At 65.1% G+C, this 90,851-nt stretch carries 83 protein-coding genes, 1 tRNA gene and 10 pseudogenes; 43 read left to right on the top strand and 51 right to left on the bottom strand.

Annotated elements, in window-relative coordinates:
• The 7 genes and pseudogenes from AWB83_RS35825 to AWB83_RS27390 form a co-directional block, all read right to left on the bottom strand.
• Window positions 1-92: pseudogene (locus AWB83_RS35825) on the bottom strand (electron transfer flavoprotein subunit beta/FixA family protein); the annotation flags it as partial.
• A gap of 34 nt (window positions 93-126) precedes the next feature.
• Window positions 127-1,077: an ABC transporter permease gene (locus AWB83_RS27365; protein WP_244197906.1), complete on the bottom strand. Its 951-nt coding sequence runs from the start codon at window positions 1,075-1,077 to the stop codon at window positions 127-129.
• A gap of 16 nt (window positions 1,078-1,093) precedes the next feature.
• The gene (locus AWB83_RS27370; protein ID WP_087048762.1) at window positions 1,094-2,593 is read right to left on the bottom strand and encodes a sugar ABC transporter ATP-binding protein; all 1,500 of its coding nucleotides are present in this window, start codon (window positions 2,591-2,593) and stop codon (window positions 1,094-1,096) included.
• 17 nt (window positions 2,594-2,610) lie between these two features.
• Complete coding sequence (locus AWB83_RS27375) at window positions 2,611-3,630, bottom strand: ABC transporter permease (protein ID WP_087048763.1); 1,020 nt, start codon at window positions 3,628-3,630, stop codon at window positions 2,611-2,613.
• On the bottom strand, window positions 3,627-4,706 hold the full coding sequence (locus AWB83_RS27380; RefSeq protein WP_087048764.1) for a sugar ABC transporter substrate-binding protein: 1,080 nt from the start codon (window positions 4,704-4,706) through the stop codon (window positions 3,627-3,629). The genes AWB83_RS27375 and AWB83_RS27380 overlap by 4 nt, the downstream gene beginning before the upstream one ends.
• A gap of 105 nt (window positions 4,707-4,811) precedes the next feature.
• Window positions 4,812-6,485, bottom strand: coding sequence for a GMC family oxidoreductase (locus AWB83_RS27385; RefSeq protein WP_087048765.1), 1,674 nt, complete (start codon window positions 6,483-6,485; stop codon window positions 4,812-4,814).
• Between the two features lie 61 nt (window positions 6,486-6,546).
• Window positions 6,547-8,055, bottom strand: coding sequence for an aldehyde dehydrogenase family protein (locus AWB83_RS27390; RefSeq protein ID WP_087048766.1), 1,509 nt, complete (start codon window positions 8,053-8,055; stop codon window positions 6,547-6,549).
• Between the two features lie 186 nt (window positions 8,056-8,241).
• Here AWB83_RS27390 and AWB83_RS27395 point away from each other — a divergent pair, with 186 nt between their 5' ends.
• The gene (locus tag AWB83_RS27395; protein WP_087048767.1) at window positions 8,242-8,925 is read left to right on the top strand and encodes a TetR/AcrR family transcriptional regulator; all 684 of its coding nucleotides are present in this window, start codon (window positions 8,242-8,244) and stop codon (window positions 8,923-8,925) included.
• Window positions 8,926-8,970: 45 nt separating this feature from the next.
• Here AWB83_RS27395 and AWB83_RS27400 read toward each other — a convergent pair whose 3' ends face one another.
• Entirely contained in the window at window positions 8,971-10,509 is a 1,539-nt protein-coding gene (locus tag AWB83_RS27400; RefSeq protein WP_087048768.1) for an acyl CoA:acetate/3-ketoacid CoA transferase, read from the bottom strand.
• A gap of 202 nt (window positions 10,510-10,711) precedes the next feature.
• Here AWB83_RS27400 and AWB83_RS27405 point away from each other — a divergent pair, with 202 nt between their 5' ends.
• The 13 genes and pseudogenes from AWB83_RS27405 (at window position 10,712) to AWB83_RS27465 (ending at window position 20,953) form a co-directional block, all read left to right on the top strand.
• Window positions 10,712-11,857 (top strand): acyl-CoA dehydrogenase family protein, encoded by a 1,146-nt coding sequence (locus AWB83_RS27405; protein ID WP_087048769.1) that lies wholly within the window; start codon window positions 10,712-10,714, stop codon window positions 11,855-11,857.
• Window positions 11,854-12,645, top strand: coding sequence for a 3-ketoacyl-ACP reductase (locus tag AWB83_RS27410; RefSeq protein ID WP_087048770.1), 792 nt, complete (start codon window positions 11,854-11,856; stop codon window positions 12,643-12,645). The genes AWB83_RS27405 and AWB83_RS27410 overlap by 4 nt, the downstream gene beginning before the upstream one ends.
• Window positions 12,646-12,652: 7 nt before the next feature.
• Window positions 12,653-13,822: a dihydrodipicolinate synthase family protein gene (locus tag AWB83_RS27415; RefSeq protein ID WP_087048771.1), complete on the top strand. Its 1,170-nt coding sequence runs from the start codon at window positions 12,653-12,655 to the stop codon at window positions 13,820-13,822.
• A 2-nt stretch (window positions 13,823-13,824) separates the two neighbouring features.
• Window positions 13,825-14,244, top strand: coding sequence for a Dabb family protein (locus AWB83_RS37765; protein ID WP_087048772.1), 420 nt, complete (start codon window positions 13,825-13,827; stop codon window positions 14,242-14,244).
• Window positions 14,159-15,010 (top strand): sugar phosphate isomerase/epimerase family protein, encoded by an 852-nt coding sequence (locus AWB83_RS27425; protein ID WP_087048773.1) that lies wholly within the window; start codon window positions 14,159-14,161, stop codon window positions 15,008-15,010. Before AWB83_RS37765 ends, AWB83_RS27425 begins: the two co-directional genes overlap by 86 nt.
• 31 nt (window positions 15,011-15,041) lie before the next feature.
• Window positions 15,042-16,022 (top strand): Gfo/Idh/MocA family protein, encoded by a 981-nt coding sequence (locus AWB83_RS27430; protein ID WP_087048774.1) that lies wholly within the window; start codon window positions 15,042-15,044, stop codon window positions 16,020-16,022.
• Between the two features lie 26 nt (window positions 16,023-16,048).
• Entirely contained in the window at window positions 16,049-16,348 is a 300-nt protein-coding gene (locus tag AWB83_RS27435) for a hypothetical protein (protein WP_244197908.1), read from the top strand.
• On the top strand, window positions 16,345-16,770 hold the full coding sequence (locus AWB83_RS27440; RefSeq protein ID WP_087048775.1) for an acyl-CoA thioesterase: 426 nt from the start codon (window positions 16,345-16,347) through the stop codon (window positions 16,768-16,770). The genes AWB83_RS27435 and AWB83_RS27440 overlap by 4 nt, the downstream gene beginning before the upstream one ends.
• 214 nt (window positions 16,771-16,984) lie before the next feature.
• Window positions 16,985-17,077, top strand: a pseudogene (locus tag AWB83_RS37890) (DUF3564 family protein); the annotation flags it as partial.
• 180 nt (window positions 17,078-17,257) lie between these two features.
• Window positions 17,258-18,289 carry a universal stress protein gene (locus tag AWB83_RS27445; protein ID WP_087048829.1) on the top strand — a complete coding sequence of 344 codons (1,032 nt, stop codon included), beginning with the start codon at window positions 17,258-17,260 and terminating at the stop codon, window positions 18,287-18,289.
• 83 nt (window positions 18,290-18,372) lie between these two features.
• Window positions 18,373-19,024 (top strand): annotated as a pseudogene (locus AWB83_RS27450) (SagB/ThcOx family dehydrogenase).
• 84 nt (window positions 19,025-19,108) lie between these two features.
• On the top strand, window positions 19,109-19,645 hold the full coding sequence (locus AWB83_RS27455) for a hemerythrin domain-containing protein (protein ID WP_341866747.1): 537 nt from the start codon (window positions 19,109-19,111) through the stop codon (window positions 19,643-19,645).
• Window positions 19,646-20,113: 468 nt separating this feature from the next.
• Window positions 20,114-20,953 (top strand): universal stress protein, encoded by an 840-nt coding sequence (locus tag AWB83_RS27465; RefSeq protein ID WP_143750115.1) that lies wholly within the window; start codon window positions 20,114-20,116, stop codon window positions 20,951-20,953.
• A gap of 42 nt (window positions 20,954-20,995) precedes the next feature.
• Here AWB83_RS27465 and AWB83_RS27470 read toward each other — a convergent pair whose 3' ends face one another.
• The 6 genes and pseudogenes from AWB83_RS27470 to AWB83_RS27495 all read right to left on the bottom strand — a co-directional run.
• Window positions 20,996-21,244, bottom strand: coding sequence for a hypothetical protein (locus AWB83_RS27470; protein ID WP_087048777.1), 249 nt, complete (start codon window positions 21,242-21,244; stop codon window positions 20,996-20,998).
• A gap of 55 nt (window positions 21,245-21,299) precedes the next feature.
• Window positions 21,300-21,998: a CBS domain-containing protein gene (locus tag AWB83_RS27475; RefSeq protein ID WP_087048831.1), complete on the bottom strand. Its 699-nt coding sequence runs from the start codon at window positions 21,996-21,998 to the stop codon at window positions 21,300-21,302.
• A gap of 110 nt (window positions 21,999-22,108) precedes the next feature.
• Window positions 22,109-22,760, bottom strand: a pseudogene (locus AWB83_RS27480) (BON domain-containing protein).
• Between the two features lie 56 nt (window positions 22,761-22,816).
• Window positions 22,817-23,248: an Hsp20/alpha crystallin family protein gene (locus tag AWB83_RS27485; RefSeq protein WP_087048832.1), complete on the bottom strand. Its 432-nt coding sequence runs from the start codon at window positions 23,246-23,248 to the stop codon at window positions 22,817-22,819.
• A gap of 167 nt (window positions 23,249-23,415) precedes the next feature.
• On the bottom strand, window positions 23,416-24,393 hold the full coding sequence (locus AWB83_RS27490; protein WP_159463083.1) for a universal stress protein: 978 nt from the start codon (window positions 24,391-24,393) through the stop codon (window positions 23,416-23,418).
• Between the two features lie 45 nt (window positions 24,394-24,438).
• Window positions 24,439-24,966, bottom strand: a pseudogene (locus AWB83_RS27495) (SDR family oxidoreductase); the annotation flags it as partial.
• 306 nt (window positions 24,967-25,272) lie between these two features.
• Here AWB83_RS27495 and AWB83_RS27500 point away from each other — a divergent pair.
• A complete protein-coding gene (locus AWB83_RS27500) occupies window positions 25,273-26,385 on the top strand; it encodes a PAS domain-containing sensor histidine kinase (RefSeq protein WP_087048779.1) in 1,113 nt (370 codons plus the stop codon).
• 43 nt (window positions 26,386-26,428) lie between these two features.
• On the opposite strand, the gene mgtA is transcribed toward AWB83_RS27500, so the two are convergent.
• Both mgtA and AWB83_RS27510 read right to left on the bottom strand, forming a co-directional pair.
• Entirely contained in the window at window positions 26,429-29,095 is a 2,667-nt protein-coding gene (mgtA, locus tag AWB83_RS27505; RefSeq protein ID WP_087048833.1) for a magnesium-translocating P-type ATPase, read from the bottom strand.
• Window positions 29,096-29,211: 116 nt separating this feature from the next.
• A complete protein-coding gene (locus AWB83_RS27510) occupies window positions 29,212-29,472 on the bottom strand; it encodes a lipocalin family protein (protein WP_159463084.1) in 261 nt (86 codons plus the stop codon).
• Between the two features lie 286 nt (window positions 29,473-29,758).
• Here AWB83_RS27510 and AWB83_RS27515 point away from each other — a divergent pair, with 286 nt between their 5' ends.
• The 3 genes from AWB83_RS27515 to AWB83_RS27525 are packed head-to-tail and all read left to right on the top strand — an operon-like array spanning window position 29,759 to window position 31,813.
• On the top strand, window positions 29,759-30,208 hold the full coding sequence (locus AWB83_RS27515) for a hypothetical protein (protein ID WP_143750116.1): 450 nt from the start codon (window positions 29,759-29,761) through the stop codon (window positions 30,206-30,208).
• A gap of 5 nt (window positions 30,209-30,213) precedes the next feature.
• Window positions 30,214-31,308 (top strand): phosphotransferase, encoded by a 1,095-nt coding sequence (locus AWB83_RS27520; RefSeq protein WP_087048782.1) that lies wholly within the window; start codon window positions 30,214-30,216, stop codon window positions 31,306-31,308.
• Window positions 31,220-31,813 carry a P-loop nucleotide/nucleoside kinase family protein gene (locus tag AWB83_RS27525; RefSeq protein ID WP_244197915.1) on the top strand — a complete coding sequence of 198 codons (594 nt, stop codon included), beginning with the start codon at window positions 31,220-31,222 and terminating at the stop codon, window positions 31,811-31,813. Before AWB83_RS27520 ends, AWB83_RS27525 begins: the two co-directional genes overlap by 89 nt.
• Here AWB83_RS27525 and AWB83_RS27530 read toward each other — a convergent pair.
• A complete protein-coding gene (locus tag AWB83_RS27530; RefSeq protein WP_087048784.1) occupies window positions 31,810-32,049 on the bottom strand; it encodes a hypothetical protein in 240 nt (79 codons plus the stop codon). The two genes, AWB83_RS27525 and AWB83_RS27530, sit on opposite strands and share 4 nt — an antisense overlap.
• A gap of 239 nt (window positions 32,050-32,288) precedes the next feature.
• Between AWB83_RS27530 and AWB83_RS27535 the strand changes: the two genes are divergently transcribed.
• The 4 genes from AWB83_RS27535 (at window position 32,289) to fnr (ending at window position 35,973) form a co-directional block, all read left to right on the top strand.
• Complete coding sequence (locus tag AWB83_RS27535; protein WP_087048785.1) at window positions 32,289-32,786, top strand: universal stress protein; 498 nt, start codon at window positions 32,289-32,291, stop codon at window positions 32,784-32,786.
• A gap of 205 nt (window positions 32,787-32,991) precedes the next feature.
• Window positions 32,992-34,350, top strand: a complete 1,359-nt coding sequence (locus AWB83_RS27540) for a PAS domain-containing sensor histidine kinase (RefSeq protein ID WP_087048786.1) — start codon at window positions 32,992-32,994, stop codon at window positions 34,348-34,350.
• On the top strand, window positions 34,347-35,000 hold the full coding sequence (locus tag AWB83_RS27545; RefSeq protein WP_087048787.1) for a response regulator: 654 nt from the start codon (window positions 34,347-34,349) through the stop codon (window positions 34,998-35,000). The genes AWB83_RS27540 and AWB83_RS27545 overlap by 4 nt, the downstream gene beginning before the upstream one ends.
• A 184-nt stretch (window positions 35,001-35,184) precedes the next feature.
• The gene (gene fnr, locus AWB83_RS27550) at window positions 35,185-35,973 is read left to right on the top strand and encodes a fumarate/nitrate reduction transcriptional regulator Fnr (protein WP_087048788.1); all 789 of its coding nucleotides are present in this window, start codon (window positions 35,185-35,187) and stop codon (window positions 35,971-35,973) included.
• Between the two features lie 111 nt (window positions 35,974-36,084).
• Here fnr and AWB83_RS27555 read toward each other — a convergent pair whose 3' ends face one another.
• Window positions 36,085-36,513 (bottom strand): DUF1488 family protein, encoded by a 429-nt coding sequence (locus AWB83_RS27555; RefSeq protein WP_341866748.1) that lies wholly within the window; start codon window positions 36,511-36,513, stop codon window positions 36,085-36,087.
• A gap of 55 nt (window positions 36,514-36,568) precedes the next feature.
• Between AWB83_RS27555 and AWB83_RS27560 the strand changes: the two genes are divergently transcribed.
• Entirely contained in the window at window positions 36,569-36,955 is a 387-nt protein-coding gene (locus AWB83_RS27560) for a c-type cytochrome (RefSeq protein ID WP_244197916.1), read from the top strand.
• A gap of 22 nt (window positions 36,956-36,977) precedes the next feature.
• Entirely contained in the window at window positions 36,978-37,454 is a 477-nt protein-coding gene (locus AWB83_RS27565) for a DUF3564 family protein (protein ID WP_159463085.1), read from the top strand.
• A gap of 17 nt (window positions 37,455-37,471) precedes the next feature.
• Here the strand turns inward: AWB83_RS27565 and AWB83_RS27570 are convergent, their stop codons facing one another.
• Entirely contained in the window at window positions 37,472-37,924 is a 453-nt protein-coding gene (locus tag AWB83_RS27570; protein ID WP_244197910.1) for a hypothetical protein, read from the bottom strand.
• On the bottom strand, window positions 37,914-38,384 hold the full coding sequence (locus AWB83_RS27575) for a hypothetical protein (RefSeq protein WP_087048791.1): 471 nt from the start codon (window positions 38,382-38,384) through the stop codon (window positions 37,914-37,916). The genes AWB83_RS27570 and AWB83_RS27575 overlap by 11 nt, the downstream gene beginning before the upstream one ends.
• A gap of 225 nt (window positions 38,385-38,609) precedes the next feature.
• Here AWB83_RS27575 and AWB83_RS27580 point away from each other — a divergent pair.
• Window positions 38,610-39,677: pseudogene (locus AWB83_RS27580) on the top strand (bifunctional enoyl-CoA hydratase/phosphate acetyltransferase); the annotation flags it as partial.
• Window positions 39,678-39,707: 30 nt separating this feature from the next.
• Here the strand turns inward: AWB83_RS27580 and AWB83_RS27585 are convergent.
• From AWB83_RS27585 to AWB83_RS27595, 3 genes are all read right to left on the bottom strand, one after another.
• On the bottom strand, window positions 39,708-40,148 hold the full coding sequence (locus AWB83_RS27585) for a universal stress protein (RefSeq protein ID WP_087048792.1): 441 nt from the start codon (window positions 40,146-40,148) through the stop codon (window positions 39,708-39,710).
• A 27-nt stretch (window positions 40,149-40,175) separates the two neighbouring features.
• Window positions 40,176-40,682 (bottom strand): flavodoxin family protein, encoded by a 507-nt coding sequence (locus tag AWB83_RS27590; protein WP_087048793.1) that lies wholly within the window; start codon window positions 40,680-40,682, stop codon window positions 40,176-40,178.
• Window positions 40,683-40,776: 94 nt separating this feature from the next.
• Window positions 40,777-41,817 carry a zinc-dependent alcohol dehydrogenase family protein gene (locus AWB83_RS27595; protein ID WP_087048794.1) on the bottom strand — a complete coding sequence of 347 codons (1,041 nt, stop codon included), beginning with the start codon at window positions 41,815-41,817 and terminating at the stop codon, window positions 40,777-40,779.
• Window positions 41,818-42,048: 231 nt separating this feature from the next.
• Here AWB83_RS27595 and AWB83_RS27600 point away from each other — a divergent pair, with 231 nt between their 5' ends.
• Both AWB83_RS27600 and AWB83_RS27605 read left to right on the top strand, forming a co-directional pair.
• On the top strand, window positions 42,049-42,888 hold the full coding sequence (locus tag AWB83_RS27600; RefSeq protein ID WP_087048795.1) for a universal stress protein: 840 nt from the start codon (window positions 42,049-42,051) through the stop codon (window positions 42,886-42,888).
• Between the two features lie 74 nt (window positions 42,889-42,962).
• Complete coding sequence (locus AWB83_RS27605) at window positions 42,963-43,790, top strand: universal stress protein (protein WP_087048796.1); 828 nt, start codon at window positions 42,963-42,965, stop codon at window positions 43,788-43,790.
• Window positions 43,791-43,872: 82 nt separating this feature from the next.
• On the opposite strand, the gene AWB83_RS27610 is transcribed toward AWB83_RS27605, so the two are convergent.
• Together AWB83_RS27610 and AWB83_RS27615 are read right to left on the bottom strand one after the other, a co-directional pair.
• Complete coding sequence (locus AWB83_RS27610) at window positions 43,873-44,424, bottom strand: cytochrome b (protein ID WP_087048797.1); 552 nt, start codon at window positions 44,422-44,424, stop codon at window positions 43,873-43,875.
• 266 nt (window positions 44,425-44,690) lie between these two features.
• Window positions 44,691-45,638: a LysR family transcriptional regulator gene (locus AWB83_RS27615; RefSeq protein WP_087048798.1), complete on the bottom strand. Its 948-nt coding sequence runs from the start codon at window positions 45,636-45,638 to the stop codon at window positions 44,691-44,693.
• A gap of 159 nt (window positions 45,639-45,797) precedes the next feature.
• On the opposite strand from AWB83_RS27615, the gene AWB83_RS27620 reads away from it, so the two are divergent.
• Window positions 45,798-47,015, top strand: coding sequence for an FAD-dependent monooxygenase (locus AWB83_RS27620; RefSeq protein ID WP_087048799.1), 1,218 nt, complete (start codon window positions 45,798-45,800; stop codon window positions 47,013-47,015).
• On the opposite strand, the gene AWB83_RS27625 is transcribed toward AWB83_RS27620, so the two are convergent.
• The 3 genes from AWB83_RS27625 to AWB83_RS27635 all read right to left on the bottom strand — a co-directional run bounded on the left by AWB83_RS27625 (window position 46,994) and on the right by AWB83_RS27635 (window position 49,379).
• Window positions 46,994-47,734 (bottom strand): amino acid ABC transporter permease, encoded by a 741-nt coding sequence (locus tag AWB83_RS27625; RefSeq protein WP_244197911.1) that lies wholly within the window; start codon window positions 47,732-47,734, stop codon window positions 46,994-46,996. The two genes, AWB83_RS27620 and AWB83_RS27625, sit on opposite strands and share 22 nt — an antisense overlap.
• Window positions 47,731-48,462 (bottom strand): amino acid ABC transporter permease, encoded by a 732-nt coding sequence (locus tag AWB83_RS27630; protein WP_087048800.1) that lies wholly within the window; start codon window positions 48,460-48,462, stop codon window positions 47,731-47,733. The genes AWB83_RS27625 and AWB83_RS27630 overlap by 4 nt, the downstream gene beginning before the upstream one ends.
• Before the next feature lie 95 nt (window positions 48,463-48,557).
• Window positions 48,558-49,379, bottom strand: a complete 822-nt coding sequence (locus tag AWB83_RS27635; protein WP_087048801.1) for an ABC transporter substrate-binding protein — start codon at window positions 49,377-49,379, stop codon at window positions 48,558-48,560.
• Between the two features lie 335 nt (window positions 49,380-49,714).
• Here AWB83_RS27635 and AWB83_RS27640 point away from each other — a divergent pair, with 335 nt between their 5' ends.
• The gene (locus tag AWB83_RS27640) at window positions 49,715-50,704 is read left to right on the top strand and encodes a sulfonate ABC transporter substrate-binding protein (protein WP_087048802.1); all 990 of its coding nucleotides are present in this window, start codon (window positions 49,715-49,717) and stop codon (window positions 50,702-50,704) included.
• Window positions 50,705-50,946: 242 nt separating this feature from the next.
• Window positions 50,947-52,140 (top strand): porin, encoded by a 1,194-nt coding sequence (locus AWB83_RS27645; protein WP_087048803.1) that lies wholly within the window; start codon window positions 50,947-50,949, stop codon window positions 52,138-52,140.
• Between the two features lie 262 nt (window positions 52,141-52,402).
• On the opposite strand, the gene AWB83_RS27650 is transcribed toward AWB83_RS27645, so the two are convergent.
• From AWB83_RS27650 to fdhE, 6 genes are all read right to left on the bottom strand, one after another.
• Window positions 52,403-52,498: transfer RNA gene (locus AWB83_RS27650), tRNA-Sec, on the bottom strand.
• Between the two features lie 95 nt (window positions 52,499-52,593).
• Window positions 52,594-53,220: a DedA family protein gene (locus AWB83_RS27655; protein ID WP_087048804.1), complete on the bottom strand. Its 627-nt coding sequence runs from the start codon at window positions 53,218-53,220 to the stop codon at window positions 52,594-52,596.
• 31 nt (window positions 53,221-53,251) lie between these two features.
• On the bottom strand, window positions 53,252-55,255 hold the full coding sequence (locus tag AWB83_RS27660; protein WP_087048805.1) for a VTT domain-containing protein: 2,004 nt from the start codon (window positions 55,253-55,255) through the stop codon (window positions 53,252-53,254).
• A gap of 34 nt (window positions 55,256-55,289) precedes the next feature.
• Window positions 55,290-57,209 carry a selenocysteine-specific translation elongation factor gene (gene selB / locus AWB83_RS27665; RefSeq protein ID WP_087048806.1) on the bottom strand — a complete coding sequence of 640 codons (1,920 nt, stop codon included), beginning with the start codon at window positions 57,207-57,209 and terminating at the stop codon, window positions 55,290-55,292.
• Complete coding sequence (gene selA, locus AWB83_RS27670; protein WP_087048807.1) at window positions 57,206-58,651, bottom strand: L-seryl-tRNA(Sec) selenium transferase; 1,446 nt, start codon at window positions 58,649-58,651, stop codon at window positions 57,206-57,208. Before selA ends, selB begins: the two co-directional genes overlap by 4 nt.
• A gap of 7 nt (window positions 58,652-58,658) precedes the next feature.
• Window positions 58,659-59,633 carry a formate dehydrogenase accessory protein FdhE gene (gene fdhE / locus AWB83_RS27675; protein WP_087048808.1) on the bottom strand — a complete coding sequence of 325 codons (975 nt, stop codon included), beginning with the start codon at window positions 59,631-59,633 and terminating at the stop codon, window positions 58,659-58,661.
• On the opposite strand from fdhE, the gene AWB83_RS27680 reads away from it, so the two are divergent.
• Together AWB83_RS27680 and AWB83_RS37895 are read left to right on the top strand one after the other, a co-directional pair.
• The gene (locus tag AWB83_RS27680) at window positions 59,604-59,957 is read left to right on the top strand and encodes an AbrB/MazE/SpoVT family DNA-binding domain-containing protein (protein WP_374729145.1); all 354 of its coding nucleotides are present in this window, start codon (window positions 59,604-59,606) and stop codon (window positions 59,955-59,957) included. The two genes, fdhE and AWB83_RS27680, sit on opposite strands and share 30 nt — an antisense overlap.
• Window positions 59,951-60,123, top strand: a pseudogene (locus AWB83_RS37895) (putative type II toxin-antitoxin system PemK/MazF family toxin). The gene AWB83_RS27680 and the pseudogene AWB83_RS37895 overlap by 7 nt, the downstream one beginning before the upstream one ends.
• A 9-nt stretch (window positions 60,124-60,132) precedes the next feature.
• On the opposite strand, the gene AWB83_RS27685 reads toward AWB83_RS37895, so the two are convergent.
• The 3 genes from AWB83_RS27685 to fdnG are packed head-to-tail and all read right to left on the bottom strand — an operon-like array spanning window position 60,133 to window position 64,793.
• Window positions 60,133-60,783, bottom strand: coding sequence for a formate dehydrogenase subunit gamma (locus AWB83_RS27685; RefSeq protein WP_087048809.1), 651 nt, complete (start codon window positions 60,781-60,783; stop codon window positions 60,133-60,135).
• Complete coding sequence (gene fdxH, locus AWB83_RS27690; protein ID WP_087048810.1) at window positions 60,770-61,714, bottom strand: formate dehydrogenase subunit beta; 945 nt, start codon at window positions 61,712-61,714, stop codon at window positions 60,770-60,772. The genes AWB83_RS27685 and fdxH overlap by 14 nt, the downstream gene beginning before the upstream one ends.
• A 10-nt stretch (window positions 61,715-61,724) precedes the next feature.
• Window positions 61,725-64,793 (bottom strand): formate dehydrogenase-N subunit alpha, encoded by a 3,069-nt coding sequence (gene fdnG / locus AWB83_RS27695; RefSeq protein ID WP_087048811.1) that lies wholly within the window; start codon window positions 64,791-64,793, stop codon window positions 61,725-61,727.
• 350 nt (window positions 64,794-65,143) lie between these two features.
• On the opposite strand from fdnG, the gene AWB83_RS27700 reads away from it, so the two are divergent.
• The 3 genes from AWB83_RS27700 (at window position 65,144) to AWB83_RS27710 (ending at window position 69,146) form a co-directional block, all read left to right on the top strand.
• Window positions 65,144-66,469: a YihY/virulence factor BrkB family protein gene (locus tag AWB83_RS27700; RefSeq protein WP_087048812.1), complete on the top strand. Its 1,326-nt coding sequence runs from the start codon at window positions 65,144-65,146 to the stop codon at window positions 66,467-66,469.
• 327 nt (window positions 66,470-66,796) lie between these two features.
• A complete protein-coding gene (locus tag AWB83_RS27705) occupies window positions 66,797-67,957 on the top strand; it encodes a porin (protein ID WP_087048837.1) in 1,161 nt (386 codons plus the stop codon).
• 232 nt (window positions 67,958-68,189) lie between these two features.
• Window positions 68,190-69,146: a glycerophosphodiester phosphodiesterase family protein gene (locus AWB83_RS27710; protein ID WP_244197912.1), complete on the top strand. Its 957-nt coding sequence runs from the start codon at window positions 68,190-68,192 to the stop codon at window positions 69,144-69,146.
• On the opposite strand, the gene AWB83_RS27715 is transcribed toward AWB83_RS27710, so the two are convergent.
• From AWB83_RS27715 to AWB83_RS27730, 4 genes are all read right to left on the bottom strand, one after another.
• Window positions 69,132-70,022 (bottom strand): proteasome-type protease, encoded by an 891-nt coding sequence (locus AWB83_RS27715; protein ID WP_087048814.1) that lies wholly within the window; start codon window positions 70,020-70,022, stop codon window positions 69,132-69,134. The two genes, AWB83_RS27710 and AWB83_RS27715, sit on opposite strands and share 15 nt — an antisense overlap.
• 77 nt (window positions 70,023-70,099) lie before the next feature.
• Window positions 70,100-70,897: a transglutaminase family protein gene (locus tag AWB83_RS27720; protein ID WP_087048815.1), complete on the bottom strand. Its 798-nt coding sequence runs from the start codon at window positions 70,895-70,897 to the stop codon at window positions 70,100-70,102.
• Window positions 70,898-70,914: 17 nt separating this feature from the next.
• Window positions 70,915-71,868, bottom strand: a complete 954-nt coding sequence (locus AWB83_RS27725) for an alpha-E domain-containing protein (RefSeq protein WP_087048816.1) — start codon at window positions 71,866-71,868, stop codon at window positions 70,915-70,917.
• 18 nt (window positions 71,869-71,886) lie between these two features.
• Window positions 71,887-73,293: a circularly permuted type 2 ATP-grasp protein gene (locus AWB83_RS27730; RefSeq protein WP_087048817.1), complete on the bottom strand. Its 1,407-nt coding sequence runs from the start codon at window positions 73,291-73,293 to the stop codon at window positions 71,887-71,889.
• 139 nt (window positions 73,294-73,432) lie between these two features.
• Between AWB83_RS27730 and AWB83_RS27735 the strand changes: the two genes are divergently transcribed.
• Window positions 73,433-75,013 (top strand): 3'-5' exonuclease family protein, encoded by a 1,581-nt coding sequence (locus AWB83_RS27735; RefSeq protein WP_087048838.1) that lies wholly within the window; start codon window positions 73,433-73,435, stop codon window positions 75,011-75,013.
• A 4-nt stretch (window positions 75,014-75,017) separates the two neighbouring features.
• On the opposite strand, the gene AWB83_RS27740 is transcribed toward AWB83_RS27735, so the two are convergent.
• The gene (locus tag AWB83_RS27740; RefSeq protein WP_087048818.1) at window positions 75,018-75,761 is read right to left on the bottom strand and encodes an SDR family oxidoreductase; all 744 of its coding nucleotides are present in this window, start codon (window positions 75,759-75,761) and stop codon (window positions 75,018-75,020) included.
• Window positions 75,762-75,885: 124 nt separating this feature from the next.
• Between AWB83_RS27740 and AWB83_RS27745 the strand changes: the two genes are divergently transcribed.
• Window positions 75,886-76,785: a LysR family transcriptional regulator gene (locus AWB83_RS27745; protein ID WP_087048819.1), complete on the top strand. Its 900-nt coding sequence runs from the start codon at window positions 75,886-75,888 to the stop codon at window positions 76,783-76,785.
• A 133-nt stretch (window positions 76,786-76,918) separates the two neighbouring features.
• On the opposite strand, the gene AWB83_RS27750 is transcribed toward AWB83_RS27745, so the two are convergent.
• The 3 genes from AWB83_RS27750 to AWB83_RS27760 form a co-directional block, all read right to left on the bottom strand.
• Window positions 76,919-77,374 (bottom strand): HU family DNA-binding protein, encoded by a 456-nt coding sequence (locus AWB83_RS27750; RefSeq protein ID WP_087048820.1) that lies wholly within the window; start codon window positions 77,372-77,374, stop codon window positions 76,919-76,921.
• A 219-nt stretch (window positions 77,375-77,593) separates the two neighbouring features.
• Window positions 77,594-78,370: an endonuclease/exonuclease/phosphatase family protein gene (locus AWB83_RS27755; RefSeq protein ID WP_087048821.1), complete on the bottom strand. Its 777-nt coding sequence runs from the start codon at window positions 78,368-78,370 to the stop codon at window positions 77,594-77,596.
• Entirely contained in the window at window positions 78,367-80,673 is a 2,307-nt protein-coding gene (locus AWB83_RS27760) for a VTT domain-containing protein (protein WP_087048822.1), read from the bottom strand. Before AWB83_RS27760 ends, AWB83_RS27755 begins: the two co-directional genes overlap by 4 nt.
• 109 nt (window positions 80,674-80,782) lie before the next feature.
• On the opposite strand from AWB83_RS27760, the gene AWB83_RS27765 reads away from it, so the two are divergent.
• Entirely contained in the window at window positions 80,783-82,126 is a 1,344-nt protein-coding gene (locus AWB83_RS27765; protein WP_087048823.1) for a ClC family H(+)/Cl(-) exchange transporter, read from the top strand.
• Between the two features lie 49 nt (window positions 82,127-82,175).
• Here AWB83_RS27765 and AWB83_RS35830 read toward each other — a convergent pair.
• A pseudogene (locus AWB83_RS35830) lies at window positions 82,176-82,320 on the bottom strand (aldo/keto reductase); the annotation flags it as partial.
• Between the two features lie 55 nt (window positions 82,321-82,375).
• On the opposite strand from AWB83_RS35830, the pseudogene AWB83_RS27770 reads away from it, so the two are divergent.
• The 4 genes and pseudogenes from AWB83_RS27770 to AWB83_RS27780 all read left to right on the top strand — a co-directional run.
• Window positions 82,376-83,257 (top strand): annotated as a pseudogene (locus AWB83_RS27770) (aldo/keto reductase); the annotation flags it as partial.
• A 147-nt stretch (window positions 83,258-83,404) separates the two neighbouring features.
• Window positions 83,405-84,019: a LysE family translocator gene (locus AWB83_RS27775; protein ID WP_087048824.1), complete on the top strand. Its 615-nt coding sequence runs from the start codon at window positions 83,405-83,407 to the stop codon at window positions 84,017-84,019.
• Between the two features lie 283 nt (window positions 84,020-84,302).
• The gene (locus AWB83_RS36560) at window positions 84,303-84,473 is read left to right on the top strand and encodes a hypothetical protein (protein ID WP_159463086.1); all 171 of its coding nucleotides are present in this window, start codon (window positions 84,303-84,305) and stop codon (window positions 84,471-84,473) included.
• A gap of 270 nt (window positions 84,474-84,743) precedes the next feature.
• Entirely contained in the window at window positions 84,744-84,905 is a 162-nt protein-coding gene (locus AWB83_RS27780) for a DUF1328 family protein (RefSeq protein ID WP_008352793.1), read from the top strand.
• A gap of 63 nt (window positions 84,906-84,968) precedes the next feature.
• Here AWB83_RS27780 and AWB83_RS27785 read toward each other — a convergent pair.
• A pseudogene (locus tag AWB83_RS27785) lies at window positions 84,969-85,549 on the bottom strand (MBL fold metallo-hydrolase).
• Window positions 85,550-85,872: 323 nt separating this feature from the next.
• On the opposite strand from AWB83_RS27785, the gene AWB83_RS27790 reads away from it, so the two are divergent.
• Complete coding sequence (locus AWB83_RS27790; protein ID WP_244197913.1) at window positions 85,873-86,139, top strand: hypothetical protein; 267 nt, start codon at window positions 85,873-85,875, stop codon at window positions 86,137-86,139.
• A 49-nt stretch (window positions 86,140-86,188) separates the two neighbouring features.
• Here AWB83_RS27790 and xylB read toward each other — a convergent pair whose 3' ends face one another.
• The 4 genes from xylB to AWB83_RS27810 form a co-directional block, all read right to left on the bottom strand.
• Window positions 86,189-86,956 (bottom strand): D-xylose 1-dehydrogenase, encoded by a 768-nt coding sequence (gene xylB / locus AWB83_RS27795; protein WP_087048825.1) that lies wholly within the window; start codon window positions 86,954-86,956, stop codon window positions 86,189-86,191.
• A 10-nt stretch (window positions 86,957-86,966) separates the two neighbouring features.
• Window positions 86,967-88,751, bottom strand: coding sequence for an IlvD/Edd family dehydratase (locus AWB83_RS27800; protein WP_087048826.1), 1,785 nt, complete (start codon window positions 88,749-88,751; stop codon window positions 86,967-86,969).
• 117 nt (window positions 88,752-88,868) lie between these two features.
• Complete coding sequence (locus AWB83_RS27805; RefSeq protein ID WP_208636812.1) at window positions 88,869-89,909, bottom strand: LacI family DNA-binding transcriptional regulator; 1,041 nt, start codon at window positions 89,907-89,909, stop codon at window positions 88,869-88,871.
• Window positions 89,910-89,988: 79 nt separating this feature from the next.
• Window positions 89,989-90,851, bottom strand: an 863-nt coding sequence (locus AWB83_RS27810; RefSeq protein WP_244197914.1) for an SEN1982 family lipoprotein, incomplete at its 5' end; no start/stop codon positions are given.

A 90,851-nucleotide genomic window follows, 5' to 3' on the forward strand; every position in this document is an offset into this window, starting at 1 on the left:
ACGTTGGCGATATCGACTCCCGTGTTGTCCGACTTCACCCGGACCTTCACGTTGTAGTCGACCACCCTCTTGACTGGCACCAGAATTTTCATGAGCAAACCCTTCCTTCAACAGATCCTTCCAAACTCACTTGATGATCAGCACCTTCGAACGATCGAAAGCCACCGTCACCGCGACGATCAAAATCAGCCCGAACACGATCTGCTGCGCAAATACGCTGATGCCGACGAACGTCATGCCGACACGCGCCACCGACACCAGGAGCGCACCGACGAGTGTCCGGCCGATGCCGCCCGCACCGCCCGTCAACGCCGTGCCGCCGACGATCACCGCGGCGATGGCGGGCAGCAGGAACTGATCTGCCAGCGTGGGCGACCCGCTTCCCAGACGCCCCGCCATTACGACACCCGCAAGCCCGGCGAAAAACGACGACGTTCCGAACACGAGGCATTTGGTTACCGACACGCGCACGCCCGCGGCGATCGCCGCTGGCTCGCCTGCGCCGATCGCATCCGTGTGACGGCCGAAGACCGTCGAGCGATGCAGAAACACACAGAATGCGAACACCGCGATGCCCAGCAGGATTTCGTGCGGCACGCCAAACGAAGAGCCCGTGGTCCAGCCGAGCGAGGCGTTGCGCATCTCGTCGCTGATGCCGATGGAGCGGGTACCGGAGAGCGTCAGCGCAGCGGCCGAAGCGATCCCGCCTACCGCGAGCGTCGCGATGAACGACGGAATGCGCAGCACAGTCTGGATCATGCCGGAGAGCAGTCCGATGCCGAACGATGCGGCGAGCGCGACGACCGCGGCCATCGTCCCATAACGCGGCAGCAACATGGCGACGATCACGCTGGACAACGACGCCACGGCCTGCAGCGAAAGATCGATACTGCCGAGCAACACGACGAAGGTCGTGCCCGCCGCCATGATGAAGAGCGTGGAGCTGTCGGCGAGCAAGCCAAGCTGTGTCGAAGGCGCCAGAAAGCTCGGCTGCGCGATCTCGATCAGCACATACAGCACGATGAGCGCGAGAAAGGGCGCGTTGTCGCGCAGCTTTGCCGCGAGTGATGCGTTCATTTGTGGCATGTTGACCTCAGACCATGTGTTCGACGATTTCGACCTGCGACGGCTTATGTCCAACCTCGCACGGCAGGATCTTCTCGGCGCGGCCGTCGCGCATCACCATCACGCGGTGGCTGAGCCCCAGGATCTCTTCGAGCGTGTCGCCGGTCAGCACGACAGCCACACCCTCCGCCGTCAGCTCGCGGATGAGCTGATAGACCTCTTCCTTCGCGCCGACATCGAGGCCGCGCGTCGGATGATCGAGCACGAGGATCCGGCTGCCCGCGAAACGCCACTTCGCGAGTACCACCTTCTGCTGATTTCCACCCGAGAGATTGCGGCAGGACGCGTCGGGACCCGGCGTCTTGATGTGCAGACGCTGGATCCACTCGTTGGCAAGCGCGCGCTCGCTCGCCTTGCGCACGACGCCGGCGCGGCTGACCGCACCCAGGCGAGGCAACGTGAGGTTTTGCGCGACGCTCATCTGCGTGACGAGCCCCTCCACCTTTCGCTCGCGCGGAACGTATCCGATTCCCAGGGCCACTGCATGATTCGCCTGCGGCTTGAGACGCGTAGCGCCCACCCTCACCTCGCCGGCATCGAGCTTTTCCAGCCCCGCGATGACCCGGCACAGTTCCTCGCGGCCGGACCCGACCACCCCCGCGACGCCGAATACTTCGCCGCAGCGCACGTCGAACGACACGTCGTTGAGCACGTGACCCAGCGAAGCGTTGCGCACCGAGAGCGCCACCTCCGTGCGGCAGGGCTTTTGCAGGTTCTCGCGGTAATACTCGCTGTGCAGGGACCGGCCGACCATCAGCTCGTGGAGCTTCGTCACGGATGCATCGCCCGATGACATCTCCGACACGACTTTCCCATCCTTCATCACGTACACGCGATCGCTGAGCGTCAGCAGTTCATCGAGCCGGTGCGAGACGAACACGAACGATGCCCGCGACTTGAGCTCGCGCACGAGCCCGAACAGAATCTCGATCTCCCCGGCCTCGAGCACGGAGGTCGGCTCGTCGAGCAGGATGATCGGCGTACCGCCTGTCCGGCTCGCGAGCGACAGGGCTCTCGCGAGTTCCACCATCTGCCGCTGACCGAACGACAGGTCCTCGCACGGCGTCAGCGGGTCGACATCCAGATGCACTGTCGCGAGCTCCTTCTTCGCCGCCCGCTTGAGCTTGGTCCAGTTCACGCGGCCGAACGTGACGAACGCTTCCTCGCGGCCGAGGAACAGGTTTTCGGCAACCGTCAGGTTCGGCAGAATGGACTGCTCCTGATAGACCATCGCGATGCCCTTGGCCGTAGCGTCGCGCGGATTGCGGATCACGAGCGGCTTGCCGCCGAGTTCGATCTCGCCGCTGTCCTGGCGGTATGCGCCGGTCAGCAGCTTCATGAGCGTCGATTTGCCCGCGCCGTTCTCGCCGATCAGACCGACGATCTCGTTCGGCCGGACTTCGATGGACACGTCGTTCAGGGCGAGCACGCCCGGAAATCGCTTGGTGACGTTCTTGAGTGACAGCATGTCTATTCTCCTCATGCTCACTTGACGATGCGCCGGCGCGAGCGATTGAGCGCGAGGGTCACGGCGGCGATGATCAATACGCCCTGGATTCCCTGCTGCACGTAGGGCGGGACGCCGAGCAGCACCATGCCGTTACCGAGCACGATGACGATCAGCGTGCCGATCAACGTATTCATCGGGCTGCCATTGCCGCCTGCCAGCGACGTGCCGCCCACCACGATCGCGGTAATCGCCACGAACAGCTGACCATCGGCGATACGTGCATGCCCCTGCCCGTATTGCGCGACGGCCAGGATGCCCGCCACGCCGTAGAACGCCCCGGCCAGCGCGAAGACCGCGATGCGCACGCGTGAGACTCTCACCCCGCTCAGGCGCGCCAGATCCTCGCCGCCGCCGATCGCCAGGGTATGACGGCCGAGCAGCGTGTGCTTGTAGACGAACCACGCGATTCCAAGGACCAGCACCGCGATCCACACGGACAGAGGCAACCCGAGGTAGCGCGTGATCGAGATCGCGCGCAGCGAGGGGTCGCTCACACGAATCGTGTTCCCGGACAACCACGCAGTACCGATTCCCGTTGCGACGAAACCGATCGCCAACGTCGTGATGAATGAGGGAATGCGCAGGAACACGTGCAGCACGCCATTGACGAGGCCGAGTACCGCGCCTGCGGCGATCGCCACTGCCAGCACCCATAGCCCGAAGTGGTTATCGTTATACGAGTTCTCGACGAGCATCGACACCGCAATCGCCGCCACCGCGACAATGCCTTCCGCCGAAAGGTCGATGCTGCCCAGTTGAATCACGAACGCAGCGCCCAATGCAATGGTGAGGGGAATCGCGGCACCCACCGCGATCCGCGACAGGTTCATCGGATCGAAGAAATCGTGGTTCAGCGCGCCGATGCAAAGACCGAGCGCCACCAGCACCAGCAGGGGCGCAAACCGTCGCACGAGCGCTTGCTTCGATTCCATCCTGGTCCCGGTTGTTGTTGTGGGTGCGGCCTGCCGGGTGGGCGCTACGGTCAGCTTGTTCATCGATACACCACGGGACCCGCGACGCGGGCATAGAGGTTGTTCCAGTCGCCATTTGGCGCAATCGCGCGCTTCAGGACGTCCTGCACATTCGCCTTGGTCACGAACGTTGCCTTGCAATACGACTCGCGCCGGTCCTTGGGCAACGTGGCCACGTCGATCTTCTTCTCCTTCGCCTGCAGACCCATCGACAGGCCGATCCCGCCCAGCCAGTACGGATCCCAGTCGACCGACGCGATCAGCTCGCCAGCCTTGATCGCGCTCAGTCCGGGCGGCGTGCCGTCCATGCCGGTCACCGGCATCTGGCCGGCGAGACCTTCGGCGCGCAGCGCCTCGATTGCGCCAAGCGCCATATCGTCGTTCGCGGCCCACACACCCTTGATCTTCGCGTTGAAGCGCGTCATCCAGGCTTGCATGATCGGAAACGCCTTTTGCGAGTTCCAGTCGGCGACCTGGAAGTCGAGGAGTTGAATGTCGGGAAACTTCTTCAGTGCCGCATCAAGGCCGGCCTTGCGTTCGATTGCCGGCACGTTGCTGAAAATGCCGCCGAGCGCGACGACGCCGCCCTTGCCGCCCATCGCCTTGAACAGTTGCGAGGCGGATTCCTCGCCATATGCGACACCGTCGTACGAAAGATGTGCAACGTAGTTCGGGTTGAAGTCCCACGGATGCAGATCTTTGGGCTTGTTCCAGATGGTCGTCACGAACGCGCCCGCCTTCGAGCACGCCTCGACGATCACGCGCGCGTCGGCCGAATCGTTCGGATCGACGTTGAGCACGAGATTGCCCCCCGTTCTTTGCAGCAGCGCACGAATATCGGCAATGCCCTTTTCGGAGCTTCCTTCAGTCGTGAGCGGCACATACGGCAAACCCACGCTCGCGGCGAAGCTCTGCGCACCCTTGTTGAAAGCCGCGTGGTACGGGTTGGTGAGCGACCGGAAAGAACAGGCCAGGGTGGTCTGCCCTGCGCCGAACGACAGGCCCGAGATGCCGCCGCCGGCCACGGCAAACGCGGCCCCGGCGCCGAGCTTCATGAAGTCCCGGCGGGAAACGGCCGAGCGGTGATCTTGTCTGGACATGATGTCTCCTACGAATGACTGCCCATTCACTTTATAAATAGACAGATAGTTATTAACGCTTGCTGGAAGGCCAGGTTGAGCAAGGTCTCATTCAGGCGCTGCCTCTTACACGAGCGTCGCCGTGTTGTCGCGCAACGTGCGACCGGAATACGCGGCCAGCTGACCCGCCGCCGGCAACTGAGCCGCCACGCGCCCACGAATCAGATCCGAGGCCTTCTCGGCGATCATCAGCGTCGGTGCGTTGGTGTTGGAGCTGACGATACGCGGCATCACGGACGAATCCGCGACCCGCAGACCCTCGATGCCGCGCACGCGCAACTCCGGATCGACCACCGACATCTCGTCCACGCCCATTTTGCAAGTCCCGACGGGGTGATAGCCCGTGCGCCCGTAGTGCTTCGCATACTCCTCGTATTGCGCCTGCGTGCGTACATCGCCTCCCGGGAAGTGCTCGCTCTTGATGTACTTGGAGAGCGCGTGCTGGCTCATGATTTCGCGACTCTGCCTGATCCCTTCCACCGCCACCTTGAGGTCGTATGGATCGCGAATGTAGGCAGGGTCGATGATCGGTGCGTCGGCGGGGTCGGCGCTGTTCAGCGTCACGCTCCCGCGGCTGTTCGGGCGCAGGAAGTAGGAGTTGAGCGTGCATCCGGAGCCTGAAGGCACCGGCGGCACGCCGGCTTCCACGCCCGCGCCCGGCAGAAAGTGGAACTGAAGATCCGGGGTCGGCACATCGCTGCCGGAGTACCAGAACGCCCCGCCCTCGGCGATGTTCGATGTGACGGGTCCCTTGTTGAAGATTTTGTATTCGAGCCCGGCGAGCAGCATCATGTGTTTCTTCGCGTACTTGTCGAGGCTGTAGGGACCGTTGAGCTCGTACACGATATCGATGTCGAAATGGTCCTGCAGGTTCGCGCCCACGCCATCGAGCGCATGCACGGGCCTGACGCCCGCGCGCTCGAGATCGGCCGCGCGACCGATGCCGGAGAGCATCAGCAGCTTCGGCGATCCGATCGCGCCCGCCGTCACGATCACCTCGCGCTCGGCGCGTGCAACGGCGACGTTCGAGCGCGCGTGCTGTTCGGCGAATTCGACGCCCACCGCGCGGCCATTCTCGATCACGATGCGCGACACCAGGCAATTCGTCTTGACGGTCAGGTTGTTGCGCGAGCGGGCCTGCTGAAGATAGCCGACCGCAGCGCTGCAACGCCGGCCACCGCGCTGGGTGACCTGATAGACCCCGACACCTTCCTGCTGCGCACCATTGAAATCGCTGTTATACGGCAAGCCTGCTTCCTGGCCGGCCAGCACGAAGGCCTTGGTCAGTTCGTTGACGCTGATGAGATCGGATACGCCCAGCGGTCCGCCGACGCCGTGATACTCATTGCACAGGCGCTCGTTGTCCTCCATGCGGCGCAGATACGGAAGCACTCCGTCACGAAAGCCCCAGCCCGTGCATCCGTCGCGTTCCCAGCCGTCATAGTCGGCTGGCTGGCCGCGCGTATAGACCATCGCATTGATGGAACCGCCGCCGCCCAGCACGCGCGCCTGCGCAAACGGAATCTGCCGGCGTTGCGTTTCCGCCGCCGCCACGGTGCGATAGCCCCACGTCAACGGCCCGCCCGTCATCTTGAAGAAACCGACGGGCATATGGATGTAGGGGTCGGTATCGGCGGGGCCCGCCTCGAGCAACAACACCCGGCTGCCGGCGTCTTCGGTCAGACGCGCCGCCAGGGCGCAGCCTGCCGGGCCACCACCCACGATCACATAGTCATACATTGCTGTCTCCGATTCTGCGTTTCACACGGTTCTTCACGACCGCTTCCGTTGGAAATGCCGCTCACGCAATCCAGCGCGGCCGGTTGCCGAGCTGAACGTGCACGGACTTCAATTCCGTGTACTCCTCGACGCCATAGCGCCCCGTCTCCCGGCCGACACCCGATTGCTTGACGCCGCCGATCGGCAGCTCGGGGCCGCCAGTGATCGTGCAGTTCACCCAGATGCGTCCGGCCTGCACATCGCGAAAGCTCTTGCACGCGCCTTGCAGATCGCGGGTCCAGATGCTCGCCGCGAGACCGTACGGCACGCCGTTCGCCAACTGGATCGCCTGCTCGAAGCTGTCGAACGCGGTGACCGACAGGACCGGCCCGAAGATTTCTTCCTGCGCGAGCGCACTGCCGGGCTGCACGTTGCGAAACACCGTCGGCTGGATGAAAAAGCGCTCGCCTTCATTGCTGGCGGTGCCGCCGCAGACGAGTTGCGCGCCATCGCGCGTGCCGGCGTCGATGAAGCCGCGAATCTTGTCGAACTGACGTGCTTCGACTATGGCGCCGACGTGATTGGACGCATCGAGCGGATCGCCGACGCGCACTTTTGCAAGCACGGCCTGCACGCGCTCGACGAGCTCCTGTTCGACCGACCGGTGCACGATGAGACGGCTGCCCGACACGCAGCACTGCCCCGCGTTGAAGGCGATGCCAAACGCGATCGCGTCGGCGGCGTCGTCGAGATCGGCGTCGGCGAAGACGATCTGCGGATTCTTGCCGCCCAGCTCGAGCCCGACCTTTTTCATGTTGCCGCCGGCAGCGGCAAGCACCGAACGACCCACCGGCGTGGAGCCGGTGAACGAAATCATGTCGACGTCCATGTGCTCCGCAAGCGCCTGGCCGACCACCGAGCCAAGCCCCGTCACCACGTTGACCACGCCATCGGGAAGCCCCGCCTCGGTGAGCAGCGCGGCAAGCTTGAGCGTCGTGGTCGAAGTCAGCTCCGCCGGCTTGACGACCACGGTGCATCCCGCCGCCAGCGCGAACGGCAGGCGTTCAGAGAGAATGAAGAACGGAAAATTCCACGGCGTGACGATACCCACGACGCCAACCGGCTGCCGCAGAACCAATCCGAACATGTCGCGGCCGAGCGTGTCATGCGAGTCGCCATGCACGACTCGAGCGAGGCCCGCCGCATATTCCCAGATACCGGCCGCCGCGGTGACTTCGCCACGCGACTGGCCGATCGGCTTGCCGCTTTCGAGCGTTTCGAGATACGCCAGCGTCTCGACATTGTCGCGAATCGATTGAGCCGCTTTCAGCAGGACCGCCGCGCGTTGCTCACCGGACAAACGCGACCAGCGGCCATCGTCGAACGCGCGCCGGGCGGCGGTCACTGCAACATCGAGGTCGCCGCCCGATGCACGCATCGCGGCGGTGACAGGCACGCCGTGCCCGGGGCTCTTGCGCGCGACCCATTCACCCGTGCCGCCACGATAGTCCTTGCCATCAATGAACATCGACGTGCGTACCGGCTCGCTCGGCAAGCGCCGCGACGCCGCCAGTTCACTCAAGTTCTCCATACCGCCTCCAAAATAAGCCTTGCATGGCGATACCCGAAGTCATCGGACTTCTGGCATCGACATCGTGTTTTTCCGGCGCCCATTCTGCACCACCCGGTTACTTCCTGACGACGGACAATCTGGTTTATAGTCACCGGCATGGGCGCGGGCCGACGCGCGCCCCAAACCCTATCTCCCGACAAGCACATGACCGTAGCCACCACTGCCCAGCGTCGCGCGGCGAAACCCGAACAAACGGGTGTCACGCGCCAACCCAGACAGCGTGACCCCGAGGTGACGCGGGCTCGCATCCTCGAAGCCGCGAAAAAGGAATTCTCGAAGTTCGGTCTTGCCGGAGCCCGCGTCGAAGCGATCGCGACGCGCTCCAAAGCCAACAAGCGGATGATCTATCACTACTTCGGCAGCAAGGAGGAGCTCTTCGTCGCCGTGCTCGAAGATGCCTACGCCGATATCCGCTCGGCGGAACTCAATCTGCATCTCGATCATCTTTCGCCGGAGGAGGCGCTCGTTGCCCTCACCACCCATACGTGGAACTACTACCTTCGCAATCCCGAGTTCATGACGCTCGTCAACAGTGAGAATCTTCATAAGGCACGTCACGTAAAGAAGTCTCAGCGGTTCAAGGAGCTGCATCACGATTTCATCTCGATGTTGCAGCGCATACTCGATCGCGGCGTCGAAGCCGGCGTGTTCCGAAGCGGCGTCGATGCGCGGCAACTGCATATCACCATGGCCGCGATCGGCTACTACTACCTCACGAACCGGTTCACGAGCGGTGTCATCTTCGATATCGACTTCATGGACAAGGCCGCCCTGAAAAGCCGGCTCGACTTCAATATCGAGACCATCCTCCGGCTCGTGCGTCCCTGAACGCTCTGGCGCGGGGAGCGCACAGCAGCCGCTCCCCGCGCCACGTCAAGCAACCTTCTCGCGGGAAGCAGCGCTCCTCGTCCGAGCCAGCAATGCCTCGTCGACGAGCGGGCGAAAAGCCATTCGCACCAGCACATCGCGCTCGACATCGACGCCTTCCGCGACTTCGATCAAGCGCACTCCTTCTGCCTCGAGTCGAAACACCGCGCGCTCGGTCACGTACAGCACTTCCTGCCTGCTTCGGCGCGCCTGCTCGCCGCTGAAGGTTACGTGCTGCACGCGCTCGACGAGCTTCGGCACACTGCCCGGCGAGACGATGTTCAAACGCGCCCCAACCTGTTCAACCGCGAGACCCTTTGCTTCGAAACTGCCGCAAAACACGATCTTTCGTGCGCCCTGCGTGATATCGATGAAACCGCCCGGCCCGACCACCGTCGAGCCGAGCTTCGACACGTTGATGTTGCCTTCGCCATCCATCTCGCCCATACCCAGGAAAGTGACGTCGACACCGCCGCCGCTGTAGAAATCGAACTGATCGACACTCGACAGGATGGCGTCCGCGTTGCGCGCCGTGCCGAACATGGGACCATCGAGCATCGCGCCGTTGTGGATGCCCTGCTCGACCGATCCCCAGAAAGTGCCGAGCCGCCCCTGTTCCGCCAGCAAGGCGGGGATGCCGCCGGGAATGCCGAAGCCGAAATTCGCCGACTGCCCGGCATGCAGCTCGGCCGCCGCGCGCGCGGCAATGATGCGGCGGATGCCCGTCGGCACTTCGTAGAATCCCTCGCCAATGGCACATGGCGCCTCGCCGCTGAGCGCCGGATCGTAATCCGACACCACGCATTGCACCTGCTCTGGCGCTTCGACGAGCGTATCGACGAGGATGCCGGGAATGCGCACGAGCCGCGCCGGCACGTAGCCGGCAGGCTCGCGCTCCTTCACCTGCACGATCACGCGGCCGCCGCAGTTATGGGCCGCGAGCGCCGCGGCGTAGACGTCGAGATCGGCGGGCTCGCGGCGCAGCGTCACGTTGCCGCTCTCATCGGCCGACGAGCCTCGCACGATCGCGAAATCCACCTTGAGCGGCTTGTAGCGAAGGTATTCCCGCCCATCCAGCTCGATCAGCTCGACCAGGTCCTCGGTTGCACGATCGTTGATCTTTCCGCCGTCCAGGCGCGGATCGACGAAGGTACGCAAGCCCACGTGCGTGACCAGACCGGGCCGGCCGGCGCCGATTTCCCGCAGCAGCGTCGAAATCACGCCAGCCGGGAAACTGTAAGCTTCGAAGGCGTTGTCCCTGGCCATCTGCTGCATCGCCGGCGCCCAGCTCCAGTGCCCGCCGATCACGCGCTTGACCATGCCGGGATGGGCGAAACGCCCAAGCCCGCTACCCTTGCCGTCGCCGATGCCGAGCGCGTGCACCAGCGTCAGGTCGCGCGGATGTCCGGTCTCGAGAAAACGCTGTTCGAGCTTCGCGAGCACGGCATCCGCCTCGAGCACACCGCCACCGTTACTCGCCAGCGCGATCGTCGCGCCGTCGAAAATCTGCTCGACCGCGTCAGCAGAAGCCGCCCACTTGTTCACTACACCCTCCTTTCAGATCGGCCGCGAAACCCATTGACAGCGGCCATTCGTTGGTCTTAAATAACCCACCAGATGGTTACTTGTTGCGAATGTTGGCACACGAAACATCTGAATTCAAGCGGTATTGAGCGGCGTTCGGGTTTACCTTCACGACGCGCGGCACCGCAAAAAAACCAGGTCGACCAATACCCATGGAGACAGCATGAAGCTCTCAGAAACGCACGAGCAAATCCGCGACACGACACGGCGCTTTGCACAGGAAGTCATTCGGCCTCTGGCTGAGGAACTGGATCGCGAGGAGCGCTTTCCGGCGGAGATTTACAGGCAGATGGGCGAGCTTGGCCTGTTCGGCATCACGGTGCCGGAGGCGTTCGGCGGCGCCGGGCTCGACGTCACCGCCTACGCGCTCGTGATGGAAGAGTTGTCGCGCGGGTACGCGTCGGTCGCCGATCAGTGCGGCCTGCTCGAACTGGTCGGCACACTGCTGAGCGTGCATGGCAGCGAGGCCCAGCGCGCGAAATACATGGAGCCGTTGTTGCGCGCCGAGCTCCGGCCGGCTTACTGCATCACCGAGTCGGACGCGGGCACGGACGTCTCCGGCATCCGCACCACCGCGACGCGCACCGCCGACGGATGGGAACTGAACGGCGCCAAGCTCTGGATTCACAACGCACCGGTCGCCGATCTGGCCTTCGTGCTGGCGCGCACCGACCCGGCGGCGGGCAAGCGCGGCATGAGCATCTTTATCGTCGACTGTCATCTGGCGGGCGTATCGAAGGGCCCGAAGGAGCACAAGATGGGGCAGCGCGCCTCGCAAGTCGGCGAGCTGCATTTCGATCGCGTGACATTGCCGCACGACGCCTTGCTCGGACAGGAAGGCCGCGGCTTTCACATCATGATGAGCGCGCTCGACAAGGGCCGCGTCGGCATCGCGGCGCTGGCCGTCGGGATCGCGCAGGCGGGGCTGGAAGCCGCGCTGGAGTACGCGCAGACGCGCAAGCAGTTCGGCAGCCATATCGCCGAATTTCAAGGAATCCAGTGGATGCTCGCCGACATGGCGAAGGACATTCAGGCTGCGCGCTTGCTCGTGCACGACGCGGCCGAACGTCTCGAAGCCGGCGACCGCGCGAGCATCGCCTGCTCGATGGCGAAATGCTTCGCCGGCGACACGGCGGTCAAGCACAGCGCCAACGCGGTGCAGATCTTCGGCGGCAGCGGCTACATTCGCGGCTACGAGGTCGAGCGGCTCTATCGCGATGCGAAGATCACGCAGATCTATGAAGGCACGAACCAGATCCAGCGCACGATCATCGCGCGCGACCTGATCGCCAACGGAGCATCGTTATGAGCGCGCGCCCTGTTGCACGTCCCATTGCACTCGTCACCGGCAGCCGGCGCGGCATCGGCCGGGCGATCGCGCTCGAGCTCGGCCGCGCCGGGTTCGATGTGGCGCTCACCGATGCGGTAGCGTCCGACGAACTCGCGCAGACCGCCGCCGGGGTCGAACAGACTGGCGCCCGCGCGATCGCGGTCGTGTCCGATCTCGCCGACATCGACTCGCATCAGGCCACGCTGCTCGATGTCGAAGCGCGGCTCGACGGCCCGATCGATTGCCTCGTGAACAACGCGGGCGTATCGGTGATGTCGCGCGGCGACCTGCTCGATGTGACGCCCGAAAGCTTCGATCGCTGCATCGCCGTCAACACGCGCGGCACGTTCTTCCTGACCCAGACGTTTGCGAAGCACTTCCTCGCCCGCTCGCGAAAGAGCCTCGCGCCGCATCCGAGCATCATCACGATCACCTCGTCGAACGCGGTCGCCGCCTCGCCCTTGCGCAGCGAATACTGCGTGTCGAAGGCCGGCCTGTCGATGGCGACCACCCTCTTCTCGCTGCGTCTCGCCGAGCATGGCGTCAGTGTCTATGAGGTGCAGCCCGGTTTGATCGAAACGGAGATGACCGCCCCGTCCCGCGCCCGCTATGACGTGCAGATGGAACAGGGGCTCACGGCCATCAAGCGCTGGGGTGCCCCTCAGGAAGTGGCGACCACCGTGCGCACGCTCGCGACAGGCGGCCTGCCCTACAGCGTCGGACAGGCCATCCGTGTCGACGGCGGCCTCCTCGTGACCAAATACTGATACGCATATGAACCTGACACTGAAGCTGCCGACCGCCCTCGGCACGATGGACAGCTATCGCCTGCAAGGAAGGCCGCTCGACGTTCGCGCACCCGCCCGGGCGTTCAACCGGATCGCCTATTCGGCCGCTCATGTGGTGGCCGATCCGCTGCGCGCCGGCGAACTGAACGCGGCGCCCGCAATCGACTGGGAGCGCACGCTCGAATACCGTCGCTATCTGCTCGAGCAAGGGCTAGGCATTGCCGAAGCGATGGACACCGCGCAACGCGGCATGGGTCTGCCCTGGCAGAGCGCGCTCGAGTTGATCGCGCGCACGATCGAAGGCACGCGCGATATTCCCGGCGCCCTGATTGCCTCAGGCTGCGGCACGGATCACGTCGCGCTGAATTCGGTCACGAACTGCGATCAGGTGATCCGCGCCTACGCTGAGCAACTCGAAGCCGTGCAACGCGTGGGCGGACGCGTGATCCTGATGGCGAGCCGTGCACTGGCCCGGGTGGCGCGCTCGCCGGACGACTATCGTCGCGTCTATCGCGAAGTACTGGCGATGTGCGATCAGCCGGTCATCCTGCACTGGCTGGGCGAGATGTTCGATCCGGAGCTTGCCGGCTACTGGGGCGCGCCGGACTACGAGAGCGCGGCGCAGGTCTGCCTCGACGTGATCGGCGGCAGCGTCGATCGCGTCGACGGCATCAAGATATCCTTGCTCGACGACGCCAAGGAAATCGCCTTCCGCCGCCAGCTGCCGCGCAGCGTGAAGATGTACACCGGCGACGATTTCAACTATCCCGATCTGATCGCGGGTGACGACGCCAGGTATTCCCACGCGCTGCTCGGCATCTTCGATGCGATCGCGCCGGCCGCGTCGCAGGCGCTTGGCGCGCTCGCCGCCGGCGATCTCGACACCTTCCATGCGCTGCTCGCGCCAACGGTGCCCTTATCGCGCCACATCTTCCGGGCGCCCACGCAATACTACAAGACCGGTGTCGTGTTCCTGGCTTATCTGAACGGGTTCCAGGACCACTTCTTCATGCTTGGCGGCCATCATGGCATGCGCCCGCCCGCCTATCTCGCGGATGTGTTCCGCCTCGCCGATCAGGCGGGCCTCCTGCGCGATCCGGCCGATGCACTCTCGCGCATGCGCCGTGTCATGACGTCGCTCGGCTGCGGAGAGTGACGATGACCAGCGCCAAGGGGCCGGTGCGGCACATCGTGCTATGCCGCTTCCGCAGTGAAGTGGCGGCTGCGAGCCGCCTCGCCTTCTTCGAGCAGATCAGGCGGCTCGCCGAAATTCCCGGCATCGCATTCACGAACTTTCAGTGCGGACCCAACGTCTCGCCGGAAGGATACGGCCTGAACTTCGGCGATGGCTTCATGATGGATTTCGCGAGCCGCGACACATGCTTCGCCTACCTTGCGCATCCGACCCATCGCGCGATCGGCGCGCGGCTCATCGAAGCGCTGGAAGGCGGCATTCAAGGACTGCTCGTCTTCGATATCAATCTGGACAATCATGAGAAACCTGACGGGAAGACTCGACCTGTGCTCCATCAACACCGCGACGCTCGGTCATCGCGAACCGCTCGGCCGCACGATTGACCGTATCGCACGGGCCGGGTTCGGCGGCATCGCGCCGTGGCGTCACGAAGTGGAGAAAGCGGGCGTCAAAGAGATCGCAAAGCAGATCAAGGCGCTCGATCTGACTGTCACCGGTTATTGCCGCTCGACGTACTTGCCCGCATCTACACATGCACAATTCGTGGCAAACATCGAAGCGAACAAGGCCGCCCTGCGTGACGCCGCGATGCTAGGCGCGAAATGCTTCGTGATGGTGGTCGGCGGTTTGCCGGAAGGCAGCCGCGACTTGAGCGGCGCGCGCGCGCAGGTCCGCGATGGCATTGCGGCGCTGCTCGAAACGGCTCGCGATTGCGGCGTGCCGCTTGCCCTCGAGCCCCTGCATCCGATGTATGCCGCTGACCGCGCCGTGCTCAACACGCTGGCACAGGCGGTGGATATTTGCGAAGCGCTCGATCCCGGGGGCTCCGGCTTTCTTGGCGTCGCCGTCGACGTCTATCACTGCTGGTGGGACCCTGCCCTTCAGGCATCGATCGCGGCGGCTGGCGGCGCCGATCGCATTCTCGCCTACCACGTGTGCGACTGGCTGCGCGAAACCCGCGATCTGCTGCTCGACCGCGGCATGATGGGCGACGGGGTCGTCGATCTGTCCGCAATGCGTGAAGGCGTCGAAGGGGCGGGCTACGATGGGTTGGTCGAGGTCGAGATCTTTTCGAAAGAGAACTGGTGGCGACGCGATCCGGATGAAGTGCTTCGCGTGTGTGCCGAACGGCTTCAGACCGTATGTTGATCAACGCATCGAACCACACGAGGAAAAGGCAATGAGCGACATGATCCGATGGGGCGTGCTCGGCGCGGCGAGAATCGCCGACAGTTTCGTCGTGCCCGCAATCCAGCGATCGAGCAATGGACGCGTGGCATGCGTGGCCGCGCGCGATATCGAGCGTGCAGCCGCGTTCGCTGCGAGACACGGCATAGCGGACACATGCGCGAATTACGATGAAGTCATCGCGAACGATTCGGTCGATGCCGTATATATTCCATGGCCCACGGCCAATCACTTCGAGTGGTGCAAAAAGGCGCTTCTTGCCGGCAAGCATGTGTTGTGTGAAAAGCCGATCGCAATGACCGCCTCCCAGGTCCGCGAACTGATCGCGATTCGGGATGCGACCGGGCTCTTGTGCGGCGAGGCGTTCATGGTCGCGCACCATCCGCAATGGGCATTCGTGCGCGAACGTATCGCCGACGGATCGCTCGGCGATCTCGAACTCGTCGAAGGCTCCTTCACCTACTTCAACGACGATCCCAGGGCGCTCAAGAACGATCTGGCGCTTGGCGGTGGCGGCGTGCGGGACATCGGCGTCTATCCGGTCGTGACGACGCGCATCGCGACCGGCATGGAACCGCTCTCGGTGCGCGCGGACATCGCGATCGACCCGCGCTATGGCACCGACAAGCTCGCGATCTGCGATCTGACCTTTCCCGGCTTCCGTCTGAACTTCTATTGCGGGACCCAGCTCGCGCGACGTCAGCACATGACTTTCCACGGTTCCAAGGCCTGGCTTTCGCTGGATGCGCCGTTCAATCCGGGCGCGTATGCCGAGGCGAGAATCAGGATTCGCTCCGATTCCAGTGGAAAAGTCGAGACTCTCGATTTCGGCAACGTCGACCAGTATCAGTTGATGGTGGAGAATTTCGCCTCGGTGCTGCTGGGGCATGGCAAGTCAATCGCATTTTCGCTCGAGAACTCGCTCGGCAACCAGCTCGTCATCGATCGGATCCTGGAGCAAGCGAAGTGTTAGTGTCCGTTATCAAAACCGAAGCACGCGTGATCGACGTTCAGAAACTTCGAGAGGCGCGCGCACTGGCCGCCGCATGCGCCAATGCCGAGGATGCTTCTGTATGGCGATGGTTTTCCGCACTAATGGAGGGCGGGAAGATTCGCTGGTGTTTATCGGACGATGGCTGGCGCGTCAGCGTCAACCACCGGCATGTAGCGACCGCCATGTCTTTCGACGAGGCGATTCGAACAGCGAAGGCACGATCGGACTTCTTGCTGCGTGACCTCGACCCGAGGCACGACCGTCCGGTCATCATGCGTCAGTCGTCAGAGAGGTCCAAACCATGACGACAAGCAAGGCATTCCACTGCGACAAGATCGTGCGATTCCAGCACTGTGATCCCGCGGGAATCGTGTTTTATCCGCAGTACTTCGTCCTGTTCCATGAAGTGCTCGAAGACTGGTTCAATGACGGATTGGGCGTCGACTATGCGCGGTTCATCGGGGCCGAGCACCTTGGCATTCCAACGGTCAGCATCCACGCCGATTTTGTCGCACCAAGCAAACATGGGGACACACTCCGATTTGGCCTGCGGGTGCTGGACATCGGAAGAAGTTCGGTCAAGCTGGGCATCACGGCGTGTGTCGGCGCGGAGCTACGCGCAAGGGTTGAACAGACCGTCGTACTTTTTTCGCTGAAGAATCGATGCAAGGTCGCGGTGCCGACAGCCCTCAGGGAACAGATGCTGAGGTTTGCAACCGATGAATGAGGTTCCCGCAGCCTTTTCAAGAGCTGGCGACTGTCATTGACATCTCCGGCCAACGAAGTTGCCGCCTTGCCATTCCACGTCGCCCGACATCGAATCGGCTTTCGGCACGGAGCGTGCATTCATTGACCCAGGTCATGCATGTCTCTCGCGCTTCGGATCAAGCTTTCTGCTGAGCCTGCCCGACGATCCGGGCATGATTCGACGAAGAGCATTCATGCGCATCACTGTTCACCTCGACACGTTCGACCGCGTAAGCCCCCGCGCCTACGCGATTCTCGAACTCGACAAGCCCTCGAGACCCTGGATCCCTGCGTCGGACGCCGTCCAGCATTGCATGCTCCGCGGCGCCGTGCGTGATTCATCTCACGACGACGCTTCGACTCCCGGAATCGGCGTGATCTGGATCAAGCGTCTCTCACGCGATCCGCGGCAACATAGACGCATGTCAACGCAAGGAAGCAACGCCGCCGCGCTTGCTCCATGTCCGATGGAATCGATCCAGCCAACTGCCCCGGCGTATCGCCCGCGCAGAGTACTCATCGCAGTCGATACCTCGCCTGCATCGGAAAACGCGCTCTCTTACGCGTGCAAGCTCGTCTCGGCCGAAACGTCCGTGCGCATCGTCAGCGTGGTCGAGGACCTGAACGTGCCGCTTCCGCTTCCCGACACGATTCCGCGGTCGCTCGAGGCAGTCCACAAGGGCCTGGTGAGCGATGCCCGGGACATGCTGCACCACGCCCGGACGAAGTTCGTCGAAGCCGGCGCTAGCGTGGACACCGAGCTGCTCGATCTGTCGGCGCATGGCGGGGACGTCGTGCATGCGATCGCCGACACAGCCGGACACTGGAACGCGGAGTTGCTCATCATCGGTGCGCGTCAGCATCATGGATTGTTGCGCTGGGTGGAGCACAGCGTAGCGGAGCCCCTGGCGAGAAACGTCAGGCTGCCCATTCTGATCGTTCCGGAGTCGTTCGAATCGCCTCTTTCGGACGGGCCGCGACGCATTCTCTTCGCTGTCGACGGCAGCACGGAAGTGCTTCCGGCCCTGCGCCTCGGCGCGAGGTTCTGCACACCCGAAACGCACGTCCGCGCGATCTACGTCATCGACAAGGCCGCGCGCTTCGGCAACCCGCTGCCCTTTGCCCTGCTCGAGCAGGCATTCGTCGAAGAAGGCAAGTCGGCCATCGCCATCGCGCGACGGGTGCTCGATCACGTTCCCGGCGAGAAGACGACCGAGATCGTGAGCACGAACCAATGCAGGGACGACATCGCCCACACCATCGTGCGCGAGGCGAACGCATGGCGCGCCGACCTGCTCGTCATGGGCACGCATGGCCGGCGTGGCGCCGCGCGCTGGCTGCTCGGCAGCGTGGCGAGCCGGGTGGCGCGCATCACCCGCACGCCGCTGTTGCTCGTCAATACAGCGTTCGACGAGCATGCGCGTCGCGGTGCGTCGGCACGCCCGGAGCAAGCCCGGTCAGGCACGCCACTCCGTCCGCGCGCCGACCACGAGGACTGATCCAGATCAATCGCCCGCTCGCGCAGGGGGAAGAATCGGCTCATTCCCGCGCATCGATCGCTCGCGTCGGCGAGCATGCAGCCATGATCAAACCGCTCTTTCGAATCGGCTCGGTGTTGAACGCGCCGGCGCCGCGTCCGCTGGACGTCACGCCGCCCGCCGTCATCCCGCTGCCACGGCCGCAGCGCTTCGGCGGCATGCCGCTGCTGGATGCGCTCGCCGCGCGGCGTACGTCGCGCAACTTCTCGCCCGATCCCATCGATACCGTCGTGCTCGGCGAATTGCTGTGGGCCGCCGACGGCATCAACCGCGATGCGGACGGCGGACGCACCGCTCCCTCCGCGCTCGGCGGATACGAGATCGATATTTACGTGCTTCTCGCCACCGGGTCGTATCGATACGACGCGATCGAGCACCGTCTCATGCTCGTGGCGCCGTTCGACTTGCGCGACCACGGGCTACCAGGACTTCCTCGCCCATGCGCCCATCGATCTGGTCTATGTCGCCGATCTGAACCGCATGCAGGAGGTGCCGGCCCGCCAGCGCGAAAGCTTTGCGAGCGCCAGCGCCGGCGCGATCTTGCAGAACGTCTATCTGTATTGCGCGTCGGCGGGTCTCGCGGTGGCCGCGCGCGGCTGGATGAACCGCACGGCATTGGCCGTCAATCTGAAGCTGCCGGTCGGATCCAGCACGTTGCTGGCGCAAACCGTCGGGCACTTCGCCCGCGACCAGTGAACCGGGGAGCAATCCGTTCAATTCGGGTAATGCCATGAACGACACGATAGAGCACACTGCATTACGCATCACCAACGCCTTGCCGTGGTCACGACGGCCATGCTCGGCTTCGTGCAGACGCTCTGCGACGGCGGCCCGGTGCCCGATCCCATCGTGCTACGCGCGATGCTCTACTACATACGCGAGTATCCGGAGCAGTTCCATCATCCATTCGAAGACCGCTACTTGTTCGCCGCATTACGCCACCGTACCGACAATCTCGACGACGTGCTCGACGAACTGCAATGCGAGCACATCGAAGGCGACGTGCGCCTGCGCAATCTGGAGCATGCGCTCACTCGCTTTGAACTGAAGGGCGAGGCGGTTCTGCCCGGCTTGCGCACGCTGATGGAGCAATACGTCGCGTTCTGCGCGAACCACAGGCGCGTGGAGGAGACGCTCATTCTGCCCGCCGCCGGGCGCCTCCTTCCGGAGCGCGACTGGGCGCAGCTCGACGCGGCGCTGGAGAATCGCTCGGACCCGTTCGGCGAAGCGACCTTCGAAGGCGAGAGCCTGGAGAGCCTGTATCGCCTGGTTGCCCATGCGGTGCCCGCGCTCGGCGAAACGAGGCAGGACACATGAGCGCGACGCGCGATCCGGCGAACGCTCCCATGTGCGGCGACTCGGAGGCGCGGCGACAATGCCCCGTACGCATGCGCCGGCTTCTCGCGCGGCGGACCTTCGCGAACATCGCTCGAACGATTGCCGAACTCGCATGGATGAGCGCGTACGGAAACTGCCTCGCGTCCGGCACGCCCGAACCTGCGCGTCTGATCGATCGGCAACGCTGCATGTTCTGCCATACCGTCGATACGCCGTTTCGGGCGCCCTCATTTCAGCAGATCTCCGCCCGCTACCGCGGCGTGCCTGGCGCAAGCGACATGCTCGAAAGCAAGCTGCGCAAGGGCGGGGAGGCGCACTGGGGCAAGGTCGCCATGCCGTCGGCCGCTGGACGGGGCGGCGGCCCGCTCTCGCGCGAAGACGCGCGCAGGCTCGTCCAGTGGGTGCTGAGCCAACGAGTAACCGACGTGCTCGTCCCGCGAGGCTCCGATGACCTACAAGACCGTTGCCGTCCAGCTCGATACGAGTGCGCACGCGGTGCGCCGCCTCGATGCCGCGGTGTCGCTCGCGGAGCGCTTCGATGCGCACCTGCTCGGCCTGTACTCCGACTTCACGCTCGATCCGCGCTTCTACTGTCAGGCGGATCTCTGGCACCGGTATGAAATGCCGCTTCAGGCGCTGTGCCTCGAGCGACGAGAGCGCGTCGAGCGCATGTTTCGCGGCAGGCTCGCCGCGTCGAAGGTGACGCGCGACTGGCTGGCGGATGAAATGACCGCAGGCTGTTCGCTGGTCGATCGCGCGCGCTGCGCCGGCCTGACTCTCGTCGGACAGCATGACAGCCAGGAGCCGGACGCTCACCTCGCCGACCGCTATCCCGAGCATACGATCATGGGCGCGGGCGGCCCGGTGCTGGTCTGGCCTCGTGAGCATGCTCCGAGCCCGCTCGACGGAATGGCGGTCATCGCCTGGGACGGAGGCCGGGAAGCGGCGCGCGCCGGGTTCGACGCCCTGCCGCTACTGCGTCGCGCGAGACGCGTCGACATTGTGTCGATTCGCGCCGAGCGGGACGCGCCCCTCGCCGACGGACGCGCCGCGCCGGACTTCATGCGCAGCCTGATCAGGCATGCAGTGAGCGTGAATGTCGTCGAGCTCACGGTGAGAGACAAGGCTCATGTCGAGGCCGCGCTGATGTCCTTCCTGCAGTCCGAACGCGCGCGGCTTTTGATCATGGGCGCGTTTCATCACAGCCGCCTGCGCGAAGCATTCCTCGGCGGTCTGACACGGGCAGCGCTGCGCGATGCGAATGTTCCCGTGCTGATGTCGAACTGACGCCGCGAGCGCGTAGCGTTCAACGAAGCAGGTCGGCAAGCGTCAGTTGAATCGGCGCGCTGCCTGGCCCCTGCTGGCGAGCTTGCGCGTCGCGACGAGCAGGAAATGCTCCGCGTCGGCCATGAAGAGATTTTTCATGCTCGCCTCTCCGATCCGCCTGACCTGCAGCAATTCCCTGAACACGCCTGCATCGACGCGAAAGACCTGTCGTCTCCCGTCGAGACTCCCGGTGAACTCCAGGAAATCCGGGTCAAGGCGCACCGGTGCGTCGAGCGTCAGTTCCTGAATCATCGCTTCGGCCCTCCGGACGCAGGAATTGCACGGCACGAAAGACCCGTGCCCATGCTCAGATGCCCGGCATGATCGGATAGGGAATCGTGTGATCCTCCACGCCCTTCACGCCCGGGATGTTCCACGACGCGATACGCATGGCGTCGAGTTGATCGCTCGACCACACCGTGCCCCACAGGTGCACGACGCCATCGCGCACGACGATATCGCGGCCCGGAAACGCCCAGCCGCGTCCGGTCAGCTCGCCCATCAGCATTGCGCGAATCTCGGCATCGCTTGCCGATGCGCCCGGCACAGGCTCCGGCACGCTGGCAGACGCCAGCGCCTGCACGAGATTCGAACGGCTGACGACGCCGACGAGCCGCCCGTCGCGCAGCACCGGCACGCGCTTGATGTGATGGCTTTCGAGAATGGACGCGATGTCCGCGAGCGAGGTGTCCTCCTTCACGCACACGGGCTCGCGGCTCATGATCTCCCCGACGGTGCGTGCGTGCGACCTGATGTAGTCGCCCGCGCCGCGATCCGTGCCAAGCAGCTCGAGCCACCACGACCGGCGCGTATGCTTCCTTTCGGTGTCGATCTCGTCCCGACGGAGCAAATCGCCCTCGCTGATCATGCCGATGACGTGCTCGCTTTCATCGACCACGGGTGCGGCGCTGATACGGTGCTGCGTCAGCAGCAGGGCCAACTCGTGCACCGTCGTTTCAGGCGTCACGGATACGACGGTGGAGGTCATTACATCGCGTGCTTGCATCATGGACTCCGGAGGGTTGGGTCAGGGGCGCTTTTCCGCACGTGTTCACGTTACGACCGGACACTTCGCGCGCCGTTGACGTGCATCAACCGCACGCGAACATCGGCCAATCAACCGAACTCCAGGTTATCGATCACTGCCGTCACGCCGCGCGTGGCCCACGCGGCGCCTCGTGCGGCATCACGTTCGGCTGCGCTGTCGACCTTGCCCCGAGAGCGTGACGGTGCCGTCTTCCACCTTGATCTCGATGTGCTTCGCCTCGCGTTCGGCATGACGCCTGAGCGCGCGGGCAATCTCGTCGCCGATATCGACGGCGGCGAGATCGCCGCGCACTTGAATCAGGTTCGTCACGCCGGTCACGCCTCGCATATGAGCGATGCCGCTCGCGGCCTTGTGGCTTTGATAAGCCCAGTCGACATCGCCGCGCAGTGTGACATGGCCCTTCTCCACCTGCACGTCGACGGCGCCTTCGGGCAGGCCGACCGTCCAGCGCAGCAGCGTATCCGCCGCACTCGCGATGTCGGAGTCATAGCGCACGTCGTGGTGAGGCAGGCGAACCTGCATCTCGACGACTACCGCCCTCACCCCGGCCACGCGACACGCGGCCTTTTCGGCGGCGAGTTTCTCCGAATAGCTCGCGGGATGCCCCGACAGGGTCACGATGCCGTTCGCAACCTGCACTCCGATCCGCGTTGCAAGCACTTCCGGCGTCCATTCGAGTTCCTCTTCCACGTCCTGCCTGATCTTCCAGTCCTCTTTCATGAGGCGTACCTCCGGGCTTCGATCTTGCGCGCGCAAGGCTGCGCATGGTCCCGCCATCAGTTGATCGGCAGGCGCTTCTGGTCCGCGGGCGTCTTCTTCGGCAGCGTCAGTGTCAGAATGCCGTCCTGATACTGTGCGCTCGCGCGGGTGTCGTCGATCTCGCTGGCGAGCGAGAACGTGCGACTGACTTCTCCCGTATGGCGTTCGCGGCGAATCACCCGCTCGCCTTCTTTTACTTCCTTGTGGCGCTCCGTCCTGGCGTGGATGGACACGGTGTTGCGGTCGAGCTTCACGTCGATGTCCTTCTTGTCGACGCCGGGCAATTCGGCCTTCACCTCATAGGCCGCATCGGTTTCGCTCACGTCGATCCTGACGTGTCCGAGCGGCGACTCATCGAGCGAGAAACCGCGCAGCGGGCGCAGCAGCCCTTGAAACAGCTCGGATACGGGCTCGATGGAAAAGGGATCGAAACGAGTCGGATTGCTCACGGGAGTCTCCTTGAGCATGGAGAAGAGAGGGCCGGCCGACGCTTGTCTTGTCCGACCGGCTTCTGTCTGGATTCCACGACCTTGTGCAAGGGCACCGGGTCACTTTAAAAGCCTTCGCCCTGGGGCGATTGACCTGCGTCAATCAGTACGCCTCGCATGGGCGATGCTCATGCAGCCCGGTTCAATTCGATCGGGCGACGGCGCGACAGCAGCAACGGCACCTCCGTAAGCTCGGTCACGCGGCCGGACACGGTCCCGAGCATCCAGCGCGCGACACCGCGCTGCCCGTGCGTGCCCATGAGGATCGCATCGGCGCTCCAGCGCGCCGCTTCGCGCACAATCGCATGCGCGACGTCGTCGCCGGCTTCCTCGGTGCGTACGAGCGCGGTATCGAACGTGAAGTCCTGCGCGCCCCACGATTGCGCGAAGGCGGTGCGCGCCCGGGTCAATGCCGCCTGGCCTTCTTCGAAGAATGCATCCTGAAGCGAGCCATGCGAGACGGCTTCACTGCCGCGCGCCGAACGGTCCAGCACATAGATCACCCTTACGTGGGCGCCAGGACTCGCGATCCTGATCCCGGCTCGCAAGGATTCGAGCGAAGCGAGACTGCCGTCCATCGCGCAAAGCAATCGGCGAGGACGCGTGGTCAGATCGTATGCGCGCCGCTGCGGCAGCACCAGCATCGAGCAACGCGCGAGGCCCGGCGCCTCTCGCGATGCACGCTCGGTCCATCGCAGCACGGACAAGTGCTGCCGCGCGCCGAGCACGACGAGGTCGGCGCCCCAGGCTTGGGCGGCTCGCGTAAGCGCATGGGCCGCGTCCCCGCCATCCTCGAACAGGTCGGCCATCTGCGCATCCGCGTCGATGCCCGCGTTCTTCAGACAGACCTGCGCCCGGCTCACGCTTGCCTCGACGCCGCGCCGCAACTGCGCATGGGCGGCGCTCAAGTTGAAGAAACCGAGCGGCGCGTGCGGGATCATCGCGCGTGCGTTCTCGAGCAATCCGACGATGCGCACGCTCGACCCGGCATCGGCGAGCGCGCTGACGAGCGCCGCGGCGTTCGCCCGGTCTTCCGTCGAATCGATGCATAGCAGAATGCGTCCGAAGGCCGCGCGCTGCTTGCCTTGGGCTGGCGTGTCGCTCATGTGGACCTCCATGCGCTTGCCTCGCGATGAAGCGCCTGTCATGCGTCAGTGCATGTGCATGCCGCCGTTGATCGCGAGATCGGCGCCGGTGATGAACGCGGCCTCGCCGGTTCACAGGAACGCCACGAGCGCCGCCACTTCCTCGGGTCGGCCGAGCCTGCCGAGCGGAATCTGCGGCAGGATCTTCGTGCGCATCCCCTCCTCGGGCACGGACTGGACCATCGCCGTCGCCAGATAACCGGGCGAGACCGTGTTCGCCGTCACGCCCGCCTTCGCCACTTCGAGCGCGAGCGCCTTGGTGAAGCCGTGAATGCCCGCCTTGGCGGCCGCGTAATTTGCCTGGCCGAACGCGCCGCGCGCACCGTTCACGGAGCCGATGTTCACGACGCGCCCGAAGCCGCGCTGGATCATCGCGCCGATGTATGGCTTGGTCATGTTGAAGAGCGCGTCGAGATCGGTGCGCATCACCGAATCCCAATCGGCCTTGCTCATCCTGACTGACGGACTCCCTCTTCGCCCTGCATGGCGCAATGACGCCGTGCACATGGCCCCAACTCTAAGCGCGAGTGCTCGAACGCCATTGATCCACGTCAACGGCCGATCACTCATGAGGCGTTGGCGTGAATCAATCGAGCCGGCACACGGCGCATCACGATAGCGCGCATTTGAACGCACTCATGCGAGGGGCCGCCGTGGATTCGAACGCTTACGCCGCAGCGCGCGATACTGAAAACCATCTCATCGTGAGCAAGGCTTTTTTCCCCAGGCGTGACGGCACTTTCCGCTACGTCTAAACTGGAGACCCGCCGACAAATATCGCCGGAAAAGCGGCCTGTGCGTCGAACACTGTGTTTTTTCGCATCACCAGAGAGACCTCAGATGCGCGATTCGAGCAACCTGCCGACGCAGACCGATGACGCGCCCCCTCAGAACGCATTGGCATCGATCTTGCAGACGGACGCGCACTTCCGACTTCTGGTGGAATCCGTTCAGGATTACGCGATCTTCCTGCTCGACACGCATGGCAACGTCGCGACCTGGAACAACGGCGCCAAGCGGATCAAGGGCTACGAGGCCCACGAGATCGTGGGCCGTCATTTTTCGGTGTTCTATCCGCTCGAGGACATTGCAAGCGGCAAACCGCAGAAGGAACTCGAAACGACAGCGCAAACGGGTCGTGTCGAGGACGAGGGCTGGCGCATCCGCAAGGATTCGACGCGTTTCCGGGCGAACGTCGTCATTACCGCGCTGCGCGACAAGCAAGGCAAGCTGATCGGCTTCGCCAAGGTCACCCGCGACATGACCGACCGTCTGCGGCTCGCGGAACTGCAGCATGCGTGCGAGTTGTCCGCGCATGTCCAGGCGGCGCTCGAGAAGGAGCGCGCGTCCATCGCGCGGGAACTGCATGACGATCTGGGCCAGCAGCTCGCGGCGCTCAAGATGCAGCTCGCCAATCTCGATTCCGGCAGCGGCAACGGCCCTGCACGGCAGACGCACGCACTGCAAGCGCAAATCGATACGATCATCGCATCGGTCCGAAGGATCGCGGCCGGCCTGCGTCCGCCCGTGCTCGACGAACTCGGCCTCTTCGCCGCGATCGAATGGCTCGTCAACGACGTGCGCCGCCGCTTCGGCCTCGCCATCGACCTGGATATCGAAGGCGAAGAAGCCGAATTTCAGGCGTCCGCGGCCACTTCGATCTTCCGTATCGTGCAGGAAGCGCTCACCAACATCGTCCGGCATGCCCATGCGAGCGAGGTGCGCATCGCCATCGTCTGTGACGAGACCCGTTGCACCTTATCCATCGAGGACAACGGCCGTGGCGCGCAACCAGACAGGCCTCATGCCGCCAACACGTTCGGCCTGCTCGGCATGGGCGAGCGCGTGCGGCAATTGAACGGCGTCATCGCGTTTCGCAGCGCGCCCGGCGATGGCTTTCGAATCGACGTCGACATTCCGGTGAACAGGCTCATCGCACGCGGCGCGGATTAGCCGCACCGCGGATCATTCGATGGAGGTCGGGCGCGCTGTGACCTCAGCTCAGCCCGAACCGCCGCACGAACCAGCGTTTGAGGAAGTGCGTCGACAGCGCATAGCCCGCGAGAATCGCGAAGAGCCCGGCCCAATAGGCTCCTGGCAAGGGCACGAAGCCCAGCAGCGCACCCGGCGACAGATAAGGCAGGACCATGCCGAACGCCGCGATTGCAAGGCTCGTGGCGATCAGCGCCGCACTCGCGCGACTCTCGATGAAGGGCACCTTCGCGGTGCGGATGATGTGAATGATGAGCGTCTGGCTCATCAGGGATTCGACGAACCAGCCCGTCTGGAACAGCGGCGCATTGCCCCAGGCATGGAACACATGGAGCATCATGAAGTAGGTGACGTAGTCGAACACCGAGCTGATGGGTCCGATCAGCACCACGAACTTGAAGATGGTGCCGATGTCCCAGCGCCTCGGCATCGCCAGATAGTCCTCGTCGACGTTGTCGGTCGGAATGGCCGCTTGCGAGAAGCCGTACAGAAGATTGTTGGTGAGCACCTGAATCGGCGCCATCGGCAGGAACGGCAGGATGATGCTCGCGCCGAGCACGCTGAACATGTTGCCGAAGTTCGAGCTCGCCCCCATCTTGATGTACTTGGTGATGTTGCCAAATACCTTTCTGCCTTCAAGCACCCCCTCGTTGAGCACGGCGAGGCTCTTCTCGAGCAGGATGATGTCAGCCGATTCCTTGGCGATGTCGACTGCGCCGTCCACCGATACGCCCACGTCCGCCGCCTTCAGCGCGGGACCGTCATTGATGCCGTCGCCCAGAAAGCCGACCACATGCCCGCGCCGGCGCAACGCATCGATAATGGCCGCTTTCTGCGCGGGCGAAACCTTGGCGAACACGCTCGCGCCTTCTGCGAGCGCCTCGAGCGCGTGCGGCGAGAGCGACTCGATGTCCCTGCCCAGCACGATGCGATCGGCCGCATGCCCCACCTCGTGGCAGATCTTGCGCGTGACGATATCGTTGTCGCCCGTGAGGATCTTCACCTGCACGCCGCTTGCCGCCAATGCCGCGAGCGCGGCCGCGCAGGTTTCCTTGGGCGGATCGAGAAACGCGATATAGCCCAGCAGCGTCAGATCCTGCTCGTCGGCCGCACTATAAGGACGCGACTCTTCGGGCAAGCTCCTGCACGCGACCGCGACCACGCGAAAGCCGTCCGCGTTCAGCTCGGCAGTCGTGCGTTGCGCATCGGCGAAGTGACTTGCATCGAGGGAACCTTCTTCGGCGTCGGTCGCATAGCGCGTGCAGACCGCGAACACCTCCTCCACCGCGCCCTTGCAGATGAGCAAGCGCTCGCCGTGCCCGCGTGACAGCACCACCGACATGCGCCGCCGCTCGAAATCGAACGGCATCTCGTCGATCTTCCGGTACTCGCCCGATATCCTCAGGCGCTCTTCCATTTCCACGTGCTGGAGCACCGCCACATCGAGCAGATTCTTCAGGCCCGACTGATGCAGGCTGTTGAGATAGGCGTACTCGAGCACGCGGCCGGACTCGTCGCCATGCACGTCGAGATGCCGCTTCAGGATGATGCGGTCCTGCGTGAGCGTGCCGGTCTTGTCGGTGCAGAGCACATCCATCGCGCCGAAATTCTGGATCGAGTCGAGACGCTTGACGATCACCCGCTTCTTCGCCATCTCGATCGCGCCCTTGGCGAGATTGACCGTCACGATCATGGGCAGCATTTCCGGCGTGAGTCCCACGGCGACCGCGACGGCGAAGAGCAATGCCTCGAACCAGTTTCCCTTCGTCAGACCGTTGATGAAGAACACGAGCGGAACCATCACCGCGATGAGGCCGATCATCATCCACGTGAAGCGCGTGATGCCGCGGTCGAAGCTCGTCAGCACGCGCTGCGCCGCGATCATGCCCGCGACATGGCCGAACGCGGTGCGCGGCCCGGTGAGCGCCACCACGCCGCAGCCGATGCCGCTCAACACCGAAGTGCCCGTAAAGCAGATGTTCGAGAGATCGAATGGCGTTTGGGCGGCATCCGTGGCGGCATGCGCGAACTTCTCGACCGGCATCGATTCGCCGGTGAGCGCGGACTGGTTGACGAACAAGTCCTTCGCCGAGAGGAGCCTGAGATCCGCGGGCACCATGTCTCCCGCGGAAAGCAGCACGATGTCGCCGGGCACGACATCCTCGATCGGCACTTCGACGTGACCGGCCGCATCGGCATCTGCTGCGCCGGTGCGACGGCGTACGGTGGCGGTCGTGCGCACCATGCGGCGCAGTGCATCGGCTGCCTTGCTGGAGCGATGCTCCTGAAGGAAGCCGAGCCCGACGCTCAGCACCACCATGACGACGATCACCGCGGCCGCGCGGCGGTCTCCGAGGTAGACCGAAACCGCCGCAAGCGACAGAAGAAGCCCGTTGAGCGGATTGACCGACCTGCCGACGAGTTCACGCAGCGCGCCGTGCCGCCGCACGCGCGCGAGATCGTTCGGCCCGTGCAGCCGCAGTCTTTCCGCGGCTTCCTCGGGTTCGAGTCCCGCTGCCGCGCTCGACAGTTTCGTGAGCGCCGCATCGGCATCGAGTTGCGAGAGTCCGTGCAGGATCTCGGGCGACTCGCCGAGCTGCGTCACCGCCGCCGCCGCGTGCAGTCGATGCGCATCGTCGAAACGCCCGAGTGCCTGCCGGATATCGTGCATCGTCGTCGCGCGATGGATCACGCCGTCGTGGAGCCACGGCAAGCGTCGCACCGATCGGCGCGATGCGCTTGACGCACGTCAAGCGAGGATCTCGCGAATCCCGATGAGCTTCGCATTCAGCGCACGCCATGGAAGCCCGGCTTGCCGACCTGCTCGGGAAACTGCACCACCTTTCTGAAGCGCGCCGTGTCGAAGCCCAGCGCATCCAGCCTCGTCAGCATGGTCTGATAGGTCTCCTCGCTCATGCCGGGATGGCGCGAGAGTATCCACGCAAAATCCTTGTCGGGCGTTGCGCGCGCCGTGTACTCGTAATCCGGATCCACGTACACCGTGAGCACGATGAACTCGAACGGCCACAACGGACGCACCCGCCACACGGAATTTTTCGCGCCGTGCTCGGGCTCGCGATGAACGTGCTGCCGCTCTCGGGCTGGTCGAAGCCGTGCTTGCGGCCGACGACGGCATCCTCGATGCGGCCCTCCTCGACGTACGTTCGCCTGATTCGATCGCATCATCCTGCCGCCAGTGCGCCGCAAGCCGCTTGACGTGTATCAAACCCCTCGCAGCCCCGATTGCTGCGCGATGAGCGAAGTGTTGACCTGAGTCAAGCGGCAGGCCCGGCCGTGCGCGCACAGTCGCGGTCATGCCTGAAGGAGAAAGCGGATGACGCACACACTCACGCCATCGTTCGAACCCGCGCCGATGGCCCGGAGACCTGCGGAACGACGCCCGCAAGCGGCGCACATCCGGCGGCGCGACGCGGTTGCGGCCGTCGCAGCCATATCGATGGCGCTGGCGTTTTGGGCGCCGTCCGCCATGGCGCAGCCCGACGCATCCGACGCCCCGTCGGGGGAACGTCGGATCGTCGCGCCCGCGACCACCGACCCTTTGGTAACGAGGCGCAACGCCACCGCGCAAGCCAATGCCGAGTATCGCGCTTCCAGACAGCTATCCAAAGACGAACGACGCGCCGCCGTTGCCGAGGCGAACGCGCGCTACAAGGAAGAAGTCGCCAACGCCCGCATCAACCGCAAGGCGGATCACGCGGCCGCCAGCATCGCGCTCAAGGCAACTGAACTGGATCAGCCGTCCGCGCCGAACCGCTCACATTGAACGTCATGCCCGATACGCCGCGCAAGCGAGGCGGCCGGCATCACTTGCGCGCCGTCGATGCGGCGATGCGCCGGCCCCGAACCTATCCTCACCCCGCCGGACGCATCGAGCGAATCGAGACGCACATCTCGCTCGTCTATCTGGCGGGCCGCTTCGCTTACAAGATCAAGAAGCCCGTCGACCTGGGGTTCCTGGACTTCTCCCGCGCCTCGGCGCGCCGCCGCGCATGCGAGGACGAATATCGTCTCAACCGCAGGCTCGCGCCGCGCATCTATCTGCGTGTCGTCTCCCTCGTGCGCCGCGGACGCGGTTTTTTGATCGGGCGCGCCGGCGATGCGGTCGAATACGCGGTGATGATGCGCCGCTTCGACGGCAAGCGGATCCTTGCGGCGCTGCTGAAAGCCGGAGCGCTCGACGGCAGGATCCTCGAAAACACGGCGCGTTGCATTGCGAGCTTTCATCGGGCCACGCCGCACGCGCCACCCGATCGCCTCTATGGATCAGCTTCCTTGTTCGCCGGCCAGCTTCGCGCGGTGCTCGAAAGTCTGCACAGGGAAGCGCTGGGTGCCGTGTCCAACGACCTCACCACCTGGTGCGAAGCGGAACTTCGTCGGCTCGGCACGTTTTTCGATGCGCGACGCGCACAAGGCTTCGTGCGTGAATGCCACGGCGATCTGCATCTGCAAAACATCGTTCTACAGGGTGCGAAGCCTGTGATCTTCGATTGCATCGAATTCGATGGGGCGTTGCGATGGATCGACGTCGTGAGCGACCTGGCCTCTCCTCGTCATGGATCTCGAGGCGCAAGGCTGCGACGCGCTGGCGGCACGCGCGTTGACTGCATGGCTTCTCGCGACCGGCGATTACGCGGGCTTGCGGGCGTTGCGGCTCTATATCGTTTATCGGGCGCTCGTGCGAGCGCTGGTCGAGACATTGAAATCGCACGATGCCGATGCGCGGCGCTATTTGGACCTGGCATCGCGAACGGCGCGCGGCTCGTCACCGTGCCTGCTGCTTTGTCATGGCTTCTCGGGCTCCGGAAAATCTCGCGCGAGCGAGAGTCTCGCGCCGCTGATCGGCGCGGTGCGCCTCGTCAGTGATATCGAGCGCAAGCGCACGACGTCCTTCTCGCCGCCGGACTTCGAGCGGCTCCCCGGCGAGACGTACGACCCCGACAGCATCGACAGGCATTACGATCATCTGCTCACGCTGACCCGTCATGTGCTGGACGCAGGTTTGGCGACTCTCGTCGACGCCACGTTTCTCAACCGCGTGCATCGCGAACGCTTCGTGCGGCTCGCGAGCGAGCTGGCCGTGCCCGTTCTCATACTGGACTTCCAGGCCCCGGACGCCACGTTGATCGCGCGCGTTGCGGCGCGTGCACGGTCTGCCCGTGCATTTTCGGATGCGGACGTGTCAGTGCTCGACTTGCAACGCCTGCATGCCGAGCCCTTGAGCCGCGACGAACAAGGCATCACGGCGGCGATCCGCACGGACGTCGATCCCGCCATGTTCGATGACCGCGCGTACTGGCGCGAGCTGCTGGCGCGGCTGGATCGACTCCGCAGGCGAGCCGCTTGCCCGCCGCAGGCTGAACTCACCTAGACATCGATCGTTCTCGAGGCGCGCAGCCGGATCCAGGTCATGCCTTCCGCCAACCCGGCGAGCACGGCTTCGCGCTCGTCGTCGAAGGTGCGAGCGTGCCTGAACCGGTGCACGAAACGCCCGCCCTCCACATCGCGCTGTTCCACGCCAATCGAGCATACGACGCCTTCCGGCGTTTGCTCCGTGTTGCAGGTGACGCTCCAGTCCGCGTCGTCCACTTGTCCCTTGAGAGACATGACGATTCCCCTTCCACGATGAATGCATTGCTTGCAGCGCGTGATCCTGCAGAGCGCCGGCGATGTCGACTCTACCGGCGGCGCTCCGTGCGGCTTTGAGCCAGGTCAACGGATCGCGGCGCGGCTTTCGTCATGAAATCGCTTGATTTGAGTCAAGGGCGTTCGGCCGGACGTCCGTAGACTCGGTTCCCAGCAATGTCGAATTGGACGTCGATTGCCGTCTCTTCGGAGGGTTCGCCATGTACACCCGCATTCTCGCGCCGATCGACGGCAGCATTACCTCCTCGCACGCGTTCGACGAGGCCCTGAAAATCGCGCGTGCGAACGGCGCGATGCTCCAGCCGCTCTATGTCGTCGACCCGCAGCCCCTCGCGTACGACGCCACGGCCACCTTTTATCCCGACATGCGCGACGCTCTTCTCGAAGAAGGCCGACGCCTGACGGCGCAAGCCGCCGAGCGCATGACGCAAGAAGGCGTGAAAGGCACACCGCGCGTGAGCGAAGTCGAGCTGACGGGCGACAACGTCGCTCAGCGCATCGAGACTTGCGCCGAGGATTTCGGCGCCGACCTCGTCGTCATGGGCACGCATGGGCGGCGCGGCTGGCGGCGCCTCGTGCTGGGCAGCGTCGCCGAGCGCTTCATGCGGCTGGCGCGCGTCCCGGTCATGCTCGTGCCGGGACGCGAAGCCGAGGCGCATGCAGAGCGTCAGGCGCAGACGGCGGAAGCAGCCGGTTGAGCGCAGCACCCGTCTTGCGCATGGCTGCGTGCTCTGCGCAGGTCGCAGGTGTCGAATCGGCCTTCCCGGCCGCAGTCAGCGAAGGGCAGCGAACGCGGGGCGCTTGCGCGGCCCGGTGATCGGTGATAATTAATTCGACTCCCCTTACGTGCGGTCTGACCACGTGCATCCGCGGACGACCGACTGTCGTCCGCCAAAGGCCCATATGAGCAAAAATGAAGGCCGGCATCACGCGCCGACGAACGGTCCGTCCGCTCGGCGCGCCGTGTCGCACCAGGCGATCGCACAGGCGGTAGTCGCAGCGGCGGCGCTGTTCGGCGTGTGGTGGGCCGGACTTCAGCACCTGTTCTCCGTTTGCGCGCTCGGCGAAATCGAGCAATTCTGGCTATGGGCGGGCGCGGCGACGTCCGCCTTGCTGCTGGCTGCTCTGATCCTGCTTCTTTCCGCGCAGCGCGCCGCACGCGCCCTCGTCGATAGAACCACCCTTGGCCAGAAGCGGCTGGACGGCATCATCCGATCCACGACGGAAGCCATCATCACGGTCGATTCGACGCAGCGCATCGTGATGTTCAACCCGATGGCCGAGAAGGTCTTCCGGTGCGCGGCGAGCGACGCGATCGGCGCACCGCTGTCGCGCCTGATTCCCGAACGCTATCGCGCCGGGCACGAGCAGCAGGTCCGGCATTTCGAAAGAACGGGCGTATCGGATCGCCGGATGGGTGCGAGTCGCGTGTTGTACGGGCTGCGCGCGGATGGCGAGGAGTTTCCCCTCGAGGCATCGATATCGCAGACCGAAGATGACGACGGCAAGCTCCTCACGGTCATCCTGCGCGACGTGACCGAGCGCGTGAAAGCCGACGCGGAACTCGAGCAGTCGCGCGAGGAATTGCGCGCGCTCTCCGCGAATCTCCAGCAAATGCGCGAGCAGGAAAAAAGCCGGATCGCGCGCGAATTGCATGATGATCTCGGACAGACGCTAAGCGCGCTCAAGATGGAAATATCCGCGCTCGAAACGCAGCTTGACGCGCAGACCGCGCTCGACGAAAGCATCGCCGCCCAGTTGCAGCGCATGCTTGGCCTGATCGACCGCAATATCGCGTCGCTCAGGCGCATCGCGGCGCATCAGCGGCCCGTCATGCTCGACGACCTCGGACTGCCCGCGGCCATCGACTGGCTCGTCGACGATTTCGTTCAGCGCCACCGCATCGATGTCAGGCACGACCTCGATACCGGCGATCTCACGTTCAACGCGGACGCGGCGACGGCGGTTTTCCGCATCGTCGAGGAGGCGCTCACGAATATCGTGCGTCACGCGCATGCGAGCCGTGTCGATCTGTCGCTCAGCGCCGACGATGACAATTGCGTGCTGCGCGTGGGCGACGATGGAATCGGCGCCTCGGCCTTGCCGGCGGCGAGCGGGAAATCCTTCGGCTTGCTCGGCGTGCGCGAGCGGGCGAATGCGCTGGGCGGACGCGTCCTCATCGATTCGATGCCAGAAAACGGCTTCGTGCTGACCGTAGTCCTGCCGCGCGAGGCCGTGCGGGAAAAGGAATCGCAACCATGACGACAAAAGTGCTGATCGCGGACGACCACACGCTCGTGCGCGACGGGCTGCGCCATATTCTCGCCAACGCGAGCGGGTTCGAGGTTGCCGGCGAAGCGAGCGATGCGCCGAGCACGCTCGCCCTCGCACGATCGACGCAGGCGCACGTGCTGGTGCTCGATCTGTCGATGCCGGGCCGCAGCGGCCTCGAGCTCCTCAAGCAGATCAAGGAAGAAAAGCCCGCGCTGCGCATCCTCGTGCTCACCATGCATGCGGAACAGCAATATGCCGCGCGGGCGTTCAAGGCAGGCGCGTCGGGCTATCTCACCAAGGAAAGCGCGAGCGCGGAGCTCGTTTCCGCCGTCACCAAGGTGGCGGCGGGCGGCGCATACGTGAGCCTCGCGATGGCCGAGCGCTTCGCACAGAGCCTGACCGAGCCCGCCGACGCGCTGCCGCATCAGCGCCTGTCGGACCGCGAGTTCGAAGTCTTCCGGCGGCTTTGCGCGGGCGAATCCATCAATCAGATCGGCGAGGCGCTGTGTGTGAGCGCGAAAACCATCAGCACCTACAAGGCGCGCATTCTCGAGAAGATGCAGATGCCGCACGAAGCGGCGCTCGTGCGTTACGCGGTCAAGCACAAGCTTTTTGACGACGAGAGCGACGACGTCTGAACATGTCGTCTGTCAGGATTTCCCTACACGCCTTCCCAAACCCCTACCGAACTTTCCACCACCGCCGATTTAATTTTGAGATAGCGCGGCCAATAATCGATGCATGGATTCATCCGCCGCGCATCGAGACTCCAGTCTTCTGATCTGGCTCGTACGCGAACCGAGGTTCGACAGGAGGCACAGCATGGTTCCCGTAAGCGAAGGCAGATCCGTCATCCCGCAACCCGAAGCGCCGGCGCTGCGCCGCGCCTTTCAGATCGCGGATGTCTCCCGGACGGCCACGACGCGCAAGGACGCACGCTGCTCGACCTGTTCGATGCAGCGAGTCTGCATGCCGAGCGGTCTCTCGTCGGAGGAATACGAGCGGCTCGACGCGATCATCTGCGCGACCCGGACCGTGCGGCGCGGCGACACGCTCTATCGGTGCGGCGATGCGTTCCGGAGCCTGTACGCCGTACGCAGCGGCTGCTTCAAGACCGTCGTCATGCATCGCGACGGGAACGAGCAGGTCACGGGCTTTCATCTGGCGGGCGACGCGCTCGGGCTCGACGGCGTGAGCGCGGACCACCATAGCTGCGATGCGATCGCACTCGAGGACAGCGTCGTCTGCGTCATCCCGTTCGATCTGCTCGAACTGCTGTGCCGCGAGGTCAAGACGATCCAGCACCACGTGCATCGCCTGATGAGCAGCGAGATCGTGCGCGAATCCAGGCTCATGATGCTGCTCGGTACGATGTCGGCAGAGCAACGCGTCGCTGCATTCCTGCTCAATATCTCGACGCGCATGAAGGCGCGCGGCTATTCGCCGGCGCAGTTCGTATTGCGGATGACGCGCGAGGAGATCGGAAGTTACCTGGGCCTCAAGCTGGAAACGGTGAGCCGGATGTTCTCCAGGCTGCAGAAGGCCGGCGTGGTCGATGCGTGCGGCAAGGAAGTGCGGATTCTGGATCAGGAGGGGCTCGAGAGGGTGTGAGCGGCGAGTCAGGGAAAGACGGCCTGTCCCTCATATCGATCCCGCCGCATCCGACCCGGGCGCGCCTTTAGGGGAGCGCCCGGAAACGGCTGCCGTATTCGTCGGCCGGTCTTACGAGGCCACGCCTTGCATGGGTGCCCCGTCGCTGAACCGGAAGTATCCGCTGCGAAGCATCACCGGTCTGCGCCCGACGCTCGTCAGCAATTGTTCCGCCGCGCCTTCTATGACGGCGCGGCTGTCCTCGAAAGCACGCTGCAAATCCTCCTCTCGCCACGACGTCGCGCCGAAGTGATCCTCCAGCGCTTCAGCGGATACCGTGCACGGGACACGCTCGCCGTCCGCGAGCGCCCAGAACGTGAGCGCGGGTTCATCACTCAGATAAACGGGCGCTTGCTGCGGGAATGTGATGTTCATGGTCGGGTATCCTTTGTGCGCCATGATGCGTGGAACATGCGCGAACGGCGTATCCGCGCCCGGTGGGTCGAGGTACATAGCTTCAGTTTTCGCGTGTAAAGCAATACGCGCGTTGATGCAGATCAACAGCCCCGCGAACCGGACCCGCATGATCACGGTGTGCCCGTTCCGCTTGTCCATCATGCTCACTCGCCTTCCCCACGGCTGCCGCACACGATCGGAAGTTGTCCAGCTTCGCGCCCGTCACGTCGCGCTGGTGGCGCTTCTCGGCGCCCTCCTGTTCTGCGCCTCGCGCGCGCTCGCCCAATCCGAGCCGGGTGCGCTCATCGATCAGCAGCATTGCATGTTCTGCCACACCAACGATGCGCCTTTCCTCGCGCCGTCGTTCCAGCAGATCGCCAACCGTTATCGCGATGTCCCGCATGCCCAGGTCATGCTGGAGCACAAGCTGCGCGAAGGCGGGCGGCCACATTGGGGCGACATGGCGATGCCATCGCCCGCGGAACGAGGCGGCCCTCTCTCGCCTGAAGATGCCCATACGCTCGTCGAATGGGTGTTGCGTCACTGACACCTTCCCGAAGGAGATGACCATGCGCATCACCATCAAGCTCGATGGTTTCGATCACGCCGCCGCATTGGCGTATGCGGTGCTATGGCTGGACAAGGAACGCGGCCGCTGGTCGCGCGAAGCCCACGATGGCTTCGAACTTCCGCCGTGGGGCACGTGGCGGTCCGCGCCCGACGGAACGCTGCTGCTCGACCCCGACACGCTACAGGCTGTGCTCATGCTTCACGGCCTGAGGCTGAACGCACCGGCCGGCATCGCGGGCGCGACCGGCACGGATGACCCATCGGCATGCGCGCCATCGGAATCGCAGAAAGGCCGCGCCAACTACTTTGGATGCGGCGCGGACGGCGAGTCTCGCGCGCCGGATGCGGGACACTGGCATGTCCAGTGCATCGATCGCGAAAGCACCGTAGCCGAGCACGAGGTTTTCTCCGACGAGCCGGATGCCGTCAGCGGGCAAAGCGCCCACGCCCACGATGCCGGCTCGCTCGCAATGTGAGACGTGCTTTCTGCAGCTCACGCCGAAGCAATGCACCTTTGCCGAAGAAGGCGCACGGCATTCTCGAACGCCTGATGGATCGCCACTGCCACATCCGGATTCGAGCTTCTCTCGACAGGAATGAGATTGAACTCACGCGTCACCAGATCGAGCCGGGCATCGTAGAGCCGGGCCCCTGACTGGTCGCGATACGCCTCGATCGTCAGATGGCAGTTGACGATGTCCTTCGCGACGCGTTCGAGCCGCACGAGCTCGACGCCGGCTTCGCGCTCGACGTCATTGGAGCCGGCAAAGCCCTGACAGGCAATCTGCATTCCGAGGCCCATGATCTTTCTCTCCCCATCCTTTCTCGTTGCCAGCATGCCCTGTGGACCTGGCGTTCGCCACCCGCATCGTGACGTCGATCCATACTCCGCCATCGGCACGTCACTGGATTGACTCACATCAAACAGCGCACGATCACGCCGCATCGTCCGTCGGACCTCGTGCCGGGGCCCCGACGAAGCCACGAAAGTTCATCTCGATGCTGCGTATCCGACTGGCGCATTGCGCATATCGCCAGCCCGGACCGCCGTCCATTCCATACATGCCCCGGCACATGCCCTTGAGGCTTATCCGCGCGCGCTCGCCGCCGTTTCCCGTTGGCGTGCGTGTGGCCCACAGATAGACGACGCCGGCTTCGAGCGGACGGCCGGTTTCGATTTCAGCCGCATCCTCACGGCGTATGCGCGTTGCGGAGTAGCGCGCGACGTACTGCCGGGTGCGCTCCCAGAGCCGCGAGCATTCCTCAGGACCAAAGCAATCGATCGAGGCGAATTCTCGCGCCTGCACAAGCGCCGGCTCGGTCTGTCTGAATTCATTCCAGCGAGCGCCGGATGAGCATGCCGCGAGTCCGAGCAGCGATACTGCGCACAGCGCCGGCTTCCTCATCTTGCGCTCCGTTCCGATGGGCTTCGTCGATGAAGCGACGATACTGTTGCGTCGCCCTTCGACGATTGATCTGGCTCAGCAGACCGCGGCGCGGGTACGAAACGGAGTTGCGATCGTGAATGTTCTTCGCGACCGGTTGATTTCCCTCGAGCGTTGGCGCCACCGGTGCGCATGGAGTCGATCCGACGCTTCTGGACCCCGCGTTTGCGACAAGCCGGAAACTTCGACACGTGCTGCACGAATCAGAAGGGCGACGTCGTCCTGCCCGGTGATGCGACGGTCATCGCGCCTGCGCACGCTGTGACATGGACGGCTGCCCCGAACCGGATATCTACGTGCGCCAGCACGACCGCTATGCCCGTTTCGTGCGCGAAGCGCAGGAACGTTCGCCGATGCGCACGGCCATCGTTCACCCGTGCTCGCCGGAATCGCTCACCGCCGCCATCGAGGCGCGCGATGAAGGCCTCATCGACCCTTTGCTGGTCGGACCGATCTGCAGGATTCATGCTGCCGCGGAAACAGCGCATCTCGACTTGTCCGGGATTTCGATCGAAGCGGTCGAACATAGCCACGCGGCGGCGGCCCGCGCCGCGCAGCTGGGTGACGAGCGAGGTGGCCGCGCTGATGAAAGGCAGCCAGCACACCGATGAACCGCTGTGGGCTGTGGGCTGCGGGCCGTGGTCGCAAGAGGCTCCGGCCTGAGAACGGACCGCCGCATGAGCCACGTCTATGGGATGGACGTGCCCACGTATGCGAAGCCGCTCATCGTCACCGATGCGGCCGTGAACATCGCGCCCACGCTCGAGCACAAGCGCGACATCTGCCAGAATGCCGTCGACCTGCTGCATCTGCTCGGCAACGAACGTCCGAGCGTCGCGGTGCTGGCCGCCGTCGAGACCGTCAACCCGAGGATGTCCGCCACGATCGACGCCGCGGCGCTCACGGCGATGGCCGCGCGCGGGCAGATCAGCGGCGCGACGGTCGACGCGCCGCTCGCCTTCGATAACGCTGTCAGCGCCGCGGCCGCGTCGGCGAAGGGCATCGTTTCTCCCGCCGCCGGGGACGCCGACGTCCTTCTGATGCCGGACCTCGAAGCAGGCAATAGGCTGGCCAAACAGATGATGGACTTCGGAGCCGCGGACGCCGCGGGCCTCGTGCTCGGTGCGCGCATTCCGATCGTCATCACCAGTCGCGGACAGATTGCGGGTGCGGCTCGCGTCGGTCGCGCTCGCCAAGCTGGTCGCCGAGCGCACATCGCACAAAGCCGGCTCACGGAACGCCGACGAGTCATGATGCCCCGGCGGTGCCGCAACCCCGTCTCGTTCAAGCCTGAGGAAGCGAGCGGATCAGAAGCACAGGACATGTCGAATGCCGCAGGAACGCTTCTGCAACGCTGCCGAGCACCAGCCGCCGAAATCCGGCCCGGCCGTGCGTACCCATCACCACGAGATCGGCCGGCAATTGCGCCGCGCAGCGCTGGAGGCAACGCGCGACCGAATCGGTGGTGCTTTGCGTTTCCAGCAATTGTGTCTCGCATTCCGTGCCGGCCGCGCGCAAACGCGTCTGTGCATCGTCGAGCATGCGGCGCGCATCGCCGAAAACTTCCGAGCGATAGCGCACCGGGTACGATGCGAGCGCCGCCGCGTCCGCAACGAAGACCATGCGCACCCGCGCCCCCGAACACTTCGCGATATGACCCGCTTCGTCCAGTGCGCGCTGCGACGATTCGCTCCCATCGAGCGCGACCATGATATTCCGGTACATGATGGCTCCTTTTGCGCGTGGGCTCGCTCAGGCTACCCATTCGAGGCTATCGATACGCGCGAGCCTGTGCTCGACCCGATCCACGAAGATGTCGATGGCGCGCCGCTCGTCGTCCGCGCGAGGCGTGCCTGTGATCGCGCAACGCGCAACGGGTTGCTTGCCGGCGAGCTTCGTCATGTCCGCGAAGGCCGTGGCGGCGCCTCGCGCGTGCTGCGTGCAGAAGAAGGCCACATGCGGCAGCCTGCGCCGGTTGGCCGCGAGCCATGCGCGCACCGGCGCGCTGACCGTGCCGGCCCATACAGGCGTGCCGATGACGACGACGTCGTAACGCGCCACATCATGCTCCGGCGGATCGATACGCACGCTTCGTCCGCAGATGGCATCGGCAAGCGAGCGCACATATCCCTGCATGCCCGAGCGATCCGCCGGCTCGGTGATCGCCTCGAAATCGGCGGACAGACGCCCGGCGAGCGTCGCGCCCAGGGCGCGCGTCCGGCCGCTGCGTGAAAAGCAAACGACGAGCACTTTCGACACGTGCGTTCTCCGCAAGCCGCGTGACTGGCGAGCGGCAGTGGCGGCGCGGCTCCGCAACTGCCCGCCTTCTGTCGCGCATGCCGCCGCGAGCGATTCATGAGACCTCGATGAGGACCTTGAGCGCATTGGTGTCGGCCGCGTTGCTGAAGGTCGCGTACGCTTCGAGCACGTGGTCCAACGTGAAGTGGTGCGTGATGAGCCGCTGCGGATCCAGGCGGCCCGAGCGCACGGTCTTGAGCAGCATGGGCGTGCTGACCGTATCGACGAGCCGCGTGGTGATCGTGATGTTGCGGTCCCACAGCGTTTCGAGATGCAGATCGGCCTTCACGCCATGCACGCCGACGTTCGCGATGGTCCCGCCTGCCGCGATGATCGACTCGCACAGTTCGAAGGTCGAAGGCACGCCGACCGCCTCGACCGCGCAATCCACGCCCGCGCCATCCGTCAGGCGCAGGACCTCGGCAACAGGTTCCGTTTGCACAATGTCGACGCATGCGCTCGCGCCGAAGGTGCGCGCCACTTCGAGACGATGCTTGTCGCGATCGATCATGATGATCTGCGCCGGCGCATAGAACTGCGCGGTGAGCAAGGCCGCAAGCCCGATCGGCCCCGCGCCGACTATCGCGACCGTGCTGCCGGGCTGCACACGGCCGTTGAGCACGCCGCATTCGAAGCCCGTCGGAAGAATGTCCGACAGCATGACGAGCGCCTCTTCCGCAACGCCGGGCGGAATCGGGTAAAGGCTCGTGTCGGCATGCGGAATGCGGACATACTCGGCCTGCGTGCCGTCGATCCTGTTGCCGAGTATCCAGCCGCCCGTCGCGCAATGCGAGTACATGCCGCGCCGGCATGCGTCACATTTGCCGCAAGAGGAGATGCACGAGATCAGCACGCGATCGCCCGGCTTGAACGCGGCAACGGCCACGCCTACCTGCTCCACGATGCCGACGCCCTCGTGCCCGAGCACGCGGCCGGGCTCGCAGCTCGGCACGTCGCCCTTGAGGATGTGCAGATCGGTGCCGCAGATCGTCGTTCGCGTCACGCGCACGACTGCGTCCGTGGCGGCCACGAGCGTCGGAACGGGGCGCTCGTCGAGCGACTTCTGTCCCGGGCCGTGGTAGACGAGTGCTTTCATCTTCGAACTCCCTTGTGTGCGCATGACGTCGAGTCAACGCGGCCACTGTATGCCCGGGAAGGCTTTGGCGATTGACCTGAGTCAATCGAAACGGATGGCTCTGACGAAGCGCCGTGCCGTTGACCTGAGTCAACCGGATCCGTATGGCGCATCCCTACACTCGTTGCCTGTCAGGACCCGTCGGACGTTCGAGTTCACATACCCGCAGGTTTCGATTCAAGGAGTGACGTGATGAGTTACAAGACTGTTCTCGTGCATCTCGACACCAGCGTGCGCGCGCATCCGAGGCTGGAAACCACATTGCAACTGGCAAAGCGCTTCGACGCGCATGTCATCGGAGTGTTTGCGATCTTCGAACCCGACCCGCGCACCTTCGAGGTCATGGCGGGCACCGCCGGGTATTACGAGCAGCACGCGGCCATGCGGCGCGAACAGCGCGGTGCCATCGAGCGGCTCTTTCATGCGGAGCTGAAGCGCGCGGGCGTGTCGGGCGACTGGATCGAAACGCAAGAGCGGGCGAGCGTCGCCGTGCCGCGTTTCGCGCGCTGCGCGGATCTGGTAGTCGTGGGCCAGGACGATCCGACCGATCCCGAGGCTTACGTCGGCGATCATTTTCCCGAGACGCTCGTCCTGTCCTCGGGGCGTCCGGTCTTGCTCATCCCGTACACGGGCTTCTTCGCCGCGCTCGGCAAGCATCCGATGATCGCCTGGGACGGCAGCCGCGAAGCGGCCCGCGCCGTTCACGACGCCCTGCCCTTGCTCAAGGCGGCCGAGCGCGTCTCGATCGTCAGCATCGATACGGCCCGAGGCGAAGCATACGGCGACCGCATCCCGGGCGCGGACATCGCGGCATGCATCGCGCGGCACGGCGTGAAAGCCGAGGTCTCGTCGAGCGTCGGCGCGGCGGACGCTTCGGCGGGCGAGCTGCTGCTTTCCCGCGCGGCCGACCTGAATGCGGACCTCGTGGTGATGGGCGGTTATGGACACGCGCGCTGGCAGGAACTCGTGCTCGGCGGCGCCACGCGAACCTTCCTCGCGTCGATGACGGTTCCCGTGCTCATGTCTCACTGAGCCGCCGATCACGCGCGGAGCGCATCCGAAGCGGATTCTCAACGAGCGCGACCGCGCAACAAGGAGCCGATGTCATGAACTGGAAGTCGATTCTCGTCCATCTGGACAACAGCCGGCGCTGTGACGCACGAACACGGCTCGCGTTCGACATCGCAAGTCGTTTCGATGCTCACGTCATCGGGCTCTATCTGGTCTGCCAGGATCTGCTTCATCACGTGTTCGATCCGTCGGACAGGCTGCAACACGAGGCCTACGCGGAGCAACGTCGGGCGGCGCTCGAGAAGGCACGCGACACGTTCGAGCACGCGGCAAGGCTCGCGGGCGTCAGCGCGGAGTGGCGTGCGCCGGGCAGCCCTGTCTTCGATGCGGCCACGCTGCACGGCCGTCATGCGGATGTGATCGTGCTCGGACAGGACGACCCCGACGACCCCGCTGCGTTCGTCGCGCTGCACTTCGTCGAGGACGTCGTGATCAGTGTCGGCCGGCCGGTGCTGATCGTGCCACGGGCCGGGGACATCCCTACGTTCGGCGAAAACGTCCTCATCGGGTGGGACGACAGCCGCGAAGCCGCGCGTGCCGTTTTCGATGCGCTGCCCATTCTTCGGCGTGCGCGTTTCATCGAGGTCGCGACCGTCGAACGGCATCGATACGAAGAAGCGCCCGCGGGCATCGAGATTTCCGCTTATCTGGATCGGCAGGGCGTGCGCGCCAGCTTTTCCTCGACGCCGCGCATTCGCGGCGAAAACACCGGTATGACGTTGGTGGACAAAGCGAGCAGCGCGCACGCGGACTTGCTCGTCGCGGGCGCCTATGCGCATTCGCGCGGACTGGAACGCGTGCTCGGCGGTGTGACGCGCGCACTTCTCGAGATGTCGCCGCTTCCGGTTCTGCTATCGCATTGAATCAGCTTCGGACGCATCGCATCGCAGTGGGAAAGCGGCCGGATTTCATCCTTTTGGTCGTTTGATCCGGCCATGCCCGGTTTCATGGCTTTTCGATGGGCGGCAGCATGCGCTTCAAGGTTCCATCGCGCAGAATGAAGTGATGAAACAGCGCCGCGCCGATGTGCATCACAGCGAGCGCCAGCAGCACCCACGCAAGGTTTCGGTGCCAGTCGCCGAGCGCGTGTCCGAGCGCCGAGCCGGTGGGAGACAGCGGCGGCATGGGCATGACGCCGAACAGCGAAACCGGCCAGCCACGCGACGAGGCGTTGGCCCACCCCATCATGGGAACCACGATCAGGAGCAGATAGAGCGCCCTATGGGTCAGGCGTGCAAACGCGCGCAAGGCCGGCGGCAACGTCACCACATCGGGCGGGACCACGTGCGTGCTCCGCCAGAGGAAGCGTATCAGCACGAATAGAAGAATCACCATGCCGATGCCCAGATGCCAGGCGATCAGCCCCACCGGCTTCGTGTCGCGATGCACGTCCGGCATGGTCCACGCGATCACGAACTGGATGAGCAACAGTGCGGCAGTCAACCAGTGAAGCACGCGCGCAGGCGCGTTGTAGACGAGAATGGGTTCCGTTTGCATCAGGCCTCCTCTAGAAAACAGCCGCGTGCGCTTGAACAGAGCGCCATACTATGTCCAAGGAACCTTAAGAGAACGTTAAGGAACATTTCCAATGCTCCGGTTTCACACTTCTGAGAGACGACGAGAAGAGTAGCGCAGGATTGTTTTGAAGCAAGCGATTCCGATGTCTGCAACCGGACCGGGCTCAGTCGTAGCCGCGCTCGATCCCCGCGATTGAGCCTGATGGAAGCATATCGATCCTTTCGACCATACGTCCTGTTTCAGGATTACGATCTTTTTTGCACCGGCCTGGTTTTGCGCACTTGCGGCGCCGTGTCCGCGAACAGATCGCTCACCACCCCGCGCAGCCAGCGATTGCCTTCGTCCTGCTGGACGCGCGCATGCCAGAGGAGATGGATCGGCGCGGCTGGCAAAGCCATGGGCAACGCGCGCAGGCTGAGCGAGAACGGCAGCGCGAGTTGCGAGGCCAGTCGCTCCGGCACCGTGGCAATCAGATCGGTGCGTTGCAGGATGTAGCCGACACTCATGAAGTGCGGCACCGTCAATCTCACCTGGCGCTGCACGCCGCGCCGTTTCAGCCAATCTTCCACTTGTCCGTGTCCGGTACCGGCGGACACCACGACCAGATGCTCTGCCTCACGCCAGGCAGCCAGCGTCAGCGGCGTGTCCTCAAGCGCGTGGCCCCGCCTGAACAGGCAGACATACCGCTGATCGAACAGGCGCCGCTGATAGAAGCCGCCCTTGAGTTGCGGCAGCAGGCCAATGGCGAGATCGACCCGGCCGTCGGCCATCTCGTCGCTCAGATTGACGCTCGTGTCGCGAACGGTATTCAGCGCGATGCCCGGGGCCTCGCGCGACAACCGTTCGACCAGCGCGGGCAGGAAGACGACTTCGCCGATATCGGTCATTCCAATCGTCATCGTGCGCGTGGCAAGCAGCGGATCGAAACCAGTCTCGGGATTGAGCGCCGCGTGCAGAGTCGCAAGCGCCTGTGAGACCGGTTCAGCCAGACGCAGCGCGAACGGCGTGGGCACCACGCCGCCCGGCCCGCGCACGAACAGCGGATCGCCGAGCCGGCGGCGCAGCTTGGCGAGCGCATTGCTGACCCCGGGCTGACTCATGTTCATCTGCTCGGCCACGGTCGATACGCGCCGCTCCTGCATCAATCGCTGGAAAAGCAGCAGCAGATTGAGATCGACGTCGCTCAGTTCCATAGGTTTGCCATCGCAGGCTCATTGATTCGGGTGATGATGCAGATTCATTGCATTTTATTGTGGAATGGATCTCCGGTGCCGAGAATACAGACACGACGCACGCATCCGGCTCGAACACAGTACGCATGCCGTGCCGACTCAAACACACGGAGACACACCATGGAACAGCCGGATCTGAAGATTGCCATCGTCGGTGCGGGCATCGGCGGCCTCACGCTTGCACTCGCGCTGCGAGAGTACGGCATCGACGCGCAGCTCTACGAGCAGACCGACGAGCTTCGCGAGGTGGGCGCGGCCGTCGCGCTCTCGGCGAATGCGACGCGGTTTTACGAGCGCATGGGACTGCGTTCAGCCTTCGACGCGGTGTGCGCTGAAATACCCGCGCTGATCTATCGGGACGGGCGCAGCGGCGAAGTCATCGGGCAGCATCGTGGCGAGCCGAGCTACCGCCGGCAGTTCGGCGGTTCGTATTGGGGCGTGCATCGCGCGGATCTGCAGGCCGTGCTGTCGAAAGCGGTCGGCCTCGAGCGCATCAATCTCAGCCATCGGCTGATCGATCTCGTGCAGCATGCGGATCGCATGAGTCTGAGCTTCGCCAATGGTCGGCACATCGACGCCGATCTGGTGATCGGCGCGGATGGGGCGCGCTCGATCACGCGGCGCTGGATGCTCGGCTACGACGATGCCCTGTATTCGGGCTGCTCGGGCTTTCGTGGCGTGGTACCGGCTGATTGCATGGATCTGCTGCCCGATCCCGAAGCCATTCAGTTCTGGGTCGGACCGCAGGGCCATCTGCTTCACTATCCGATCGGCGACAAAGGCGACCAGAACTTTCTGCTCGTCGAGCGTCATCCATCGCCGTGGCCGTCGCGCGACTGGGTCACGCCGGCGAGCGAGGGTGAGCAGTTGCGCCTGTTCGAGGACTGGCATCCGGCGGTGGTGCAGATGATCACGGCAGTGCCGGTCAGTCAGCGTTGGGGCCTGTTCCATCGTCCCCCGCTCGGACGCTGGAGCCGGGGACGCGTGACGCTCATCGGCGATGCCGCGCATGCGCTCGTGCCGCACCACGGCCAGGGCGCCAATCAGTCGGTCGAAGATGCCGTGGTGCTGGCCGCGCAACTGGCCAAGGCGGGCCCAGGACGCTGGCGCGAGGCGCAGGAGGCCTACGAACGGCTGCGCCGGGGCCGCACGCGCAAGGTCCAATACGCCTCGATATCCACGGCGGACGTGCTGCATCTGCCCGACGGGCCCGAAGCGCAGGCTCGCAACGCTCGCCTCCGCGCGCGCGACAGCCTGCTGCATCACCTGGACTGGATTCACGATTTCGACGCCCTTGCACAAGAGCCGAGCGAACGTCAGGGCGGCACCTGGCTTTGAGCAGCGCGCTCAGGCCTCCGGGCGGCGGCGTTGGAGCATGTCGAGAGAGCGCCGCGAACGAGCAACGCGTGCGCGATCCATTGCAACGCCCCGCACAGCATCAGATACACGAAACCGACGAACAGGAAGATCTGGGCCGGATAGACCATCAGGCGGTTGTTGAGCTGGTTGGCAAGGAACGTGAACTCCGGCACGCCGACGATGTATGCGAGCGACGTATCCTTGATGAGCGATACCCATTGATTGACGAACGACGGCATCATCACGCGCACGGCTTGCGGCAGGATGACTTCCCGTAACGCCTGCCAGCGCGTCAGCCCGAGCGACAGCGCCGCCTGTCGCTGACCTTCCCCGATCGACACGATGCCCGCATGCACCGAATGCGACAGATACGCGCCGCCGATCAGCGCCAGGGCGCATACGACCGTCGCGAGGCCCGGCACGTTCACGTGCAGCAGGATCGGCATCAGGAAGAAGGTCCAGAAGATCAGCATCAGCACGGGAATGGCGCGAAAGAATGCGACCACCGCCGTCAGCGCGAGATGCGCGAGGCCGCGTGTCATGGCGAGCGCGATACCGCCCGCGAGCCCGATCATCGCCGCGAGCAGCGCCGACACGATCGAGAGCGCCACCGTCAGCGCCACGCCGCCCAGCGGTCCGGCGGGAAATGCGCCCAGCAGCAAATAGCGCAGCGACGCGAACCAGTCGAAATCGTTCATGCGCGCCCCCGCTGCAATGCGCGCACGCCCGTGCGCTGCCAGACGACCAGCGCCACCTCGATGACCGCGATGGTCAGCACATAAAACACCGTGGCCGTGCCGAAGGCCTGAAAGGTCCTGAAGGTCTCGGTATCGACCTGGCGCGACATGTAGGAGAGCTCCGCGACGCCGATCGCCATCGTGAGCGACGAGTTCTTCGCCACGTTCATGTATTGCCCCGCGAGCGGCGGCATCGCGATGCGCAGCGCCTGCGGCAGGACGACGTGGCGCAGCGTCGCGTAACGGCCCATGCCGAGCGCGGCGGCGGCCTGCTCCTGTGCATGGCTCACGCCGCGCATTCCCGCGCGAAACTCCTCGCCGATGAATGCCGTGGTGTAGCAGGTCAGCCCGATCCAGCCGGCGAACAGCTCGAAGCTCGGCCAGCGCAAGGCGACCGGACCGAGCGTCGCCGCATGCGGCGTGTTGAGCCACGTCATCCAGTCGGATGGCAGCAAGGCGGCCGCGCCGAAGTACCAGAACAGCAACTGCACCAGCAGCGGCGAATTTCGAAACACGAAGACGTAGAGCGCCGCCCCGCGCGCCACCGCCCGACTGCGCGACGTGCGCGCGACGGCCAGCACGAAGCCGAACAGCGTCGCGCAGATTCCGGCGCACGCGGAAAGCATCAGCGTGACGGCGAATCCCTGTTCCAGCCAGGCGAAATACTTCGGTTCAAGCCAGCTTTGCATGATCGACCATCAGAACCCGACGGAAAGCGGAAAGCACGAAGCCCGGGACGCCCGACGTCTGCGAGCGGCCCGGGCCAGCACGGCGATGACGACGATCAACTGCTCTTTTGCGGATCGCCGATCTTGAACAGACGCGGCAGCGGCGCGGCGCTCTGCGGGCCGAACCACTTGTCGTAGATTCGCGCGGCCTCGCCGTCCGCTTCGAGCTTCGTGAGCGTACCGTTCACGGCATCGAGCAGACGTGTCTCGCCCTTGGACACGCCAACGCCTTCGTAGTCGTTGGAAATCGTGAACGGAGGAATCTCGTAGCCGGCCTTGTCCGGCACGCGTGCGAGCAGCGCGACCAGCTTCGGCCCGTCCTGCGTGATCGCCTGCACGTTGCCCGTGCGCAGTGCGGCGAAGGCGAACGGCGTGTCGTCATAGGCGACGATGGTCGCGTTCGGGAATTTCGCCCGCACCTGCTGCTCGTTGGTCGTGCCCTTGTCCGCACCGATGCGCAGGCTGTTGACCTGATCGGGTGACTTGAGCACTCCCTTCTTCGCGATGAACTGCGTGCCCGATGCGAAATATGGCGTGCTGAAGTCGACTTCCTTCTTGCGCTCGTCGGTGATCGTGAAGTTGGCGAAGACCAGATCGACCTTGCCCGACTTCAGGAACGCGATACGGTTCGCGGGATTGGTCGGCTGCACTTCGAGCCTGACGCCCAGGCTTTTCGCCACGGCGCGCGCGTAATCGACATCGAGCCCGACGATCTGGTTGTCCTTCGGATCGACGAAACCGAAGGGCGGATTGCTATCGAATGCGGCCACGCGCAGCACGCCGGCCTTCTTGATGTCGTCGAGTCGATCCGCGTGCGCGGCGTTCGATGCCACGACCAGCAATGCCGCGAGCACCGCGCCCCAAGTTCTGATTTTCATTGCTTGAATTCCCATGTTCGTTGCGCCGGTGCGCCATTGCAGACGGCAAGCGCGGTGGCGAGGCACGCACTCTAGCGGTGCGGCGCGCGCGAGGGAACGAAGTTTTTGTCAGGTCGAAAGCTATCGCCGAGATTTGGCGCGGAAGCCCGCGTCATGCCGGTTCGCAAAGGGAGCCGCGAGCGGCGAGGCATCGGGCGCTCATCGCACAGGAATGCATATGAGGACAATCGTCATAGCGTTATGTCGATTGCTACGTTGGTCGGAACATCCCCGCGTTCTAGCATCGGATGCTCCCGAACTGCGCTCGTCGCGCCCATCATCGCCTGATCCTCGCCATGTCCAACACCAGAAAACCTATTGACCGCCGCGCATTCCTGTCTCTTTCCGCCAACGCGGCGATAACCGCCGCGACCTTCGCGGCCATGCCGGCCTCATTCGCGCAACAAGCCGCGCAGGGACAGGCGCGCGTGCTGCGCGTCGGTAACCAGAAGGGTTATCTGAATCTGCTCAAAGGACGCGGAACGCTCGAGAAGCGGCTCGCTCCGCTCGGCGTATCCGTGAGCTGGACGGAGTTCTCCGCCGGCCCCGTGCAACTGGAAGCCCTGAACGTCGGCTCGATCGACTTCGGCGACGTGGGGGAAGCGCCGCCCATCTTCGCGCAAGCCGCCGGCGCGCCGCTTGCCTATGTGGCCGCCACGCCGGCGCGGCCGAAATCCGAAGCCGTGCTGGTCCCGGCGCAATCGTCCATCAGAACGGTGGCCGATCTGAAGGGCAAGCGCGTCGCGCTGAACAAAGGCAGCAACGTCCATTATTTTCTGGTCAGGCTGCTGCGCCTGCACGGCCTGCAATATGGCGACATCGAGCCGGCCTTCCTCGCCCCCGCCGATGCGCGCGCCGCGTTCGAGCGCGGCTCGATCGATGCGTGGGTCATCTGGGATCCGTTCCTCGCCGCCGCGCAGAAGTCGCTGAATGCGCGCATCGTGGCGGATGCGAGCGGCGTGGTGGGCAATCGCGCCTACTACTTCTCGTCGCAGCGCTATGTGGCGAAGAATCCCGATGTGATTCGCGTGGTCATCGAGGAAATCAAGGCGGTCGATCAATGGGGCAAGCTGAATCCGGACGAACTCGCGAGCGAGCTCGCGCGGCTCTGGGGTCTGCCCAAGCCCGTGGTCGATCTCGCCGTGAGCCGCCAGGCGTTCGGCACCGAACCCATCACGCGCGCGATCATCGGTGAGCAACCGCAGATCGCGGATACGTTCGTCGAGCTGGGCCTCATACCGAAGCATGTCGACGTGCTGAAGGCCGCGCCGCCCGATCTCGCGTGAGTCATGGACTCACGGGCCGCCGCGCGCCCGAGGAACGCATCGACGCAAGCAAACGAGCGACGGCATCGGTTCGTCATCACGATGCCGTGCGCGACCTTCGGTGATTTGCAGCCATGCTTCGCATTGCAAATGACTCGACGGAATCATTACACATGAGAAATTGATCGTTCGGATTTAGTAAGCGCGACCGTAAGATCGGCTTCCCCAAAAACTCGTGGTTGACACGTAAACAAAGGAAGCGAATGAAACGAGTCGCACTCGCCGGCACCGCCGGCATTCTGGTCGCCCTTCCGGGCATCGTGCAGGCGCAGAGTTCGGTCACGCTGTACGGGCTCATCGATGCCGGCATCGCATACACGAACAATCAGCGCGGCGCGCACAACGTTCAGGCGACGAGCGGCAAGCTCAATGGCAGCCGTTGGGGCCTCAAAGGCGTCGAGGATCTGGGCGGCGGCTACAAGGCGCTCTTCACACTGGAAAACGGCTTTCGCGTCAACGACGGCACGCTCGCCCAGGGCGGCCGTGAATTCGGCCGGCAGGCCTTCGCAGGAATCGCGAAGACCGGCGTGGGCACCCTCACGCTCGGCCGTCAGTACGATCCCAACACCGATCTGCTCTCCGCTTATGCGGGCCCCGGCTTCTGGTCGCCGGCCACGCACATCGGCGACAACGACAACCTGAATCAGACCTTCCGCATCAACAACGCCGTGAAGTTCCGCAGCGACACCATCGCGGGCTTCACCGTCGATGCGCTCTATGCGTTCAGCAATCAGGCGAGCAACGGCGCGGGACAAGGCTTCGGCAACAACCGCGCATGGGGCGTCGCGGCGAACTACGTCAACGGGCCGCTTTCCGTCGGCGGCGGCTATGTGCGGCTGGATCATCCGAATGTCGCGTCCAACACGGGCGGCGCCGTGGGCGGCGCATCGACCACGGCCGGCGACGACTACAGCGGCGCGTTCTTCTACGGCCTGAACGGCGGCGTCGAGCGTCAGCAGATCGCTGTGGCAGGCGCGAACTACGCGTTCGGCACGGTGGCGACGGTCGGCTTCGCGTGGAGTCACACGCAGCTCGACTATATCGACGGCTCTTCGCGCAAGTTCAACAACTACGACGTCAACGCGCGCTACAACGTCACGCCGGCGACGACGCTGGTCGGTGTCTACACCTTCACCGATGGCCGCGCCAACAGCCTGCCGGGCACGAATGGCGCAACGCTCAAGCCGCGCTGGCATCAGTTCACGCTCGGCGTCGATTACGCGCTGTCGAAGCGCACCGACCTCTATTTGTCGGCGGTGTACCAGCTCGCCTCGGGCGATGCGTCGACCCGCGTGGGCAGCGGCTATCAGAAGATCGCGGCGATTGCGGATGCGGGCACGCCTTCGTCGACGAACCGGCAGGTGGCGGCCTTCGGCGGGGTGCGCGTGCGCTTCTGAAGCAGACCGCCTCTCGAACCTCGCTTCGGCAAGTGCCGGGAATGACGATCGAAGCATCCAATCGTTCGCGCGGAAGCGGGGCTCGCGTATCGTGTATTTTGTGCTGCGAGGAGGGAGAAGGAGCAGCGCTTGCGGACCCGACAGCAACGGAGCACCCGGTGCGAAACGCCTACGTCGAGGTCCGCCCTCAACTCAGCAAGGACAGATACGGCTTCGTCACGCCGGATGACGACGAACAATGGCTTCCCCGGGAAGCCTTGACTGGCGGAAGGCAGCCGGAGTCGAACCGACCAGGGAGTGTCTGACACCCCCTACTGGGTTTGAAGCCCAGCCGCACCACCGGATACGGATGCCTTCCTTTCGCGCGCACGATCAAACATGCCGGCAAGGAAATTCGACCGGGCGTCCGATTATAACGGCGATAACGGCGTCGCATTCGGGGCACGCGTGATATCAGCAGCCCTCGTCCCGCGAGCGCCGGCGAGGGTGCCGCCGCCGCATCAGCAGCCGGTAGGCGCAATACAGCACCGCCGCCGCCACCAGCAAATCGACGACCGTCGCACCGTGCGACTGCAACTCGAGCAGCGCCAGATGCAGTTGCCGCTGGAACAGCGCGCCGCCCAGCAGCCAGAACGCCGCCCACGCGACGATCCCCGCCGTGTCCCAGAAGAAGAACGCGAGCACCGCGATCTGCGTCGTGCCCATCAGCGGCGGCGTGACGAGCCCGAGCCCCGGCACGAACTTCGATACCGCGACGATCGGCGCGCCATGCCGCTCGAACAATTCGCCGGTCGTGCGCATGCCCGTATCGACCGCATACGACCTGCGCGAAAGCGCCGCGACGAGCCTGCGCCCGTAAATTCGCCCCGCCGAGAACCAGACGCTGTCGCCGAGCAGCGCGCCGCACACTGCCGCGAACAACACATGCGCGAACGACAGCCGCCCGCTCGCCACCACCGAGCCCGCGAATACGAGCAGCGGCGCAGACGGCAGCGGCACGCCCAGGCGCGTGAGCAGGACGTTCGCGAACACGGCCGCGCCGCCCCATTGCACGATCGCCGACGGCGGAATCTGGATCAAGCGGCACCTCGCGATCGCTGGCTTCGATGGGTCATTCGGATCTCGATTCGACGAGCATCACCGGCACGCTTCCACATCCCGCACTGCGCGCAATTTCGATGCCCTGCCACGGCGAAGCCTTGCCGTGATCGAACGCCATCGGATCGACGCGCCGGTCCGGCCGCAGCACGTTGAAGGGCCATGACGGACGCCGCAAACGCTCGTGCACGACCGAGCCGAGCCAGATCGGCGTGGGCGTCGCGCCCGGACGTTCACGCACTTCATAGTTCGTCGGCCAGAAGCGCAGCACGTCGCGCTCCTCGGGTCCGAGCGGCGAGCGCGCGAACACGAGCTTCGACGGCTCGCCGTTGTTCAGCCGCGGCAGCGCCGGCAGCGCGATCGCGGGCGCATTCGGCAAGACCACGGACATCACGCTCTTGAGCGTCACGTGCGACACCTCCGTCCAGCCGCGCGCGACGAGTTGCGCGCGAATCTGCTCGGGCGTCGCCGCCCATTGCACGGTGATCGGCTCGCGCCGGTCGCCTTCCATGCTCGATCGATAGCACGAAAACGTGCGCCACACGGAATCGGTCCACTCGATCGGCGTGATGACGACGGTCGCGGGCGCCGCGCTGTGCGCCTCGGTGTCGTCGCTCAGTTGCAGCGCGACGCTCGCGCAGATCACGACGAGCACCGCGACCGGCATGAACGGCCGCGGCTTCGGCTTGCCCGGGTTGCGCCACACCGCCGTGAGCGCGATCAGGAAAACCCACGTGGCCGCGAGCGCCACGCTGCCGAGCGCATCGGAAATCGTGAAACGGCCGAAGTACAGCCCCGCCAGCGCGACCGCCGTGACGATGCCCGAGGTCGCCGTCGCGACGAACACGCCCGCCAGCAGGCCCACGCGCCGCAGCAGCAGGAACGCGAGAAAGCCGTAGATGACGACCGTCGCCGCGATGTGGCTGCTCGGGAAGCGATGCTCCGACGGCGCGAAGGAGACGAGGATCGGCTCGTGCGCGGTAAAGCGGATCGCGGCGACGAGCAACTGCGAGAACGCGATGGCCACGACCCAGTACGCAACCGTGCGCCAGCGCCGCTCGAAGCTCATCCACACGATGACCATCGCGCCGAGCGCGAGCAGGGTCTGCGTGCTGCCGAGCGTGGCGGCGGCGTCGAGGATCGAGTCGGTCCAGGTCGAGCGGAACGATTGCAGCAGCCGATAGGTCGATGCATCCACCTGCACGATCGATGCGCCGCGCTCGACGTTCGTGAGCACCGAGAAGAACGCGAGCGCCGAGACCAGCAGCAGCACCGAGATCACCACGATGAGCCCGGTCGCGGGATTGCCGGGATCGAGCGCGCGCGCGACGAGCCGCGCGGGCAGGCCGCGGCCCTTCTGCGCCCATCCGAGCAGCGCCTCGCGCGACGCGATGGTCCAGCGCATCGCGTGCGAGACGATCACACGCACCAGATTGAACATGAGCCAGGCGAGCGCCGTGACGATGACGAGTATCACGACGAGGCGGATCGACACCGCGCCCGCGAGTTCGATCGACGCGCCGAACACGACGCCCGGCAGGATATGCGTGGGCGCCCAGAGCAGCGCGCTCAGGATGTTGACCGCCAGAAAGCGCGCGGGGGTCATGCCGGCGACGCCCGCGACCACCGGCACGACCGCGCGCATCGGGGCGACGAAGCGGGCAAGCACGACGCTTTTCGCGCCGTGCGCGTCGAAGTACTTCCTGCCGGCGGCGAGCGCGCCGGGATGCGTGCGAAACGGCCACATCTGGGAGATCGTGTCCGCGTAGCGCTGGCCGAACCAGAAGCTCGCGGCGTCGCCGGCGATGGCGCCCGCGATCGCGCAGACGAATACCCAGCCGAGATTCAGCGCGCCGGTGCCGACGAGCGCGCCCGCGATGAACATCGCGGTGCTGCCCGGCACGAACGTACCGATGAACGCGACCGATTCGAGGAACGACGCGAGCAGCACGACCGCGAGCGCCCACTCCGGGTGGCCCGACAGGAGGTGCAGCAGCTTGAAGTAGGAATGCTCCATCGTGATCGACAGACGAAAGCGCGGCGCGCGATCGTCAGACGGACTCGTGCCAGCGGCTGTCGGTTCGCAACAGATGAAGGTCGCGGTGGAATCGAGTGTACCCAACCCTGTCGAAGAACTCCAAAATCTGTATCGCGCGCTTGCGGCCGAGCGCGCTCGCATCGCGGAAGGCGGCAGCGCCGATCGCGCCGCCCTGCGCTTGCGCCTGCTCCGCCGCGAGCCGCGCCAGCGCGCCGATCGACGCGCGGCAATAGAAGAGATCACGCACCACCTGATACACGTCGCCGCGCCGCGCGAGCTTCTTCAGCAGCCTGCGCATGTCGTCTTCCGCAATGCCGTGCGTGCCGGCCAGATCCCGCACCCACGGAGGATCGAAGCGGGCGCCTTCGAGCGATGCGAGCACCGCGCGCGCGAGCGCTTCCTCCTTTTCGTCGAGCGTCACCGCGTGCGACGGCAGATGCAGCCAGGGGCCGCTCTTCGAGAGCCTGCCGCTCACGACCGCGTCATCGACGAGCGCGCGCCACAGCGCATCCGGCGCGAGCGGCGCGGCCATGCGGCGCAGACGCGCGGCGTCGGGGCCCTGCTCGTCCGGAAAGCGCTCGTGGAAGGCGGCGAGCACATCGAGCAGGCGCCCGCTCAGGGCGCGCCAGTGCGATGCGGCGACGAGCAATGCATCGTCCTGCAAGGGAACGATGTGCGCATCGTCCGGCAATGCAATCGATGCCGCCGGTATGCCGCACAGATGCTCGATGAGCGAGCGCGGCAGGCCGTAAGGCGCCTGATCGAACAGCGCATCGACACGTCCGGTGTCGAGCAGCGCGGCAAGCGCATCGAGCCAGGCGCGGCGCTGCGGCGTGCGGCGCTTTCTCGCGGGCGCGAACGGATCGAGCACGCGGCCGCCGCCAACGGTCCGGTTCGCCTGCGCGTTGCGCACGATGAAACGATCGCCGGGCAGCGCGCCAACGGGTGCATCGAAGACGAGCTGCACGCGCGCGGTTTGCCCCGCGGCGAGCGTGTCGGCTTCGAGGAGCGCGGCGTGCGCCACGCGATGTGTCGTGCCGAGATGCACGTGCAGCGGCGCCCAGTGCGAGAGCGTGAGCGGCGCATCCGGCAGCAATGTCAACTCGACGTCGAGACGGGCGGACGCGCGCGCGAGCCGCGCATCGACGATCCAGTCGCCGCGCGACAGCGCGTCCTTGTCGACGCCCGCGAGATTCAGCGCGCAGCGCTCGCCCGCGCGGCCCGTGTGCACCGCGCGATTCTGCGCGTGGATGCTGCGCAGGCGCACGGGCTCGCCGCATGGATCGCGCGGGGCGAGCACGAGCATGTCCCCGACGTTCGCGCGCCCCGCGAACACCGTGCCCGTCGCGATCGTGCCCTGGCCGGACAGCGTGAAGACGCGATCGACGGCGAGGCGGAAGAAGCCGTCGTCGCGGCGCGTGCGCCAGTGCGCGGCGGCATCGTGCAGATGCGCGTCGAGCGCGGCGACGCCCGCGTCGCTTTCCCTGGTGGCGTCGGTGTCGAACAGGGGCGCGCCGCGCAACGGACTCTCGGCGAGCAGCGCTTCGATTTCCGCGTGCACCTCGCGCACGCGCGACGCTTCCACGCGATCGCACTTGGTCACCGCGACCGCGCCCTGCGTCACGCCGAGCAGTTCGAGTATCGCGAGATGCTCGCGCGTCTGCGGCATGACGCCATCGTCGACGGCGATCACGAGGAGCGCGAAATCGATGCCGCACGCGCCCGCCGCCATCGTGTGCACGAGCTTTTCGTGGCCCGGAACGTCGATGAAGCCGAGCACGCCGCCATCCGCGAGCGGCACGTACGCGTAGCCCAGCTCGATCGAGATGCCGCGCGCCTTCTCTTCCTTCAGGCGATCGGTGTCGACGCCCGAGAGCGCGCGCACGAGCGTGGTCTTGCCGTGGTCGATGTGTCCCGCCGTGCCGACGATCATGCGCCTTCGCTCCGCGCGTCCAGTTGCGCGATGAACGCGGCCTCGTCCGCTTCCTCGAGACAGCGCAGATCGAGCCGCAGTGCACCGTCCGCGATGCGCCCGATCACCGGCCGCGGCAACTCGCGCAGCCGCTTCTCGATGTGGTTCAGCTGGCCACCCGGACGCTTGCCGCTCGCGAGGCGCACCGCGAGGCCGTAGCTCGGCAAGACGTCGACGGGCAACGCGCCGCTGCCGATCTGGCTGAACATCGGCTCGGCGCTCACGGCGAATTCGTCGCCGGCCCAACGCTGCAGCGCGGGCTGGATACGTTCGGCGGCGATGCGCATCGCATCGGCGGGGCGCGTGAGCAGGCGCAGCGTCGTCAGGCGCTCGGCCAGCGTCTCGGGCGCGCGATAAAGACGCAGCACCGCTTCGAGCGCCGCGAGCGTCAGCTTGCCGACGCGCAGCGCGCGCTTCAGCGGATGCTTCTTGATCTTCGCGATGAGATCCTTGCGGCCGACGATCAGTCCCGCCTGCGGCCCGCCCAGCAGCTTGTCGCCGCTGAAGGTGACGAGGTCCGCGCCCGCCGCGACGGTCTCGCGCACGGTCGCTTCGCGCGGCAAGCCCCATTGCGCGAGATCGACGAGCGTGCCGCTGCCCAGATCCATCGCCAGGGGCAGGCCGCGCGCCTTCGCGAGCGGCGCGAGCTCGGCGAGCGTCACTTCCTTGGTAAATCCGGTCACCGCGTAGTTGCTGCAATGGACCTTCATCAGCAGCGCGGTTTTCGGGCCGATCGCTTCGTCGTAGTCTTTCAGATGCGTGCGGTTGGTCGTGCCGACTTCGTGCAGCTTCGCGCCCGCGCGGCTCATGATGTCCGGAATGCGAAACGCGCCGCCGATCTCCACGAGCTCGCCGCGCGACACGATCACTTCCTTGCGCGACGCGAGCGCCGAGAGCGTGAGCAGCACCGCCGCCGCGTTGTTGTTCACGACGGTCGCGGCTTCGGCGCCCGTCAGTTCGCAGATCAGCCCGTTGATGAGATCGTCGCGGTCGCCGCGCGCGCCCGTGGCGAGATCGAATTCGAGATTCGCGGGGCGCGTGAGGATCTCCGCCACCGCCTTCACCGCCTCGTCCGGCAGGAGCGCGCGGCCGAGGTTCGTGTGCAGCACCGTGCCGGTGAGATTGAAGACGCTGCGCACATTGCCTCGCGCGCGCTTCGCGAGACCTGCGCCGACGGTTTGCGCGAGCGCCGCGTCGCCCAGCGCATCCACGGAAGCGCGGCCTGCCTGCACGTCGCCGCGCCACGCATCGAGCGCCGCACGCAACGCGGCAAGCGTCTGCGTGCGCCCGTATGCGGCGATGACCGGCTCGAATTCCTGCGACGCCAGCACGCGCTCGACCGACGGCACGCGGGTCATCAATGCGCGCAGTTCGCCGCCATCGTTTCCCTTGACGTCGCTCATGCGTCGCTCATCGCTCGTCTTTCGGCTGTTCCGGCCACAGCCACGGATGGGGCGCCGCGCGCCGATAGCCCGCATCGCCCATCAGCAGATCGAGCGTGAGGCTCGCGAGATCGTCCGCGTAGGGCTCGAAGTCGAAGGCCTTGTCCTGATAGCCGATCTTGCGATACGTGCCGCATTCGTCGCACGACTCGGCCTTGAGCGGCGCCTTGCGCGCGAGTTCCGTCTTGTCTTCGTCGCGGGCGTCGACCGCGCTCATCGCGTGATAGGCGATGCCCTTGGTCGAATCGCAGTTCGAGCATTTCGCGCGCACGACGTGCAGTTCGGTCGCGCACAGCCCGCATTGCACATAGCGATAGCCTTCGTACGCGCCGCCCACGCGCACGATGCTCGCCACCGGCACGGAGCCGCACACCGGACAAACGCCGGGCGTGTCGAGATACGGCACGTCTTTCATGTCGATGCGGCTCGCGAGATCGGTCCACACGACCTGCAGCGCGGCCATGATGAAGGGCGCGGCGGCGGGATCGATTTCGGCGAAGCGCAGTGAGAGGATCGCGTCGGCTTGCGCATCGAGCGCGGCCGCATCCGTCGTGCGCAGGCGGACGACGAGTTGCACGAGCGCCGGCGTCAGCGCGCCCGCGGCGTCGATATCGTCGAGCAGCATGAACAGGACGTCGCGCCAGGCGGGATCGCGGGCATCCGTGAGCGCGGGGACGATCGGCATCGAATGGCGTTGATTCAATTCGATCGATTCGCGCGAAGGCATCGGCGCGTGGAAGTTCGTGAGCACGCGCTGCTGGGCATCGGCGAGCGCGGCCATCAGGTGCAGATAGCCGGAGATGGGATTGCTCGCGTCGGCAAGCTGCAGGAGACGCGCGGCGCGCGCGGCGAAGACGGTGGCGCGCTCGGGCATGCGCAGGCGCGGAATGGCCGATTGATCGAGCGATTCGATTTGCGCGGCTTCGACGATGCGTTGGACCACGGGTGGTTCCTCGCGGAGGGGGCGGTCGATCAAGCATATCAGCTTATATGCGCGGGATCAGAGTGGTCCGAAACTTCTCCGCATCTTCTGATATGGGGCAACAGCGCGGCCGTCCGCCCGCCAGCGGCTCTGCTCGATCAGGTTCATCTCACGCTGGGTGACAAGCTGATCGTGGATATCCGTCCGGAAGGAATCATGCTCGCTCCGGCACGCCCCAAATATTCGCTGGAAGAACGCGTCGCGCAATGCGACCTGAAGGCGTCCGTTCCAGAGGATCTGGCCGACTGGAACGGCACCAGGCCGGTGGGACGCGAAGCATGGTAAGGCGTGTCAAATTCGAACGGGGCGACATCGTGCGTGTAAGTTTGAATCCGGCAATGAGGCACGACAAACGGGGTGACTTCCCCCCGCGCGGCGCCCGCAAGATCGAACGCGCCCCGTCGAGGTGATCAACGACGCCCTCGCGCGCCTTCAGACCATTCTCGACTGACCTTCACGCCTACTTCCCGATAATCTCTCTGAACCACCTGGGATGATGCTTCCTCGCCCATCCATAAGTGACGGTGCCGCGCGTCATCGCGCCGATCGACCCCTTGACCCACAGCGCCGCGTAAATATGCACGATGATCGACACGATCAGCACGAACGCCGTCGCCGCATGCACGACTGACGCGATGCGGATCACCGTGATCGGGAAGTAGAACGCGAAATACGCGCGCCAGATCACGATCCCGCTCAGCAGCAGCAACACGAGACTCGCCACCATCACGAAGAACAGGATCTTCTGTCCCGCGTTGTACTTGCCGATCTCCGGCAGCCGGTCTTCGCGATTGGCGAGCACGTCGTTCATCTGTTTCATCCACTGGACGTCGTTCTTGTCCAGATAGTTGTGATGCCAGAAGCGCAATGCGAGGATCAGGAACGAGACGAACATGACGCAGCCGACGAACGGATGCAGGATGCGCGTCCACTGCCCGCCGCCGAACACCGCGTAAAGCCATGACATCGACGGATGGAACATCGCGAGCCCGGAAAGCGCGAGCAGGACGAACGTGATCGCGGTGATCCAGTGGTTCGTGCGCTCGTTCGGCGTGTAGCGCAGGATCAGGCGATTGCCCTTGACATCACGCAGTTCGCTATCGTGTTTCATCTGAATGCTCCTGTCCGCCTTCGCGCCGGCGCCGCACTTCCTCGGCTTCGCGCTGCGCGTCGAGTTCTTCTTCCTCGCTCACTTCGTTCGGTCCCACACGCGTGTAATGGAAGAAGCCCGCGAGCGCCGCGAGCCCGATGCCGATCATCGCGAGCGGCTTCGTCACGCCCTTCCAGACCGACACGAGCGGGCTGATGTGCGGGTCCTTCGCGAGACCGTGATATAGCTCAGGCTGGTCCGCGTGATGCAGCACGTACATCACGTGCGTGCCGCCCACGCCGGCCGGATCGTACAAACCGGCGTTGGCGAAACCGCGCTCCTTCAGATCCTCGACGCGCTCGGCCGCCTGCGCCTGCATGTCCACCTTGGTGCCGAACATGATCGCGCCGGTCGGGCACGTCTTCACGCACGCGGGCTCCTGCCCGACCGCGACGCGATCCGAACAGAGCGTGCACTTATAGACGCGATGATCCTCCTTCGACAGACGCGGAATATTGAACGGGCAACCGGTGATGCAGTAACCGCAGCCGATGCAGTTCTCCTCGTGAAAATCCACGATGCCGTTCGTGTACTGCACGATCGCGCCCGGCGAGGGACACGCCTTGAGACAACCCGGGTCCTCGCAATGCATGCAGCCGTCCTTGCGGATCAGCCATTCGAGATCGCCCTTCGGATTCTCGTATTCGGTGAAGCGCATCACCGTCCACGAGTGCTCCGTGAGGTCGCGCGGGTTGTCGTAGATGCCGGTCGTGTAGCCGATGTCGTCGCGCAGGTCGTTCCACTCCATGCACGCCGTCTGGCACGCCTTGCAGCCGATGCACTTCGACACGTCGATCAGTTTCGCCACCGTGCCCGTCGACGGATCGCGCACCTGCGGGGCCGGCGTGGTGGTGGCCGAGAGCCGCTTGATATCCAGCGATTGCAGTGCCATCTCGTTCTCCCTATGCTTTCTCGACCTTCACGAGAAACGACTTGAACTCCGGCGTCTGCGAGTTCCCGTCGCCCACGGAAGGCGTCAGCGTATTGACGAGATAGCCCGGCTGCGTGAGGCCCTTGAAGCCCCAGTGCAGCGGCAGGCCGACGGTGTGCACCTTCTTGCCCTCCACCATCAATGGCTTGATGCGCTTGGTGACGAGCGCCACCGCGACGATATGCCCGCGATTGCTCGACACCTTCACGCGATCGCCCGCGACGACGCCCACTTCCTTCGCATGCTCCTCGCCGATCTCCACGAACTGCTGCGGCTGAATGATCGCGTTCAGGCGCGCATGCTTGGTCCAGTAGTGGAAGTGCTCGGTCAGGCGATAAGTGGTCGCCGTGTTCGGGAACTTGTCGGCGGTGCCGAACGCGGCGCGATCATCCGGGAACACGCGCGCGGCCGGGTTGCTCGTGACCGCCTTGTTGTCCGGGAAGAACGGGTTGTAGCCGAGCGGCGTCTCGAACGGCTCGTAATGCGCCGGGAACGGCCCTTCGTTCATGCCGTCGCGCGCGAAGAAACGCGCCACGCCCTCCGGATTCATGATGAACGGGCTCATGCCCTTGTCGGGCGGCTCGTCCACCTTGAAATCGGGGACGTCCGGCCCCGACCATGCGCGTCCATTCCACGCGACCAGCTTGCGGGACGGATCGAACGGCTTGCCGTTGAGATCGCACGATGCGCGGTTGTACAGCACGCGCCGGTTCGCCGGCCACGCCCATGCCCAGCCGAGCGTCTGGCCGATGCCCGTCGGGTCCGAGTTGTCGCGGCGGCCCATCTGGTTGCCCGCCTGCGTCCACGAGCCGCAGAAAATCCAGCAGCCGCTCGAAGTCGAGCCGTCGTCGCGCAACTGCGCGAAGCTCGCGAGTTGCTCGCCGCGTTTCACCAGCACTTTCGTCTGATCCGCCGGATCGGTGACGTCGGCGAGTGCGCGGCCGTTGAACTCCATCGCGAGCTCTTCGGGCGTGGGGCTTTCGGGGTCCGCATACGGCCAGGTCATCTTCAGGATCGGATCGGGATACTTGCCGCCCTTCTCCTGATACGCCTTTCTCATGCGCAGCCACAGCCCCGACATGATTTCCAGATCGCTCTTCGCTTCGCCGGGGCCGGCCGCGCCTTGCCAGTGCCATTGCAACACGCGCGACGAACTTACGAGCGAGCCGCGCTCCTCCGCGAAACACGTCGTTGGCAGGCGGAAGACTTCGGTCTGGATCTTCGATGCGTCGACGTCGTTGAACTCGCCGTGATTCTTCCAGAACTCCGAGGTCTCCGTCGCGAGCGGATCCATAATGACGAGCCACTTCAGCTTCGACAGCCCGAGCCCGATCTTCGCCTTGTTGGGCGCCGCGGCGAGCGGATTGAAGCCCTGCGCGATGTAGCCGTTCATCTTGCCCGCGGCCATCAGCTCGAAGACCTGCAGCATGTCGTAGGACTTGTCGAGCTTCGGCAACCAGTCATAGCCGAAGTTGTTCTCGGCGGTCGCGTTGTCGCCCCACCACGACTTCATGAAGCTCACGTAGAAGGCGCGATAGTTCTTCCAGTAGCTCAGCTGGTTCGGCCGCAGCGGCTGCGCCGCGCGCTTCCTGATGTACTCCTCGTAGTCCTGCTCGCCTTCCATCGGCAGCGTCATGTAGCCGGGCAGAAGGTTCGACATCAACCCGAGATCCGTCAGACCCTGGATGTTCGAGTGCCCCCGCAGCGCATTCATGCCGCCGCCCGCGATGCCGATGTTGCCGAGCAGAAGCTGCACCATCGCGCCCGTGCGGATCATCTGCGCGCCGACCGAGTGATGCGTCCAGCCGAGCGCGTAGAGGATCGTGGCCGCGCGATTCGGCACGGCGGTCGTCGCGAGCATCTCGCAGACCTTCAGGAACTTGTCGGTCGGCGTGCCGCACACCTTCGTCACCATTTCCGGCGTATAGGCGGCGTAATGCTGCTTCATCAGGTTGTAGACGCAGCGCGGATGGGCAAGCGTCGGATCGGTCTTGACGTAGCCGTCCTCGCCGCGCTCGTAGTCCCAGCTCGTCTTGTCGTACTTGCGGTGCTCCGCGTCATAGCCCGAGAACAGGCCGTCCTTGAACGCGAAGTCCTCGCGCACGATGAACGACATGTCCGTGTAGTTCTTCACGTACTCGTGCTGGATCTTGTCGTGCGTGAGCAGATAGTTGATCACGCCGCCCAGGAACGCGATGTCCGTGCCGGTGCGAATCGGCGCGTAGAAATCCGCGACCGATGCGGTGCGCGTGAAGCGCGGATCCACGACGATGAGACGCGCCTTCCTATGCGCCTTCGCCTCGGTCACCCACTTGAAACCGCACGGGTGTGCCTCGGCCGCGTTGCCGCCCATCACCAGAATCAGGTCCGTGTTCTTGATGTCGACCCAATGGTTCGTCATCGCTCCACGGCCAAACGTCGGGGCAAGACCTGCCACCGTCGGGCCATGTCAGACACGCGCCTGATTGTCGAATCCGAGCATCCCCCAGCTGCGCACGGTCTTGTGCGTCAGATAGCCGACCTCGTTGCTCCCCGCCGACGCCGCGAGAAAGCCCGAGGTCAGCCAGCGGTTGACCTTCTTGCCGTCGGGCGTCGTCTCGACGAAGTTCGCGTCGCGGTCTTCCTTCATCAGCGCCGCGATGCGGTCGAGCGCGTCTTCCCACGAGATGCGCTTCCACTCGTTCGACCCCGGCGCGCGATGCTCGGGGTACGTCAGCCGGCTCGGGCTGTGAATGAAGTCGATGAGCGAGGCGCCCTTCGGGCAGAGCGTGCCGCGATTGACCGGATGATCCGGATCGCCCTCGATGTGGATGATGCTGGACTTGGCGTTCTTGGCGTTGTCGCCCAGTCCGTACATCAGGATGCCGCACCCGACTGAGCAGTACGGGCAGGTGTTGCGCGTTTCCGTGGTGCGCGACAGTTTGTATTGCCGGACTTCGGCAAGCGCGGGTGCCGGAGAGAAGCCCATTGCCGCCAGGCTCGATCCGGCGAGCGTGCTCGCGGAGACCTTGAGGAACTGTCGCCGTGACATTTGGAGCATGATTGCCCTCGGCGCGTCGTAAAGTGGATGACTAAAGTATATGGTGCACGATGAATCCTGACAGAAAGCTCGACTTGGGATTTGCACGGATGCGTCGGCCGCGCCCTTCCCATGCAGCGCACGTCTTCACGCGTGCCCGCGGCTGCTTCGGACACGACGGTGATCCGCGGCCGTGTTTCGTCCGTGCGACCGATGACAAGCATCGGTCCTGCGGACGCCGCAATCGTCCGACGTGAGCAAACCCCGCGCCCGGAGCGCGCACACTTACCCACGTTCTGGAATGGAACGTGCTCGACCGGCTGAAACCCCGAACGCGCCGCCCGCGTGTCTATCGAACCGAGAGGTCCGTGATGAGTTCCATCTCAACGCAGAAAATCGAAACCCAGGTCAGGAAGGATGCGTCATGGGTGCTCGGCGCGCTCAAGAAGTTCTCGGAAGACCGCTGCGCCGCGATGGCCGCGAGCATCGCGTTCTACTCCGCCTTCTCGCTCGCGCCGACGCTCGTCATGGTGATCGCCGTCGCGGGCTGGGTGTTCGGGCCGGAAGCCGCGCGCGGCCAGTTGTTCCATCAGGTAAACGGGCTCATCGGCGATCAGGCGGCGGCGGGCGTGCAGAGCATCGTCGAGAACGCGCATCGCAGCGGCGGAACAGGCATCGCCGCGATCATCTCTTTCGTGCTGCTGGCGATCGGCGCGTCGGCGACGTTCTCTTCGCTCAATACCGCGCTCAATATCGTGTGGCCGCTTTCCGGCGAGCAGCGCTCCAGCGTGATGGCGATGGTGCGGGTGCGGCTCGTCTCGTTCGGGCTCGTGCTCGGCGTCGCGTTTCTCCTGATCGTCTCGCTCGTGCTCGATACGGCGATCCAGGCGGTCGGCATGTGGCTCTGGGGCGACTCGCCGTTCGTGATCATCGGCGACGTCGTGCAGATGGTGGCCGGTCTCGCGATTCTCTCGGTGGCGTTCGGCGCGCTGCTCAAGTTTCTGCCCGACGCGCCCGTGCAATGGCGCGATGCGCTCGTCGGCGGGATGGTCGCGGCGGTACTGTTCTCGGCGGGCAAGAAACTCTTCGCGGTGTATCTGACGCACGCGGGCACCGCGAGCGCATTCGGCGCGGCAGGCTCGCTCGCCGTGCTCCTGATGTGGCTGTATTTCTCCGCCGCCGTGCTGCTGCTCGGCGCGGAGTTTTCGGCGGCGCGGGCGCGCCTGCATGATCCGCGCGGCGCCTGGGGCATGCAGGATCACAGCCGCGTGCCGCCGGGCAGCCGCGCAAAGATCGGCTCGCTGCTCGCGGCGTCAACGCGCGTGGCCGCGCCGGTGGCCGCCGCGGCCACGATCGCGCCGACCACACCCGCGAGCGCGCGCGCCGACGCGCCAGTCACCGCGAGCGCGAGACGCGCGATCGGCGCGCGCGCCCAGCACGCGCAGCAACTGACCGGACAGGCGCGCAGGAAGGTGTCCGCCGTGGCGCGGGCGCTGGAGCTCTCGCGCAGGCTCGTGCGGGCGGAATCGACGGCCACGCGCGCCACCGCGCGGGCGATGATCGGCGCGGGCCGCCAGGCGTCGCGCGCCAATGAGGCGGTGCGCCGGCATCCGTGGCGCGCGGTGCTCGTCGCCGCGAGCGCGGGCGTGGCGGTGGCGCTGCTTTCCCGCCGCGAGTCCGAACGATATGACGATTGAACGTCGCGAAACGGACATACCGCGGCTGTCCGGCGAATCCGAAAAATCGCGCGCCGAAAAAGCCGTTTGTTATTTGAATCGACGGTAATCGAACGCCGCAACGAAAGCGCCGGATCTAAAACCCGCAGCTCGCGCGGAACTTTTCGAGACCGCGCCTGTCATCGCGAAATTCCTCGAAACACCGCCGGAGAAGCTTGACTGGCGGGCGTCACGCCCGAGTGTGTGTTTTTCGAGACAGTCTATATTTTTTCATTTCTTAAGTTACGAAACGTTGCGTTATTCTCTGCGCCGGCAACAACGATTTTAATCATTCGCGTGGAGAATTCGATGAAACGATTCGCACTGACGTCCCTCTCGCTGGCTCTGCTCGGCGCAGCGGGCGCGGCACAGGCACAAACGAGCGTGACGCTGTATGGCGTGATCGATACCGGTCTTGGCTATGTGAGCCACGCCAACGAAAACGGCGACAAGCTGTTCGGCATGATCAACGGTACCCTGTCCGGTCCGCGTTGGGGCTTGAAGGGTCAGGAAGACCTGGGCGGCGGTCTCAAGGCAATCTTCCAGTTGGAAAACGGCTTTGATCCGGGCACCGGCAGGCTCAATCAGGGCGGTCGCGAATTCGGTCGTCAGGCATTCGTCGGTTTGAGCGGAGCCCAGTGGGGTACCGTGACGTTGGGTCGTCAGTATGACCCGTCGGTCGACATGGTCCAGGGCATCACGGGTGACAACTACTGGGGTGCAGCCTTCGCGACGCCGGGCGACGTGGACAACTACGACAACAGCCTGCGCGTGAACAATGCCGTCAAGTACGTGTCGCCGGTGTTCGCTGGCTTCCAGTTCGAAGGCATCTACGGCTTCAGCAATCTGGCGGGCACGACCGGCCAGGGCCAGACGTGGGGCGGTGCTGCGACGTACAACAACGGCCCGTTCGCTGCGGCGGCCAGCTACCTCTACGTGAACAACCCGAGCGCGAATCGCGCGACCGCTGGCTGGAACAGCCCGTCGTCGGACTCGCTGTTCAACACCCCGATCAACGTCGGCTATCAGACCGCTCACTCGATCGGTATCGCACGCGCTGCAGGCCAGTACGTGTTCGGCGCATTCACGGTCGGTGGCTCGTATAGCTTCTCGCAGTACAAGAACGACGGCAATTCACTCTTCACGGAGCAAGAGAAGTTCAACACCGGCAACGCTTTCGTGAACTTCCAGCTCACGCCTGCCACGCTGCTCGGCCTCGGCTACACCTACACGCACGCCAGCGGCGACACGTCGGCTACGTATCATCAGGTCAGCCTGGGTGCCGACTACTCGCTGTCGAAGCGTACCGACGTCTACGCCGTCGGCGCGTATCAGCACGCAAGCGGCACGCAGCGCAACGCGGATGGTGTGACGACGTCCACGGCCCAAGCCTCGATCAGCGACTTCGGTTTCAGCAGTGGCCGCAGCCACCAGGAGCTCGTGATCCTCGGTCTGCGTCACAAGTTCTAAGAACAACCGACTGGCGTGGCACGCGAGTGCCGCGTCTGGAGGACCGCAGTACCCTCGAACAGCCATCGGTCTTGCCGGTGGCTGTTTTTTTTGCGCGCGCTGCGACGTAACAAATCGTCGAAATCAACCAGACGCGCGCAACGTCGGCAACCGGCCGTCGCAGAATCGCCCGGACATCAACAACCGGGAGTTCCATGCAATGCCGCTGTCCTGCACTTCCCTTCGCTCTTTCATGCTCGCTTCATCGCTCGCCGCCTGTATCGCGAGCGCAGGGTGCGGGCCAGGAAGCATCCCGTCCGCCCACGCCGACGATTCATCCGGCTTGCCGATGATCGTCGCGCATCGCGGCGGCACGGCCGATTACCCTGAAAACACGCTGCTCGCCATCGAAGGCGCGCTGACGAATCACGCCGACGCGATCTGGCTCACCGTGCAGCTCACGCGCGATGGCGTGCCGGTGCTCTACCGTCCGGCCAATCTCTCGGCGAACACCGACAGAAAAGGCGCGGTCGCCGCGCTCGATTTCGCCGCGCTCGAGCGCCTGAACGCGGGCTGGAACTTCGCCCGTTCCGACGCGGGCGGCGCGAAACGTTATCCGTATCGCGACGAGCCGGTGCGCATTCCCGCGCTCGCGGAGGCCCTGCGCGCGATTCCACCGGCCGTACCCGTGATGCTCGACATGAAGGCCCTTCCCGCCGACCCGCAAGCCGCTGCCGTCGCGCGCGTGCTCGACCAGGAAAACGCCTGGCAGCGCGTATTGATCTATTCGACCGACGCCGCATACCAGAAGGCATTCGCGGCGTATCCTCAGGCTCGCGTCTTCGAGTCGCGCGATGCGACCCGCGCAAGACTCGCCGCCGTTGCGCTTGCGCAGACGTGCGAAGACGCGCCGCAGCCCGGAACATGGACGGCGTTCGAGTTCGCGAGAAAGATGGAGCTGGTGGAAACCTTCACGCTCGGCGAAGCGCGCTCGGCGGTGACGGCCACGCTCTGGACGCCCGAAGCGGTAGCGTGCTTCCGCAAGATGGGCGAGGCGCGGATTCTGGCGATCGGCATCGACAACGCCGACGACTATCGGGCCGCGGCCTGCCTCGGCGTGAACGCCGTGCTCGCCGATTCCCCGCAACGGATGCGGGCGATCAAGGCAGGCATGACCCGGCCGCTGCAATGCCCGTCATCTGCGCGCTGAGAGCACTTGCTGCTGCGGCGCATTGGCCGCCGGATCGACGTCTTCCGCGAGCGTCTGCGCGGGTGCGTCCGAGCCGCACGGCAGATCGCCGATCACGAGCCGCGGCACCGTGCTGCGCGTCTCGCGCGGGCGCAGCGGCACGTTCTCGAGCTCGGTCCAGGACGGGTTCGGAATCTCGCCGAAGAGCTGGCGCAGGCGTTCGCCCCAGGTCTTGTTGATCATCTGGTAGTACGCGCTGTTGTTGTCGAGCGTGGCGAAGCGCGTCACGCGCAGCGAGTCCTTTTCGTAGACCAGCAGATCGAGCGGCAGGCCGACCGACAGATTGGAGCGCAGTGTCGAATCCATCGAAATGAGCGCGCACTTGGCGGCTTCGTCGAGGGGCGACGCGGGCGTAATGACGCGATCGATGATCGGCTTGCCGTACTTCGACTCGCCGATCTGGAAATACGGCGACACCCGCGTCGATTCGATGAAATTGCCCGCCGCGTAGATCATGAAGAGGCGCGGCGGTTGGCCGCAGATCTGCCCGCCGAGGATGAAGCTGCAATTGAAGTCGACGCTGAATTCCGCGAGCGACAGCGCGTCGCGCCGATGCACTTCCCGCACCGCATCGCCGACGATGCGCGCCGCTTCCGCCATCGTCGCGACGCTGTAGAGCGTGGGCGCGTTGGGATCGGACGGCTCCGCGAGCAGATGCGTCACCGCCTGCGTGAGCGCGAGATTGCCCGCCGCGAGCAGGACGATCACGCGCTCGCCCGGCTGTTCGAAAACGACCATCTTGCGCGCGGCGCTCACGTGGTCCACGCCGGCGTTGGTGCGCGTGTCGGACAGGAATACGAGTCCCTCGTCCACGCACATGCCCACGCAATAAGTCATGTCAATCCGTCCTGAAACAAGCAAACCATCATTGTACTGAGCGCGCCCGCGCACCGCATCCATCCTGCGCGGCGCATTCACTGATCCGATCGCGCGTCGATGCTGACGCGCATCGCGAGCGTTTCCTCCTTGCCGCCGACGCGCGAGCCGCGCACCGGAGCCGCGGCCTCGTAGTCGCGCGCCACGGCGAGGCGGCAATGGCGCTCGCCGGCGAACGCGGCTCGTGTCGCGTCCAGCGAGACCCAGCCGTGCTCGACCCACACGTCGACCCAGGCGTGCACCGCGACGGATTCATCCGCGCCCGCGTCGAAATAGCCGCTCACGCAGCGCGCCGGCACGCCCCGTGCGCGGCAGCAGGCCAGCATCAGGTGCGCATGATCCTGCGCGTTGCCGACGCCGCGCCCGAATGCCTGCGCCGCCGTGCCCGGCGCATCGGCCTGCTCGTTTCGATACTGCATGCGCTCTCCGATGCGCTCCGCCAGCGCGATCAGCGACGCGGACGTATCGAGCGCGGGCACGCGATGCGCGAGATCGCGGATCGCCGCATCGGGCGTGGTCAGCGCGGTCGCGCACGTGAAATGTTCGAGCGGGATCGGACCGGCCTCGTCGAACAGGCGGCCGTCGACAAGCGCTTCGGCTTCGACTTCGCCGCTCACGCTCACGTGGATCTCGCTGTGCGGCTTCGTCAGCACGAGCGTATGCAGCGCGTTGCCGTAGGCGTCACGGGCGGCGTCGAGCTTGCCCGGCGCTTCGACATGCCAGTGCCGCACGATCTGCGACGAGCCGCTCGCCGGCGTCACGCGAAACTGCTGGATCGAATACGTGACGGGCGCGGCGTAGCGGTAACGGATGTCGTGGCGAATGGTCAGCAGCATGATCGATACGCCCCCGTTCACGCGATCGGCAGCATCAGGAAGGTGTGCATCACGCGCAGGCCGAGCTCGTCGACGCGCTTCAGAAACTGCGTAAGCCACGCGTGCACGCCTGCCTCCAGAATCTGGCGGATGTCGGAGTACAGCACGTCCGCGCGCAGCTTGCCCGCGAAGCGCTCGCATTCCTTCGAAGCCTCCGTGCGCAGCTTCGCGAGCGTCTCGCAGACGCCATCGAGCGACGCGATCAGCGAGCGCGGCATCTGCTCGTTGAGGATCAGCAGTTCGACGACACGCGCCGGCGTCACGACATCGCGATACACCTTGCGATAGATCTCGAGCGCCGAGACCGAACTCAGGATCGAGGTCCAGTAATAGAAGTCTTCGAGCTGGCGCGCCGCCTCGCGCGAGTTCGGCGTGGCGTCCGCGAAGCGCACGTCGAGGATGCGCGCCGTGTTGTCCGCGCGCTCCAGATACGCGCCGAGCTGCATGAAGAAGAAGGCGTCGTCGCGCAGCGCGGTGCCCTGCATCACCCCGCGGCACAGATTCGAACGGTACTTGACCCATTCGAAGATCGCATCCGGGCTCGTTTCGAGCTCGCTGTCCGCGAGCCGCTGATTGAACTCGAGCCAGGTGAAGTTGATCGTCTCCCAGCCTTCGGTCGTGAGCGTGCCGCGCACCGCGCGCGCGTTCTCGCGCGTCGCCTGCAGGCAGGAGAGGATGCTCGACGGATTGCGCGCGTCCGCGACCATGAAATGCAGCATCTCCTCGCGCGAATGCGCGTCTGGATAACGCTCGTCGAACATGGCCTCCAGCTCGGAGATCTTCAGCACCGAGCGTTGCGCACGCGCCTCCTGCTCGGGCGTCTGCGGCAGGAGCGAGCCTTCCAGATTGATGTCGAGCATGCGCGCGGTGTTCTCGGCGCGCTCCATGTAGCGCGCCATCCAGAAGAGGTGATCGGCAGTGCGGCTCAGCATGATGTCATGTGCAGAGAGTCATTCGACCATCCAGGTATCCTTCGTCCCGCCGCCCTGCGACGAATTGACGACGAGCGAGCCTTCGCGCAACGCGACGCGCGTGAGACCGCCCGCGCACATCGACACGTCGCGGCCGGAGAGCACGAACGGCCGCAAGTCGATGTGGCGCGGCGCGATGCCCGTCCCGACGAAGGTCGGGCATGCGGACAGCGCGAGCGTCGGCTGGGCGATATAGCCTTCGGGCCGTGTGACGAGCCGCGCGCGAAAGGCCTCGATTTCAACGCTGGTCGACGCGGGCCCGACGAGCATCCCGTAGCCGCCCGCGCCGTGCACTTCCTTCACGACGAGCTCGGCCAGATGCGCGAGCGTATAGGCGAGATCGTCGGGCTTGCGGCATTGATACGTCGGCACGTTGTTGAGAATCGGCTTTTCGCCGAGATAGAACTCGATCATGTCGGGCACGAACGGATAGATCGACTTGTCGTCGGCGATGCCGGTGCCCATCGCGTTCGCGAGCGTCACGCGCCCCGCGCGATACGACGTGAGCAGCCCCGGAATGCCGAGCGCCGAATCCGCGCGAAAGGCGAGCGGATCGAGAAAGTCGTCATCGACACGGCGATAGATCACGTCCACGCGGCGCGGCCCGTGCGTCGTACGCATGAAGACATAGTTATCGTCGACGAAGAGATCCTTGCCTTCGACGAGCTCCACGCCCATCTGCTGCGCGAGAAACGTGTGCTCGAAATACGCCGAGTTGTACATGCCGGGCGTCAGCACGACGACGGCCGGATCGTCGACGCCCTCGGGCGCGATCGAGCGCAATGTCTCCAGCAGCAGATCGGGATAATGCGCGACGGGCGCAACGCGGTTCTGCACGAACAGCTCGGGAAAGAGCCGCATCATCATCTTGCGGTTTTCCAGCATGTACGAGACGCCCGACGGCACCCGCAGGTTGTCCTCCAGCACGTAGAACTCGCCCGCCTCGCCCGCGCGCACCACGTCGATGCCCGCGATATGCGCGTACACCTCGAGCGGCACGTCGACGCCCTGCATCTCCGGACGATACTGCGCATTCGTGTAGACCTGGTCGGCCGGAATGCGCCCGGCGAGCACGATGTCGCCGTCGTGATAGATGTCGTGGAGAAAGAGATTGAGCGCCTGCACGCGCTGCCGCAGGCCGGCTTCGAGCACGCGCCATTCGTCGCCGGGAATGATGCGCGGAATCATGTCGAACGGAATGAGCCGCTCGGTGCCGGACAGGTCGCCGTTCACCGCGAACGTAATGCCGACGCGCCGGAACAGCACGTCCGCTTCGGCGCGCTTTCGCGCGATCGTCTCGGGGCTCTGCATCGCGAGCCAGCGAGAAAACCGTGCGTAGTGGCGGCGCACGCCGTCATCCTGACGCATTTCATCGTAGATCTGCATCGTGGCGTCCTTCTCGTTCTTCAGCGCGTTTTACTGCAGTATCGGACGAAAGTGCGCGACGTGCGCCAATTTTTTGCCGCTTCTTCATGGTGCATGCGCGTTTCGCGCTAGACTTTCCGCCTACGTTCCGCGTTTGATCATGTCCGAAGCGCTCGAAGAAGCCGATTCCCTCGCCGACGCCCTGCTCGCAGGACTCGCGCGTCCGATCGTGTTCGTCGATCTGGAAACCACCGGCGCGGACGCGACCGCGGATCGCATCACCGAAATCGGCGTGGTGGAAGCGAGCACCGCGGGCATCGAGCGCTGGAGCGTGCTCGTCGATCCGGGCGTGCCGGTGCCGCCCTTCGTCTCGCGCCTGACCGGCATCGACGACACGATGCTGCGCGGCCAGCCGAGCTTCGCATCGCTCGCGCCCGCGCTCGCCGAACGCCTCCACGGCAAGCTCTTCGTCGCGCACAACGCGCGCTTCGATTACGGGTTCCTCAAGAACGAGTTCCGCCGCGCGGGCATCGCGTTTCGCGCCGATACGCTGTGCACGGTGCGGCTCTCGCGCGCGCTCTTTCCTTCGGTCGAGCGGCATGGTCTCGATGCGCTCGTCGCGCGGCTCGACCTCGCGCCCGAAGGCCGCCATCGCGCGCTCGCCGATGCCGATCTGCTCTGGCAGTTCTGGCAGAAGATTCACGCGCTCTATTCGCAGGATCTCGTCGATGCCGCGATCAAGGCGCTCGTGAAGCGCGCGAGCCTGCCCGCCGCGCTGCCCGAAGGCGCGCTCGATGCGCTGCCGTCGGCGCCAGGCGTCTATCTCTTTCACGGCGACGACGACGTGCCGCTCTATGTCGGCAAGAGCATCAATCTGAAACAGCGCGTCGCGGCGCATTTTTCGGGCGATCACCGGCTCGCGAAGGACTTGTCGATTTCGCAGGCCATCCGTCGCATCGAATGCCGCGAGACGGTCGGAGAACTCGGCGCGCTGCTCCTGGAAGCGAAGCTCGTGAAGGACCTGAAGCCGACGCACAACCGGCTGCTCAAAGGTGCTTGGGGCGCCTGTGCGTGGCAATGGCTGCCGGGCGCCGCCGCACCGGCGCTCGTGAAGGCGGGCAGGCGCGATCTCTCGCGCGAGGAACATCTGTTCGGCGTGTTCGCATCGCGTGCAAAGGCCCATGCGTTCCTGCGCCATCTCGCCGACGAGCACAATCTCTGTCACGCGACGCTCGGCCTCGAAAAAGCGCCGCCGTCACGCGGGCGCGGCTGTTTCGGCTATCAGGTGAAACGTTGCCTCGGATCGTGCGCGGGCGCCGAAACGCTCGCGGATCATGCGGCACGCGCGCTGGCCGCACTGGAAAGCGCGCGCCTCGTGCGCTGGCCGCACGCGGGGCCGATCGCCGTCCCGGAGCGCGACGAAGCGACCGGCCGCGAGGCGTGGCACGTGATCGACCGCTGGTGCTATCTCGGCACATGCGCGACGCGCGATGACATCGCGCCGCTGCTCGCCGGCGCGCCCGATATCCGCCCGTTCGATTCCGACGTCTACGGCCTGACCGCGAAGCGCCTCGCATCCGGGCAGCCGGAATGGATCGCGTGCGATGCGCGGCCGTCGTTTCATCTCGTCGTACAAGACGCGCCGCCTGCCTTGCACGCACGCCCCGCCGTCGAACCCCGGGCGAAACGCGCGGCCCGGCGCCGCGCGATTGCAGCCGATCAGTTCGCGCTGACGTTCTGACGCCTTACGCGATCCCGCCGTTCGCGCGCAGCACCTGCCCGTTGACCCAGCCCGCATCCCGCCCGACGAGAAATGCGACGACCGAGGCGATATCCTCCGGCTGACCGAGGCGTTCCAGCGGCGCCATCTTCGAGAAGCCGGCGATCTGCTCGTCGGTCTTGCCGTCCAGAAACAGCGATGTCGCCACCGGCCCCGGCGCCACTGCATTCACCGTGATGCCACGCCCGCGCAATTCCTTGGCAAAGACATGCGTGAACGATTCGACCGCCGCCTTGGTCGCGTTGTAGATCGCGTAGCCGGGCATGTTGAGCGCGAGCGTCGTACTCGAAAAGTTGACGATGCGGCCGCCCGCGTTCATGCGCGCCGCCGCTTCGCGCAGCGTGTTGAAGGTGCCGCGCACGTTGATGTCGAAGGTCCGGTCATAGAGCGCATCGCTCGTATCGGCGAGCGGCACGGTCTTCAGGACGCCCGCGTTGTTGACGAGCGCATCGACACGGCCGAGCTCTCCCTCGACGGTCTCGAACATGCGGCGCACGTCGTCGGCGTTCGCGACATCGGCCTTCACGGCGATGGCATGGCCGCCCGCCTCGCGCAATTCGGCGACGAGCGCATCCGCCTCTTTCGCGCTCGCTGCATAGTTCACCGCGACCGCGAAGCCGTCGCGTGCGAGCCGCCGCGCGATCTCCGCGCCGATGCCGCGCGAGGCGCCCGTGACGATGGCGACGCGTTTCGTTTCCGTCTGACTCATGATGCTGCTCCTCAAAGGTTGGTGTTCGATGGAAAGCATCATGAATCATTCCGTTTCCGCGATCATCGTGCGTGACTTAGTATCATCGTTCCAGTTGCTTTAACAATCCCGACGCTCATCCACCATGGATCGATTCCAGGAAATGCAGGTTTTCGTGCGCATCGCGGAGCGGCACAGCTTCACGCAGGCCGCCGACGATCTGCAGATGCCGCGCGCCACCGTCACCAATCTGATGAAACGCATGGAGGAACGGCTCGGCGCGCGCCTGCTCGAACGCACGACGCGCACGGTGCGCCTCACGCACGACGGCGAAGCGCATTACCGCCGCTGCGTGCGCCTGATCGCGGATCTGGAGGAGGCCGAAGGCTCGTTCAGGCATGCCGAGCCGAAAGGTCTGTTGCGCGTCAACCTGCAAGGCACGCTCGCGCGGTATTTCGTCATGCCCGCGCTGCCCGCGTTTCTCGAACGCCATGGGCAGATCGAGCTGCATATCGGCGAGGACGACAGGCTCGTCGATCTCGTGCGCGAAGGGGTCGATTGCGTGCTGCGCGCGGGCACGTTGCAGGATTCGTCGATGATCGGCAGGCGCGTCGCGCTGCTCGAGCAAGTGACGGTGGCAAGTCCGGCCTATCTGTCGCGCGAAGGCGTGCCCGAAGACCTCGAAGCGCTTGCATCGCATCGCGCGGTGAACTATGTGTCGAGCGCGACGGGCCGCGTGGTGCCGCTGGAATTCGCGGTCAGCGACCGTATCGAAGCCATCGAGCTGAAGGCCACGGTCTCGGTGACGGGCGTCGAGATGTACACGCAGGCCGCGCTCGCGGGGCTCGGCATCGTTCAGGTGCCGCGCTATCACGTCGAGGATGCGCTCGCCGATGGCCGCCTGCAACGCGTGCTTCCCGACCTCGCGCCGCCACCGATGCCGGTCTCCGTGCTCTATCCGCACAACCGGCAGCTCTCGGCGCGCGTGCGGGTTTTCGCGGATTGGATCAGCGCGGTCTTCGCACAATACCAGGAACGCATCTAACCAAGAACCAAGAACCAAGAACCAAAAAGCAAAAGAGGCCAGCATCCCGTTCAAGGGAAACTGGCCTCTTTTCACGAAACTTCGATTTCGCCGACAGGTCGACGAAGGCGAAGCCCGAAATGCTAAGCGAAGATCAAAGCGCCGCGTCCTTCAGCTTCTTCAGCGGGCGCGCCTTGATGCGAACGCTCGCCGGCTTCGCCGGGAACCAGCGCTCCTGGCCCGTGAACGGATCCTTGCCGAAGCGCTTCTTCTTCGCCGGCACGGCTTGCGCGGAGATCTTCAGAAGGCCCGACAGCGTGAATTCGCCGGCGCCCTTCTTGTGGATCGAGCCGAGGATGGTGTCTTCCAGCGCGACCATCACGGCCTTCACCGCCTTCACGTCCACAGCGGCGCGTTCGGCGAGGTGGTTCGCGAGCGATGCCTTCGTGAACGTATCCTTGATCGGCGAGGGAGCGCCGGCGGTCTTCTTCGCGGCTACTTTCTTCGCGGCAACCTTCGGTGCTGCGGCTTTCTTCGCCGGTGCGGCGGTCTTCGCCGTGGCCTTCTTGGCCGGAGCTTTTTTGGCAGCGGTTTTAGCGGAAGTCGGCATGTTTCTCCTACCTGTTTTTGGTCAGTGATATTCGAATACGTTCGCACCGATGCGTTCGTATCACGCCGGATTCTACATATGCCAAGCGAGTTCGTGCGAGTCTTTTACGCTTTTATATCGTTTTTATAGGGGTTTTTCGTGGCGCCGCGCTGACACGTGAGCCATGGAAGCATCATTCGCGAGGTTCTTCGATGCTTTTGCACCGGCACGCGAAGCGTTTTATCGCTGCGGCAAACCGCGATGCGCGATGTGAGCGATGAGTGGATAGTGATCGGAAGCGATGCGCGAGAGCCGCGTGCGATGCACATCGACACGCATCAGTCGCTCGCCCGGATGCACCCAGATGCGGTCGAGCGCGAAGAGCGGGCAGCGCGTCGGAAAGGTGCGCAACGCGCTCGCGCGATGAAAGTGCGTGACGAGCCGCCTGAGCGTTCTGCCATGGACGAACCACTCGTTGAGATCGCCGAGCAGGATCACGGGCATCGCGGGCGTATCGAAGCTCTGCAGCACTTGCTCCACTTGCGCGCGCCTTTCGCTGGACGCGAGACCGAGATGCGTCGCCACCACGCGCCATAGCTCGCCGCCGCAATCGATGTCGGCGTCGAGCGCGCCGCGCGGCTCGCGGCTCCTGAACGACAGATCGAGCGTGCGCACCGCGCGCACCGGATAGCGCGTGAGCACCGCGTTGCCGTAGCGGCGCTCGGGCGTGTCGAGCGTCGGACCCGCCACCGCGTGCAGGTTCGTCATGCGCTGCAGCACTTCGAGCACGTCGTGTGAGCGCGAGCCGCTGCCGCCGAGGGGCACTTCCTGCAGGGCGAAGATGTCGGCATCGATCTCGGCAAGCACGTCGCCGATGCGCTCCGGCGCGAACCGGCCGTCGATGCCCACCGCGCCATGCAGGTTGTAGGTCGCGATGCGAAGCTCGCGCGCGCGAACATCCTGCACCGCTTCACTGGCCGCTTCGTTCTCGATGGCGGAGTCGTGCATCAGCGTCATGAGTTGATCTCGTCCGGGCGCTCGTTCTTCGGCGACGCGGCCGCATCGCGCGGCATCGCGCCGTTCTCGCGCAGCGCGCTCGCGCGCTTCGCCTCATCGCTCGCGCGCGGCTTGTCGGCGTCGCTCGGCGCGCCTTCATGCGCCTCGTGTCGATCCGTGCGGCCGAGAAAGCGCTGCAGCAGCAGCGACACGCCGATCAGTGCCGCGCCGATGCCGGTCAGCACCGCAAACGAGCCGACCGTCGGCTGATGCAGCGAAGCCACGAGCTGATGCGCGAACGCCACCGTCAGAAAGATGCCGGGGCCCATGCCGAGCATCGTGCCGATCATGAAGTCGCGCATGCGGATGTGGGAGGCGCCCGCGACGAGATTGACGATCGAAAACGGCGCGACCGGCAGAAGCCTCAGCACCACGACCGCGACCACGCCGCGCTTCGCAACGCGCTCGGAAAGCCGGTTCACGCGCGCGCCGGCGAGCTTGCGCACGGCGTCGCGGCCGAGCCAGCTTCCGAGCGAATAGGAGACCGCGGCCGCGACCATCGTGCCGAAGAACGCATAGACACCGCCCCATGACGCGCCGAAAACGATGCCCGTCGTCGCGATGAGCAGCGTGATCGGCACCGACATGACCGCCGCCACCACATAGCCTGCGATGATCCAGAGCGGCGCGAGAGGCAGCGCGTCGACGTGGCGCGTCGCGTTCGTGAGCGACTTCAGGTTGACGTAATCGCCGAGCGGCGTCCAGTGCCACAGACCCGCGACAATCACCACCATGAGCGCGAACGCGCCGAGCAGCGCAAAGCGGCCAATGAGCGGGCGCGTCGTCGAAGCGGGCACGAACTGGTCGACGAGCTCGTCAGCGGTGATCGGCGTCTCGGGATCGATCAGCGCTTCGGGTGGAATCAGCTGATCGAGCTCGGCCAACACCTGCGGATCGAGCGGCACAAGCGTGCGATGCGCATCGCGGTCTCGCAGCAGCGCCTGGATCGCCGCGTTCATGCCGCCCCGTGCGTCGCGTTCCCGCACGATGTCCGCGATCTCGCAGCCGAGATGCTCCGCGAGCAGCGTGTCGCGCATCGTCGCGATCGCGCGGCGGATGCGCTCATCGGCGCCCGCATCGATCGATACGTTGCATTCGCTGTCGAGCACCATCGAACGATTGTTCAGGTTCGCCGAGCCGACCATCAGCAACGTGTCGTCGACGATCATGAGCTTGCTGTGCACGTTCACGATTTCATCACCGAGCTTCGGCACGCTCGGGCACAGCAGACGATAGCGGCCGTGCGTGTCGGCGTTCTTCAGCAGCTTGTGCATGCGCGCGCGCAGCACGCCCATCGTCACTTCCTGCAGCCATCCGCTTTGATTGCGCGGCACGACGATGGCGAGATCGGGGCCGTCCTCGCGCGCGAGCGAAGCGGCCAGCGCGGCGCCGACCGTGCCCGACGTGAAGTACTGGTTCTCGATATAGATGCTGCGCCGCGCCCGCGCGATGGCGTCGAGATACTGCGCGCGAATCTGCTGCACGGGCGCGCGGCCCAGATAGGCGGGCTCGGTGAGCGATATCGCGATATCGACGTCCTCCAGATCGACGCGTCTCGAAGGCGGCCAAGGATCGTGCTCGAACGCCGCGCGATGCGCGCGGATCGCGAGACGCTTGCCGCATGCGCGCGACCATCGTTCGCGCGCGAGCATGCCGATCTCGCGCGCGGCGTCGCCGTCGAACATCGTGTGGACATCGTGAAACGGCTGATAGGGCGCGCCGTTCGCGTCGCGCCGCAGCGGCTCGTCGGGCGCATGCGCGCTCGTGTCCCAGCGCGAGCGCGTGAGATCGAGGCCGCCGACGAACGCGAGACGATCGTCGATCACGACGATCTTCTGATGCTGCGAGCCGCCGATCGGATGCTTGCCGTCCATCTGGAACGCGATGCGCCGGTTCGTGCGCCAGCCCATCTTGTACACGGGCAACCATTCGCGCTCGAACGCGTAGAGCATCGCGAAATCCCACGCGAGGATGGTGATGCGCAGGCGGCGCCGGTTGCCCGCGACGGCATGCAGGAAGTCGCCGAGCGCTTCGGGATAGCCGTCATCCGCGCCTTCGGGCGTGAGCTTCATGCGGCTGTCGATGTCCCAGCCGAGGATGAACACGGTGCGCTCGGCGCGCGTGATCGCCTCGCGCAGCACGCGGAAATAATCCGCGCCATCGATGAGAAGGCTGAAGCGCCGGGCGTGACGCACGCTCGCGCAATTGCGTCCCGGCTGGAAGAACGGCTCGTCGTCGTTTTCGTCGTCGTTTGCGTGGCTCATGCGACTCTCGAAAGCCTTCCGCGACCAAATGACCTTCGTTTTGCAAGCGCCATGCCCGCCGCGTGGTGTTACGCTTCGTGGCACATGCCGATCCGGAGCGTCATGCGCGATGAACGACACCGAAGCCATCGAACAGGACGACGAGCGCGCGGGGCTACTTCCGCTCGCGGTGGCGTCGGTTGCCGCAGGCGCCGCGACCGGCACCATCGGCGTGCTCTTTCGCTTTTCCCTCGAACGCGCGGAAGGGTGGCGCACGGCTCTCGTCGCCTGGGGTCATGCGGGGCACGAAGCGGCCTTCGTAACCGTCGTGGTGTTCGTGCTCTTCGTGCTCGCGGCGGCGACCGTCACCGGGCTCGCCGCGTGGCTCGTCGCGCGCTTCGCGCCCATGGCGAGCGGCAGCGGCATTCCGCATGTCGAAGCGGTGCTGCGCGGCAAGTTGCCGCCCGCGCCGCTCGTGCTCATTCCGATCAAGTTCGTGGGCGGCGTGCTCGCCATCGGCGCGGGACTCGCGCTCGGCCGCGAAGGCCCGACCGTGCAGATGGGCGCATCGATTGCGCATGCCATCGGCGGGTTCTTCAGGCGCAGCGCGGGCGATTGCCGCGTGCTGCTCGCGGCGGGCGCGGGCGCGGGCCTTGCGACGGCGTTCAACGCGCCGATCGCGGGCGCCGTGTTCGTGCTCGAAGAACTGATGCGCCGCTTCGATACGCGCACTGCCGTGGCGGCGCTCGGCGCATCGGCGAGCGCGATCGCGATGGCGCGGCTCCTGCATGGCGACCTGCCCGACTTTCACGTGCCCGCGCAGCCGTTTCCCGGCTTTGCGATGACCGGCGCGCATCTCGTGCTCGGTGCATTGCTCGGACTTCTGGGCGCCGCATATTGCCGCGCGATTCTCTGGGCACTCGATGCCGCCGATTCATTCGCGCGCCCCGGATCGGTCCCGCATGCGACCGTGCACGCGGGGCTGATCGGCGCGGCGGTCGGCCTGCTCGCATGGTTCGCGCCGGACCTCGCAGGCGGCGGCGATGCGCTGACCGAACGCGCGCTGCTGGGCACGGGCGCCGTCGCGGGCGTGATGGCGATGTTGGCATTGCGCTTCGTACTGGGCGCGGTGTCGTATGCGGCGGCCACGCCCGGCGGCCTGTTCGCGCCGATGCTCGTGCTCGGCGCGCAGACGGGTCTCGTGTTCGGGCGCGCGTGCCTCGCCTGGTTCCCCGGCATGTCGGCCGTCGCCGGCGACACGAGCGCGTTCGCGGTAGTCGGCATGGCGGCGTTCTTCGTCGCGGTGGTGCGCGCGCCAGTCACGGGCATCGTGCTCGTCACGGAGATGACGGCGGGCTTCACGCTGCTCCTGCCGATGCTGACGGCCTGCTTCACCGCGATGATCGTGCCGATGCTGCTGCGCATCCCGCCGATCTACGATTCGCTCGGCGAACGCGCGGCACGCAAGCGATAGCGCCGCGCCCTGCATGCGACGAGTCGTTGCGGTAGTCTCGTCGATGGTGGCAGATGTCGACGAGCTTGCGCGCCTCGCTCACGTCGGTCTCACCCCAGGCCTGGAAGAATTCGCCCTTGCCGCCGAAGGTGGCGGTGCCGAAGCTCAGCACGGGAACCCTTGAAGCCGGAAGCGCCTAGATGTCGATATTCCATTGCTTGTCCTCGCTGGATGAAGTCGGTGGGCGCCGCGCGGAGGCGGCGATCGAACGACGCGGGCGTCACGATGTTCGACACCGCCGACGTGTATTCGCGCGGCACGTCGGAATCGATTCTCGGCGAGGCCATCAAGGGCCGGCGCGACAAGGTCATCATCTCGACCAAGGCCACCTTCCGCTTCGATCCCGACGATCCCAACGGCGTCGGTTCGTCGCGCTTTCATCTCATCGAAGCGGTGAACGCAGCGCTCGCGCGCCTGCAGACCGACCACATCGACCTCTTCCAGCTGCACGGCTTCGATGCGAAGACGCCCGTCGAAGAGACGCTCTCGACGCTCGACGATCTCGTGCGCGCGGGCAAGATCCGCTATACCGGCGTGTCGAATTTTTCGGGCTGGCATCTGCAGAAATCGCTCGATGTGGCGAATCGTTACGGCTATCCGCGCTATGTCGCGAATCAGACGTACTACTCGCTGATCGGCCGCGACTACGAATGGGAGCTGATGCCGCTCGGGCTCGATCAGGGCGTGGGCGCGGTCGTCTGGAGTCCGCTCGGCTGGGGGCGTCTCACGGGCAAGATCCGTCGCGGCCAGCCCCTGCCCGAGACGAGCCGCCTGTACAAGACCGTCGACATGGGGCCGCCGGTGCCGGACGAGTATCTGTATCGCGTGGTGGATGCGCTCGACGCCATCGCCGAGGAAACCGGCAAGACCGTGACGCAGATCGCGCTCAACTGGCTGCTGCAGCGTCCGACGGTGTCGACGGTGCTCATCGGCGCGCGCAACGAGGAGCAGTTGCGGCAGAACCTCGGCGCCGTCGGCTGGAACCTGACGGCCGAGCAGGTCAGGAAGCTCGATGAGGCGAGCACGGTGCGGCCTGCCTATCCGTACTGGCATCAGCAGGGATTCCCGGAGCGCAATCCATTCCCGGTGTAAGGCCGCGGACGAGCGCGGCGGCGAGCACCGCCGCGCTCGGAAACCGCTTAGACACCGTACCGGATGTCCAACGTCAATCTGTACCGGTACTGTACCGGTCACCTCCCGTACACTTGGCGCTCGTCAATTTCTCTCACAAAGCGCGCCATGCCCACCGAACTCCTGAACGCCTTGCCCGCCGCCGCGCTGTTCGCGCTGGTGACGACGATCACGCCGGGCCCCAACAACACGATGCTGCTCGCCTCAGGCGTCAATTTCGGCCTGAAGCGCACGGTGCCGCACGTGCTCGGCATCAGCGCGGGCATGGCGATCCTGATGCTCGCGGTCGGCCTCGGACTCGCACAGGCGTTCGAGCGCCTGCCCTGGCTCTATACCGTGCTCGAAGCGGCGAGCATCGCGTATCTGCTGTATCTGGCGTGGAAGATCGGCACGTCGTCGTCGGTGCAGATGCGCGACGGCCAGCGCCGTCCGATGCGGTTTCACGAAGCGATCGCGTTCCAGTGGATCAATCCCAAGGCGTGGATGATGGTGCTGACCGCGGCGACCACCATCCATCTGCACGCGAGTCTCTCGCTGAATGCGGCGCTGATGGCGCTCGTGCTCGTCGTGATCGGATTGCCGTGCATCACGATGTGGGCGGCGTTCGGCATGTCGCTGCGGCGCTTTCTCGCCAACCCGCGCTGGCTGCGTGTCTTCAACATCACGATGGCCGTGCTGCTCGTGCTGTCGCTGTATCCGATCGTGGTCCATTTTTTCGACTGACGCGCGAGCGGCGACGATCCGCACGCGCCTCTTTGCCGAGCGTGCGGACCGGTGCATACTGCCCTTACGCGCCGGCACGCAAAATCTGCGTCCCTCTTGCAACATCGGGACTGCATTTCCTTACGTCAGTCGTCTGTCCACCTTGCCGTCTGGGGGATCATGGAGTGATCCTTAAGCGATCCTTTAAGGCGGCCCGCTCGGGCCGGCGCGTACATGCCTTGCTTGCTCGTTGGTTCGCGTCGAATTTCCGGCGCGGCTTTGAAATCTGTTCAAGGAGTACGCCATGTCTGGAGCCAACCGCCCATCCGGTCCCGCCACGCGCAAATCCCTCGACCTAGCCGATCAGATCGAACGCGATGAACTGGAGAACAACCTGCCGGATGCGCTAAACAGCGTCGACGATGAAGACGATCTCGACGATGAATCCGACTCCGATCGCACACTAGGCCGTTAGCCTCGACAGCCGGGCCCATCGCGCCGATGATGGCGCGATCCGCGACGCCGCAATGTCTTCCTGCATTGCGGCGTTTTTGCATCCGTCCTCGCGACCGACGCTCATGCGCCATGGCGGCGCGCTGGGCACAGGGGTTGCTTTGAGCGTCCTTGTCGCGCAACGCACCCGGCCAGAAGGGAAAAGACGCGCGGCAGGACCTGATGAGCGAAAGCGGCGACGGCATCCGTCCGCATGCGAATCAACCGTCAACCGATCCCATGGGAGGACTTCATGCTCCGTTACGCTGTCATCTTCTTCATCATCGCGATCATCGCGGCCGTCTTCGGCTTCGGGGGAATCGCAACGGGCGCGGCGGAAATCGCCAAGATCCTGTTCTTTATCTTCATCGTGATCTTTCTCGCGACGCTGCTGCTCGGGGTGTTCAGGCGATGACGCTTTTCCTGCGGCAAGGGTTGTGAAAGAACGCGCGGACCTCGGTGAAGTCCGCGCGTTTTTTCATGCTTCACGGTCGCGCACTGCCCGCCCGCGTCCGCGGCCCACTGCGGCAGTGCTCGAGCCCGGCGTGTCGAGCTGGATCATTTCTCCGTGCTTCAGCACGGAGAACGCGTCCGCCGGCAGGCCAGCCTTGCGCACCGCTTCGGCAAGACGGCGCGGCGGCTCGTCGAGCGGCTCGTCGGTGAGCTCGAACGTCCCCCAGTGGACGCCGATCGCCTTTTTCGCGCGGACGTCCTGAAAGATGCGCACCGCTTCCTCCGGATCGACGTGCTGCGCGTGCATGAACCAGCGAAGCCGCCGAAACGCGCGCCGATGTCGCGGAAATCCGGCGAATAGCCGGTGTCGCCCGCGAAGTAGAAGGAATACGGATGCGCCGCGCCCGCCGGCGTCTTCACCGCCCAGCCGCCCCAAAGCGTTTCTGCGCGGTCGAACGGCGTGCGCGCGGACCAGTGCTGGCTCGGCACGAACCAGATGCCGAGCCCGGCGGCGTGAGTCTCGTCGCTCCAGTCGAGTTCTTGCGCGTTCGTTCGACGGGAAACCGGGCGGAAAGGCGCATGCTTTGATTGGTTGACGTGGCGCACGAGGCATCGGATTGTACGAAATGCATAGCGATGCGTCTTTGCGCGCTTTTTTCGCCGGTCATCGGGGAGGCGCGTTCTGCCGCGCCGTGCAAGGCCAGGCGCGGAAATCTTCCCGCCACGGCAGGCTTCCGGCCCGCTTCTTGCGTCAGCCGACCCAGCGCCGAAAAGGCGCGTTGAAAACCAATCGCGGCGCGCGCTTTTGTCAATGCGGTCATCGCATCACGAGCACGCAGTACGCCGATGTCGGAAACGGGGGCGTCATGGGTAGCAGTCAAAAACACGCATCACATATATTCAATCCGCAACTGCATACGATGCACGCCATGCTGGTTTCGCGCGCCGCATCGCATGTGGCGAGCGCGCTGCAGCCGGAGGGACGCGACGAAGCGCTCGCGGAAGGCATCACCGACGTCATTGCCCATTGCGGGCATGCAGGGATCGGCCTCTTCCTCGCCGCGGTCTGGCGCTGGCTCGACGATCGCGACTATTACGAAGCCGCGGATACGGTGCAGCACCACATCGAGAACGGCACGATCCCGACGGTCAAGCCGACGCCGAAGCTGGCGCGGCGGCGCGATGCGCGCATGTGAGCCACGCGCGCCTCATCAGCTGATGCCGACGTAGCACCGACGTGACACGCTACGCGCCGAACCAGCCCGCATCGACGTAGTAGTCGCGTGCGGTACAGCGCGCTGCGTCATCCGAGGCGAGAAACAGCGCCATGCGCGCGATGTGCTCCGGATCGATCCGTTCATGCAGGCATTGCTGCGCGAGGAGCTTCGCCTCGCTCTCGGGCGACTGCCACAGCTTCATCTGACGCGGCGTGCGCACGGCGCCCGGAATCACCGTGTTGACGCGAATGCCATGCTCGCCGAGCTCGCGCGCGAGCCCGCGCGTGAGCCCTTCGATCGCTGCCTTCGCCGTCATGTAGAGCGTGAGATCGGGCAGCGCGAGATGCCACGAAATCGAGCCCATGTTGATGATCGCGCCGCGCTTCTGCGTGCGCATGCGCCGAGCTGCCGCCTGCGCGCAGAAGAACTGATGCCGCAGGTTCACGGCCATGCGCTCGTCCCAGTAAGCGGCGCTCACGTTATCCCATTGATGACGATCGTCGTTCGCGGCGTTGTTCACGAGCACGTCGATGGAACCGGCCTCGCTGGCGATATCGTCGAAGGCTTTTTCGATGGCGGCCGCGTCGCGCAGATCGCAATGCAGAAACTTCGCTGCATGCGTCTCGTTCGATAAAGCCTGTTCGAGCTGCTGCGACTCGGCATCGGCGACGTCGATGAAGAACACGCGCGCGCCCTGTTTCGCGAAGGCTTCGACGATCGCGGCGCCGATGCCGCTGCCGCCGCCCGTCACGACGACATGTTTGTCCGCAAGACTGGGATAGATGGCGTAGGACATGGCGGCTCGCTCAATGAGAATGGCGCGGATTGCCGCGCTCTTCGATCACCTTCAGATACAGCGTCGCGGGTTCGAGGCATCCGCCCGTCGACAACTGCCCGACCGTCTGCCGATACAACTCCTGCCACGGCGTCTGCGCGACGGGCGCGGCGAATGCGGATTGCGCGCGGCGGCTTTCGAGCTCGGTTTCGTCGAGCAGCACGTTCACGGTGCGCGCGTTCAGGTCGACGCGTATCCTGTCGTTCGTGCGCAGGAGCGCGAGACCGCCGCCCACCGCGGCCTCCGGCGACATGTTGAGAATCGACGGGCTCGCGGACGTGCCGCTCTGCCGTCCGTCGCCCAGGCAGGGCAGCGAGTCGATGCCGCGCTTGATGAGCTCCGCGGGCGGCGCCATGTTCACCACTTCCGCGCTGCCCGGATAGCCCACGGTGCCGCAGCCGCGAATCACGAGAATGCAGTGCTCGTCGATCTCGAGCGCGGGATCGTTGATGCGCGCGTGATAATCCTCGGGACCGTCGAAGACGATCGCCCGGGCTTCGAACGTATTCTCCGCGCCGGGCTCGCTCAGATAGGTCTTCCTGAATGCATCGCCGACAACCGACATCTTCATGATCGCGCTGTCGAAGAAATTGCCCGACAGGACCATGAAGCCCGCGCCGTGCTTCAGGGGATCGTCCGCCGTGCGGATGACTTCGTTGTCGGCTGCGGGAGCCTCGCTCGCGATCTCGCCGATCGTGCGGCCCGATACGGTCAGACAATCGCGTTCGATGAGTCCCGCCTTGTCGAGTTGCTTGATAACCGCAGGCACCCCGCCCGAGCGATGAAAGCTTTCGCCGAGATATTCACCCGCGGGCATGCAGTTCACGATGAGCGGCACCTGTTCGCCATGACGCTGCCAGTCTTCGAGACTCAGTTCGATGCCCATGTGCCGCGCGATCGCGATCAGATGCGGTGGGCAGTTGGTCGATGCGCCGAGCGCGGACGCGACCACGATCGCGTTGATGAACGCGTCGCGCGTCATGATCTTCGAAGGCTTCAGATCCTCGCGCACCATGTCGACGATGCGCTTGCCCGTCGCATAGGCCATCTGTCCGCGCTCGCGGTACGCGGCGGGAATGCTGGCGCACGTCGGCAGCGACATGCCGAGTGCTTCGGCGAGGCTGTTCATCGAGAGCGCGGTGCCCATCGTGTTGCAATGGCCGATGGACGGCGACGATGCGGTCGTCAGCCGCATGAAGCCTTCGTAGTCGATCTCGCCCGCCGCGAGCAGATTGCGCGCATGCCAGATGACGGTGCCCGAGCCGACGCGCTTGCCGTCGTACCAGCCGTCGAGCATCGGGCCGCCCGAGAGCACGATCGCGGGCATGTCCACGGTCGCCGCCGCCATCAGGCACGCGGGCGTGGTCTTGTCGCAGCCGGTGGTGAGCACGACGCCGTCGAGCGGAAAGCCGTGCAGGATTTCAACGAGGCCGAGATACGCGAGATTGCGGTCGAGCGCGGCCGTCGGACGGCGGCTCTGTTCCGCGAGCGGATGCACGGGAAATTCCATCGGTATGCCGCCGGCATCGCGAATGCCCGCCTTCGTGCGCGCGGCGAGTTCGATGTGATGGCGATTGCACGGCGCGAGATCGCTGCCCGTCTGCGCGATGCCGATGATCGGGCGGCCCGACTGCAACTCCTCGCGCGTCAGGCCGTAGTTCATGAAACGCTCGACGTACAGCGCCGTCATGTCGGCGTGCGAGGGATCGTCGAACCACTCCTGACTGCGGAGTCGCTTGGGATTCTGCTGGGGCATGGCATGTCTCTCCGTGATGCACAGTCGTTTCGGCGCTTGCCGCCGCTGCTTTCTCGCTGGTTACGTTACCGGTAACATCCGGAACATGTTAGCACGCGTGGGCCACGTTGCTCCGGCTCAGGCGCTTTCGCGCGGCACCACGGAATAGGCAACGCGAACGCGCTTGCCGGAACGCCCGGCGACGCCATGGTCACGCGCTTCCAGCGCCGCGAGCAAGGTCGCGCCGGTGCGCAGGCCGATGCCATATGCGTCGACGGAAACCGTCGTGATCGATGGCGTGCAGCACTCGGAGACTTCGAAATTGCCGAAGCCCGCGACGGCGATATCGTCCGGCACCGACAGGCCGCGCCGGTGACATTCCATTATCGCGCCGAACGCGGACATGTCGCTCACGCACATCACGGCCTGCGTGTCGGGCCACGCTTCGAGCAGCGCGGCCATCGCCGGACCGCCGTGGCTCATCGTGATCGGTGAATCGCCCAGACGAACGATGCGTTCGTCATCGAGACCGAGCGCTTTCATCTGCGCACGAAAGCCCTTCAGCCGATCGAGTCCGCGGCGGTCCAGTTCGCTCGCTCCGCCGAGAAAGCCGATGCGCTCGTAGCCGCGCTCGGCCAGATAGCGCACCATCTCGCGCGCGGCGCTGACGTTGGAGAAGCCGACCGCGGCGTCGATCGGATCGGATGGCGCGTCCCACATCTCCACGACGGGCACGCCGGAGCGCCGCAGGAGCGTGCGCGTCGCTTCCGTGTGGCGCGAACCCGTCAGTGCGATGCAGCGCGGCTGATGACGCAGCATCGAGCGCACGAGCCGTTCCTCGCGATCGAGATGGTAGTCCGTGTCGCCGATCAGCAATTGCAGGCCGTGCGGCTCGAGCGATGCGGACAGGCCGCGCACCGTGTCCGAGAAGTTCGAGCTCGCAAGCGACGGCACGAGCACGGCGACGAATTCCGATCGCCCGGACGACAGCGCGCCGGCGGCGGCATCGGCGACATAGCCGAGTTCGTCGATCGCTTTCTGCACGCGCTCGCGCGTCGCCAGCGCGACGCTGTGGCCGGCGAGGACACGCGAGACGGTCATCTTCGATACGCCCGCGAGACGAGCGACGTCGGACATGCGCGGCGGACCTGCGGATGGATCGAAGGTGGATGATGGCATGCGTCGGTAGTCCAGGGTCGAGCCGGGTCGGCGGCTCCCATGATAGCGAGCGCGCTGATTTCTCCGCGACCTGAATGCGTCAATCGACCCGCACCCAGCCGTCCTCACGCTGCTCCAGCGTGATGTGCAGCTTCGTTTCTCCCGCTTCGCGGTCGGCCGCGGTCACTTCGGGGAATGCGCGCTTGATGTCGCGATCATCGATCCACGGGGCCATGCTTTCGAGCTTGTAGGTATAGGTGACGTCGGAGCGGTGCGCGGTGGGATCGGGCTCGGTCCAGCCGACGACCTTGTCCAGCCTGACGTGCGCATAGCAGATCATCCACGCGCGCGGATCGCTCGTGGCATTGGGATCGCCCGCGGGCCGCGACGTCTCGACCGCGTACTTCTGCCCCTCGCCCGTCAGGCTGTACGCGACGCCGTTCTGCTTGGCGCTCGCGTTCGCGGGCGTGGTGGCCGCCCGGGCGATGAGACCCGCCTTCTCCAGTGCGGCCAGTTGCTCCCGCAAGGCTGCCGCGGAGTATTCGTTGAGCTCCCGGTTGCTATAGACGGACGGGAAGGCGTACGGGCCGCGCCCGCTGCGATTCAGGCACAGCAGGCCGCGGTTCGTTTTCATGTCGGCGGAAATCGCGTCGCCCAGACTGGACTCGCTCGCATCGTTCTTCTTGCCGCACGCCGTGACAAGCAATGCGGCGCTGAGGGCGGCAATCAACAGGCTCGTTCTCATATGCGCTCCGGGAAGGGTCGGCATGATGGGTACAACCTTTCGTTGCCATTCTACCGACAGAAAGCGCGCATTCGGAGAAGGGATGGTATCGGAACGAACCCTTGCAGGGAAATCCCGCGTTCCAACGCAAAAACCCCACCTTTTTGGGGTGGGGTTTTTGCGTGAAGCATGAGGAGCCTGACGATTACCTACTTTCACACGGGAGATCCGCACTATCA

Source organism: Caballeronia ptereochthonis, assembly GCF_001545075.1.
Lineage (GTDB): Bacteria > Pseudomonadota > Gammaproteobacteria > Burkholderiales > Burkholderiaceae > Caballeronia > Caballeronia ptereochthonis.

Coding starts and splice junctions, on each gene's coding strand:
- AWB83_RS27465 (WP_143750115.1), top strand. CDS start 20,114: ATGACCTACAAGACCGTTGCCGTCCAGCTCGATACGAGTGCGCACGCG.
- AWB83_RS27625 (WP_244197911.1), bottom strand. CDS start 47,734: ATGAACGATTTCGACTGGTTCGCGTCGCTGCGCTATTTGCTGCTGGGC.
- AWB83_RS27710 (WP_244197912.1), top strand. CDS start 68,190: ATGCTCGCTTCATCGCTCGCCGCCTGTATCGCGAGCGCAGGGTGCGGG.
- AWB83_RS27615 (WP_087048798.1), bottom strand. CDS start 45,638: ATGGAACTGAGCGACGTCGATCTCAATCTGCTGCTGCTTTTCCAGCGA.
- AWB83_RS27705 (WP_087048837.1), top strand. CDS start 66,797: ATGAAACGATTCGCACTGACGTCCCTCTCGCTGGCTCTGCTCGGCGCA.
- AWB83_RS27635 (WP_087048801.1), bottom strand. CDS start 49,379: ATGAAAATCAGAACTTGGGGCGCGGTGCTCGCGGCATTGCTGGTCGTG.
- AWB83_RS27475 (WP_087048831.1), bottom strand. CDS start 21,998: ATGCAAGCACGCGATGTAATGACCTCCACCGTCGTATCCGTGACGCCT.
- AWB83_RS27530 (WP_087048784.1), bottom strand. CDS start 32,049: ATGTCTCTCAAGGGACAAGTGGACGACGCGGACTGGAGCGTCACCTGC.
- AWB83_RS27755 (WP_087048821.1), bottom strand. CDS start 78,370: ATGACGCTGATGCACGACTCCGCCATCGAGAACGAAGCGGCCAGTGAA.
- AWB83_RS27430 (WP_087048774.1), top strand. CDS start 15,042: ATGAGCGACATGATCCGATGGGGCGTGCTCGGCGCGGCGAGAATCGCC.
- AWB83_RS27720 (WP_087048815.1), bottom strand. CDS start 70,897: ATGCTGCTGACCATTCGCCACGACATCCGTTACCGCTACGCCGCGCCC.
- AWB83_RS27415 (WP_087048771.1), top strand. CDS start 12,653: ATGAACCTGACACTGAAGCTGCCGACCGCCCTCGGCACGATGGACAGC.
- AWB83_RS27685 (WP_087048809.1), bottom strand. CDS start 60,783: ATGAAACACGATAGCGAACTGCGTGATGTCAAGGGCAATCGCCTGATC.
- AWB83_RS27805 (WP_208636812.1), bottom strand. CDS start 89,909: ATGCCATCATCCACCTTCGATCCATCCGCAGGTCCGCCGCGCATGTCC.
- AWB83_RS27500 (WP_087048779.1), top strand. CDS start 25,273: ATGCGCGATTCGAGCAACCTGCCGACGCAGACCGATGACGCGCCCCCT.
- mgtA (WP_087048833.1), bottom strand. CDS start 29,095: ATGCACGATATCCGGCAGGCACTCGGGCGTTTCGACGATGCGCATCGA.
- AWB83_RS27520 (WP_087048782.1), top strand. CDS start 30,214: ATGCCCGATACGCCGCGCAAGCGAGGCGGCCGGCATCACTTGCGCGCC.
- AWB83_RS27595 (WP_087048794.1), bottom strand. CDS start 41,817: ATGAAAGCACTCGTCTACCACGGCCCGGGACAGAAGTCGCTCGACGAG.
- selB (WP_087048806.1), bottom strand. CDS start 57,209: ATGATCGTCGGCACGGCGGGACACATCGACCACGGCAAGACCACGCTC.
- AWB83_RS27725 (WP_087048816.1), bottom strand. CDS start 71,868: ATGCTGAGCCGCACTGCCGATCACCTCTTCTGGATGGCGCGCTACATG.
- AWB83_RS27700 (WP_087048812.1), top strand. CDS start 65,144: ATGAGTTCCATCTCAACGCAGAAAATCGAAACCCAGGTCAGGAAGGAT.
- AWB83_RS27735 (WP_087048838.1), top strand. CDS start 73,433: ATGTCCGAAGCGCTCGAAGAAGCCGATTCCCTCGCCGACGCCCTGCTC.
- AWB83_RS36560 (WP_159463086.1), top strand. CDS start 84,303: ATGTCTGGAGCCAACCGCCCATCCGGTCCCGCCACGCGCAAATCCCTC.
- AWB83_RS27640 (WP_087048802.1), top strand. CDS start 49,715: ATGTCCAACACCAGAAAACCTATTGACCGCCGCGCATTCCTGTCTCTT.
- fdxH (WP_087048810.1), bottom strand. CDS start 61,714: ATGGCACTGCAATCGCTGGATATCAAGCGGCTCTCGGCCACCACCACG.
- AWB83_RS27715 (WP_087048814.1), bottom strand. CDS start 70,022: ATGACTTATTGCGTGGGCATGTGCGTGGACGAGGGACTCGTATTCCTG.
- AWB83_RS27570 (WP_244197910.1), bottom strand. CDS start 37,924: ATGCGGCGTGATCGTGCGCTGTTTGATGTGAGTCAATCCAGTGACGTG.
- AWB83_RS27730 (WP_087048817.1), bottom strand. CDS start 73,293: ATGCAGATCTACGATGAAATGCGTCAGGATGACGGCGTGCGCCGCCAC.
- AWB83_RS27375 (WP_087048763.1), bottom strand. CDS start 3,630: ATGAACAAGCTGACCGTAGCGCCCACCCGGCAGGCCGCACCCACAACA.
- AWB83_RS27405 (WP_087048769.1), top strand. CDS start 10,712: ATGAAGCTCTCAGAAACGCACGAGCAAATCCGCGACACGACACGGCGC.
- AWB83_RS27605 (WP_087048796.1), top strand. CDS start 42,963: ATGAACTGGAAGTCGATTCTCGTCCATCTGGACAACAGCCGGCGCTGT.
- AWB83_RS27780 (WP_008352793.1), top strand. CDS start 84,744: ATGCTCCGTTACGCTGTCATCTTCTTCATCATCGCGATCATCGCGGCC.
- AWB83_RS27740 (WP_087048818.1), bottom strand. CDS start 75,761: ATGAGTCAGACGGAAACGAAACGCGTCGCCATCGTCACGGGCGCCTCG.
- AWB83_RS27410 (WP_087048770.1), top strand. CDS start 11,854: ATGAGCGCGCGCCCTGTTGCACGTCCCATTGCACTCGTCACCGGCAGC.
- AWB83_RS27775 (WP_087048824.1), top strand. CDS start 83,405: ATGCCCACCGAACTCCTGAACGCCTTGCCCGCCGCCGCGCTGTTCGCG.
- AWB83_RS27370 (WP_087048762.1), bottom strand. CDS start 2,593: ATGCTGTCACTCAAGAACGTCACCAAGCGATTTCCGGGCGTGCTCGCC.
- fnr (WP_087048788.1), top strand. CDS start 35,185: ATGGTTCCCGTAAGCGAAGGCAGATCCGTCATCCCGCAACCCGAAGCG.
- AWB83_RS27390 (WP_087048766.1), bottom strand. CDS start 8,055: ATGGAGAACTTGAGTGAACTGGCGGCGTCGCGGCGCTTGCCGAGCGAG.
- xylB (WP_087048825.1), bottom strand. CDS start 86,956: ATGTCCTACGCCATCTATCCCAGTCTTGCGGACAAACATGTCGTCGTG.
- AWB83_RS27750 (WP_087048820.1), bottom strand. CDS start 77,374: ATGCCGACTTCCGCTAAAACCGCTGCCAAAAAAGCTCCGGCCAAGAAG.
- AWB83_RS27760 (WP_087048822.1), bottom strand. CDS start 80,673: ATGAGCCACGCAAACGACGACGAAAACGACGACGAGCCGTTCTTCCAG.
- AWB83_RS27645 (WP_087048803.1), top strand. CDS start 50,947: ATGAAACGAGTCGCACTCGCCGGCACCGCCGGCATTCTGGTCGCCCTT.
- AWB83_RS27515 (WP_143750116.1), top strand. CDS start 29,759: ATGACGCACACACTCACGCCATCGTTCGAACCCGCGCCGATGGCCCGG.
- AWB83_RS27535 (WP_087048785.1), top strand. CDS start 32,289: ATGTACACCCGCATTCTCGCGCCGATCGACGGCAGCATTACCTCCTCG.
- AWB83_RS37765 (WP_087048772.1), top strand. CDS start 13,825: ATGACCAGCGCCAAGGGGCCGGTGCGGCACATCGTGCTATGCCGCTTC.
- AWB83_RS27380 (WP_087048764.1), bottom strand. CDS start 4,706: ATGTCCAGACAAGATCACCGCTCGGCCGTTTCCCGCCGGGACTTCATG.
- AWB83_RS27800 (WP_087048826.1), bottom strand. CDS start 88,751: ATGCCCCAGCAGAATCCCAAGCGACTCCGCAGTCAGGAGTGGTTCGAC.
- AWB83_RS27440 (WP_087048775.1), top strand. CDS start 16,345: ATGACGACAAGCAAGGCATTCCACTGCGACAAGATCGTGCGATTCCAG.
- AWB83_RS27490 (WP_159463083.1), bottom strand. CDS start 24,393: ATGAGCGACACGCCAGCCCAAGGCAAGCAGCGCGCGGCCTTCGGACGC.
- AWB83_RS27620 (WP_087048799.1), top strand. CDS start 45,798: ATGGAACAGCCGGATCTGAAGATTGCCATCGTCGGTGCGGGCATCGGC.
- AWB83_RS27745 (WP_087048819.1), top strand. CDS start 75,886: ATGGATCGATTCCAGGAAATGCAGGTTTTCGTGCGCATCGCGGAGCGG.
- AWB83_RS27765 (WP_087048823.1), top strand. CDS start 80,783: ATGAACGACACCGAAGCCATCGAACAGGACGACGAGCGCGCGGGGCTA.
- AWB83_RS27545 (WP_087048787.1), top strand. CDS start 34,347: ATGACGACAAAAGTGCTGATCGCGGACGACCACACGCTCGTGCGCGAC.
- AWB83_RS27585 (WP_087048792.1), bottom strand. CDS start 40,148: ATGTACCGGAATATCATGGTCGCGCTCGATGGGAGCGAATCGTCGCAG.
- selA (WP_087048807.1), bottom strand. CDS start 58,651: ATGAGCGACGTCAAGGGAAACGATGGCGGCGAACTGCGCGCATTGATG.
- AWB83_RS27540 (WP_087048786.1), top strand. CDS start 32,992: ATGAGCAAAAATGAAGGCCGGCATCACGCGCCGACGAACGGTCCGTCC.
- AWB83_RS27445 (WP_087048829.1), top strand. CDS start 17,258: ATGGAATCGATCCAGCCAACTGCCCCGGCGTATCGCCCGCGCAGAGTA.
- AWB83_RS27560 (WP_244197916.1), top strand. CDS start 36,569: ATGCTCACTCGCCTTCCCCACGGCTGCCGCACACGATCGGAAGTTGTC.
- AWB83_RS27365 (WP_244197906.1), bottom strand. CDS start 1,077: ATGAACGCATCACTCGCGGCAAAGCTGCGCGACAACGCGCCCTTTCTC.
- AWB83_RS27575 (WP_087048791.1), bottom strand. CDS start 38,384: ATGAGGAAGCCGGCGCTGTGCGCAGTATCGCTGCTCGGACTCGCGGCA.
- AWB83_RS27600 (WP_087048795.1), top strand. CDS start 42,049: ATGAGTTACAAGACTGTTCTCGTGCATCTCGACACCAGCGTGCGCGCG.
- AWB83_RS27610 (WP_087048797.1), bottom strand. CDS start 44,424: ATGCAAACGGAACCCATTCTCGTCTACAACGCGCCTGCGCGCGTGCTT.
- AWB83_RS27790 (WP_244197913.1), top strand. CDS start 85,873: ATGCTGGTTTCGCGCGCCGCATCGCATGTGGCGAGCGCGCTGCAGCCG.
- AWB83_RS27425 (WP_087048773.1), top strand. CDS start 14,159: ATGAGAAACCTGACGGGAAGACTCGACCTGTGCTCCATCAACACCGCG.
- AWB83_RS27470 (WP_087048777.1), bottom strand. CDS start 21,244: ATGATTCAGGAACTGACGCTCGACGCACCGGTGCGCCTTGACCCGGAT.
- AWB83_RS27660 (WP_087048805.1), bottom strand. CDS start 55,255: ATGGAGCATTCCTACTTCAAGCTGCTGCACCTCCTGTCGGGCCACCCG.
- AWB83_RS27395 (WP_087048767.1), top strand. CDS start 8,242: ATGACCGTAGCCACCACTGCCCAGCGTCGCGCGGCGAAACCCGAACAA.
- AWB83_RS27630 (WP_087048800.1), bottom strand. CDS start 48,462: ATGCAAAGCTGGCTTGAACCGAAGTATTTCGCCTGGCTGGAACAGGGA.
- AWB83_RS27385 (WP_087048765.1), bottom strand. CDS start 6,485: ATGTATGACTATGTGATCGTGGGTGGTGGCCCGGCAGGCTGCGCCCTG.
- AWB83_RS27565 (WP_159463085.1), top strand. CDS start 36,978: ATGCGCATCACCATCAAGCTCGATGGTTTCGATCACGCCGCCGCATTG.